Here is a 110296-nt window from a genome sequence, read left to right as displayed (position 1 = left end):
AAACACCCATAGAAAAGGCTTTTTATTTGATTTATGCCGCAGGTACTGCTGCGCCAGCAAAGCCCCCGGCCAGCCACCAAATAATGCCAGCAGCTGCAACAGCTATTCTATTTCAGGTATCGGCACTAGCCGTTATAAATTTCGCCGCCGCCATTAGCGTAATGCTGTAGCACCTTGTTGGCCGCATCGCGCTGCACTAAACGCAGCACCTCGATGCCGGCATCGGTTAAATATTGATAACTGCTGGCGTTAACCGGGCCTTCATCAAACCCGATTGCGCGTGCATCGTCTGCCGTAGCGGCGCACACCAAGCGTTTTACGCCGCTCCATAGCGTGCCACCCAAACACATGGCGCAGGGCTCGCAGGAGGTAAATAATTCGCGCTTGATACCATCGGCAGACAAACTAAAACTTTGCACGTTTTGCTCGGCAAGCATAATCGCCATCATCTCACCATGCGCCGTAGAGTTATGCATGGGTACCACCCGGTTAACCCCAACACTAACCAGTTTGCCGCTAACGCAGTCAAAAATAGCACTGCCAAAGGGGCCGCCGGTACCACGCAGCACGTTTTGTTTTGAAAGCTCAACCGCTAACGCCATTTTCTCATCGTCAGTGTTATACACTTTTTGCCAGTCGACCACGTCATTAATCCACTTTGGCAAACTAAGTGTTAATTGCTGTACTGCACTCATTGGCTTAATGCTCCGCCAGCGGCTTACTGTAGGCCAGCTCCATATCCCAGGGCAGCTGGATCCAGGTGTCCTGCTCAATGTCGGTAACATAATGATCAACTAACGGCTTACCCTGCGGTTTGGCATAAACGGTAACAAAGCACGCCTGTGGAAAGTGTTCCCGCAGCGCGCGGGCGGTTTCGCCGGTATCGACTAAATCGTCAACAATCAGTAATTTATCATTATCGGTTAGTGTGGCATCTTTTAAAATACGTAAGCTGCCTTGCTGGTCGTGCTGGTAACTGGCGACACAAATACTGTCAACTACACGAATATTCAGCTCGCGGGCCAAAATAGCCGCAGGCACTAAACCACCGCGGCTAACCGCCACAATGCCGCTGAATTCCCGGCCCAGTAACTGCTGGGCCAGCTCTTTACTGGCGCGATGAAACGCCTCCCAGGAAACATAAAACATTTTATTAGTAGTCAGTGACATAATTTTCCCGGCCGTTTTAAATTATGGATAAGGCAATTTCAACCATTTCGTTAAAACTGGTCTGACGTAGCTCAGCGTCCAACGCTTCACCGGTTCGAATATGATCGCTTACCGTTAAAATAGCCAAAGCGTTAATACCATATTCGGCGGCAACACCGTATAAACCTGCAGCTTCCATTTCCACCGCTAACACGCCGTATTTTTCCAGCGTATCAAATAGGGTTTCATTCGGGTTATAGAATAAATCAGAGGTGAACACATTGCCCACTTTGACATTAATCTGTTTAGCGCGGGCAGCATGCACCGCTTTTTCAAGTAAGTCATAGTTGGCAATAGCGGCAAAATCCATACCGGCTAAGCGGTTACGATTAACGCTTGAGTCAGTACTGGCGCCCATAGCAATAACCACATCACGCACTTTTACGCTTAGTGGCAACGCACCACAAGAGCCAATACGAATGATATTTTTAACACCATAAAATTTTGCCAGCTCGGTTGCATACAATGACATTGATGGTACACCCATGCCAGAGCCCAGCACGCTTACTGGCTTGCCCTGATAAGTGCCGGTGTAACCAAACATATTACGTACCGTATTTACGCATATTGCATCCGTTAAAAATGTCTCAGCAATATGCTTGGCACGCAGCGGATCACCGGGCATCAGCACTGTTTGGGCAAAGGCATGGTCAGCGGCGTTAATGTGAGGAGTAGCCATAAATCTCTCTTAATGTAATTTAGCAATAAAGGAGTCGCCGTGCGCCATGGCGTCCAGCTTAAAATAATCAGCCAGCGTTTGACCAATATCAGCAAAGCTCATGCGCTCGCCTAAATTGGTACTGGCCAAGCCAGGTTGATAAGCCAACACCGGAATATATTCCCGGGTGTGCTCAGTGCCTGGCCAGGTTGGGTCACAGCCATGATCGGCAGTTAATAACAGTAAGGTATCATCGCTACAGGCATCGATAATTTCCGGTAAGCGGCTATCAAAGTATTCCAGCGCTTCACCATAACCAATAGCATCGCGACGATGACCAAAATTCTGATCAAAATCAACCAAATTGGTAAATACCAAACTGCGTGCGGGCTGCTTCGCCATTTGCGCCAGCGTGGTATCAATCAGTGCTGGCAACCCGGTGGCTTTTATATTTTCAGTAATGCCCTGATGCGCATAAATATCAGCAATTTTGCCGATACTGATCACACTGCCGCCCGCTTGGGTAAGCTTATCTAATACGGTCGGTGCCGGCGGTAATACCGAGTAATCGCGGCGATTACCGGTGCGAGCGTAATTCTCTGGACTGTCGCCTAAAAAAGGCCGTGCTATTACCCGGCCAATGTTATATTCATCGAGTAACTCGCGGGCAACCTGACAAAAACTCAGTAACTTTTCCAGGCCAAAGTGCTGCTCATGGGCCGCTACCTGAAACACACTATCAGCCGAGGTATAGCAAATAGGCTTACCGGTTTTAATATGTTCATCACCGAGTTTCACCAGAATATCGGTACCCGAGGCATGACAATTGCCTAAAATGCCGCTAATACGAGTGCGCCGGCATAGCTCGTTAATTAACCCCTCTGGAAAACTGTTGGTTTTTTGTTGAAAATATCCCCAGTCAAACAATACCGGCACGCCTGCCATTTCCCAATGACCACTCGGGGTATCTTTACCACTGCTTAACTCACGGGCATAGCCATAAGCACCAAAAGGTTCAGCACTATCTGCAACAGAAGGGGCAACACCTGCGGCAGCGGTAGCCGCTTTAACCAGCCCTAACCTCGCCAAATTGGGCAACGCCAGTTGCCGGCCTTTGTGTTTCACAAATTCCCGGGCAATACTGCCAAAGGTATTGGCGCCGACATCACCAAAATGGTCTGCATCGGGCGTACTGCCAATGCCAAAACTGTCCATAACCAGGATCACTGCTTTTACCATAATGTTGGCTCCCACTGCAAAAATGCGCTCGTCGAACCTAAGCATCAGCACTAATTAGCACCACCGCCCAAAGCCGGAAAAAATAAAACGGCACGCACTGTAATACGCGCCTTATCGTTTTACAAGTTTAACTGATACTTTAGGTTTATTGCAGCTTTTATCCAGGTTTTATCCGCTACCCGCAACACTATTCCCGTGAAAGAAAACGGCGCAACAGCGCCGTTTTTTGTACAGTAACCTTACTCAGCTATTGCAGCAATATTACTCAGGTAATTGCTGATATCCCATGTTATACAGGGTAAAACTAAATATATCTGCCGCCTGATCAATCACCATCGACACTGGCATACCCGCGCCATGACCGGCATTAACATCAATCCGGATTAACTGCGGATTAACGGTTGTTGCTTTAGCTTGCAGCTCGGCAGCAAATTTAAACGAATGTGCCGGTACCACCCGATCATCATGATCAGCAGTAGTAATCATCGTCGCCGGATAGGTTATACCCGACGTAACATTATGCAGCGGCGAATACTCTTTTAAATATTGAAACATCTCAGCAGATTGCTCCGCAGTACCATAATCGTATGCCCAGCCTGCACCAGCGGTAAAAGTATGATAACGCAACATATCTAATACACCGACCGCAGGCAACGCCACTTTAAACAGTTCTGGCCGCTGTGTCATGGCCGCCCCTACTAGTAAGCCCCCGTTTGAACCACCGCGAATGGCCAGTTTGTCAGCAGCGGTATACTTTTGTTGCTGCAAATACTCTGCCGCCGCAATAAAATCGTCAAACACGTTTTGCTTTTGCAGCTGAACACCCCCCGTATGCCAGGCTTTACCGTATTCACCACCACCACGCAGGTTTGCTACTGCATAAATACCGCCCATTTCCATCCAAACGGCGTTAGCGACACTGAATGATGGGGTCAGGCTTATATTAAAGCCGCCATAGCCATATAAAATGGTTGGATTAGCACCGTCTTTCACCATGCCTTTTTTGTAGCTGATGATCATCGGCACTTTGGTGCCATCTTTAGAGGTATAAAAAACTTGCTCTGAAGTGAAATTCTCTGGATTAAATTCAATTTTTGGGCTGTTATATAAATCCGATGCACCGCTAGCCGGTGCAAAGGCATAAATACTGGATGGTGTGGTGTAATTAGCAAAAGAGTAGTACAGCTGCTGATCTGCTTTTTTGCCGCTAAAACCGCCCACACTGCCGACACCCGGCAACGCGATATCACGCACCAGCTTGCCGCTATAATCGTATTGCTTTACTTTGGCAATGGCATCAACAATGTAGTTAGCAAATAAATAGCCAGCACCTTTGCTCATCCGTAATACATGCTCTGTTTCCGGGATCAATTCTTGCCAGTTCTCTGGCGTCGGTTTGGCGGCGGAAGCAACAACCACTCTACGATTTGGTGCATTTAAATTGGTCACCAGAAACAGCTTGTCACCCTCATTGTCAATTAAGTCAGTATCAGAGTTGGTATGATCCAGTATCGTCACAAACTGGCTGTTTTCTTTGGTTAAGTCTTTTAAAAATAATTTATTACCCGACGTTGATACAGCCGCTGACACTAACAAGAAACGATCATCTTCAGTTACTGAAGCACCAACATAACGATGTTTTTCAGCTTCATCTGCGCCAAAAACCACGTTATCTTCGCTTTGAGCAGTACCCAGTTTATGGTAATACAATTTGTGCTGATCGGTCATTGCCGACAATTCGCTGCCCTCAGGCTTGTCATAGCTTGAATAAAAGAATCCTTCGTTACCCACCCAGGAAATACCACTGAATTTTATGTCGATTAACGTGGGTTCTAGTGGCTCTTTAGTAACAGCGTTAATAATAATAATTTTACGCCAGTCACTGCCACCTTCAGAAATAGCATAGGCGGCCAAGGTGCCGTCACCCGAAAACTCGATATCAGCCAACGATGTTGTGCCATCTTCACTAAAGGTATTGGGGTCTAAAAACACTTCCGCCTCAGCACCGTCTTTTTGCCGATACAAGACAAACTGATTTTGTAAACCATCGTTTTTATAAAAATACTGATAATCGCCTTCTGTAAATGGCGCCCCTATCCGCTCAAAATTCCATGATTTTTCTAATTTAGCCCGAACGTCATCCCGAAATGGGATCTGGTCCAAATAAGAAAAGGTCACCTCGTTTTGAGCTTTGACCCAAGCTTCGGTTTCGCTGCTACGATCATCTTCAAGCCAACGATAAGGGTCGGCAACTGAGGTACCAAAATAGGTATCTATTACCGCACCCTGTCGGGTTGCCGGGTAGCTAAGTTGTTGTTTTGTAGTACTCACGGTGACATCCTGACTAGTTGTAACATCTTGTTTAGCACCACCACATGCACTAAGGATGGCTGCAGCTAACACGGTAATAGCATATTTCATGATAAATAAACTCCGTAATTATTATTCTTATAACTGGTTTTAAAATATAAAATTCGCACAGCAGCTTATCAAAGATAGCCATTGTTGCCTATTTCAACTAACCGGAATTTATGTCGAATCAAAGCGAAATTTTCGCTAACGGCGTAAAAGCAAAAACCCCGGCTATAGCCAGGGTTTGCTGTTATGGTGCCCAGAGGCGGAATCGAACCACCGACACGCGGATTTTCAATCCGCTGCTCTACCGACTGAGCTATCTGGGCAAAAACGTTGGGCTGGTAATGCAGTGCTGCGCTGTGCATCACATTTACAAGACACCATAATAATGGTGCCCAGAGGCGGAATCGAACCACCGACACGCGGATTTTCAATCCGCTGCTCTACCGACTGAGCTATCTGGGCAATGCGGGTCGTATTAAACGGATTTTGCCGAACTAAGTCAACAGATTTTTTATAAAAGCTCAGCAACCGACTATAGATTAAGCAATGACTGCCGTTTTCCTCTACAACAATGAAAATTAACACTGCGCCGACCTTAAAAAACTTGATACACTATATTTAGTTAACCGGCATGATTTAGTTAACCAGCATGCCTGCAATGCATTAAAATGGACAGCTGATGGAAAAAAACGCCTACACAAAACCTTTATTTCGCCGGCTGGGTTTAATGGCTTTGCTGCTTTTGTTGCTGCAAGCCGCCCTATTTACCCTATTTACCCTGCCAGAACAAAATCAAGAAGAAAATCAATTAGCCCGCCTCAGTGCTGAAACCACTATCTTAGCTAGTGCCCTTGGTGCTGTGCTGCAAAATAATAATATTACCGATGCTGAACAATTGTTGCTGCAAGCACGCAATGCTGATAGCAACCGGGCGTTATATTTGTATCGTCAGGCAAACCAACAAATGGAATTGGTTGCGAATACGGTTAATCTTGCGGATTTTGTACCACAACCTGAGCTCATTAATCAGGACCGGCGCCAAGGTAATATGTTGGTTGTTAGCCGGATAATTAATAGTGAACTGAACACGTTACTTGTTAACGTTCATTATATTGCGCCACCAAGCCAGCTACCCCTGGTGTTGGCTTTAGTCATAAGTGCCCTCGTCGCCGCCGTGCTAAGTTTAAGTTTCGCCTATGCCATTTCAGTTTTTTTCAGTCATAAACTGCTGCCACTTGTTAGCAACACCAAAACGGCTCTGGATAAAGGCCTATTTGACGGTAGTGTCGAAAGCCATGCCCATGACAGCTTTGGCGTGCTGGGTAGCTATATTAACCAACTGTTCCGCCGTATCGAACAGGGCCAGCAGGCACTGAAAACATCCGAAACTAACATAGCGCAATTAAAACAAGAAGTTGACACCAGAATAAAAGAGCGAACTGACGCGCTGGAAACCGCCAAGCTGGCTGCTGAACGAGCTAATGAAGCAAAATCGACTTTTTTAGCCACCATGAGCCACGAAATTCGCACCCCCATGAATGGTATTATCGGCACTATCGATTTACTGCGTAAAACCCAACTATCAACCTCACAATTTCGCATGACTGACACCATTAGGGAGTCGTCATTTTCACTGTTACGCATCTTGGACGACATTCTTGATTTTTCAAAAATTGAAGCTGGTAAGATGGAGCTGGAAAACATACCGGTATCGCTGGTCGATATTATTGAGGCGGTTGGCCGAATTCTGGTATCCGTAGCGTATCAGCGCCAAATTGATTTAAAGCTGTATATTGACCCGAAAATTCCTGATGGCTTGTATGGCGATCCTATCAGGCTGCGCCAAATTCTTTATAATTTGGCGGGTAATGCGATTAAGTTTACTGAAACCACGCCTACGAAAACAGGGGTTGTGGTAGTACGCGCTGACTTATTAGAAGAGAACATGGAGTTCAGTCAAATTCAGTTTAGCGTTATTGATAACGGCCGCGGTATGACCCAGCGTCAAATAAACTATGTATTTCATCCATTTAACCAGGCTGAAGGCTCAATTACCCGCAAGTTTGGTGGTACCGGTCTCGGTTTATCTATTTGTCAGCGCCTGACGTCACTAATGTACGGTGATATCGATGTGCAAAGTGAAGTTGGAAAAGGTACCGAGTTTAAAGTTCGGATCCCGATGCGCCGCTCTGAAGAAATAGACTATGTCAGTACCGAGTTACTGCGGGATATTCATATCTGTTTGTTTACCATGGACAGCGAAAATCAGGAGCATCTGACAAATTATTTCCGCCATACCAATGCCGAGCTTGACGTTGTAAACAGCATTGAAGCGCTGTATCAACGCGCAGCGCAGCAAAAACGTTTACCACCAAAACAAGCAGTGGTATGGGTACTAGACTCCACCTATGAGCAAATATCAACGGAACAAATTAAAACCTTGCAGCAGGTACCTCAACTTGAACGGGTGCAGTTTGTGGTGATCACCAACCAGGTTGAGCTTTCAGAGCACAGCAATGAACACACCTATTACCTGCATAGCTCACCCATTTGCCGTAGCCACCTGTATGATGCCATTTTGGTTGCCGCAAAACGTAAAGACAAACCTAAACGCCAGCAAACCTCTAATCTTAACCTGAGCAAAGGTGCACCTGATATTGATACCGCACGGCTTAATCGTCAGCTGATCCTGTTGGCAGAAGACAATATGATGAACCAACGGGTTATTGTTGATCAGCTTAATGCCTTGGGCTATGCCGTTGAAGTGGCCGATGATGGTGCTATCGCACTGGAAATGTGGCATCGCTATCATTATCCTCTGGTGTTGACAGATTTACATATGCCCAATATGAGTGGCTATGATTTGGCGATAGCAATCCGCAAAGAAAGCCTGCACCGCCAGGATGATATTAACTTTAGTCGCATTGTTGCGGTAACCGCTAATGCGTTAAAAGGTGAAGAACAAAAGTGTATCAGTATTGGCATGGACGGTTACATCACTAAGCCTTTAGAGCTTGAAACACTAGCCACCATGCTCAATCGCTGGTTACCGAATGTTCAGGAAAAAACCGTTGCTCACAGTGCTAATACTATCGAGCCGACACCGCAACCATCGCCCATTTGTTTCACAACCATTGCTAATTTCCTTGGCAATGATCCGGCTAAACATGAAGAGTACCTGAACTACTTTGTGAAACATGCTAAAGAATTACTGACCGAACTTACCACCGAGGCTCAGGCGCAAAATCGCAGCGGCGTTCGTGCTATTGCCCATCAGTTTAAGTCGGTAGCCAAAAGCGTGGGTGCGGTGAGTTTATCAGCTAAAGCGTTAAAACTAGAACAAGCCGCTGAGAATAGCGATTGGCCGGTAATTAACGAGTATGTCCGCTTAATGCAGGAAAGATACCAGGAGGTAGTGAATTACGTTCGTCATCGCTACTAAAGTGATATTTTTCAGCTAAGCCTAAACAGCATCACCCAAAAACCGGTTGATATCGGTTTTGGGTAATGCTAACGATTTTAATCAGAATTAGTTAGCAGAGGTGTCCAGTGGCTGAAAGCTTTTTACCAGCTGATCAAGCTGTTGCATCTGGCTGAGATAACCTTCCAGTTTCGCCAGCGGCAAGGCGCAGGGACCGTCACACTTAGCCTGTTCAGGCTCAGGATGCGCTTCAATAAATAATCCGGCCAACCCTAATGCCATGCCAGAGCGCGCCAACTGAGCAGCCTGAGCACGTCTGCCGTCAGCAGAGTCAGTGCGCCCACCTGGTTTTTGCAAGGCATGCGTAGCATCAAAAATAACCGGACCATAGTATTTCATTTCATCCATACCCAGCATATCAACCACCAGGTTGTTATAGCCAAAGCTACTGCCTCGCTCGCATAAAATGACCTTATCATTACCGGCTTCAGCAAACTTTGTGATGATATGACGCATTTCATGCGGCGCTAAAAACTGTGGTTTTTTAACATTGATCACCGCGCCGGTTTTCGCCATGGCGACCACTAAATCAGTTTGCCTGGCTAAAAAGGCCGGCAGTTGAATCACATCGACTACCTCAGCTACTGGCGCTGCTTGCCAGGGCTCGTGCACATCGGTAATAAGCGGAATGTTAAAGGTGCGTTTAATTTCTTCAAATATCTTTAAACCTTGCTCCAGCCCTGGCCCGCGGTAAGAGTGCACCGAAGAGCGGTTTGCTTTATCAAATGAAGCTTTAAACACATAGGGAATGCCCAGCTTGGCACACACCGTGACGTAATGCTCGGCAATGCGCATTGCCATATCACGCGACTCCAGCACATTCATGCCACCAAACAACACAAATTGCTTATTATTACTTACCTCAAGGGTACCGACCGTGACAGTTTTTTGTTCCATAGTATTCTCGGTTTCAAATCAAATTAAAGCGGTAAATAGCCATACTGTAAACCGGTAGCAGGCAAAGCTAGCGCTGACTATCCGGATAGTTTTGTAATATCGCTTCCAGCTTGTCGATCTGCTCAATAAACACCTCAACCAGCTTTGGCTCAAATTGCTTGCCTGACTCGGTAACAATTTTTGCCATAACATCAGCTAAACTCCAGGCTTCTTTGTAGCAACGCCGGTGTCGCAATGCATCATACACATCAGCGAGCGCAGCAATCCGGCCATAAATATGAATTTGTTCAGCTTTTTTACCTGCGGGGTAACCACTGCCATCCCACTTTTCGTGATGATCTTGCGCTATGATGGCACCGGCTTGAATAATAACACGTTTTGAATCTTTCAGAATATCGTAACCAATGCTGGCATGGGTTTTCATAATCCGCCACTCTGCGTCGTCCAGCTTGGCGGGTTTATTTAAAATGCCCTCTGGAATACCAACTTTACCAATATCATGTAATGGAGCCGCAAACATTAATCGTTCGGCTTCCTCTTCACTCAGGCCGTAGGCTTTTGCCAGCTCGTAACACACAAAAGCAATCCGCCGCACATGGTTTCCCGTTTCTACTGAACGATGTTCAACCGCTTCACTCAGTCGGTAGACAATTTCCCGTTGGGTATCTTCAATTTCGTGTTGCAGTTGCACATTTTCATAGGCTATTTGCACATTCTGAGCAAACAACTCAATCAATCTTTTCTGATTTGCATTAATAGGTCCGGGTAAACCGGAAATATACAGCAAAGAGCCACGGGTAAATTTGCTGCAACAATATGCCACTAAATAATTGTTACGATAGACAATACTACGGCTGTTTAATGCGCTCTCAAACGCTAATAGTAACTCAGTATTTAATACTTCCTGTACCGGCTTACCTTCTTTATCAGCGAATTGGCCCTGGCCGGCAAATACAACCAGATCGTGCGGATCGGCATCTGAATGCACATTGCCAGCAACCAGCGACGAACTGGCTAATAAGGCATTATCGTGGCAGCCCAAAATTGAGGTTAGCTGTAGTAACACACCATCAATAAATTGTTCCATCGATTGCGATGAGAATAAATCGATAGACGCGGTAATAATTTTTTCCAGTCCTTGCCGGCTTTGTTCTAACGACATAATATCGCGATACGAGCGCAGGCTGGCCATAATTACCGTAAATAACTTTTGTGCTGTCAATTCAGTTTTGGATTTGTAATCGTTAATATCATAGTTAACAATAACCTGCCGTTCAGGTGCCTGCCCCGGTTGACCGGTACGCAAAATTATCCGCACCTGTTCGTTTTTTAAGTCTTCCCGTACATACCTGGCGACTAATAAACCGGCATCATCGGTTTCCATGACCACGTCTAATAACATTATTGCCGTATCAGCATTAGCTGCAATCAATTCGCGCGCTTGTGCACCAGAAAAGGCACTTAAAAACTCTAATCGTTTGTTATTAAATACAAAGTCACTTAACGCCAGTTTGGTTACCGTGTGAACTTCAGGCTCATCATCGACAATTAATACTTTCCAGCACCCCTGATTTATTACGTCAGTCGGTTCCGATTCTTCTGCAAAAATAAACGGATCATTCATAAGGCAAGCCCCGCATAATTCAAAAAACAATTAAATTGAATACTGCAATTAGTTATATGCGTTTATAGCGGGCGGGTCAAAATTTTGTAAGCAAAACGATTATGGCGCTAAGCAACCACCACTAATGCGCCAGTTGCCACCATAATCTTTAAACGACTGCACTTGCTGAAACCCAGCAGCTGTTAAAAGTTGACGTACCGCTGCAGCTTGATTATAACCGTGCTCCAGCCACAACCAGCCAGCAGCGGTTAAATGGCCAGCGGCCTGGCGACATATTGTCGCTAAATCTGCCAAGCCTTGATCTGCCGCTACCAGCGCCGATAATGGCTCATGCCGTAGCGCGGGTAAATGCGCATCGTCAACGTCAATATAGGGCGGATTACTGAGAATTAAATCAAATTGTTGGTTGTGCAACGCGCTAAACCAATCACTCTGCAAGACGGTACAATTATTGGCTGCTAATCGCTGGGCATTGCGACCCGCCAGTGCCACCGCTGTCGCCACGTTATCTGTTGCGATAATCTGCCATAAAGGCCGGTTGCAGGCCAATGCCAAAGCAATAGCACCGGTACCCGTACCTAAATCAAGAACTTTAGCCGCCGTAGGTAACGGTAACGCCAGGGCTTTTTCAACCAGTAACTCTGTATCTGGCCGGGGGATCAAAGTACAGGCTGCGACTTCAAGTTCAATGTTCCAAAACGGCCACTGGCCAATAATATAAGCCAGTGGTTCGCCTTGCACTGCTCTGGCAAGCTGTTGAGTAAGGGCCACTAAATTGGCATTAGTCAGGCTATCATCACTGTGGCTGTATAGATAACTGGTGTTAACCTTAAGCTGATGCGCTAACAGCAGCCGGGCATCATCAGCCGCCAGTTCTGACACAGGCTTCAGCTGATACGCCGCATGCTGTAACCATTGGCTTAAGGTCATACTAGCGGTTTTCGTCCGCCAAGGCGGCCAGTAAGTCTGCCTGATGCTCCTGATTAAGCGGTGCCAGTACCAATTCTAAATCGCCTTCCATTACTTCATTTAAACGATATATGGTTAGGTTAATCCGGTGATCAGTTAGCCGGCCTTGAGGAAAATTGTAGGTGCGAATACGCTCCGAACGATCGCCACTGCCCACTAAAGAGCGACGGGTCGACTCTTCCGTCAAGCGGCGTCGCTCATCTTCTGCTGCCTGAATTCGCGATTGCAGCACACTCATAGCCCGGGCCCGGTTTTTATGCTGCGAGCGCTCATCCTGGCACTCAACTACAATACCCGTGGGTAAGTGAGTGATGCGAATAGCAGAGTCAGTTCGGTTAACGTGCTGACCACCGGCACCCGATGCCCGAAACGTATCTACTTTTAAATCGGCTGGGTTAATTTCAATAGCTTCGCTTTCGGGAACTTCCGGCATAATCGCCACCGTACAGGCTGAAGTATGTACCCGCCCCTGCGATTCCGTGGCCGGTACCCGCTGCACCCGGTGGCCGCCCGATTCAAATTTTAAAATGCCATAGGCACCATCACCCTGAATACCAACAATGACTTCTTTAAAACCACCATGTTCGCCGTCACTGGCACTGATCAGTTCCAGTTTCCAACGTTGGCGTTCAGCAAAACGACTGTACATCCGAAATATGTCACCAGCAAAAATAGCCGCTTCATCGCCACCGGCACCCGCTCTGATTTCTAAAAAGCAGTTATTACTGTCATTGGGATCTTTGGGAATTAATAAAAGTTGTAAGTCTTTTTCTAATTGTTCAATAGCGGCCCGGGCGCTTTTATATTCTTCCTGGGCCATTTCACGCATCTCAGGATCGCTGTCTTTCTGCATTTCTTCTGCAACAACTAAATCTTGCTGTGCTTGGCGAAAACAATTAAAAGCCTTGCTGAGATCTTCTAGTTGGCTGTACTCTTTCGACAATTCGCGAAACCGTTTTTGATTCGAAATTATGCCGGCGTCGCTTAATAACGCCTGAACTTCTTCATGCCGTTCCACCAAGCCTTCAAGCTTCTGGTATACCGATTCTTTCATCTTGGGTCTGTTACCTGATTAAATATCTAATAAACTGTTGATCAGTGCCTGCGGCTCTATTGCCTCGCTTTGCAGCAGCTGACGGATGGTTTTAGTAGGGCTGTGCATTAGCCTGTTGCTGAGCTTAGTGGCCAGCTCGGCTAGCACTTTCTCTGCATCCTGGCCTGCGGCCAGTTGATTAATGGCCTTAGCCAATAACTCGGCTTTAACCTGCTCACAACGCTGACGATAATCCCGCACCCAATCAACGCTGCCTTGCAACAGCAACCACTGCAGATAATCTTCTGCCCCCAGCCTGATAATGCCGCCAGCTTGTTCTGCCGCGTGTTGCCGCGAACTAACATTTTGCGCCACTATACTTTGCAAGTCATCTACCGTATACAAATAAGCATCTTCCAGCTCGCCTACTTGTTGCTCAATATCACGTGGCACCGCTAAATCAACCAAAAACATCGGTTTATGCCGACGTTCTTTTAAAGCCTGCTCTACCATGCCTTTTCCCACTATTGGTAAGGTGCTGGCGGTAGAACTAATCACAATGTCGGCTTTAGATAACTGCGCCGGCACCTGCGATAACGTTATAACTTTGGCATTAAATTGTTCAGCCAGCAGCACAGCGCGCTCGTAAGTTCGATTAGCAACCGTTAATTCCGTAGCACCCTGCTCTGCCAAATGGCGGGCGACTAGCTCAATCGTTTCACCGGCACCTATCAATAACACCTGCACTTTTTGCAGCTTGCCAAAGATTTGTTTTGCTAAACTTACCGCCGCAAACGCTACCGATACCGCATTGGCACCAATGTCAGTGTTGGTCCGGACATCTTTGGCGACGGTAAAGGCTTTTTGGAATAACCGTTCAAATTGCGGGTTAATAGTGCCGGCTTGCCTCGACTGATTGTAAGCCTGCTTTACCTGGCCAAAAATTTGTGGCTCACCTAATACCAGTGAGTCTAACCCAGCCGCTACCCGCATTAGATGCTCAGCAGCCAGACGGTCTTGATGTAAGTAAAGATGCGGTTGCAGCTCGGAAATGGCTAACTGATGAAACTTCGCCAACCAGGCAATAACTTGCTGCGCCTGACTGTTACTGCCGGTAAAATATAATTCGGTACGATTACAGGTAGACAAAATAACCGCATCGGCTACTGCGGTAACAGTAGTAAGTTCACGCAAGGCTTCATGCACCTGTTCCGGAGCAAATGCCACTTTTTCCCGTAAACTAACCGGTGCTGTTTTATGATTAATGCCTAGTGCAAAGATGGCCATCACCTGTATCATCAAGTTTGTCAGGGGCGAATTGTACGAAAAACCCCATATTAAGAAAAGCGTAACTAAGGACTTTAAGCGTGTCAGCATCAATTAAGTGCTTAACAATAGCCGGATTACTGCTATTAACCAGCGGTTGTAGCCTGTTATCAAAGCCGGCTCCGGTTGCGGCACTGGATTATAACAGCCGGTTAGCTCAAATAAACGCTATTAAACAGTACACGGTCCAAGCGTCGGTTGCTATTAAAACACCGGCAGAGTCGCTTAGCGGCAATCTGACTTGGCAGCAACACAGTAATGAACACTATCGGGCGCGACTGGCCAACTTTTTGGGGCTTAGTCTGTTCGAACTTGAGAACACTGCCATGGCAAGCACTATTTTACTGCGCGGTGAACGGTATCAGGCGGCAGATACCAGTAGCTTGTTGTGGCAACTAGCTGGCTGGTCAATGCCATTGGCTGATATGCCATTATGGTTAAAAGGCGTTCCCGGTAAGGCTGCCAGCGCTATCGAATATGACGACCTTGGCCGGGTGCAAGCCTTTAACCTGACCGACAGCACCGGTATTCACTGGCAATTACGTTATCGCAGCTTTTTTGCCGACCAACTGGCTCTGCCTAAGTACATTTTACTTACCAGTGACAATACCCAAATTCGTTTTATTATCCGCAGTTGGCAATTATGATGTTAAGCCTGCCAGCGGTAGCCAAACTTAATTTATTTTTACATATTATTGGTCGACGCGCCGACGGTTATCACAATTTACAGACGTTGTTTCAACTACTGGATGTGGGCGATGAACTGCACTTTAGCCCGCGCCAAGATAACCAACTAACGCTGCAATGTAACGATGCCAGCTTACAAGGGCCCGATAATCTGGTTATAAAAGCGGGCCGTTTGCTGCAACAACATACCGGCTGTCAGCGGGGTTGCGATATTATACTGGATAAAAAACTGCCCATGGGCGGCGGCCTTGGCGGTGGCTCATCAGATGCCGCTACCACCTTGTTGGCTTTAAACGCCTTGTGGCAACTAAAGTTAACTAACCAACAACTGGCTACACTGTCGTTGCAACTGGGAGCCGATGTGCCATTGTTTGTCACGGGCTACAGTGCCTTTGCCGAAGGCGTTGGCGACAAATTAGTGCCAGTAAACTTGCCTGAAAAAACCTATTTAATAGTTACCCCTGCTTGTCATATCAGCACGGCAGCAATTTTTCAGCACCCGGATTTAATTAGAAATAGCCCACAACTCAGTTTAGCATCACTTTTTAATAGCCCCTGGCGCAATGATTGCCAACCACTGGTAGAACAGCTGCAACCGATTGTTGCAATAACCTTACAGTGGTTGGTAGAATATGCCCCGTGTCGAATGACGGGTACTGGCGCCAGTGTGTTTGCCGAATTTCCGGACACGACCAGTGCTCAGAATGTCTTAGCAAATTTACCAGCAAATTGTCGTGGATTTATTGCTAAGGGAGTCAACCAGTCGCCTTTAATGGCGGCGTTGGCAGATACGGAATTCACTAACTGATGCCACGTATACCGGCATTTAATGATTTAACCGGACTCACCACCGCCCTGAGGATCCTACTGTGCCCGACATGAAGGTTTTCGCTGGTAACGCCATACCAGAACTTGCTAACAAAATCGCCAATCGTCTGTATATCAAACTGGGAGATGCCGAGGTTGGCCGCTTCAGTGACGGCGAAGTTAGTGTGCAAATTAACGAAAATGTCCGTGGTTCTGATGTTTTTATTATTCAGTCGACCTGCGCACCCACCAACGACAATTTAATGGAACTTATTGTTATGGTAGATGCATTACGGCGCGCTTCGGCCGGCCGGATCACTGCTGTTATCCCCTATTTCGGTTATGCCCGTCAGGATCGTCGGGTGCGATCTGCCCGAGTACCTATTACCGCTAAAGTTGTGGCTGATTTTCTGTCCAGCGTTGGCGTAGATCGGGTATTAACGGTTGATTTGCACGCCGAACAAATTCAGGGTTTCTTTGATGTGCCGGTAGATAATGTGTTTGCCAGTCCGGTGTTACTGGATGACATGCGGAAAAAAACCTTACATTCACCCGTGGTAGTGTCGCCCGATATCGGCGGTGTAGTGCGGGCCCGTGCCGTAGCTAAGCTATTAAACGATGCTGACTTAGCCATTATTGATAAACGCCGGCCAAAAGCTAACGTCTCCCAGGTAATGCATATTATTGGTGATGTTAGAGACCGAGACTGTATTATCGTCGACGATATGATTGATACCGGTGGCACGCTATGTAAAGCCGCTGAAGCGCTAAAAGAGCAAGGTGCTAAGCGGGTATTTGCCTATGCAACTCATGCAGTTTTCTCTGGCAATGCGCCAGAGATAATCAGTAATTCAGTGATTGACGAGCTTATTGTGACCGACACCATTCCGCTTTCAGCCGCCATGAAAGCGGTTAGCAGAGTACGTCAATTAACCCTGAGCGAACTAATGGCCGAATGTATTCGCCGTATTAGCAACGAAGAATCTATTTCGTCTATGTTTGATTAAACGACTTTAGCTGTGTTTAAGGCGCCTGTTGGCGCCTTATTTATTTGCAGCTATCGGTTGCTGGTGGTAATATGTTGCGCCTTTTGAACGGGCACACAGGTTGCAGCTGGTCGCAAGCCGCAACAAAAATCACTTTATTGGAGTACATCATGTCTGATGCCATTTTCGCGTTAACTGCAGAAGTCCGTACTGACTTAGGGAAAGGTGCGAGCCGCCGCCTACGTCATGAAGACAAAGTACCCGCCATCATTTATGGCGGTCACAAAGATGCTATATCTATCACTTTAGAGCACTCTAAACTGTTAAAAGCGCAAAGCTTTGAAGCGTTTTATTCTCATATCCTGACGATCACTGTCGGCAAAGAGAAAATTCAGGCTATCGTTAAAGATATGCAGCGTCACCCGTACAAGCCAAAAATCATGCACGTTGACTTCCAACGCGTTGAAGCTGGCCACGAACTGACCACTATCGTTCCGGTTCACTTCTTAAACGAAGACATGCCAATCAAGAAAGGCGGCGTAGTAGTGCATGCCCTGAACGAAATCGAAATCAGTGTATTACCTAAAGATTTACCAGAATTTATCGAAGTAGATCTGGCTAACGTTGAAATTGGTACTACCTTACACCTAACTGACATTAAAGCACCTAAGGGTGTTAAATTTGTTCAGTTAACCAAAGGTGAAGGCCATGACCTGCCGGTAGTATCGGTAAATAAACCAGCGGGTAAAGCTGTTGATACAGAAGAAGACGCTGAAACTGCTGAGTAATGTCTGACACATTACCTAACAATGTTAAGTTAGTTGTGGGCCTGGGAAATCCAGGCCCAGAATACCAGCATACCCGGCATAATGCCGGGGCTTGGTTTATCTCAAAGCTCGCTGCTACCTATAACGTCAGCTTAAAAAATGACAGTAAATTTTTTGGTTTTACCGGTAATTTTATCTGTGCCGACCAGGAATTTAAGCTGCTTATCCCTTCTACTTATATGAATCTCAGCGGCAAAGCCGTGCTGGCGATGGCACAGTTTTATAAACTGCTCCCGGAAAATATTCTGGTCGCTCACGACGAACTGGCGCTAGAACCTGGCATTGCTAAGTTTAAACTTGGCGGCGGTCATGCTGGTCATAACGGCTTGCGGGATATTATGGCGCGGTTAAGTAACAACCCCAATTTTTATCGGTTACGCCTGGGCATTGGCCATCCTGGCCATAAAGATCAGGTTACCGGGTTCGTGCTGGGTAAAGCCCCAGCCAGTGAACAACAATTAATAGATGACAGTATTGATGAAGCCGTCAGCTGTTTTAACATTCTGGCCCGCGATGGCTTAATAAAAGCTCAACACCGCTTGCACAGTTTCAAAGCTAGCTAGCCTTGCGGCCAGCTTCACACCGTAAAGGAAAATATTATGGGTTTCAAATGTGGTATTGTCGGCCTGCCAAACGTAGGTAAATCTACCTTGTTTAATGCCTTAACCAAGGCCGGCATTGAAGCGGCCAACTTCCCGTTTTGTACCATAGAGCCTAATACTGGCGTGGTACCTGTACCTGATTTACGGCTGGATAAACTGGCTGAGCTGGTAAAGCCACAACGGGTACTGCCTACCACCATGGAATTTGTAGATATCGCCGGCCTAGTAAAAGGCGCCTCAAGAGGTGAGGGTTTAGGAAATAAATTCCTGGCAAATATCCGCGAAACTGATGCTATAGGCCACGTGGTTCGCTGTTTTGATGATGATAATATTATTCATGTTGCCGGCAAAATAGATCCGGCCGATGATATAGAAACCATAAATATGGAACTGGTGTTGTCCGATATGGACAGTGCGGAGCGTGCTATTTTCCGGGTAAGTAAAAAAGCCAAAGGCGGTGACAAAGACGCTAAAGCAGAAATGCTGGTACTGGAAAAAGCCAAAGCGCATTTAGAGCAAGGTAATACGCTACGCCAACTGGAGTTGGACAAGGACGAAAAAGCACTGATTGCTTATATGAACTTCCTTACTATCAAACCCACTATGTATATTGCAAACGTTACTGACGATGGCTTTGAAAACAACCCCTACTTAGATATCGTTCAGGCTATTGCCGACAAAGAAGGCGCGATAGTAGTGCCGGTTTGCGCCGCGATAGAGTCTGAAATTGCCGAACTGGAAGATGACGAAAAAGCAGAATTCATGGCAGATATGGGCTTGGCAGAACCCGGTTTAAACCGGGTCATTCGTGGTGGTTACTCACTACTTAGCTTGCATACTTACTTTACTGCCGGCGTAAAAGAAGTGCGCGCCTGGACCGTAGCAATTGGTGCCACTGCTCCGCAAGCGGCAGGCGTTATTCATACCGATTTTGAAAAAGGTTTTATTCGGGCTGAAGTAGTGGGTTATGCTGATTTCGTCAGTTTTAAGGGCGAAGCCGGTGCCAAAGAAGCCGGTAAATGGCGCCTGGAAGGCAAAGACTATATTGTTAAAGATGGCGATGTAATGCATTTTCGCTTTAACGTTTAATACTTTTTATAGCATAGAAAAGCCGCTGCTGTTGCAGCGGCTTTTTATTTTAAGGCTGCCATATCGCAACATTACACCATTACAGCAAGTTACAAAAAGACATTCTGGTTGCTTTTGCATATAAAACCAGCAAACACGCCCATACAACGCACTTAACGCAAAAAAACGGTTGACGCTAATATGTCAGATCAGCATAATACGCGCCACTTGCTTAGGACAAGTTAGCGTGGCTACATAGCTCAGCTGGTTAGAGCACAGCACTCATAATGCTGGGGTCGCAGGTTCGATTCCCGCTGTAGCCACCACTTAATTTTCCTATGTATGCGGGAATGGCGGAATTGGTAGACGCACTGGATTTAGGTTCCAGCGCCGCGAGGCGTGAGAGTTCGAGTCTCTCTTTCCGCACCATACTTAGCAAGTGAGTAGTTTCTGCAGGGGCGTAGCCAAGCGGTAAGGCAGTGGGTTTTGATCCCGCCATGCCCAGGTTCGAATCCTGGCGCCCCTGCCATTAACTCAAGTTGTTAATTGGGTTTCTAATTTTTTATGCAATTTCCTGTTATTTTAGGGGCGTAGCCAAGCGGTAAGGCAGTGGGTTTTGATCCCGCCATGCCCAGGTTCGAATCCTGGCGCCCCTGCCATCTTTAAAAAACCCAGCTAAGGCTGGGTTTTTGCTATTTGAACCATGCGATACCCCTGCCGGTTACAACATCTTTTGTGCTCGCCACAGCAACTCACTCATGCTGCCGCATTCGCTCAGGCACTCTGTGGCTGCGCAAAAACAGTTCTAACCTATTTGGGGTGTTACTCATAACCAACAGCGTAACGAGCAACCAGCGTTTTTAATAGCGAACTGCGCGAGGCCATGGTGAGCGCTAATTGGCGTAATTTTCGTATTGGCCCAATATCGCTACCAAATAGATGGTAAAAGCCATCCATGGTGGTCATCATCAGTAAATTTGCGGGCTTGCGTTTACGCTGATAAGTGCGAAGCAACGCTGCACTGCCAATATCACTTTGCTGCTTGTAAGCGCTGATAACAAGCTCAGACAACAGTTTTGCGTCGGCAAAACCTAAGTTAACGCCCTGCCCGGCCAACGGGTTAATAGCATGAGCCGCATCGCCTGCCAACACCACCCGCCCGGCGTAATAATAATTAGCATCCATTCGGGCTAACGGGAACCAACTGCTGCTCACCACCTCTACTGCACCGAGCTTGGGCGGAAAAGCTGTTAGCATCTGCTCGGTTAACTCTTTAGCACTTAGTGCGGCTAACTGTTTTATTTTGGCGGCATCGTCATACCACACCACCGAACCTTGCTGGCCTGATAGGGGCAGGAAGGCTTTCGGACCACTGGATGTAAATTGCTGCCAGGTAACATCTTGTTGTGGGTATGGGGTGTTTACCAACGCCACCAGACACGCCTGCTGATACTGCCAGCCGTTGCTACCAATACCGGCCAGCCTACGCAGATGCGAGTTAGCACCATCGGCAGCAATAACTAATGTACTACGAAGCTGCTCACCACTGTCCAAGCTAAGCACAGCACAGTCTGAATGCTGACTGAGTGCGGTAACCGATGCGGGACAAAACACGCTGACATTACGGGTAAACTGTTGCCACAATGCCAATTGTAGTAGGTTATTTTCAACAATATGGCCTAAATGACTACGCTTAATGTCCAGAGCATCAAAACTAACCATACTGGTGGGGTGTTCAAAGGCCTGCAAGCGCTGATAGGGGCAAAGCCGCATTTCCGCCAGTGCTGACCAAGCGCCAAGACGGGTTAACCATGCTTCACTGGCCAAATTAATAGACGAGACACGTAAATCGGGCGCGCTGTCTGGTTCAAAACGTTGCGGCGCGCGCTGCTCAATTAACGCCACAGTTAAGCCGGCCTGGCTTAATGACAGCGCAATAGCCGCACCCACCATGCCACCGCCTACTATACTGACATCAAATGGCTGTATTAAGGTGTTCTTGGTCATCAGTTGCAACCTTTTTTCTGTTTTACTTTATACTCATTGCTATTCTACGCCAGCCATTGACGTATTGTTCGCTCAACCGGAAAAAAATCGAAAAGCGTTGACGACAGCACAAAAATCCGGCATTTTGCGCGCCCTGTTTGGCAAGTATCCAGAGTGATGCTAGCCTGTTGGTTTTAATCCTCTGCTGGAGATAACTGATGCGTAATGTAACCGTTGCTGCTACTCAAATGGTAGGCGGCTGGAATGTTGAAGAAAACATCGCCCGGGGCGAAAAGCTGGTGCGTGATGCGGCCGCCAAAGGCGCACAGATTATTCTGCTGCAGGAGCTGTTTGAACGAAATTATTTTTGTCAGAAACAAAAACCCGCTTATCTGGAATTTGCCACCTCCGTTGAAGAAAACCCAGCAGTGCAGCATTTTACTAAAATAGCCAAAGAATTAAACGTGGTGTTGCCGATCAGCATTTACGAGCGGTCCGGTAACTGCTTGTATAACAGTGTGGTGATTATCGATGCCGATGGTGAAAACCTCGGCACTTACCGCAAAAGCCATATCCCGGATGGCCCGGGCTACAGCGAGAAGTATTATTTCACACCCGGCGATACCGGTTTTAAAGTATGGCAAACCCGCTTTGCTAAAATTGGGGTTGGTATTTGCTGGGACCAATGGTTTCCAGAATGTGCCCGTAGCATGGCATTAATGGGCGCCGAATTATTATTTTACCCTACGGCTATTGGCAGTGAGCCGCATGATGCGTCTATTAATTCACGCGATCACTGGCAACGCACTCAGCAGGGCCATGCTGCTGCCAATTTAATGCCACTTATTGCCTCAAACCGCATTGGCACTGAAACTGAAGATGACTTCCACATTACTTTTTATGGCAGCTCTTTTATTGCCGATGCCACCGGCGCTAAAGTACAGCAAGCGAACGAGACAGACGAAACGGTGTTACTACACACGTTTGATTTAGATGCCATAGCCGCTAACCGCCGGGCTTGGGGCTTATTCCGTGACAGGCGTATTGATATTTACGACACGGTACTCACTAAAGACGGTAAAGTGACTCCGGAGAACAGCAAGTGAGCCGCTTATTACCCACCACCCCACAGCAAGATGGTTTTTTTATGCCAGCCGAATGGGCACGGCACAAACAAACTTGGATGATATGGCCAGAACGTACCGACAACTGGCGGTTGGGTGCTAAGCCAGCACAGCAAGCATTTTGTGCAGTGATTACCGCCATTGCCCGCTTTGAACCGGTAACCGTGGCGGTATCGGCAGCGCAATATGCCAACGCCGAAGCACAGCTTAGTAAAGCCGGCGCGCTTTACCCGGTTCGGGTAGTGGAAATATCCAATAATGACGCTTGGTGCCGGGATACTGGCCCTACGTTTGTCAGCAATAGCCAAGGTGAAGTTCGCGGCATAGACTGGACCTTTAACGCCTGGGGCGGCCTAAATGGCGGGTTGTATTTCCCCTGGCATTTAGATGATCAGGTAGCGAGCAAAATTCTCGGTATTGAAGAAATGCCAAGATATCGTACCGCAGATTTTATTCTGGAAGGCGGTGCCATCCATGTCGATGGCGAGGGTACCTTGCTCACCACGGAAGAGTGCTTGCTTAATGCCAACCGCAACCCCCATTTAAGCCGCGAAGACATTGAAGCCGTGCTGGCAGAATATTTAGGCATAACAAAAATACTGTGGTTAAAAGACGGTATTTTTAACGACGAGACCGATGGTCACGTTGATAATATGGCCTGCTTTGTTAAACCAGGCGAGATAGTACTGGCCTGGACTGACGATAAAAACGACCCGCAGTATGCCCGCAGCAAAGCGGCACTGGATTATTTAGAAGCCAGTACCGATGCCAAAGGCCGCAGCATTAAAGTGCATAAACTACCGCTGCCTAAGCCTATTATGGCTAATGAAGAAGAGTACGCAACCGTAGATGCCACGCTAAGCGCCACACCACGCGACGCTAATGCAAGGCTGGCTGGCTCTTACATTAACTTCTATTTATGTAATGGCGGCTTGATTATGCCAACTTTTGATGATGTCAACGATGATGTTGCCGCCAAGATGTTGCAACAACTGTATCCTGATCATCAGGTAGTAAAAGTACCCGGCCGGGAAATTCTGTTAGGGGGAGGTAATATTCATTGTATTACCCAGCAGCAGCCAGAGGGTGCACTTTAATGGCTGTATAGTGCCATAAGGTAACACTGAGGAAATCATTATGTCCAAAGCCTGCGCCCTACATATATTGTTAAAAACCCGCGAAGAAGCGGAAAAAATTAAACAGCAATTAGCTAAAGGCGCCGATTTTGGCAAACTGGCTAAACAGCACTCACAGTGCCCGTCAGGCAAAAAAGGCGGCGACTTAGGTGAGTTTAAAAAGGGCCAGATGGTTAAAGCCTTTGACGATGTGGTGTTTAAAGGCCCGTTATTAGCTGTTCAGGGCCCGGTGAAAACTCAGTTTGGTTTTCACCTAATTAAAACCCTGTATCGCAGTTAGCCTTTCCCCAGCGCCTTGGATCGTAACTTGGCTTTCACTTTGCCCTGCGCCGGCCGTTTAGCCGGGTGACCACCCCGACCGGGCCGCTGACTAGGCGCACTGTCTGCTGGCTCATTCGGGGCTTTATAGTTTGGGTCGTGCTCATAGCCTGGCACCACTTCGGTGCTTAATACCTGCTGGGTGAGCTTTTCAATATCCTGCAATGCCCCCAAATCTTCCGGCGACACCAAGGTTACCGCTATGCCACTCAACCCGGCGCGGCCGGTACGGCCAATCCGGTGCACGTAATCTTCGGCGATTTGCGGTAAATCATAATTAACCACAAAGGGTAACTCGGTAATATCCAGGCCACGGGCGGCAATATCAGTTGCCACTAATACCCGAACCGAACCAGCTTTAAAATCGGCCAGTGCTTTAGTGCGGGCCCCCTGGCTTTTATCACCATGTATGGCCGCAGTTTTCAAACCGTCTTTTTGCAATTGCTTGGCTAAACGGTCAGCACCGTGTTTGGTGCGCACAAACACCAACACCTGTGGCCAGTTGCGCGCGCCGATTAAATGCGACAGCATCTCCCGCTTACGGTGTTTATCCACCAGATAAACCTGCTGGCTTACTCTGTCAGCCGTGGCATTCGCAGCAGCAACTTCAACCATTTCCGGCTTGTGCAACAGCTCGTCTGCCAGCTTTTTAATATCACTGGAATAGGTTGCTGAAAAAAACAAGGTTTGTCGTTTAGGCGGCAATTTTGCCATAATACGTTTAATATCAACAATAAAGCCCATGTCGAGGATACGATCAGCTTCGTCCAGCACCAATACTTCGAGCTGGCTAAGGTCAATCGTTTGTTGGTGCAAATGATCGATTAAGCGACCCGGGGTGGCAACTAAAATATCCAGGCCTTGCTCAGCAGCATCATATTGCGGCCGGATAGACACCCCGCCGTAAAATACCGCACTGTGACAACTGACATGCCGGCTGTAAGTCAATACGCTATCGTGTACCTGCTGCGCCAGTTCCCGGGTTGGTGTAAGCACTAAAATCCTTACCTGTCCGGCAGTTAACACCTTAGGTGCATTGAGCAAGTGTTGCAGCAGTGGTAAAGTAAAGGCTGCGGTTTTGCCGGTACCGGTTTGTGCCCCGGCTAACACATCTTTACCTGCGCGAATAAGCGGAATACTGCGTTGTTGCACTGGCGTTGCCTCGGTATAGCCCTGTTCGGCTAATACCCGTAAGATAGGCTCTGCCAGCCCTAAAGATTGAAACGACATGGGTTATCCTGACTGCGCCTGTGCCAGGACGGCAAAGGCTAATTAAGGCGTGATTATAGCAGATGCGCCCAGAACAAGATATTCAGCAGCATGACAGCAACACCTTGGTTTCTTTATATGGTTCGCACCGCCACTGGCCAGTTGTATACTGGTATCAGTACCGATCCGGCGCGCCGGTTGCGCCAGCACCAGGGTGAACTTTCTGGTGGCGCCAAAGCGTTGCGTGGTAAAGGCCCCCTCAGGCTGGTATACCAGCAAATAATGGTCAACCGGGTGGACGCCAGTAAAGCTGAATATCAATTAAAACAACTTTCAAAAGCTGCAAAAGAGCAGCGTATAAGTGAGCAGTAATGGATAATTTTTACCTGGTGCTGGCTTATCTGGTGATAGGTTATTTATTACGCCGCTTGCCAGCTATGCCAGAAAATAGCGGTATTGTGCTGAATATTTACGTATTGTATGTGGCACTGCCTGCTCTTATCTTAAAAAACGTGCCTCTGCTGCAGTTTTCCAGTGCATTATTAATTCCGGCGCTAACGCCCTGGCTGCTGCTTGTGGCAGTAGTGGCGATGGTTATGCTATTAAGCAAGCTATTTGGCTGGTCGAGGGAGGTAACCGGCGCCCTGCTGATTGTGTTGCCGTTGGGTAATACTTCGTTTTTAGGCTTTCCGATGACCCAAGCCCTGTTTGGCAGCAGCGCCATGCCTTATGCGGTAGTGTACGATCAAGTTGGCTCTTTTATCGCCTTGGCAACCTATGTCACGATAGTCGCCGCTATTTATAGCCCGCAGGTTAGTCAGCCCACGGTAAAAGGTATTATTGTTAAGATCATCAGCTTTCCGTCTTTTATTGCCCTGGCGGTGGGTTTGCTGCTGCGAAACGCTAGTATGCCACCGCTAGCCGATGCACTCATTGCTAACCTGGCCGCCACCTTAGTGCCGGTTGTTATGATAGCGGTTGGTTTTCAACTAAGCTTTAGGTTTAGTAAAAACGAGATATCACCGCTACTTTCAGCACTCACCATCAAATTGTTAATGATGCCGCTACTGGCCTGGGCTATTTGGACTAGCCTTGGACAAACAGGCCTGGCTGTCGATGTCAGTATATTTCAGGCTGCCATGCCGCCGATGATTTCCGCCGGTGCCATTGCTATAATGGCTGGATTAGCACCACGACTGGTAAGCGGTATTATTGGGTTGGGTATTTTGATCGGGCTAATGAGTTTGCCTATAGTTTTTTGGTTATTGCGTTAAGGATGCTTATGGAACAATTTTACCAAATCGTTGCAGCGGGGCTGGTGAACGTGCAACAGTTTGATTTTTGGTGGCAGTTGCTGGCGTTAGCCACAGCGTTACTGCTAGCCTCTTTAACTAATCGGCGTTTGCAACTTTTGCTCGCCGCACATAACATCCGCGATTCGGGCTTACGCCATCTGGCAGTTCGCAGTATTCAACGCTTGCTGTGGCCACTGACCTCTCTGGCGATTCTGTTACCAGTAAAAATTATTTTTGAAATGCATGCTCTGCCCATCCAAATTTTGGTAGTAGCCTTGCCGGTGCTGGTTGCTCTGGCCGTGATCAGGTTGGTAGTTTATATTCTGCGTAAAGCATTCGGTGTTAGCCCGCTACTCAAATCATCAGAGAACTTGTTAGCCGGTATTATTTGGTTTGGTGTACTACTGCATTTAGCTGGCTGGCTGCCAGGTGTGCTAGCGGTACTGGAAAGTTTAGCGATGACAGTAGGCGAAACACGTATCTCGGTGCTGGCCATTATAAAACTGATTTTAATGATTACTTTGGCGTTTACGCTAGCTATTTGGCTAGCAGAGTTTATCAGCCAACGCGTGCAACGTTCAGCGCATATTAGCCCAAGTATGCAGGTTGGTTTTGCTAAATTCAGTAAATTTTTATTAATTACCATCGCTTTTCTGGTGGCATTAAATGCAGTCGGCATAAATTTAAGTTCGCTGGCAGTGTTTGGCGGCGCTTTAGGTGTTGGTTTAGGTTTTGGTTTGCAACGTATTGCATCTAATTTTATCAGTGGCTTTATTCTGGTGTTTGACCGCTCTATTAAACCTGGCGATATTATTACCGTCGGTGACAAATTTGGCTGGGTAGAGCAACTTAATGCCCGTTATGTGGTGGTGCGTAATCGGGAAGGGGTCGATACCTTAATCCCTAATGAAAATCTGATTACCTCTGAAGTGATTAACTGGAGTTATGCTGATACCAATGTGCGGATGATCATCAAAGTACAAATAAGTTACGACGATGACCCGGAACACGCATTAGCATTAATGCTGGATTGCGCTAAAGTGTCGCCGCGGGTTCTGGCTGAACCGCTGCCTACGGTACGTTTAATGAACTTTGCTGACAACGGTATCGAATTGCAATTACGGGTATGGATAGCCGATATGGAAAAGGGCACAGGCGAAATTCGCTCTGCCATTAATTTAGCCATTTGGCGAACCTTTAAACAACATAATATTACCATTCCTTATCCGCAGCGGGATTTACATATTAAATCTGGCTGGCCAGTTGCTCCTGACACCACGGAAAAAGACTAGATGGCCGCTATTTTACTAGTTGGTTTAGGTGATTTGGGTACAGCTATTGCGGCTGAAGCACTGCTTTCTGGCAACAGTGTTACCGCTATGCGCCGTCAGGCGAAAGGCCGGCCCGGCGTTAGGCTACTGCAACACGATGCCAGCACTCCATGGCCTGCTATCGATGAAGTTATTACTGATGTAGTCCTGTGCGTTGCTCCTGATAACAGTAGCGATGAAGCTTATCAGCAAGCGTACCTAACCATTGGCCAGCAGGCCTATCACTGGCTAAAACAACAACCCTTTGCGGCTCATGTCTGGCTGGTTTCCTCCACCAGTGTTTATGGCCAGCATCAAGGCGAATGGGTTACCGAGGACAGCTCGCGCTTACCCGCGCGCAGTACAGCCAAAATTTTGGTGGCCGCTGAGGATTTTTGGCTACAATGTGGCTATGCCTGCACCATGCTGCGCCCGGCAGGGATATATGGGCCAGGTAGGGAAATGATGCTGCGGGTGGCTAAAGCCGGCCAACATATTGTCGAGACCCAACCGGTATACACTAACCGGATTGAAATATCTGACTGCGCCCGCGCCATAGTGCACCTGATTAACCGCCGGCAGCAAGGTGTTTGCCCTGAACAGGCTTATAATCTCAGCGACCTTAACCCTGCGCGCTATAGCGATGTTATTCACTTTTTACAACAGCAGCTGCACATCAACCCAAGCTCCGTTCAACAACTGAGTCGAGACAGTAAAAGAGTCAGTGCCAAGCGGTTAGCACAAACCGGCTTTAGCTGGCACTATCCTGATTATCAAGCCGGCTATCTGGCAATGTTGTAATGACGCTTACTGCAAACTTTTCCTACCATAAAAAAGCTGACTATTTGTCAGCTTTTTTGGTATCAGATCAGCAATTACGCGCTGCCAATCATCCGACGCAATACATAATGTAAAATACCACCGTGCTGATAATAAGACAGCTCGTTACCCGTATCGATACGACAAAGCATGTTAATTTTTTGCTGTTCACCGTCCGGATATGTTATTAACACGGCTACTTTTTGCTTCGCCGTTAAACTATTTAAGCCACTGATGCTGAACGTTTCAGCACCGGTTAGTTTAAGATGCTTGCGGTCATCACCGGCCAGAAACTGCAGTGGCAATACCCCCATACCAATCAGGTTAGAGCGGTGAATTCGCTCATAAGACTCGGCCAATACCGCCCTTACCCCCAGCAGTAAAGTGCCTTTTGCAGCCCAGTCACGAGAAGAGCCGGTGCCATATTCTTTACCTGCCACGACCACTAAGGGTGTTTTCTGCTCCCGGTAGCGCTCAGCGGCATCATAAATTGCCATTTGCTCGCCAGAGGGCTGGAGCAAGGTTACACCGCCTTCCGTATCTGGCACCATTTCATTGCGAATACGCACATTGGCAAAAGTACCACGTACCATAACCTCATGATTACCCCGGCGTGAACCATAAGAATTAAACTGGTCTTTGGCAATACCTAGTCCAGTCAGGTAACGCCCGGCCGGGCTGCTGTCTTTTATCGAACCCGCTGGCGAAATATGGTCGGTAGTTACTGAATCACCTAATAGTGCCAACATACGGGCATCAACAATATCCTTTACCGGTTCCGGTTGCCGGCCCATGCCCTGAAAGAAACTTGGTTGACGAATATAACTCGACTCAGGCCAGGCATAAGTTTTATCTTTAGGTACCGCAATATCTTGCCAACTGGCATCGCCACTAAACACATCGGCATATTCCGTTTTAAACATACTGCTTTGTACTTTAGCCACTTCATTGGCAATATCCTGATTGCTTGGCCAGATATCCTTTAAATATACCGGCTTACCATCATGGTTTTTACCAATTGGTTCATGGCTTAAATCAATGTTAACAGTGCCCGCCAGCGCAAAGGCCACCACCAGCGGTGGCGACGCCAGCCAGTTAGACTGCACAAACGGATGGATCCGGCCTTCAAAATTGCGGTTGCCAGACAGCACAGCCGACACATTTAATTTAGCGTCACTAATTACTTTTTCAATTTGTTGGGCAAGTGGTCCCGAATTACCAATACAGGTTGTGCAACCATAGCCTACCAGGTTAAAACCTAACTGCTCTAATGGCGCCATTAACCCTGCTTTTTCCAGGTAACGAGTTACTACTTTAGAACCTGGTGCCAGCGACGTTTTCACCCAGGGTTGTCGCTGTAAGCCCTTAGCCAAAGCATTTTTTGCCAACAAACCGGCCGCCATCATTACACTGGGATTAGAAGTATTGGTGCAAGACGTAATAGCAGCGATAACCACGGCATGATGGTCCAACTTAATTTTCTGGCCATCAAGCTCAAAGTGAGAATCATTAGTATCAGGTTGCGGTTGTCCACCACCTTCATACACCATTTGGGTATCGCGCTCAGTAGTGGTTTTCAGCTGTAATGCCAGAACGTCATCACAATGCTGTTTTAAGTCGGATAAGGTGACTTTATCCTGCGGCCGCTTCGGCCCCGCCAAAGAAGGCACCACTGTGCTCAAGTCCAGATGCAGCACATCAGTATAGATTGCCTGATGGCCCGGCTTACGCCATAAACCCTGCGCCAGACAGTACGCTTTAACGCGGGCGATAACCTTGGCATCACGCCCGGTCAACGCCATATAATCCAGGGTAATTTGATCTACCGGGAAAAAACCACAGGTGGCACCATATTCCGGCGCCATATTGGCAATGGTTGCCCTGTCAGCCAAACTTAAATGGTCAAGACCATCACCAAAAAATTCAACAAATTTACCCACTACGCCGTGCGCGCGCAGTTGCGCCGTTACCGTTAACACTAAGTCTGTTGCAGTAACACCAGCGGGTAGTTTGCCTGTAAATTCAAGGCCCACCACCTCCGGGATAAGCATAGATACTGGCTGACCTAACATCGCCGCTTCAGCTTCAATACCACCAACACCCCAACCCAGCACGCCCAGTGCGTTAATCATCGTGGTATGAGAATCAGTACCGACCAGCGTATCAGGATAGGCTTGTTCTCCGTCTGCTGTTTTTTTGGTCCAAACACTTTGGCCTAAATGTTCCAGGTTAACCTGGTGACAAATACCGGTGCCCGGTGGCACGACTTTAAAATTCGCAAAGGCCTGCTGGCCCCAGCGTAAAAAAGTATAACGCTCTAAATTACGCTCCATTTCAATGGCAACGTTTTGGGTAAAAGCCTCGTCAGTTGCAAAATGATCCACCATTACCGAATGGTCAATAACCAAATCAACCGGCGAGAGAGGATTGATTTTTTGCGGATCTTCACCCAGCTCAGCTACCGCCGCGCGCATTGCAGCCAAATCGACAACGGCCGGCACGCCGGTAAAATCTTGCATTAGCACCCGTGCGGGTCGAAAAGCAATTTCACGATCAGCTTTGCCATGCTTTTGCCAATCAACCAATGCCTGAATATCTTGCACTGTCACCGTGTCACCATCGAGACTGCGTAACAGATTTTCCAACAATACTTTTAAAGAAAAAGGTAAGCGGTCAGCAGTCCCGTGTATGGTTGCCGCTTTGGCTAAACTAAAAATCTGATAGTCCTGCTCGGCAACTTTCAGCACATCAGCATAGGGATTATTCTGGCTCATAACATTCCTCGTTAATTGCATCTTCAACACATACCAGTGTAGTGCATCGGGGCGCAGATGCGAGAATGCAAGGCAAAATGCTAACCAGGCAATAAGAATCGGTTAATTAAGCGTTATTTTAGCAAATTTGCGCTTACCTACCTGATAAATCTCAGAACTGCCCTTTGCGACTTCCAGTTTGCTGTCCTCTATTTTGGTGGTGCCATTTAGCTTAACAGCTCCTTGTTTAATCATGCGGATAGCCTCTGACGTGCTGTCTACCAAACCCGCTTCTTTAAGCAAGTTACTAATTGGCATTGCGTTACTATCGCAACTAAGCGTAATTTCAGGAATATTATCTGGCAGCGCATTTTTACTAAAACGCTGTACAAAATCCTGATGTGCAGCCTCTGCCGCGGTGTCATCGTGGAAACGCGCAATAATTTCTTTCGCCAGGCTTATTTTAATGTCGCGCGGGTTAGACCCCGCAGCCATCTGTTGCTTTAAAAGGGCTATGTCTTCCAGGGGTCTGAAACTGAGTAAATCGTAGTATCGCCACATTAGTTCATCAGAAATAGACATGATTTTACCAAACATCTCCGTCGGGGTATCAGTAATGCCGATATAATTACCCAACGATTTTGACATTTTTTGTACGCCATCCAGCCCTTCGAGCAATGGCACCATCATCACAGTTTGTGGGCGCTGACCTTCTTCTTTTTGTAGCTCCCTTCCCATTAGCAGATTAAAGCGCTGATCGGTGCCTCCCATTTCAACATCTGCCTGCAATGCTACCGAATCCCAACCTTGCACCAACGGATATAAAAATTCATGAATAGCAATAGGCTGATTGCTGGCAAAGCGTTTTTTAAAATCGTCTCGTTCCAGCATCCGGGCCACCGTTTGGCGCGACGCCAGTTTAATCATGCCAGCCGCACCAAGCTCAGCCATCCATTGTGAATTAAACGCCACCGTGGTTTTTACCGGATCCAGTATTTTAAATACCTGTTCTTTATAGGTTTCAGCATTTGCCAACACCTCTTGCTGGCTTAATGGTTTGCGAGTGACATTTTTACCACTTGGATCACCAATCATGCCGGTAAAATCACCAATCAGGAAAATAACCTCGTGGCCAAGCTGCTGAAACACGCGTAATTTATTAATAAGTACCGTGTGGCCTAAGTGCAAATCAGGTGCTGTTGGATCAAATCCCGCTTTTATTTTTAAAGGCTTGCCCGTTTTTAACTTGGCAATCAGCTCTTCTTCTAGCAAGATTTCCTCGCAGCCGCGTTTTAATTCTGCTAATGCCTGTGCCCAATCGGCCATTTTTTACTCCTGATAACGTGCAAATATGTTTTAAAAAAAAGCTATTCTATAGCATGTTCAGGCGAGGGGAAACGCACAAAACTCTGGTATGTTCGAAAAAAAACGTTTATTCTAATTTTTTGTTTATTCCAAAAGATGATGGGTTCTATGCGGCAACTGGTAGCAAAAATTCCTTCTAAACATCGGGCACTGATCCTAGCGGTGTCAGTGGGTATGGCTATTGTGTTGTTACTTCCGTCTGAGCAAGCATCAGCCTCTAGAAGCAGTAATAATAATGCACTGGAAGTGGGTAAACGTTACAGTCTTGATATTCCACAATCTGAACAACAACTTACCGAAGCTGCTGCAACTGATCTGAATGTGCTAGCCTTAGAAACCGAGCCAGAAGACCTGCTGCAGTGGGCCAGCCTGCAAGTACAGCGTGGCGATGTATTGTCTAGTTTATTCCGTAAAGCTAATGTTAGCCAACAAACCATGTTAGCTATTCTGGACTTGGGTGACAGCACCAAAACACTGACCAAATTGTTTCCGGGTGAAACCCTGGAATTTGGTTTGAATGAACAAGGTGAGCTTACCGAATTACGCTATGCCATTAATAAACTTAAAACATTAAGAGTTAGCCGCGATCTGCAAGGTCAGTTTGTAGCTGAAGAGCTGGAAAAAGAGGTTGAACATCGACAGCAATTCGCCAGTGCTGAAATTAAAAGCAGCTTTTGGAACGCGGGTATTGAAGCCGGTTTATCTGACGCGCAAATTATGAAGTTAGCCGGCATTTTTGGCTGGGACATCGATTTTGCTCTCGACTTGCGAGCGGGTGACAGTTTCAGTGTGTTGTATGAGGCTAATTATGTTGATGGTGATTTTGTCGGTTATGGCACTATTGTTGCCGCCCAATTTCAAAATCAGGGGCAGGTGATTCAAGCCGTACAACATAGCGATGGTAACTATTATAAACCGGATGGCGCCAGTATGCGTCAGGCCTTTTTAAGAGCACCGGTCAGTTTCCAGTATGTCAGCTCTAATTTCAACCCGCGTCGATTACATCCGGTATTAGGCACCGTGCGGGCTCACAACGGCGTTGATTATGTAGCACCGGTTGGCACGCCTATTATGGCTGCAGGTGACGGCCGCGTTACCCATTCTGGCTATAACAATTTAAATGGCAATTACGTTTTTATTCAACACGCCAATAATATTGTCACTAAGTACCTGCATTTATCCCGTCGTAACGTTAAGGTTGGTCAACGCATTAAACAAGGTGACACGCTTGGCCGGCTTGGTGCAACTGGCCGTGTTACTGGTGCCCACTTACATTACGAATTTTTGCTGAACGGGGTGCATCGCAACCCCCGCACCGTTAAACTGCCGCAAGCGACACCGCTTCAAGGCGCAGACCGAGAGTTATTTATTGCCAGTGCCGCGCCGATAGTGGCTGAACTGCAAACCAAAGAACGGGTACTATTAGCCAGAACTGCACCTTAACGTAATCAGACCATGTATTATATTGGCATTATGTCTGGCACCAGTCTCGATGGTATCGATCTGGTGCTGGCCAGTTTTACTCCTCAACCACAGATTATTAGCAGTTTACTGCACCCCTTTCCCACACCGCTTAAACGACAATTACAACAGCTTTGCCAGCCTGGCGATAACGAAATTGAAATACTGGGCCCGGTAGAACAACAACTGGCGTTTAGTTATGCTGCTGGGGTAAAAGCACTGCTGGCACAAGCGGACATAGCTGCCAGCGCCATAGCCGCTATTGGTTGCCATGGTCAGACTATTCGCCATCGTCCCGACAACCGCATGCCCTTTACCTATCAGATTGGCGACATGCACAAACTTGCCATGCTCTGCCAGATCCCGGTTATTGCCGATTTTCGTCGTAAAGATATTGCCTATGGCGGCCAGGGGGCACCCTTGGTACCGGCTTTTCACCAGGCGGTGTTCCAACAAGCTGATAGCCGCCGTGCAATTGTTAATATTGGCGGCGTTGCTAACGTAACGTTATTGCTACCAAACCAGCCAGTAAGTGGTTTCGATACCGGCCCCGGCAATGCCTTGCTCGACAACTGGATGATGCACTGCCTGGCTCAGCCTTATGATCATAACGGTGAATTTTGTCAACAAGGTGCGGTACTACCAGCCTTGCTGAGTGTCATGCTAGCCGATCCATACTTTCACAAAGCCGCACCGAAAAGTACTGGCAGAGAATACTTTAACCTCGCCTGGCTGCAGCAATTTACGCCAGCGCATTATCAGGCGGCAGATGTTCAGCGCACGTTATGCCGTTTAACCGCCCACAGTATTATGGCCAGCCTACAACACAGTAAATTGCAGCAGGTGTTTGTTTGTGGAGGGGGAGTACATAACCCGGTTTTGATGCAGGATTTAAGCGATTTAATGCCGGGTACTGCCGTTAACAGCACCGGGCAACTGGGTGTTGCAGCTGACTGGGTAGAAGCGCTGGCATTTGCCTGGTTGGCCTGGGCTTACCAACATCAGGTTACCGGCAACCTGCCCGAGGTTACCGGTGCCAGCAAAGCCTGTGTGTTAGGGGTACCCTTTCTACCTTAGCAAAAGAACTACCCTGACAGCGCAATGAATAATTATCCTACTAATGCCAGTAAAATACCGGCGGCTACCGCTGAACCAATAACACCGGCTACATTGGGCCCCATAGCATGCATTAGCAAGAAGTTATGCGGATTAGCCTGTAACCCTACCTTATTAACTACCCGTGCCGCCATAGGTACCGCAGAGACACCCGCAGCACCAATTAACGGGTTAATCGGTTGCTTCGATAGTTTAGCCATCAGCTTAGCCATCAGCACCCCGGTAGCCGTACCAATAGCAAATGCCACCGCCCCTAATACCAGGATCCCTAATGTTTGCGACGTCAGAAATTTATCGGCACTTAATCTGGAACCAACCGCCAGGCCAAGAAAAATAGTCACAATGTTAATTAATTCATTCTGAGCGGTTTTACTTAATCGCTCCACTACGCCTGATTCGCGCATTAGATTACCGAGACAAAACATACCAATTAATGGCGCGGCAGTCGGCAACAACAAAATAGTCAGCAATACCAGTAACAATGGAAAGAGTATTCTTTCCCGTTTACTCACAGAGCGCAATTGAGTCATTTCAATTTCTCGCTCAGCTTTGGTGGTTAAAGCTTTCATAATTGGCGGTTGAATAATCGGCACCAACGCCATATAAGAATAAGCTGCCACGGCAATAGCCCCAAGTAAATCAGGTGCCAGCTTTGAAGCCAGGAATATTGCCGTGGGGCCATCAGCACCGCCAATAATGGCGATGGCAGAAGCTTCTTTTAAGGTAAAGCTTAAGCCCGGCACCCAATTTAGCGCAATAGCACCAAATAAGGTCGCAAAAATGCCGAACTGGGCGGCGGCTCCCAGAAACAACATGCGGGGATTGGCAATCAGGGCACTAAAGTCCGTCATGGCCCCTACTCCCATAAAAATTAACAACGGAAAAATACCCGTGCCAATCCCTACTTCGTAAATCATATATAATAAGCCACCGGGCTCGCCCATACCCGCTAACGGGATATTAGTCAGCACGGCACCAAAGCCTATAGGTAGCAGCAACAATGGCTCAAAACCGCGGGCAATTGCCAAATATAGCAACAAAAAACCAACCAGCATCATTACAACCTGGCCAACAGTAAAATGCACAATACCGGTTGCAGCAATCAGTGTATTAAGTGCGTCCATGTAAATTCCTTTCTGCCGGCACCATTATTCGAAACTAATTAGTACGTCACCAGTACTAACCGCATCACCAGCAGCAATATGAATGTTAGCAATAGTGCCATCGGCAACCGAGCGAACCTCGGTTTCCATTTTCATTGCTTCCATTATAATGACCACATCACCTCGTTTTACGGTAGCACCAATTTTGGTGGTGACTTTCCAGATATTACCCGCCAATGGCGCATTCAAAGTGGCACTGCCGGTAACCGACGCGCTACCAGGGATATTTTCTGACACAACCGCTTTAATGCTGTTTAGCTTACCGCTAGGCGCCACTTCTACTTCGTATGCTTTACCATCTACCCGCACACTGTAAGCCGCTGGCCCGGTGTTGTTTACTTTTACTTTTGCAGAACCGGTTGACTGCTCTGCTTCATCGCCATCGGGTACTGGTTCAAATGCCGCTGGATTATTCCTGTTTTTAAGAAATTTCAAACCCACCTGTGGAAATAACGCATAAGTCAGCACATCATCGATAGTATCGCTGGCTAAATCTATCGATTCCGCTTTGGCAAGCTCCAACAACTCGGTGTGCAGCTTATCTAGCTCAGGTTCAAGTAAATCGGCAGGCCGGCAGGTTATTGGCTTGGCACCAGCTAGCACTTTTTGCTGCAACTCACTGTCAACCGGTGCTGGTGTTGCACCATAAGTACCTTTTAATACGCCAGCGGTTTCTTTGGTAATCGTTTTATATCGCTCGCCGGTTAACACGTTCAATACGGCCTGAGTACCAACAATTTGCGAAGTGGGCGTTACCAGGGGTATAAAGCCTAAATCTTCACGAACCCTGGGGATCTCTTTTAATACCTCATCCAACTTATCCAGTGCGCCTTGCTCTTTTAGTTGGCTTTCCATATTCGTCAGCATGCCACCGGGTACCTGAGCCAGTAAAATACGGGCATCTACACCGCGTAATGAGCCTTCAAAACGGGCATATTTTTTCCGGACATCCCGAAAATATGCCGCTATTTCAGCCAGCAGTACTAAATTAAGCCCGGTGTCATGTACGGTACCTTCGGTAATGGCGACCATGGTTTCGGTAGCAGTATGACCATAGGTCATGCTCATTGACGATATCGCGCTGTCAAGCATATCAATGCCAGCATCAATGGCTTTCTGATACGTAGCAGTTGAAAGCCCGGTAGTGGCGTGACAGTGCATTGCCAACGGAACGTTAGTCGCTTCTTTAATACGGGTAACTAACTCTTCTGCCACATAGGGTTTTAGCAAACCTGCCATGTCTTTAATGCAAATAGAATCGCAGCCCATGTCTTCCAGCTGGCGTGCCATATCAACCCAGGTATCAATAGTATGCACCGGGCTGACAGTATAAGAAATCGTACCCTGCGCATGCGCGCCAATCTTAATAGCAGCCTGCACAGCGGTTTGGAAATTTCGAATATCGTTCATTGCATCGAAAATGCGGAAGACATCGACACCGTTAGTGTGAGCCCGTTCAACAAAGGCTTTTACTACATCATCAGCATAATGACGGTAGCCAAGCAAATTTTGGCCACGCAGCAACATTTGTTGCTTAGTATTTGGCATGGCTTTTTTCAGTTCGCGGATCCGGTGCCATGGATCCTCACCAAGATATCGAATGCAAGAATCAAAAGTCGCCCCACCCCAAGACTCCATCGACCAATAGCCGACTTTATCTAACTTACTGGCTATTGGTAACATATCGTCCAACCGCATGCGGGTTGCCAGTAGCGATTGGTGCGCATCGCGCAGCACTAACTCAGTTAATAACAAAGGCTTCGTCATGCCAGCTTCCTCTTATTTATGTTGTTGGCGATACTGGTGCACCGCCGCACTTATGGCGGCAACGACAGCAGGTGATACTCCACTAGCGCTGGTATCAAGTTTATGCACTTTATCGGCAGTTTTTGTCGGTAAGTAACGTTGCAATAAACTGCTCATGGCGGTCATTAGTAACACTAACAGCAATAAAAATAAAAACACGGTTGTCATTCCTATCAGCATTAACGTGGCCGCTTCCTGTAATAAATCCGTAATCATCAGGGTAAACTCCTTAAATCATGCTGTTCAATCCGGCTAATCATATCAGTCATTAGTTGCTGCCAGCTAACACTTAGTGCCGTCACTAACGCCGCATAACCATCCGCAGCTAACGCCTGCTGATAACTAAAAGGCTCTGTTAGGCGTTCAGTGGCAGAACTTATTGTATAGTGTCCACTCACAATCGCCATACCATTATCTTTGGCATGAAAACGATCAATGGTTAGTTGTAGCTGCACGCTATTTATACTGCGGCCACTGGCTAATGGCATCTCAGGCAACCGAGCCTGCAACTGCTCTACCAGCAAACGGTAAAGTTGTTGATCCAGAGCATCCGCCCACAAGTGCCGGCTGGCGATGACCAGCTCAACCTCAGAGCGCTGCATCACTAAACCTGCACCATTAAGATAATTAGCGACCTTAACCGGTTGCAACACTAAGCTTAGTGTTGATTCTGTATTTTGCTCTGGCACCGAAACTGCCGGTGGCACCGTAAGTTGATAATAGCTTACCGGGGTCGGCGCAGCGCAGGCAAACAAGCTAGCTGTAATAATGAGTGACAACAATAATTTCATGGTTTGGCTTTCCTTGGTTCAGGCTCTGCAACATCGCTGGCATTAAAAAGTAATGAGTTACTTTGCTGGTTCATGGTTTTTATCACCGGTTGCAACTCCCGCAATACCTGTTCCAGCGCCTGTAGATTCGCATTTACACTGCCGTATGCCTCGGCATCAGGGCCTAAACCCTGCAAAGTGTTACGCAGCTCTTGTAAACTACGCTGAATATCAGCGGGCAATTGCTGTAACTGAGGTTGATCCAGCAGTGTCTGCATACTTAACATCAGTTGCTCGGCATGCTGCATAACCTCGTTAGTAGCCAGCAACGTTTTCTCACCTTGCAGCAATAAAGGCTCAACCGGTAAATTATTAATCTTATCCAGTGCCATCAGCAGTTTTTGTTCAATATTACTAAAACCGCTGCGAGCTGAGGGTAAGGCCGGATACCCTACCGAGGTGCTTAGTTGCTGCTGCTCACGAAATAACTGCTGTAAAGCGATATCGTCCAGCCAACTGCCATTGATATCTAGATCGATATATAAGGCACCGGTAATTAAATTGCCAGTTTTCAATACCGCATGTAAACCACGATTAATCGCATCTTGTAACTCAGTATTTAACTGCGCTACATTCAATTTTTCATAAAGCCGGGCCGACTCGATACGGATTAGCACTGGCACACCCTGCTGCAAGGCCACCTCAAACGGTTTATCAATAGCAAAGAAAAAGGGCACCGTCGCCACAGTCCCAACCCTGACGCCACGATATTCAACTGGTGCACCCGCTTTTAGGCCACGTACCGATTCATCGAAAAATACCAGATATTCAATATACTGGCTGTACAAACCTTTCTGAATGCTTTGTTTATCAGGGAACAATTGAAAGGTACTACCATCAGCTGCACGCTCGCCGCTAGGCCAGCCGTCCATTAAGTCAAAACTCACCCCACCGGTTAGTAGGGTAGTCGCCGAGCCAATATCAACACTTAGTCCCTCGGCGGATAAATCAAACGCCAAACCACTGCTTAACCAAAACCGCACATTATCACTAACCAGTGCATCATAAGGTTCACGGATATACAGTTGAAACTGCGTACTGCGCTGTTCAACGTTAAAGTCTCTTAGTTCAACGGTTCCTACTTCATAACCGCGGTATAGTACAGGATCACCAACGGCTAGCCCGGTAGTATCGGCAGAGTTTAATTTAACCCGAATACCCGGTGCATCGGCAGGGGCTACCGGCGGTGCATTTAATAACGGGTGGGTAAGTTGGGTATCACCATTGTCGCCTGGCTGGAGTTCAATATACACGCCTGAAAGCAAGGTGTTTAACCCGGTAACCCCACCCCGTCCTACCTGTGGTTTCACCACCCAAAATTGCGAACCGTCATTAAGCAGTGGGGTCATATTGGGTTTCATCCGGGCTTGGATCAATACCTGAGTTAAGTCATCACTTAGTTCTACCGATACCACCTGGCCGACATCGACACTGCGGTTTTTAATCTGCGTTTTACCGGCAACGATACCCTCGGCATCTTCAGCAATTAATAATAGCAATACGCCTTGATGCTGATAATGACTAAACAACATCCACAAACCAATTAATACTGCGGCAATTGGTACCACCCAAATCGGCGACCATTGTTTAATTACCCTGACGTTAGCCTTAATAATATGTGCCGCCTCTGTCACTTAATAACTCCTTCTGTGTTTAAATAGGCTTGTGGGTTGTCTGCAGACGGTTGATGGTCCCAAAGCAGTCTGGGGTCAAAACTAACTGCAGCCAGCATAGTAGTGATCACTACGGCCGCAAACAACACCGCACCAATCTTTGGATAAACGCTCGCCAATAAACCAAAACGCACCAGCGCTGCCATAAAAGCCACCACCAGCACATCGACCATCGACCACCGGCCAACCCAGTCAACCAACTGATAAATAATACCATTGCGCTTACCTTTGCTTAGCGTTGGTGTACTGGCAAGAAAGCAAAGCCAAAACATCACGGCAATTTTTATAATCGGGATCACCACACTGGCTAAAAAGATAATAATCGCTACCGGATACTCACCATTTTGCCACATCAAAATAAAACCGCTGATAATGGTCGAGTCAGTAATCTCCCCCAGAGAAACGGTGCGCATAATCGGCAACACATTAGCCGGGATATACAAGACGCAAGCGGTAAGCAACAATGCCAGCGTTTTCTGTAAACTCGCGGGCAATCGGGCGTATACCCGGGTATAACAGCGGCTACAACGCTTTTGCTGTATAGGCATTACTGCAGTACAACAGTGGCATAATTTTAACTGCATTGACAAACCGGTATGCCCCTCTTTAACCCGCAATACCGGTTGCGGACTCGGTGCAATGCTCGCCCACAGCGCATGGCGGTCTAACACTTGAAACGTGCGTAAATGTAATAAACAAAATAAGCAAAACGCCCAAAAGCTCATGCCCAATGAAATTTCTGCCGTGGCGACCAGCTTAACAAAGCTAATCAGTAATCCCATCAGAAATATATCGACCATGCTCCAAGGTTTTAGCATAAACAGCACTCTTGCTACCCAAATGCGCGCCGGCAACCGATACAGCATGCCAATCTTTAAATAAATTACCGCCAGCATGCAAAAAGCCGGCACGGCCTGAATAATTAACCAGACCAGAATAGCCAGACTTTGATGAAACTGATTAAACAACACGGCGGAAGTATCGAAAAAATGAATTTCGCTACGGTTGCCGGCAATAGCCATACTAACGAAAGGGAATAAATTAGCCAGCAACAGCATAAGCAGTGCAGATGCCGCGTATAATGCAGGCGGTAAAATAGGATCATATTGGCGGGCATCAAGCTGTTGCTGACAACGGTCACAATGGGCTTCTTCGCCCGCAGCAAGCACTGGCAAATACTGCGCTAAGTCACAATGTGGGCAAAGCACCAGTTCACTATTACCAGTACCGTCAACGCTGTTTGGACTGATAGTTGGCTGCGCTGTCAGCCCGGCAGTTATTTTCACACGTTACCTTAAGCTGCTAGTCGAAGGCAAAGTAACTTTTTTGCTAAAGTTACCTTATATAATCAGTAGTATATATCAGTATGCAGATAAGCTGGCGCTGAACGAAAACAAAATTACGCTGGCAGAATAAAAAAACCCGCTTAGGTGTTAGCCAAAGCGGGTTCTTCGTATATGGTGGACGCAGGAGGATTACAGGCGGCTATCCTGCCGCCTGCCCTACGGGTCAGCTAAAGCTGCGCCAATTTGCTCCAGGCAAATTGGTCGAACCATACGGAGCTTCTCACCCGCCAGCGTCCCGTTACACAAAGCAAGCATAAAAAAACCCGCTTAGGTGTTAGCCAAAGCGGGTTCTTCGTATATGGTGGACGCAGGAGGATTCGAACCTCCGACCGCTCGGTTCGTAGCCGAGTACTCTATCCAGCTGAGCTATGCATCCAAAAGGTAGAACTTTATATTACATTTTTATAGATGGTGGACGCAGGAGGATTCGAACCTCCGACCGCTCGGTTCGTAGCCGAGTACTCTATCCAGCTGAGCTATGCATCCGCTCTATAAAAATAATGGCGGAGAAAGAGGGATTCGAACCCTCGATAGAGTTTCCCCTATACACCCTTAGCAGGGGTGCGCCTTCAGCCACTCGGCCATTTCTCCGCACTATGTTGCGGCGTGTATATTAATGTCTCAGGAAAATAAGTCAAACAATTTTTAGGTCAGTAAAGTCTGTTTGCCGACCTTTTAAACAATTCGCTCAAAATTTACCAGTAATTGGTTAAAATTAGCCATTGTACCACCGGCATGCTGCCGGCAGTATTAGTCGGCGTCGTTAAAGCCACCACCAGAAGTATCTTTTTCAGCCTGGATCCGCATATAAATTTCTTCACGGTGCACAGACACTTCTTTTGGCGCATTAACACCTATTCGAACTTGATTTCCTTTCACACCTAACACGGTGACAGTGACTTCATCACCAATCATCAGGGTCTCACCAACTCGACGGGTAAGAATTAGCATTCGCTTGCTCCTTTTCCTTGTAATTACAGTGACATTTCACCGTTATTTCGATAAAACGCCGTATAGTAACTCAGCTTGCCCCTGCTTGGAAAGCTGACAACTGATATTTATAAATGGCACCAGGCCGTTACCGGGCATAGTGCACAAACTACGGCCGAACGCTTTGCAACGATCAGCAGTTTAGCTTATTACTGATATAGTCGTGGGCCGCACTTAACACGCTAGGTAACGCTGCGGCGTCAGTGCCGCCTGCCTGAGCCATATCAGGCCTGCCGCCACCTTTACCACCAAGCTGTTCAGCTGCCCAGGCGACAAGCTGACCGGCATGTACTCTGGCCGTTAAGTCATTACTTACTCCGGCTATTAGACTTACTTTAGCATCATTCACCGTTGCCAGCAGGATTACCGCCGAACCCAGCTTATTTTTCAGCTCGTCCAGTAAAATTCTTAAACTTTTTGGATCAGCTTGCTCAAGCGCCGTAATCAGTACGTTTACCCCGGCAATACGCTGAACCTGGCTTTCCAATGAAGCACCTGCGTGACTGGCCATTTTAGTTTTTAACTGTTCAATATCTTTTTCCAGGCTGCGGTTTTTATCCAGTGTTTGCTGCACTTTATCTGCCAAACTAAACAAGTCGCCTTTTAATAAAGCGGCAGCCTGCGATGCCTGCTGTTCCAGCTGCTGGATATACTGCAATGCGGCTGAGCCACTAACCGCTTCAATCCGTCGAACACCCGCAGCAATACCGGCCTCCGCAACAATTTTGACCAAGCCAATATCACCGGTTCGACTAACATGAGTACCACCACAAAGCTCAGTAGAAAAGTTACCCATAGACAGCACCCGAACCTGCTCATCGTACTTTTCACCAAACAAGGCCATCGCGCCAGCCGCTTTAGCTTGCTCTATTGGCATTACCCGGGTTTGCAGCAAATGGTTTTCCTGTATTTGCTGATTCACCACCTGCTCAATCTGCCGAAGCTCTTCAGGCTTAACGGCCTCAAAGTGATTAAAGTCAAAACGTAAACGTTCTGGCCCCACTAACGAGCCTTTCTGGGTAACATGCTCGCCCAGGATCTGCCGAAGTGCCGCGTGCAATAAGTGCGTTGCCGAGTGGTTTTGTTTAATAGCCGCACGGCGCACACTGTTAATTTGTGCTGCAACCTTATCGCCCACTTTTACAGTGCCGTTTAACCGGCCTTTATGGGCAAAAGCTTTAACTAGCTTAATGGTATCTTCCACTACAAACTCGCCGCCATCGGCCAATACCAGCTTACCGGTATCACCTAGCTGGCCGCCCGACTCCGCGTAAAAAGGAGTTTCATTCAGCACGATTAAACCGTACTCACCGTCAGCTAATTGGTTTACGGCTTTACCGTCAATAATAATTTCAACCACAGTGGCATTGCCAAACTCATGCTCATAACCACTGAACACCGTGTGCTGGGTTGAACTGAGCGCTGCATTATAATCGGCACCAAAATGTGACGCCTGCTGCGCCCGTTTGCGCTGCGCTGCCATGGCGGCATCAAAACCAAGCTGATCAATAGTCAAGTTACGCTCGCGGGCGACATCGTTGGTTAAATCAACCGGAAAACCATAGGTGTCATACAGTTTGAAGACCAAATCACCCGGCACCACGCTGCCGGTTAATCCTGCTAACTCATCATCTAAAATGGTTAGGCCACGCTCTAATGTTTTACCAAATTGTTCTTCTTCAAGCCGCAATACTTTTTCAATTATCGCTTGTTTTTCAACAAGCTCCGGGTAGGCTTCGCCCATCTGCGCCACTAACGCACTAACCAACTGATAAAAAAACGCGCCCTTAGCACCCAACTTATTGCCATGACGCACGGCCCGGCGGGTGATCCGGCGTAACACATAGCCGCGTCCTTCGTTTGCTGGCAACACACCGTCAACAATCAGGAAGGCACAACTGCGGATATGATCGGCCACAACCCGCAACGATTTATCCGTTAAGTCGCTGGCCCCGGTGATGTGGGCAGCCGCTTTAATTAACGCAGCAAAAATGTCAATTTCGTAATTACTGTGTACACCCTGCAAAATAGCGGCAATGCGTTCCAGCCCCATGCCGGTATCAATACTGGGTTTGGCCAGTGGCTGCATGTCGCCATTTGCCTGGCGATTAAACTGCATAAAAACGATATTCCAAATTTCGATAAAGCGATCGCCATCTTCTTCTGGCGAACCCGGTGGCCCACCCCAAATATGATCGCCATGATCGTAAAATATCTCGGTACAAGGGCCGCAAGGGCCGGTATCGCCCATGGCCCAGAAATTATCTGACGCATAGGGCGCTCCTTTATTGTCTCCAATGCGCACAATGCGTTCAGCTGGCACGCCAATCTCGTTCAACCAGATATCAAAGGCTTCATCATCAGTGGCATACACCGTGACCAACAACTTTTCCTTGGGTAGTTTTGCTACTTCGGTTAAAAACTGCCAGGCATAACCAATAGCTTCACGTTTAAAGTAATCGCCGAAACTAAAGTTACCGAGCATTTCAAAAAAAGTATGATGACGCGCGGTATAACCAACATTCTCCAGATCGTTATGTTTACCGCCAGCCCGCACACAACGTTGTGCCGACACGGCCCGGCTGTAACTGCGCTGATCCTGCCCCAAAAATACATCTTTAAACTGCACCATGCCGGCATTGGTAAACAATAAGGTGGCATCATTACCAGGAATAAGTGAGCTACTGGCAACCAGTTGGTGCTGTTTACTGGCGAAATAATCAAAAAAAGCCTGCCTGATGTTGGCCGAAGTCATCGTCATGAAACTATCCTGTGGGGTTAAGTTGATTCGTTAATTCGATAAAGACCGCCTTAATTTGCTCGCCGGTAAAACCACGACGCTGCAAAAAGGCCATCCGCTTTGTTTTGTCTTTGTAATCGCATATTGGGCTGTCAGCATACTTTTTCTGATAAGCAAGCATTGCCAATGCCCACCAATCAATTGCCAGTGTATTAATACACTGGGTTAACTGCTCGGCGCTAATTTTTTGCGCCCGGCATTCTTGCAATAAGTAATTATAGCCATAGCCTTGACGGGCCCGGTTGCGCACTAACATCGTTAGAAAACGGCTTTCATCGAGGTACTGTTGCGCTTTGCACCACCCAATAACCTCTGTCAGTTGCTCAGGCAATGCCCCTTTCTGACGCAATTTCTGGCTCAGCTGTGCCTCGCTGTAGTCGCGCCGGCTTAGCCAGTTTAATGCGTTTTTCTTCAGCTCAGCTATTTCCGCCATGCTATACCTCTAACACACCATCATTGGTGGTTTTAACCTGCAATGCAAACACATCATTAAAAGACATAAAAAAGGCGATATTCAGTAATGGTAACACTACAATTAAGCCAATAAATAAGGTGGGAATAGTTAGCGCTACCAAAGCAAAACTCAATAAGCTAAACAGCAGTAGCGCAGCAACATTTCGCCAGCAGGCAATAAAGCTCGACTGCAGGATCACGACTAAGCGCTGCTCTTTTAAAAAATAAGCAATGGCTACCGCATAAGCAAACAACATAAATACCAAAGCAAATAACGCGACCAGTAGCACCAGCTGCAACACCACAGTGCTGTCTAATGGCACATTGGCCGCTGACGCGTCTTTCATAGTTTGGTAAAGGTGTTGATGAAAACTCAATAATGGCGTGGTCAATAAATAATTAAGTGCGGCAATAATGATTAAAATTCGACGGCAAGCTGGTTCCATTAAGGGTTTAAACAACCAGTCAATCGAAATGTCTTGTTGCTGCTGCGCACCCACTACGGTTTTATAAAACCCCGCCGTGAAAAACGGGCTTAGAAACACTCCCACTATAGCGGTCAGTTGATGTTGAGCCAGCAACACAGCAATAGCCACCGTCAATAAGAACATCGGGATTAACACCATCGGTGCTTGTTTAATTAATTGCCAGGCATCTTTTAACCATTGCATTGATGCGCTGACCGCAACCCGTCTGATAATCAGTTTCAGTTGAAACGGCTTCTCCACACTAACCTCTCGCTGACGCCCCAGCAAAGGCTGCGGCTAAAGGCCGTTATCATACTGCAAAACAGCTAAAAATAAGAGAGCTGTTGCCAAACTTCGTTAGTCATCTAACAAAATCTGGCTAATGGCCAGTCTGGCAGGCTTACTCAGCGTATATTGGGAGCCAGCCAACTTTCAGCTTGTTGCTGGTTCCAACCTTTTTTTAATGCATAGTCTTTTAGTTGGTCATCCCCTATTTTACTTACCGCAAAATACTTGCTGTCGGGATGGCCAAAGTACCAACCGCTGACCGCTGCGCCCGGCCACATGGCATAGCTTTCGGTAAGCTCGATGCCCGTTTGCGCAGCCACATCAAGCAATTGCCATAAGGTGCCTTTTTCAGTGTGTTCCGGGCAAGCAGGATACCCCGGCGCCGGCCGAATACCCTGGTATAGTTCTCGAATAAGCTGCTGATTATCAAGCATTTCGTCTTTGGCATAGCCCCAGTACTCCCGCCGCACCTTTAGGTGCAAATACTCGGCTAGCGCCTCAGCCAAACGATCAGCTAAGGCTTTAACCATAATGCTGTTGTAGTCATCGTGCTCTGCAGCAAATTTAGCGGCAAATTCGTCAGCACCAAAACCTGTACTTACCGCAAAACCGCCAATGTAGTCTTTTATGCCACTGCTTACCGGAGCAATAAAATCTGCCAGACTGCAATTGGGCGCGTTATTACGCAGTTTTAACTGCTGGCGTAAATTATAAAGCCTGACTTTTTCCGTGCTGCGGGTCTCATCGGTATAAACAATAATATCTTCACCGTCACTGTTGGCCGGAAATAATCCAAATACCGCTTTACCTTTAACATGGCCGTCGTTAATCATGCTATCGAGAATAGCATTGGCATCTTTAAACACCCGTCTTGCTTCCATGCCCACTTCAGCATGATTTAAAATGGCCGGATATTTACCCGATAACTGCCAGGTTAAAAAGAACGGTGTCCAGTCGATATAATCGCGTAACAGCGTTAAATCGACGTCAGGCCAAAGGTGCACGCCTGGCTGCTGTGGCGCCGGTGCCACTTTGCTTAAATCCAGTTGAAATTTGTTTGCTGTTGCTTCATTCAGGCTAAGCAGTTTTTCACCGGGTCTGGCACGGGCATGCTGCTCACGCGCGACTACATATTCATTTTTTATACGTGCTAAATACTCGGTTTTATTGTCCGGGGTAATTAACGATTGCACTACAGAAACACTGCGTGAGGCATTCGGCACATACACGACACCATGAACATAATTAGGTTCTATTTTTACTGCAGTATGTGCTTTAGAGGTGGTCGCGCCACCAATTAATAACGGCTGAGTAAAGCCTAAGCGGGTCATTTCTTTTGCTACATGCACCATTTCATCCAGCGACGGAGTAATAAGGCCAGAAAGGCCAATGACGTCAACATCACGCTCTTTGGCTACCCGAAGCAATTCAGCACAAGGCACCATTACGCCTAAGTCGATCACTTCAAAGTTATTACATTGCAGCACTACACCGACAATATTTTTGCCGATATCGTGTACATCCCCCTTAACTGTCGCCAGTAGCACCTTACCCTGTGCGCGACCACCGCCTTTTTCCAGCTCGATAAACGGTTGCAAGAAAGCAACCGCCTTTTTCATTACTCTGGCCGATTTCACCACTTGTGGCAGAAACATTTTGCCTTCACCAAATAAATCGCCAACCACATTCATGCCGTCCATTAACGGCCCTTCAATCACATGTAATGGCTTTTCGGCTTGTTGGCGCGCTTCTTCAGTATCCAGTTCTATAAAATCAGTAATGCCTTTTACTAAGGCATGCTCCAGCCGCTTGTTAACCGGCAGGCTGCGCCAGACATCATCAACTTTCTCGGCTACGCTACCATCACCTTTAAACTGTGCGGCAACCTCCAGCAAACGTTCGGTAGCATCGTCGCGCCGGTTTAAGATCACGTCTTCTACCCGCTCTTTTAATAACGCGGGTATATCGTCGTACACCGTTAACTGGCCAGCGTTCACAATACCCATATCCATACCGGCGCCAATAGCATGGTATAAAAATACCGAATGTATGGCTTCGCGCACCGCGTCATTGCCGCGAAACGAGAACGAGACATTGGAAACACCACCGGAAATTTTTGCGTGCGGGCATAACCGTTTTATATCGCGGGTCGCTTCAATAAAATCTACCGCGTAATTGTTGTGCTCTTCAATACCGGTGGCCACGGCAAAGATATTCGGATCGAAAATAATATCTTCAGGCGGAAAACCAATCTGCTCAGTCAGTATTTTATACGCGCGCTGGCATATTGCTACTTTGCGGGCTTTCGTATCGGCCTGGCCTTTTTCATCAAAAGCCATGACCACTACTGCCGCACCATAACGGCGCAGTAAACGCGCCTGGTGTAAAAACGGCACCTCGCCTTCTTTTAACGAGATAGAATTCACCACCGCCTTGCCTTGAATACACTTTAACGCCGCTTCAATTACCTCCCATTTCGACGAGTCGACCATGATAGGTACCCGCGAAATATCCGGCTCCGACGCTAATAAAGACAAATAACGTACCATAGCCGCTTTGCTATCGAGCATGGCCTCGTCCATGTTGATGTCAATGATTTGTGCGCCGTTTTCTACTTGCTGCCTGGCAACATCAAGCGCCGCTTCAAAGTCACCGTTTAAAATCAGTTTTTTAAACCGGGCCGAGCCGGTAACATTCGTCCGCTCGCCTATGTTAATAAATCGGGCCTGTTGTCGCATTACCACTCCACTGAAAAGGCTTCAAGGCCAGCTAAATGAAAACTATGATCAGCCGCTTTTGGCCGGCGCGGCGCGGCCTGCTTTACCGCTTCAGCAATGGCTTTAATATGTTCGGGCGTAGTGCCACAACAACCACCAACAATATTTAAAAACCCCTGCTGTGCCCAATCGGCAATTTCAGCGGCCATTTCCTCGGCGCCTAAATCATATTCACCAAATTCATTCGGTAACCCGGCATTAGGATGCACTGAAACATAACCTGCTGCTAACCCTGACAAGGTTTCAACATAAGGGCGCAGTAAATCAGGACCAAGGGCGCAGTTAAGGCCAAAACACACTGGCTCAACATGGGCCAGGCTATGATAAAACGCCTCGGTAGTCTGCCCAGATAAGGTGCGGCCAGACGCATCAGTAATAGTGCCGGAAATCATTACCGGCAGCTTAAAGCCCACTTCATCAAACACTTTAAGTACCGCAAACGCTGCAGCTTTGGCGTTTAGGGTATCAAAAATAGTTTCCAGCATAATAATATCGGCACCGCCTTCTATTAGCGCATGCGTAGACTCGGCATACGCCTCGACTAACTGGTCAAAACTGACATTGCGAAACCCCGGATCGTTAACATCAGGCGATATTGACGCAGTGCGATTAGTCGGCCCCAGCACGCCAGCCACAAAACGCGGCTTGTGCGGCTCAAGCTGGGTTACTTCGTCACACACCTTGCGGGCCAGTGCAGCAGCTTCACGGTTAATGCGAGCTGACAAACCGGCCATCTGGTAGTCTGCCATGGCAATACTGGTGGCATTGAAACTGTTGGTCTCGATAATATCAGCACCCGCCAGCAGGTATTGTCGATGAATATCGGCAATCAAGTCTGGTTGGCTTAATACCAGTAAATCGTTATTGCCTTTAACATCACTGGCCCAGTTGGCAAATTCACTACCGCGGTAATCCGCTTCTTCCAGCCGATGTTGCTGGATCATGGTGCCCATTGCACCATCCAGCACAAAAATACGTTGGTCAAGTAGGTTACGAAAATGAGCGGGGGTTAATCTTGCTGTCATAAAATTCCCATTTACTAATGCTGTAGTTTAAGCTGAACGGCCAATTTCGCTTAGCTCAAATGGTGTGGCCTGATACACATAATAGTTTAGCCAGTTACTAAACAGTAAAAAGGCATGACTTTGCCAGCGCTTTTGTGGTCCTTGCAACGGATTGTCATTTCGGTAATAGTTTTCCGGTAACTTAGGCTCTGCGCCAGAGGCGATATCACGTTGATATTCTTCATCCAGCGTACTGACGTCGTATTCCGGGTGGCCGGTAACAAATACTCGGCTGCCACTACTATTTTGCAGTAAATATGCACCGGTTACGTCAGCTTCAGCCAGAATATGCAGCTCATTATGCTGCTGGTATTTTTGCTTTGGTACCTGGGCATAACGTGAGTGCGGCACTAAAAATTCATCATCAAAACCGCGCACCAACGGACTTAATGGCTGACTCACTTGCTGCCAGTAAACACCCGACAACTTTTCGCCACGTACTTCACGTTGTAAACCATAGTATTGATACAGCGCCGCATGAGCGGCCCAACATAAAAACAACGTAGACGTAACGTTATTATCGGCCCAACGTAAAATATCGCCAAATTGCGCCCAATAGGTCACGTCTTCGTAATCGACTAAGCCTAATGGCGCCCCGGTAATAATTAAACCATCGTACTTTTGCTGCTGTACGTCTGAAAAATAGCGATAAAAACAGTTTAAATGGTTAGGCGGGGTATTTTTACTAATATGATCATCAATCCGCAGCAAATCAATATCCACTTGCAACGGGCTGTTGGCCAGTAAACGCAATAGCTGTATTTCAGTGGTAATCTTGTTCGGCATTAAATTTAAAATAGCAATTTTCATCGGCCGGATATCTTGCGACTGTGCCCGGCTTTCGGTCATTATAAACACATTTTCTGCCGACAGCGCTGCCACCGCCGGGAGTTGATCGATCACTTTAATAGGCATAGCTACACCCGATTAACTAACATAGCTGGTACTTTGCGCAAAACCCACGGCAATGTCAACTTCTATACGCCTAGATGGCCAAATAAAGCAACGGCTAACAGTTTCGTGCATACGTAAATCGGTTGCTAAAATATTAAAATGGGTCAGAGTGATTTTAGCATTGTCAGCACATTACGCTGCTGCTCATCGGTTTTTGTTAAGCGCTAACATTGAGTAACACGGCAACCTCTGTAACAATGGCTATTCATATTCTCCAGCTTAATGGACACATTAATGCGCCTGTTATTCATTCGTCTGCAATGGTTATTCTATGTGTTAAGCGCTTCTGTGCTGCTTTTTCCGGCACCCGCTTACGCACAGTGGTATCGGCTGCCATTTCAAACCATGGGCACCCAGGCTTACGTTGAGTTGTGGGCTGAAGATGCCAGCCAGGGCAAAACATTGTTAACGGATGTGCAAAGCGAGTTTGAGCGCATAAACCAGCTAATGAGCCCCTATATTGCCAGTAGCGAACTTAGCCAGGTAAACCGCGATGCAGCGACTAACCCGGTAACGGTAGGTGCTGAGTTTTACCAGTTGTTACAACAAGCTGAGCAGCTGGCAGGCCTTAGCGATGGTGCCTTTGATATTAGCTTTGCGTCTGTTGGGTTTAGCTACGACTACCGGCAACACATTAAACCCAGCGCCGCTGAGTTATCCAGCCAACAGCCGTTAATTAACTACCGACTGATTACGTTATTAGCTAACAATCAGGTTAGGTTTACGCAACAGGGTGTAAAAATTGATTTAGGCGGCATTGCCAAAGGCTATGCGGTAGAGCAAGCCATTGGTTTACTGGCTAAGGCTGGCATTAAGCATGCGCTGGTTACTGCCGGGGGTGACACCCGCCTGCTCGGTGACAAACGGGGCCGCCCGTGGTTGGTGGCGATTAAACACCCGCGTAAAGCCGATGGCATCGTAGCGCAGCTGCCACTGAGCGACAGTGCTATTAGTACTTCTGGTGATTACGAGCGGTTTTTTATTGAAGATGGTGTGCGCTATCATCATATTTTAGACCCAAAAAGCGGCCAAAGCCCCTCAGGGCTTATGAGCGTAACGGTACTGGGACCCGACGCCACCCGAACTGATGCCATGTCTACTACCTTATTTGTAATGGGGCTGGCGCGCGGCATGGCCTTTATTGAGCAACAACCGGAATTTGAAGCAATATTTATTAGTAGCGAACACCAGTTGTATTTTTCATCGGGCCTGGCGCAGTAAAGCAACCTCTAAATTACTGATAGGTTAATGTAGAAATTCATTCTATACTTGAGAATAGCTTATAAAGTAAGCAACCAGAGTTTACATTATAGATGGAAATGCAATGTATAACATTCTCTTAAAAGCCACGATGCTGACATTGCTGTTAATCTCCAGCTTGTCGCACGCCGCTAGTTGTACCCTTAGCCTTGGTATAGAAACTCACTTTCCACCGCATATTATTAAAACTAAAAATGGTTGGAGTGGCCTCAGTGTTGAGCTAATGCAACGCCTTGCTGTTGAAGTGGGCTGCGAAGTAATCTTAATTGAAAGCCCGTGGCGCCGGTCAATGCGCCTGATTGCACAAGGCAAGCTGGATGTCATCAGCCACCTTACGTTCAGCCCTGAGCGGCAACAACGTTTTGCTTTTATTGGCCCGCATCATCTGGAACATATTTATCTGGTTGCCGATCCAGCAGCCATACCTGCAGTAACCTCACTAGAGCAACTTACCCAAGACGTGGATTTAACCGATATTGCCATGCTGGATGGCGCCTATTATGGTGAACATTTTGCCACACTACAGGCTCAAGCCGGACTACGCCGACAGCTGGTTTATATTGGCAACAACCTGGATAAAATGGCGTTACTCAAAGCAGGTAGAGTTAATGCCGTATTGGAAGATTTATCTGTATTGCGTTATTGGCAAGCAGACAAAACCAGCACAGCAGGTCGTTTTCAACCGCTACTGGAAGTTCACCAAGGGCCGGTCTATTTTGGTTTTAATAAAGCTACGCTCTCAACCGAGCAACTCGGGCAACTCGCTAACGCCTGGCAGCAGTTACATCGCTCAGGCGAGCTTAGTAACATTGTTAGCCGCTATCAACAACGTGATAGCGAGCTTAATGTGCCACCGCCAGAGCCACATTTGTAATATACCGCTACTTTAAACAATAGGCGCAAAAGCCGTTAATCGGTCCTGGCTGGCGGCATTACCTAAGCCATTAAACGGCGCTACCTCAGCCAGCCGGCCTTGCTCACCATGCAATGCCAGATAATTTAACAGCACAGTTTGCACCAGTAAATTCACATTATTGGCCGCCATTGATGATCCCGTTTCAACCGAGGCATCCGGACGCATAAAGCCAATTTGCTGATGTCGGGCTTTCTCAGCCGCACTACCACCTAGTAGCGCCGGCCGGCCATTCGGGTTATACACCAATATGGCCGACGCTGCCGTAGATGAGCTATCGCCGGTCCACTCGCCTTTGCCTCGGCCATTGACACTGTCGTCAATCCGGCCATTACTACTTACCGAGCCATCTGAGTACAAATATATCATTAGTGGCTGATTACGCCTTGCTGCATACTCTAAGCAGGCACCAATACAGCGCCCGGCACGTAAGTCTCTTAGCTCACCGGTTCCACGCTCACCGGTATGATAATCATAACCGCCAATGGTCACGGTACCCGCACCAGCAAAACCATTCACTACCAGCTTCATAACTGATGCGGTTTTTCGAAACTCGGCATCGCCGTTAAACTCAGCGCTACTAAAAATACCGCCATCACCAACAATATCAGCATCGGCGGCGGGGTCTAGTGTTGCCGGGTTACCAAAACGATCGGCTAAATCAGCACTTTTTACATAGCCACAACTAACCAGTTCTTTAATCACTTCATCGCGGGTAACACCCGTGCTTACCCGGGCTAATTTTCGATCGCTTAAGCGCTGAATAGATTCCATCACTGCCACAGCATCATTTTGATCGAGCAAACCAAATAAATCGCCAACATCGACCAAACCGGTAACATCGCTGGGCCGGTCAATTTTAGTCGGCCGCCACTCTGAATTATAGAACTCAGCCGGGCTCATAGAATTGGCACCCGAGTCGGAGTTACGTGATCCAATTAATGGCATTAATGAGCCACTTGCACCTGCTTTAGCAATGGCATACATCGGGTTATGCGGGTTATTACCGGTGTCGTTTTCAGAGCGTGACGGCATTACCGCACCATTGGTCATAGCCTGCGTGGCCATACTGGTTCGCTCTAAAATACCGGCCAGCATTTGCGAGTCACTGTGAAAGGCTAAACCTAACTGATCGTTAACAAAGCCCCCTGCCGGATTAGCGGCATTGACGGCCGTTGGCACCATATCGGCGGGCAAGCCAAGCTTGCTATAGCCCTGGGTAGATAAGAAATCAAGTTGACCACCAGCACCGCCTACCAGGATGTTCGAGCCGGCAATATTAGCACCGCCAGCCAAATCAAAACAAATAAATGGAATTTTTCCAGCGCCTTCCACGTTAATACCACACTGATTTTTTAACAGTTCCAAATCCGGTGATAAATCAGCAAAGGCTTTGCTTGGGTTAGCAAACAAACTAAATACCGAGCCTGTCGTTAAGATACCGGCGCCGACACTAAGGCCACAGGCAATAAAATCACGCCGGCTTACTGGCCTGCTATGGCAGGCATGCAATAAGGGCGCATCTGGGTGTAAGGCTTGTTTTAGTTTCATCAGTTGGCTCCTTAATACACCAGCATCTGGGCGCTGGCGAGCACCGCAGTGCAAGCTGCTTTGGCTATAGTTTGCGTACGCTGACTGTCGCAGGTACCGTTACACTGGCTTAACCGATCGATCAAATTATTCAGCTCAGCTCTGGCATCGGCATCATTGATTGCTGTAGCAGGCTGCAATGGTGCAAATCTAGCCAGTAACGGGCTAATTAACGTGTTGCGATTGGCAGCACTTAACGCCTCAGCCGGGCTGGCATTAAAATTTAGCTCAGGAAACCACTGGCTGCGCAGTACCGGATCGTTAATGGCGGCGTTACAATAAGCGATCCCCAGCTGGGTAATCGCCATTTGCTGTGCAGAAATAAACGTTTCAATATTACTTAAGGCCGGTAGCTGTCGGGTAATGGTCTGATAAGTACTGGCAACAGCCGGGTTAGTTGGCGATACCTGAGTAAGCTGACTCATACTGGCATTAATCGCCGCAAAAGGCCGGATACCAATATCACTGCTACTGGAATTCACGACATTAATTTGTTGCTCAGCATAAACGGGCTGGCTACGTACATTGCTAAACTGACCGATTTGGCCAAACGATAAGAAAAACTCATCGCTGGCAGCACCCGATTCTGCAGCAATAATGGTACCCAGGTTTGAAATTGGCTGCGCTTCAACCAGCGATGTACCGCTGCTAAAACTGCTACTTTGCCGGATCCACGCCTGGCCACCGCTTAATTCCCGGCCATTCATTGCCAACGCCATGCCGGCAATGGTTAGATCGCTGGGCAAGGCACTACCCTCTAAATTAATCAGATAGGGCTGGCTAAACAGGTAAGAATAATTATCAAACTGCGCTACTTCGAACACAATGTAGGTCTGTGGCAAATCAATTAAATGACCAATAGCGAAAGGCAGATAAAATTTCTGGCCCACCCCAATACTGAAGTTTTGGCTAATTTGCTCTGTCGTTAACGCCCGGTTATGAATCGCCAGTAGGCGCACACTGCCTTGCCATTGCCGGCTACCATCAGCTTCATTACCCAGCATCAAGGCAAAACTACTATCCCAGTTAGAAATGGCAGCAGCAGGCGCACGCACGCCGGTATCCTCACCATTAACAAACAACCGCTGGCCGTTTACCGGATCTTGCGTTAACACCACATGCTGCAGGCTGGCTTGCAGCACTTCATCGGCATCGGCAGTACTTAGCGCCGGCACACCGGCAAAATTACTACTGTTGCTGCGCAGTAAAAAATCATAATTATACTGGCTTTGGCCCAGGGTAAAGTTGCGGCTGATTGCACTGCCCGCATAACTAACAATAGCAGCCGGGCCTTGCTGCACCACATTAGCCGGAATTACCCAGGCTTCAACAGTTAGCTCACCGGTTGCCCCCACTAACTGGGCTAGTTTGGCACTGCTTTGTGTACTGGCTTGCGCCCGCCCTGAATTTATTTGCAACCCCCAGCCGGTGAGCCAGTTAAAATCACCCTGTATGGTTAAATTCGCGGCAGGCTCTACCCCTGAGGTATCAAACGCCTGATTACCCTGCCCTTCTTTAAACTGATAAAAGGCAATTTGATGACTCTCGTAACGGCCGCCACTTGAGGCCACAACACCATCATCCAACCGTAATCCTTTCGATGGCACCAGTTGTGGGTCAAGCTCAGTCAGCGGCACGGCATCACTTATTGCTTTTATCGCCAAGAGCATGGTTGCCGCATCAGTAGCACAATCTGACCAGCAATTATGAAATTCGCCGCCTAGCCTCGCGACTAAACGCGATAGCTCTGGCCGGTCCAGATTAATTAAATTACGACTAACCTGATACGCTGCATTTACATCGGTGCTGGCAAAAAAGGGCGCCTGCGCAACCGTGGCATCGGGTGTATGGCAGTTAACACAATACTGACGGAGCAGCGGATAAACCTCTGCAGCAAACAAGCCTGGACTGTCTGGCAGCGCTTTACTGGCGCCAGGTTCGCGGATCACCGGTGCCACCAGCGTCACGGCAGCCTGCTCAGCATTGGCATTAGCACCCCAGTTGCGCAACCACTGGCTAATAGTATCTGCACAAGCGGTATTACTACTTAACCAACAGTTATGACCACCGGCTACTTTTCGTACCAGTGCCGACTGTGCAGGGTCGGCCAAATTCACCAGTGGTAATACTGCGGCATAAGCCAAATTAATATCATCCCGGCGCACGAAAAAAGGCGCAGTATTGCCCTGTTGATGGCAACTGCCACAACGGTTATCGGCCACCAGGTTATCCCACAAATTTAGCTTAAACTGTTGAACATCATCAGTTTGTGGTGCTAATCCCGTATAATTATTTGAATTATCTTGCACTGGCGGTGGCGTATTCTGCTCAACTTCTGCGCCCCCACAGCCCAGCAACAGCAGGCTTAATACAATAAGTAGCGACGTTCTCATGGTTAGTCCCCCATACAATAGGTGGCGGTGTCAGCAAACACCTGCTTTAAGTTATAGCCAGTCTGGCTAAACCTCTCACTGGTTTGCTGGATCAAATTAACGTCGGCTAAGGTTTCTGGTGGCCGTAAACAGGTGGTCTCGAACGCTTTTTTCACCTGGCACTGAGCAAACGCCACTGAATGAGCCAACTCCTGCCCTAAGCTTTTAGCGCCATACCCCTCGCCTGGTAAGCTGTTATCCCAGCCTAATGATTGATTCTGGCCTTGCCGCCAGTAATTTTGCCAATAATCATCTTCGGTTTTATAACCAAACGGAAAATTACCCGCATTGATATGATATTTGGGTTGCACCCGGCTACCCGTCTGGCTGTTGCTACTGCCAGTTTGTTGATAAAACAACCGGCCATTGTTGCCACTTTCATCACTAAACTGGTAGTCGTAAAAAGCGAATGCTTGCGCCAATGGGTCCATGCCGGCATGACAGCCTAAGCAACGGTTATGAAAAATCCGGCTATCGCCACCCGGGCTGCGACTGACATCCTGGCGGATCCGATCCGCCGGGGTCGTCAAATCTTTTAATGGCTCTAAATCCGTACATAACTGGCTCATTAAGGTAAAACGCAACATGGCCCGGTTAGTACCAAGGTAAAAAAACGCTTTAGCACCAGCCCGGCTGGTCATAACCCCGGCACTAGCGTCAGCCGGAATACCCAGCAAACTGCTTTGCGAACGCGGTTCCAAATATTGTTGTAAATCAATTCCCTGCTGATCCAGTGCCTGATAATGCGCATTATTGTCTGCAGCATAAGGAGGTAAACCCAAGCTGTCGGCCGCTACGTACAATACGTCGGTTTGTAAAATTTGCCGAAAATCAGCATTATCCCGCACCAACCCAATAATAGTGGCACTGTAATCATTTAGCGGCTCAAAAATGTCTAAATCACGGTTGGTCGCCGGGGTAGCGAACAACTTTAAGGTGGTACGGTAAAAATCCGGATGTTGCATGGCTAACTCGGCTGCGGCCTGCGCATTGCCAAGCGCAATATAATCGGCCATTTGTTGCAGCATTGCGGTATCAGCCGGCACACCGGCCAACCGGTCATGCAATCTTTTTGCTTGTTCCAGTGGCCCGGCAGACACTGCGCTACTTAGCAACAACGCTGCCAGCAAGCTTAGTGCTAACATTGGCTTTATATAGCTTTGCATATTTCTCTCCTGCCCGGTTTAGCCGGGTAAAAACGCAATGGTCCACTGCGAACGGGTTGGCGCCACCTCGGCTGCACCGAAATTAACCGCCTGTAAGCGTAATTGTAACTGCCGCTCCAGTCGTTCATCATTAAGTTCACTTTCTATAACATTTACTTGCGCCACGCTTCCATCAGGTTGAATAACCAGTTCAAACACCACCTTGCCTTTTAGTAATGGATTAGCGCGCAGCGCCCGGTTATACAGGGTATATAAACTGCTTTTGTTGGCCTCTAAGGTTTGACGAATACTGGCTTCTGAACGTCCACCCTGACTACTGGCATCCGCGCCTGTCTTAGCACCTGAACTGGTAGACGTTGGTGCAGCTGAAGCCAAGCCTCTTAACTCGCCCTCGGCTACCGCGCTACGTTCGCCGCGGGCTAATTCTGCCCGGTCTACGTCAGCACTAACTGCTGCCGCTGCTTTTGCCGCGTTTTTAGCAAGCATCGGGTTAGCAATAACGTCCGGTGCACTCACTACCGCACGTTGCTGGCCTTCTCTTTGCAGTTGCGGTGCGGGTTGGTTGATGGTAAACGTTTGGCGCAGTGCTGCCAGCTCATCTTGCATCGCCAACAAACCCGATTGCTCAGCTTGTTGGCGTGCCTGCTGCTGAGTAACCGGACTCGCTGCAACCACTTTTTGCTCTGGTTTAGCCACTGGTTCTGGTTCTGGTAAAGGTTCGGGTTCGGGTTCAACAATTTCTATTGGCTCAGGGGGGGTAATTTCCCGTTGCTCAAGCATAACCCGCGCCAGCTGCGGCGGTAATTGCTCCTGCTGCTGCCGGCTTCGCTCAGGCACACTGTAAAGGGGGACCAGTACTGATAACACTAGCAATACCAGTAGACCCGTTACTACAACCTTGCTAAAAAACCGGTCTTCCGATTGCCAGTCTTGTCCTGTCTGCCAGGTCAGTGTACTCATGGCGTCGCCTCCAACGCCTTACTACGTTGCTCTACCGCCAACGACACATCGCGATATTCCGTTGCGGCACTCATTGCCATTAAACGGCGCAGTATGGCATAAGAGGTGGTGGCGTCGGCCAAAATAGTCAGTGGCCGGCCAATCGTTTGCTGTTCGTATGTTAACGGCGTAGCGCGCTCGGCCAAATAACGTAATTCCTGTTGCACCGCTTCGCTTAGCGGCTCTTGCCATACCTCAGGTGCTTGTTGCCAGTCACCGCGCCACACTTGCTTGCCCTGCAGTAGCACGCCATTGGCAGTAACAGTGAGTAATACCTGCTCACGCGGCAACTGCTCTGAAACCGACTGCGGTAAACTCATTTCTTTATTGCTGGGCAACACCACAACATCAGACTGGTTAACCATCAGGAAAAATACCAAAATGGTAAAAATATCCATTAGGGCGACCAGGTTTAGCTTAGAACTCTGCGCCAGTCGGTTATTTTGCTTAAGCATGCGTTTAGCGCGAAATGACTGTTTCATTCTGGCCCCTCGCTGCCTGGCTTTGCCGGCAACTGACCCAGCGAAATAAGTGGAAATAATTCAGCATCCACTACCGATGCGGCCACCACCGTTTTAAAGGCCCGCACGGTATCCATCGCACTCACCAAAGTTTGATATTCAAGGGTTTCGGGCGCCAAAATAGTAATATCGCGTTTTGTAATTTGCTGCTGTTGCCAGGTAAGCTTTAAATCTTGCAAAAACGCCGATAACGCAGCAAAGTCAGGCTCTCCCTGCTCATTATGCTTAAACACACGTAATAACTGGCCGGCAGGATAATTTAACTGCAATCGATCAGCATGCAATGCTAACTCCAGAATTTGTGGGTTTTCCTGCTCTTGCTGCATCAACTGCTCAGTTTCAGCTGGCAATTGAATATTCAGCACCCTAATTTGGGTAAAAACCAGGCTTAGCAACAGTACCGGTACCAATACAATCATCAGATTCATAAAGGAAGTAATGTCGAGTTCAGCCTCGTTCTGGCTAATTTTATGCTTTCTGATCATCCCGGCCGCCCGTAAAACGTTGTCCGATACTGTTCATTAATTTAATACCCGCCATTTCCATGGTATCAACAATACTGGCGGTTCTGCTTTGTAATAGCGCATGCACAAACACCAACGGAATAGCGGTCATTAAGCCAAAAGCGGTGGTGTTCATAGCCACTGAAATACTGGAAGAAAGTAAACTGGCCTTTTCTGATGGGTCGGCATTCGCTACAGCCGAGAAAGCGGCAATTAAGCCGACAATTGTTCCCAACAGCCCCAAAAGTGTCGCGACATTAGCCAAAGTCGCTAAAAAAGGAGTACGTTTTTGCAGACGCAGACTATACTCCAGCACCACCTCCTCCATGGCGTATTCCATATCTTCACGCCGATGAGATGATTTCAAGCGGGTAACCCCACTGGCCAGCATTAAACCCAGTGGCGTTTGCTTACTTTCGGCCAGTTGCAAAATAGCTTGAGTATCGGCAGCCGCGATCGCCGGTTGCAGTTCCCGGTATGCCCGGTTATTGCTCGCATACACACCACGCAAAAACCACCAACGCTCAATGGTAATGGCAATACCAAGAATGAGAATAAAGGCGATAGGGTAAATAAAGTAACCGCCTTCTTGCAAAAATCGCATTATGCTGTTTATAAAATCCATGCTGTAACCCTCTTAATTTTGATCAATCGATGCTGTACTGGCGGGCAAACGGCTAAGCGTTTGCGCCTCAATAAAACGGAGAAACTGCTGGCGATCCAGCGGTTGTATAGCTTCTGCGGGTACAATAATACCTGGCGCCGCAATACGTATCTGGGCAATGCTGTCTTGCCATGGCAACACATATAAAGTGCGTGGTTGCTGCTGGTTACCACTGATGGTCGTGCTTATATCAACCCGTACTTCAGCCGCTGGCAATCTGGCTTTAGCTGATGCAGCCGGTACTTGTTGCTGTGCCTGCGCAAGCCCGCTAAACGCCATACTGCTAACACTGAGACTAAACAACATAACCCTGTAATTAATCATCGATTACTCCTGTTGCTGGTCAAGCAAGCTTAACCAGGCTTCCGCCATCGGATCGGCGCTTAGCCGCTGATATTGCTGATAGTGATAACGCGCCTGCTCTGGCTGTGCCAGATAAAGATCATATAAAAAAGCCAGGTTTTTATGCGCGCTGGCAAAATCGCGCTGCTGGGCGATAGCACCCAGCCAGTGCTGTCGGGCTTGATTAAACTGTCCGGCATTACGTGCAATAACGCCGAGCAAATTAGCCGCCTCTACATAAGCGGGCTGTCGTTCGAGTACCTGATTAAGTTGCTGGCGGGCCTGCTCTGTCTGCTGTAGTTGCCAGTAACACAGCGCTAAGTTGTAACGAATACCCGCAGCGTCAGGCGCAGCTTGTGTTAAGGGCGCAAGCAGTAAAATAGCAGCCTGATAATCACCCGCCCGCATTAACTGTTTAGCCTGCTGAAACGGCGGTAGTAAATCAGCCGCTAATTTTGGTTTCATGGGCGCAAGCTTCGCGTCGGGCTCAATTGCGACAGCAGCAGTTAATGGCGCTGCAATTGCGGTTTGCTCAGCGGCGGTTGCTACGTCATTTACCGCCAACGGTGGCGTTATTTGCGCACAGTAACTTAGCGATAACAGCATCAACAGTGCGCTTAACCGCTGCAGGTTTTTAGCCGCATAATGCTTGGTGCGATTAATACGCTTCATCAGCCAGCTCCAAATACACTTCAGGTTTACGATAACGCGCTGGAAATAACTCGGCTAACTTGCTAAAACTGTCGGCAACCCAGCGGTCGTATAAGGGTTGCGTTACCAAAGCCGCGTTCTGCTGATAAATGTCAATGGCGAGCTCCTCAAAGGGATAAGCTTGCTCTTCCAGTAGTAGCTCATATTGCTCCAGCGCTAACGGTTCCAGCCCTGCCGGGCGCTCTGAATGTAATAAAGCAGCGGCCATTTGCTGATATAAGCGGGCTACCTGATATTGGGCCTGACTGTAAAACTCCGCTACTTGCCAGGTCATACTGGCTTGAAAAACCTGAATAGCCGCAGTCATATGCGTCTGTTTTTTCTGTAAATTTGCTCTAAGTGGCTGTTTCAAGGTAATGCCATTAAATAGCATGGCCTCGTGCAAGCCAAGTTGTAACGCCGCCTCCGCGGCCAGATAGCGGCTGCGATCAGTACCGGTAGTGCTTGCTTGCTCGGCACTGACTGTGCGCTGATACCAAAAGTTACGCCGGCTTATGTCATTATCTGCCTGATAAAGCTGCACCAGCCGGGCGTGCGCTTCCTGCGCGGGCAGATGTGGCTCTGAATACTGATTGGCATAACTACGGTAAGCCAGGCGTGCCGCCTCACTATTGTTAGCCTGCCAGTAATAATCGGCCATGCGGTATAACAACTGACGCTGCGCATCACCCGCCGGCAGTTGTGCTAATTGCTTACTAAGCATATCCGCGGCACTTTGCCAGTCTTGTAATTGCTCGTAACTGTTAAGTAACGCGGTGCTAATGGCGGCCTGCTCCGCACTGTCAGGATATTGCTGCTGATAGGCCTGCATCAATTTTATCGCTTCTGGCCAGGCTTGTTGCTCCAACGATATGGCAATTTGCTGGTAGGCCGCAGGTTGATGGTAATCAGAAGCTGGTAAACGTAACAGTCGTGCTAAATTGCTCAGTTGCTCAGTTGCGGTTAACTCACTGTATTGCGCTTGCTGATAAACAGCCGAGGCCAGTTGCTGTTGTAATAACTGGCGCCGGCTGCTGCTGAGTTCAGCGTGTGTTGCGGCGGTATTTTGCGTGGCATCTCCGTTTAACAAACGCTGAATGCTCTGTTCAGCCTGACGATAATCACCCTGCGCCAGTTCGGTCTGGCTGACAATAAACCAAGCTTGTGTCACCAATTTTTGCTGACTGTGCTCTGGATGCGGCCAGTCAGTTACCCGGCGGGCGTAACTTTCAATCTCAGCATATTGCTGTTGCTGATATAACTCTGCCAGCTGATTAAGTGCCACCTGTTGCGCCTGCGGATGAGTGCTGTGCTCGCGCACAAACAGGTGTTGTTGTTGCCACCACCTCGCATTAGCCGCGGTTGCTGCCTCGGCAGTATTACCCGGTGTTGCCGCTAACTCGCCGCTAAGCATTAACGCCTGGTAAGCCGCTTGTTCACTGCTAAAGCTGCGGGCGACAAGCGCACGGGTCGGGTAACCTAACTGCTGATACAATGCTAGCGCAGCGGGTTTGTCAGCACTGCCCGCCAATGCTTCAGCCAGTAAATAGCGTACGTCATCTGGCCAAAGTAAACTGTCATCAAGCTTATCTGTGGCCAGTAGCGGTTGCACCAGTAGCAGTTGCTGCCAGTATTGTACTAGTGCGGCATACACCGCATGTTTACCCTCAGCGCTTGCCTGTTGCACCTGCTGATAACCCGCCCGACCAAAATAATCCAGGTACTGTGCCAATTGTGGTGCCAATTCAGCTTGCTCCAGCGGCCTGGCTTGTTGCCAGAAGGCGCTAACCGGGCCAAAACGGCCAATAAAATCTTGCTGGGCCTGTTCAGCTGCAATAGCGTTTGCATAATCCAGATAATACTGCACCAGTTTCAGCTGCATCCGCGCAGCTTCCAGCGCCAGTGGCTGGTCATCTATAAATAACCGATAGCTTTGTAAGGCCGCCTGATCCAGTTCTTTTTCAAATAAAAAGTCAGCTAATGCCTGAAATAACCCCGCCTGATAAGCCACTGGCCGCTGTGCAGCCGGCCCAGCACGATACTCAGCTCGTTTGAGCAACGCCAGTAAACTGGTAGCCTGTTGCTGATAACTGAGCGAGATACTCAATACCCGTTGCAATTCTTCGCGTAAACTCTGTTGCTGATCAGCGCTACGTCTTTGATGGTACGTTAAATCCAGTGCCTGTAAAAAGGCATCATCTGCTGCCGGATACTGCTGTAGTTGAAAGTGGCTCCAGCCACTCATATACAAGGCATGCTGTCTCAACTCTGGCCCAGCAAGGGTCAGCACCTGCTCAAAAGCAGACAAGGCGTCGGGATAAAACGCCTGGCTATAATAAATATCGCCAATACGAAACCATAACTCGGCAGCAAAATCACTTTTTGGATAATGCTGCAGTAATAATTGCATTTGCTGCTGGGCTGCCACGCTGTCCCCGACTAAATCGAACGAGCGGGCTAACTGATAGCGAATAAGTTCGTTATTAGGATCGGCAGGAAACTCAGCTATTAATGCCTGATATTCAGCAATTAATTGCTGCAGTGCCTGCTGCTCTGCACCAAGACTAAGTTCTGCTAGCTCCAATTGGCGGGTATTGAGCTGCGATAAACGGTACAACACTTTCTGCCGTACTGCTGCCGCCGGCCCCAGTGCCAAAAGATCCTGATACACTCGCTGCAACTGCGCAGCAGTAACCACATCAGCTTCAACTAGCTTGCTCTGGCTAAAAGGTGTCAGCTCAGCCAGGGTTGGCCGACGCACCGTTTTATTTGGATCACTGCTACACGCAGCGAGGCCACTGAACAATATAATGGTTGCAACAACACGATAGTGAGCAAATAACATTATTGGCCCTCCTGCGAGGTAAGCAATAATTGCTCCATAACCCGGGCAATTGCCTGAGTGTTCAATTTCTGCAGCGCTAACAATTGCTCACGCTCACTTAAGCGTAATTGCTGCAGACCACGGTTAAGCTCGGCGACCAATTGTTGCTGCTGAGCGGCTAAATCAGCACTAAACTGGTTTTCACGCGCCGCAGTTAGTTCCAGTTGTTGTTGTTGAGCCAGCAAACGCTCGGTTTTTCCATCCAGCGTGGCTAATCGCTTCAATGCGGCATTAATGGTACTAAGCGTTGCCGTCAGTTGCTGTTGCTGTTGACTAAACTGCCAACGCCTATCGGCGGCAGACTGCTGATAGTGCCATTGCAAAATGCCACGCAAACGCCCCAAGCGTTGCTTAACCTGACTGACGTCACGACCTGCAGCGGTTAACGACGCCACCCGACCTTCAGCACGTACTAACAGTTGCTGCAGCTGCGCAAAGTGTTGCTCAGCCTCACCCTGCCACAGCAATTGCGCCATCGGCTCATCGGCCGCCTTGCGCATTATTATATGCAATTGCTTAACCTGCTGTTGCAACGCATGTTGTTTGGTACCAAGTTCAGGTAAGGCGCTCGCCAATAAATAGTGTTGTTGCGCCAATTTAGTGGCAACCACCTCAGCCAGGTTTGCCATACGTGCCTGACGTTGCTGTTGTAATTGCTGCAGCTGCTGCAATGCGGCTAACTGGCGTCTCAGTTGAAACAACTGGCTTTGCTGGCGCAACTGATAATGCTGCCAAGCTGACAAGCCATCGGGTTTGGCTAATTGCGCAGCAGATAACGGCACAGCATAGGCGGTATTATCGGTTAACTGCTGCTGATAATAGTGGTCGGCCCAGCGGTAAGCGGTCAGCGCGTCTTGTGGCGCCAGCGCCCGTTCAAACTGCTCTCCTAATTGATGTGCCGCCAGCCAGCCAGCAGAGGCATAAGGAAAACGCACAATCAGTTGTTGCAATACCGCTAATAAACTGGGAATTTGCCGGTTTTCGCTCAGCACGTCCCGATAAAGTGTCATAGCAGACAGCGTTAACACGCTGTTGCTGGCAAATTCACTTAATACCTGTTGCGCATTAGCCCATTGCAGTTGATCAACTAATAAACCCGCTTTGAGCAACTGTAAATAATCGGCCAGAGCCTGGCGCTCGGTGCTATCGCTAAGTAACGGCGATGCCGCTCGAAAGTGAAACAATGCCAGCCAGAAGCCGGGCTCAGCATTAACTTGCAGTTGCTGGCTAAGTTTAGTCAATAGCTGTAATGCTGGCAGCGGTTGCTGCTGCTGACGCAAAGTCAAGATCTGGTTAATCACCACATACGGTAACTGGCTTTGCCCGGCTAACCGGCTAAATACTTGTGAATCGACAGGGGACAGTTCTGGCCAGCGCAGCATTTGTGTTAATAGCTCAGCTTCACCCGCCAACTCGTTTAGCGGCAAGCTTAGTTGTTGCAAATAATAACGCGCTTGCTGGTTATGCTGCTGCTCATATTGAAAACGGGCGAACTGCAATAATGCCACGTTACGCAATTGTACCGGTAACTGGCCACTGAGGGTGTGATCATCTAATAAACGTTGTAATAAGCTAGCGGTGGCCGCGGGCATATCCAGCTGCAATAGCAAGCCAGCTTGTAATAAACTGGCTTTGGCAGAATTTTCTGGTGCTAACGCCAATTGCAACAGCGCCTGATAGTAATCATCCTGATAAAAATGCCAGGCGGCCAGCCGGTACTGCTGCTCGGTGCGCAGCAATGGCTCAGCGGCCACCGCAAAGGGCATCATACTCAGCGCAAACAGTGCCGACATTGCCGACAGTACCGCTATATGGCGCATCAGCGCGGTCTTCAGTTGTCGGACCATGCTGCTACGCTAAATTCTGGTTGGTAATTAGCGCTGCTGTCAGATACTTTTAATTCCAGCAATACCGGTTCATCTGTTTTGCTGAAGCGATAACTTACCGCGCGACGATAATCGCGATCATCAGGCCCCTTACCAACGAATACCGCAGTAAGCGTGTGTTCTCCGGCCCGAATGTTACCTTTATATAAAGGTTGCACTGCACCGCGCAGCAAGCCAGCCAGCTCAGCCCCGGTATACAAATGCGCCGTCACCGCCTTATCGTTTAATTTTAATTGAATGCTGTCTAAGGTAAAAAACTTGCCGGCATCAACTGAAACAAATACCGCCAGCTGCGTTTGTGGTGGAAACAATAATTCTTCTTCCAGCAAAAACAATTCGCGGTTTAGGGCAATCGCTTGCTGCTTTAACTGCTCAAGTTGTTGCTCTGCAGGCTGTTGCTCAGGAGCAGCAAGCGCAATGGGTGTTGCAACGAGCAACAGCACACCAGTGATTAGGGATAAAAATACCGGATATGTCATGGCGTAACCTCGTTAAAAATAAACACTGAAAAAGGCCCGGTACACGTTGGCAGTTAACCGGTATAAAGGCTCGGTGCCAACGTCAGTGTCGGCCAGGGTAACGTCACGAAAATTATTATAATTAAAGCGAATGTGGTCCCATTCCAAATTTAGCTCTGGTTTTGCCGCTGGCCACCAAGACCAACGGGCAAAACGGTAACTGGCACCAATGCCAAGGCTAATATTAGTAAAGTCACTCAGCTCTTTATCGCGTGCCATAAAATTTTGTTGGCTGGCAAAGTCAAACAAATCACGGTAGAACGACGCTTGCCCCTGCTGATACCAACGGACATGGCTATCTACTACCCAACGCTCTCCTAATGGATGCACATATTCTATTTCAGCATCAAAAGCCTGAACATCCCAGCTATCCTGATAATGGCGCAGTGACGCAGTAATCGCGGCCCGGTAAGGCAGGTAAAATTTATTAACTAAACCCAGCGCAAAGGTGTTGCGGGTAGAGGGGTATACCTCAAATTGATAAGCATAACCAAGCTCTGCCAGTGGATCGCGGTAACGAATACTGCGATAAGGGTTATTTAAAAACCCCTGTTCCATATCAACTTCAATATTAAGCGCACTGATCCAACGCGTTGATAAAACCTGAGTGATCCCCAGACTATAACTGTAACGGCGTAACTGCTCACTAAAGCTTTCATCACCATTGCGACCAACCTCATCATTACCCAAGGACGTATTCAGGCTCAAGGTCGTCATTCCGCCAAACGTATCATGCGCAATACCAAAGGAAATAGATTTAGCGTTGTAATCGTTTTCGTCGCTCTGCGCATAATTCACGGATAAAATACTATTTCCAGTCAAGTACTCTATACCCACCCGGCTTTCTATCCGCGTTTCAGTGTAGGCCGATGCGGTGGCCACAACATCAATTGATGCCCCTGAAACGGTATCCACATAATAAAACCCGGATACCGACACCTGGTTACCAATTTTACTACGTAGCATCAGCGCCGGGCCATCTATCGATACACCTCCGCCCTGATAACTGTGTTGCATCAGATCGATCCGGTTATCAGGTAACACTGCCGCTAACAACGGACTACTGGCAAGTAGCGCACACAGCAGTGCAAGCAGTAACAAAACAGTGCGATTAATTACAGCCACAACCGCCCCCACCACTACCATCGGCACCTTTGGCGGCTTCGCGTGAATCACGCACGTGAGCACTGTGCTGCAGCGCAACCGGATGTCGGCCAAACGCCATAATGGGATCAGCCAGCTCGGCCCGTTGATATGGCTTAACCCAAGGCTCAATACTGGCACAGCCAGAAAGGCTTAACATAACCAAACAGGCTGCCAGCAGCTTAATTGCGCAGCAGGGTTTTAATATCGTTTTCATACTTTTGCTCATAACCCGGTTTATAACCACGGTGGACACTATGCACCCGGCCATCTTTATCAATAATGACCGTGGTTGGCATAGCCTGAACCTGATAGCGCTCGGACACACTATTTTCGGTATCAAATAATATCGGAAATTCAACCCGGGTTTTGTTCAAATATTTTTGTGCAGCGCTACTGTCAGCTTCAACATTTACGCCCCACACCTGCACCCCTAACGGCTGATATTTACTGGCTAATTTATCCAGTGCTGGCATCTCCTGCAAGCAAGGGCCACACCAGCTAGCCCAAAAATTGAGAACAATAATGTCACCGCGCTGCTCTGCCAGGCGTAAATTAACGCCCGTTAGGGCTTTCAGCGTAAAATCGGGTGCCATTGACTGCTGCCCGGCCGGGTTCTGGTCGATGCTACTAGCACTTTGGGCACTTAATGGCAGCACAGTTAACAACATACTTAATAACAGTGTTTTCATACAACTTTCCCATCAGTTAAAAATAAACAGCAACACCCAATGCCACATTAAGGTTATGAGTGGTTTTACTTTCCGCTAAAATAGTGGTTTCAAATACATAATCATTAACCACCAAATCAAGTGCCAACCAGTCGGTAAGGTATAACCGTAACTGACTACCAACTTTAACCGCGAATACTTTGTCACCGGCAAAATCGACATTACCCGCCCCTGCAAACAGTGACCAACCGGTATTAATGGCGTAATCGCGGCCAAGATAAACTTGGCCTGGCAGCATGACATAGCCAAGCTCTGCTCCGTAATAGCGCCATTCGCGCTCGCTGTCGGTTAGCAGGGGCGCTACGCCACTTAACCGCTCATATGACGTAAGGCCGGCTTTCGCCTGGGCATACTCAGCACTAACATAGAAATCTTCGTTTATATGGTAACTTAACTGCAGCGCTACCAAAGCGCTGCTGCCAAAATCTTCTATGGCAATAGCACCACCACGCAAGGCAATCACAACATTTTCAGTATCTAATTGCGCAGGCGTTACGGCCGATTGCGCTATTTCAGGTTCAATCCGGGCAGCATCGCCAACAGTTTGTTGTTGAGCAAAGGCTTGCGAACTCAGTAGCATTAAGCTACTGACTAAAATGCGACGCGAAATCCAATTAACCATGTAGTTGTCTCTTCATTAATATCCCGATCGGTAGCCACCAATGCCCGCCGATAACGAACATCGGCTTGCACCCGCTCGGTTAACGGATAATGTAAACCAATTTCTACTGTAGCCAGCGGGCTGCGCCGCTCTTCTGTTTGCACTAATACCGTGCGGGGCCGGGTCAGCAATACACCGCCCCCGACAGCAAAATAAGGTGAAATGCGCCAGTGCGGCCAAGGGCTTAACCCTAATTGCAGCAATAACTGCTGACTGCTGGCTTGCAAACCACTGCCCTGACCGACACTGAGCTCCAATGCCACAACATCAGAAAATAAGTAACTGGCGCTCAGCTGATAATAACTGCTCCCGGCAAAATCGCCGGCAGCCAAACCAAGCTGCCATTGCCTTGAGCCTTGCTGTGCCTGCCATAAACTGGCTATACTCTTTTCACTCCCCGGTGGATGCAAAAAGGCCAGTTCACTATCATCCAGCCATAATTCTTGCTGCCGGTACAACACCTTTATCCAACCAGTTCGTTGTTTTAATAGTTGCAAGCTGTCGTTCTTCAGCGCTACTTGCACCACCGGATAACCACGGCCAGGCCCGGTGCGTAAATCAACAAAATCTTTTTGTACTACCACTTGCTCCGCTAACGCAGGCCAAGCCAATAATGCAAGCAACATAACAAGCAGTAGCCGCATTTAGTCTGGCTCCACAGCAAACGGTGAATTGTAATACTGGCCACCCATATCCAACCAGTGGCTAAGCAAGCGCAACTCGGCCGCCGTTAAATACCCCTGGTGACTACCACCCTGGCTAAACAATTCAAAAAACACCTGGCTGGCTCGCGCATTGCCTGCCCGCAGGCTGGCACGGACAGTAACGGCAACCATTACCGGGATGGGCTGACCATTTTCATCTAAAATCAACTCGCCTGCACCGTCGCGTAAAAACACCGGGTTGCCATTAGCATCTACCGCCTGCACCAGCCGATCAACCAATACGCCAGCTACCAGCTGTTGTTCATTGTCATTGCTTAGCAGTTCGCGGTAGCTGGTTAGGTGTTCAGCTTGAATATCTGAAGCCTGAGCCGTTAATTCCAGCTGCGACGCGGGCACTTGCGCATTGGCCGCCGCATCGGTCCGGCTATGACAGCTAACACAGGTATTATCGCGAATAAGTTCATTGGTTAATGGGTCAAACTGCCGACGGTCTAGCTGCCACAGCGGCTGAACATGCGTTGGATAATCAATTCGCAGCCGACACGCCGCCTGCCAGCGTTCAAAACAATCGAGACCAACCGGTGCCTCGCTTGTCAGATCAGTAAACTGGTTCAACTCTGCGGGGTCGGGCTGACGCAGCGCAGGATCAGTCCATATATCCTGATAATCTAATGCGGCACTCAGTGTTGGCTCACCCAGCAGCCTTGCCAGTGTTTGCGCCATGGTCTCGCCCGCATTGGGTGGCAATAAGGGGTTAGCATTGGTAAAAGAGCTGATGGCCGAACTTGGCCCTGGATTTATTGATGGCCATTCGCCGCTTTTCCGGCCATGGGCACGGGTGTTATTACTGGCATGGCAACCATTACAACTTAAGGTTTCGCCTGGGGCCAGGGTAATCCATTGTTGATGCTGGGCTGAGATTGCCTGGCCTTCACTATTTAATAAGCTAATAGCTAATGGCACGTTAGCTGGCACTTTTACCCGTACCGAACCATCTGGTTGCACTGGGGTAATCCCCACTAATTCGCGCATTAACTGCCGGCGATTAACACCAAAGGCAAAATTGGGCACTTCCCGTACTTCTTCTGGTGGAATGGGTACGCCGCGAATAAGGCTTAAATAACGCACGGGGCGATCGGTAGCAGTTGTTTGCATAGGATCCGCTAACTGCGCTAAAGGTAATAGCGCTTCACCACCTATGTCGTAAACGCTGCGAATATCTAAGATCGCTTCGCCGTTTTCAGCTAATTCAAGGTTCGCGTCAGGGTTAGCTTCAATAAAAGCCGGCCGTGGATAATTCTGCAGTACTACCGCTTCGCTTAATAGCAGCTCGTTATCGCCCAGTTTTACCGGTACCTGAGTTTGTTTAGCTAAATCAAATAACCACAAACCAAATCGTGGGCTGGCCAGCGGGTAAGCGCTGGCATCACTTATCTCGTTACATCCGGTAATTACAGCAGCCACTTCTACCCGGCAAGGTGACCAACTTACCAAAAACCGCTCTGAGCCATCCTGTAACGCAAAGACATTTTGTACTAACCCTGCGGGCTCAGGCCGCGCAGAGTTATCAAAATTCCACGGTAGTAACGCCGTTTGTGCCGGTAAATTCAGCACCTGTTGATAAAGCGGCTGTGTATTGTCACTGGCCAGCGCCAATTCAACTTGCACCGGCATGGTATTTAGCCCAGTTTGCTGACGGTTCAGCAGCAGCGTAGCAACTTGGCCATTTGCCAGCACCAGCGGTTTGGCAAATTCTACCACGCTGTTGGCCGGACCGGTTTGGTGGGAATGCCAACCATAAACCAACTGGTTTTCAGAGCCATCTGGGCGCATTTGATACCAATTAAACATATTCCGGTCGCTCTGGTTATCCCAGCGGCTATACAAAATATGGCCATCAGGTAGTACAACCGGATAAATATCATGACTAAGATTAAAACTAATTTGGGTAAGGCCTGTGCCGTCGGCGTTCATCACATGCAAATTAAAGGCCGGCCCTTGCAAGTCTTCATGCAGGCCACTGTATTGTGGTTTAAATTCATCTAATAAAATTTGCCGGGCTTTTTGCTGGCGGCTTGAACTGAACACAATACGGCCATCTGCTAAGAAGCCAGGATTAATATCATGGCCTTGTTCAGCAATCAGCGGGTCAGCAATTAGTGGGGAAACAGCATCGCTAGTGCGACTAAAGCGCCAGAGGCTCCAACTAGGCTGCAGCTCGTCATCAACATCGTCTAGTGCTGGCGGGCGTAAGGCAAAAAGCAATGTGTCACCATCTGGCGATACCACTAAGTCTTTCACATCATAGTCGTTGTTTGGAAATAGTTCTGCCAGTAAGTCGCGTTCAGCTGATTGAGCAAACGCATTTTGCTTTAATATCAAGCTGGCACCAGGGTTAAATTGCTCTGGTGCAGTAAGGCTGGCTTGATAGGGATTACCGTCCTGGTCTAATAATGGCCTGCTTACGTAAGCAAGTGGATACTCTTGGGCAACCGGGTCTGTTGTTTCATCTTGTACACTAATATCAGCTTTACAACCGACTAAAAGATAGACGCCAGCCAGTAGCAACAAAGTATATTTATTCATTTTTGAAGTACCAGCCACCTACCGCGATGACAACATTGTTAATAAAAAAGTGGTTTAGCAAAAACAGACTTAATAGGTTAACGTTGCTGTTACTTCAGGGCAAGACAATATTTTTGGCTTTATTGCAGTCGTGTTATGCCATTAGCCTTAGCAAAAACAGTAGTTCGTGATGAAATAGAAGGTTTTGCTGTTTGCTCAATGTGTTAACGTTAAAGCAGCCTGTAAATTACCGGCTATAAACCGTTAATGAGCCTCTATTTAAAAACAAAAAACCAGCTACTATGCTGGCTTTTATCTAGTACAAAGGTATTACAAGTCAGCTTCAAATTCAGCCGGTATAGCCTCTTCAATTACTTTCTCACCCGGTTTGAGCAACAGGCGGCTACGTAGTTCTTTCTCAATTTCATCTGCAATGGCAGGGTTATCAGTTAAAAACTTCATGGCGTTAGCTTTACCCTGACCAATCTTATTGCCCTGATAAGCATACCAGGCACCTGATTTGTCAACTAATCCTTGGGCGACACCTAAATCAATTAACTCACCATTTTTGTTAATACCGGCGCCATACTGAATAATGAATTCAGCTTGCTTAAAGGGCGGAGCCACTTTATTTTTCACCACTTTAACTCGGGTTTCGTTACCAGTGATTTCATCACCGTCTTTAACCGAGCCGATACGCCGAATGTCTAAACGCACTGAGGCATAGAATTTTAAGGCATTACCACCGGTGGTGGTCTCAGGGTTACCAAACATAACACCAATTTTCATACGTATTTGGTTAATGAAGATACATAGGGTGTTAGAGCGCTTAATATTACCGGTAAGCTTACGCAGCGCCTGCGACATTAAACGGGCCTGCAAGCCCATATGGCTGTCACCCATATCGCCTTCAATTTCCGCTTTTGGGGTTAATGCCGCCACCGAGTCGATAACCACCACGTCTACCGCAGCAGAGCGTACCAGCATGTCGCAAATTTCCAGCGCCTGCTCACCGGTATCGGGTTGCGACACCAGCAAATCTTCTACCTTAACGCCCAGCTTTTTCGCATAGACTGGGTCTAATGCATGCTCAGCATCTATAAACGCACAGGTTTTACCGGCTTTTTGCGCTTCAGCAATGACTTGTAATGTTAAAGTGGTTTTACCCGATGACTCAGGACCATAAATTTCCACAATGCGACCGTAAGGCAACCCCCCTATGCCCAGGGCAATATCTAACCCTAACGAACCGGTTGAAACCGAAGCAATGTCTAGCGATGTGCTGTCACCAAGGCGCATGATAGAGCCTTTGCCAAACTGACGCTCGATTTGAGTAAGGGCTGCGTCCAGCGCTTTTTGTTTATTGTTGTCCATTGTTCACTCCAAAAGTTCGGTTTGCACAAACACTGTATGCTCGTACAGTAGTCTAGTTTGACAAAGCTGTCAATAATAAGATGCTCTGTTGCAGAGCGTGATCGATGGCTTGCTGGCGTACTTGTTGCCGATCTCCGCTAAAGTGTTGCTGCTGACTGCTAAGTAAGCCATTTAGCCAAAAACCAAACCAAACGGTGCCAACAGGCTTGTCCACTGAGCCACCACCAGGCCCGGCTACACCCGACACCGCTATTGCCAATTTAGCTTTTGCAGCCAGTGCGGCGCCCTGAGCCATTTCTTTTACCGTTTCGTCGCTTACCGCACCAAATTGTAATAAAGTGGCACTGCGCACCCCTAACAACTGCTGTTTGGCTTTATTGCTGTATGTAACAAAGCTGCGATCCAGATAAGCAGAGCTGCCGGCAATAGCCGTAAGGTAATAGGCAATGCCACCACCCGTGCAGGATTCAGCAGTGGTGACGAACCATTTTTTCCGTAATAATAATGCACCCAGCTCTGCTGCTAATTGCTGAGTATCAGTTGCACGTAGCATAACCAATCCAACAGGGAAATCAGAGTTACATTATGCCGTCAGACAATAAACCAGAGCAAGCCCTTAACAGCCATACCCCGATGATGCAGCAATATTTGGCACTGAAAAGTGACCACCCGGCTATTTTGCTGTTTTACCGAATGGGTGATTTTTATGAACTGTTTTTCGATGATGCTAAAAAAGCCGCTGCCCTGCTGGATATCTCGCTGACGAAGCGTGGCCAAAGTGCCGGCCTGCCAATACCGATGGCTGGCGTTCCCTATCATGCAGTGGAAGGGTATCTGGCGCGGCTGGTACAATTGGGTGAGTCGGTGGCTATTTGCGAGCAAATTGGCGATCCAGCCACTAGCAAAGGGCCGGTTGAACGTAAAGTAGTGCGCATTGTCACGCCGGGTACCGTTACCGACGAAGCCTTACTTAATGAACGTCAGGATAATTTACTCTGTGCTATTAGTGAGTTACGCGGTCAGTTTGGCCTGGCACAACTGGATTTAAGCAGCGGTCGTTTTTTAATTAATCAGGTCGCCAACAGTGCAGATTTAGCCGCGTTACTGCAACGCCTTAATCCGGCTGAGTTATTATACCCGGAATTATTTAGCCAACCTGAACTGTTTGGCCAACGCAAAGGGCTGCGGCGCCGGCCAGAATGGGAATTTGAGCTGACAACTGCCAAGCGATTGTTATGTAAGCAGTTTGCTACAAAAGATTTAATTAGTTTTGGGGTGGACGAGGCACCCGTGGCATTGATGGCCGCCGGCTGCCTGATGCAATATGTAAACGATACCCAGCTTGCCAGCCTGCCACATATCCGGGCCATAGCGCTGGAGCGGGCTGAAGATTATATCGTGCTCGATGCCGCTACCCGGCGTAATCTTGAACTTACCCAAAACCTTAGTGGTGGCTACGACAACACCCTGGCATCAGTACTTGACCGCAACCAAACCGCGATGGGCTCGCGGCTGTTAAAGCGCTGGATCCATGCCCCACTTCGCAACCCGCAACAGGTTAATGCCCGGCTTGATACCGTAAACGAGTTAACGGATGATGTTGAAACCTTACAGCCCGCTCTAAAAAATATTGGTGATATTGAACGGGTTATTGCCAGGTTAGCACTGCGCAGTGCCCGCCCCCGTGATTTCGCCAGATTGCGCCAGGCGCTGGCGCAGTTGCCGGCACTGCAACAAGACTTAAGTTATGCGACTACTTCACTGCTACAACAGATTAGCCACAACAGCCAACCGATGCCTGAACTGCAGCAATTGTTAACTGCGGCTATTGTCGAGGCACCACCGGTATTAATTCGTGATGGTGGGGTAATTGCCGACGGTTATCACAATGAGCTTGATCAGTGGCGGGCACTGGCGACTGGCGCCACTGATTATTTGCAGCAACTAGAACTGCGTGAGCGCGAACGCACCGGTATTGCCTCACTTAAAGTCGGCTTTAACCGGGTGCACGGCTATTATATTGAAACCGGCCGCAGCGCCGACACCAAAGTGCCTGCAGAATATGTGCGTCGCCAAACGCTGAAAAATAACGAACGTTATATTATTCCTGAACTAAAAGAATATGAAGATAAAGTGCTGGGCAGTCAAAGCCAGGCGCTGGCTATTGAGAAACAGTTATACGAGCAACTGTTTGACCTGGTTAGTCCGTATTTAGCGCCATTACAGCAGCTGGCCAATGCCCTGGCCGAACTTGATGTGCTCTGTACTTTTGCCGAGCGTGCCAGCAGCCTGAATTACTGCCGGCCAACCTTATCAAGCCAGCCGGGCATTCAGTTACAGCAAGGCCGTCACCCGGTGGTTGAGCAGGTAATGACAGACCCCTTTATTGCTAACCCACTACATTTACATGCCAAGCGGCGAATGCTGATGGTAACCGGACCGAATATGGGCGGTAAATCGACTTACATGCGCCAAACCGCGTTAATTACCTTAATGGCCTACATTGGTTGCTTTGTACCGGCAAAAAGCGCTGAACTAGGGCCAATAGACCGCATTTTTACCCGTATTGGTGCATCAGATGATCTGGCCTCAGGCCGCTCAACATTTATGGTTGAAATGAGCGAAACTGCCACTATATTGCACCACGCTACCGAGCACAGCCTGGTGTTAATGGACGAAATTGGCCGCGGCACCAGCACCTTTGATGGCTTAAGCCTGGCCTGGGCCTGCGCCGATTATTTGGCCACCCGGATTAATGCCCTGACCCTATTTGCAACCCACTATTTTGAACTAACCGAGCTGGCCAACACGCTCGAAGGCGTGGTAAATGTCCATTTGGACGCCATCGAGCATGATGACAATATTGTTTTTATGCATCATGTGCACGATGGCGCGGCCAGTAAAAGCTTTGGCTTACAGGTGGCGCAACTGGCCGGCGTGCCTAAAGCGGTAATTACTATGGCCAAGGTAAAGCTGCGTCAACTTGAACAGCAAGGCCAGGCTAACGCGGCGGTCACATTACCAATGCGCGAGCATCAAGGCCAGCAGCTATCGTTGTTAGCGGTTGAACACCCGCTGGTAGCACAGCTGGCTGCGCTTAACCCGGACGAATTCAGTGCCCGTCAGGCGCTGGAATTGCTGTACCAACTTAGTCGGGACGCAAAGGAAAGCTAATGCTGTTAAAAGATCTCAGTTTATCGGCCGTAGTGGCCGGGTTTGTTGCAGTATTGATAGGCTTTGCCAGCTCAGTGGCGATTGTGTTTCAGGCAGCCAGCGCCGCCGGCGCCAGCAACGAGATAATGGCGTCTTGGTTACTGGCGCTTGGTATTGGCATGGCCGCCACCTGTATTGGGTTATCGTGGTACTACAAGGCACCGGTTATTACCGCCTGGTCTACGCCTGGCGCGGCCTTGTTGGCCAGTAGTTTACAAGGGCTGTCTATTGAACAGGCGACCGGCGTTTTTATATTTACCGCCCTGCTCGGGCTAATAATTGGTGTCACCGGCTGGTTTGAAAAACTGACCACACTTATTCCATTGCCACTGGCCAGCGCTATGCTCGCCGGAATTTTACTGCAGTTTGGTTTTGCTATTTTTAGTTCAATGCAAAGCCAATGGTTATTAGTGGGCATTATGTGCCTGGTGTATCTCACTGCTAAAGTTTACTGGCCTCGCTATGCCATTTTACTGGTTCTATTAAGCGGCATTATCACGGTGATAGTAGGCGGCAGCCTGGATTTATCGAACGTAAGCCTAAGCCTGGCGCAGCCGGTATGGGTAACGCCAGAATTTTCAATCAGTGCTTTAATTGGCGTCGGTTTACCGCTATTGCTGGTTACCATGGCATCGCAGAATATCCCGGGGGTAGCAGTACTGCGGGCCAGCGGCTATCAAACACCCATTTCGCCGCTTATCAGCAGCACGGCGCTAAGTACCTTGCTGCTGGCACCATGGGGCGCATTTTCAATTAACCTGGCCGCTATTACCGCCGCCATTTGTACCGGCAGCGAAGCGCATCCAAACCCTAAAAAACGCTATATTGCCGGCATTGCCGCCGGGGTATTTTATTTATTAGCAGGTTTAGCCGGCGCTACCGTAGTGGCACTTTTTGCCGCTTTTCCTCAGGAAATGGTAGCAGCACTGGCAGGTTTAGCGTTAATCAGTACCATTGCCGCTAATCTGGCTACCACTACCAGTGATCCAAAGTATCGGGACGCTGCAGTCATTACCTTACTGGTTACTGCCTCTGGTGCCAGTTTCTTTGGCCTGGCCTCAGCCTTTTGGGGCTTAATCGCCGGCAGCCTGACTGTGTTAATTCAGCGGGCTCGCAGCACATAATAACAGGGCGCAAAGTTGCGCCCCCTAACACCCTCGGTTAACTAACGCAGTGGGCTGGCATGCGCCGCCCCACGAAATATCGCATTAATGTACAATAAGTAAAAAAAGGTCGGATATAATTTAAGACGCTATAGATTAATTATAAGTATTTCAGTGCCTTGCAAAGACATGGCGATTATTAGCTTTATTAGCTCTGACGCCTTATTTGCGTATTCCCATCCTTTTTATATTCCCATCCTTTCTATGCCTGTAAGCTTATTTAATAAAAAACATAATCAAGGCGCCAACCATGGCACCAAAAACTGCAACTAAGAATACTTGCTTACTTTGACCGCTCTCCTTTTCTCCTCCACCGGCAAGATCTTCTTCAAGCGCTTCAGCCACAATGATATTGCTTTGTGCTGTTTCAAAAACTGACGATAGACCAAGTACTGTATCTTGGGAGGCATTGCCGTAACGCTCTACTCGTTGCACCGTTCGTAAACTAATAGCACAGGCATCGGCTAAATGTTGTTGTGTCCAACCTTTGGCCGTACGTAACTCTTTTATTTTTTTAGCGTTAACGTCCATATTATTCACCAAACAACATAAAGAAGACTTTTGCCAATAAAAAGCCAAAAAGCCCTCCAGCTAAGTAACAATATGGAATGTACCACCAAATTTTATCTTTACTCAGTTGGCGACTTTTATTTAAGGCTTTTTTTAAGGTTTTTACATGGACATCATTCTTGACCAAGGTACAGTGAGTTTCACTGGTAAACATATTAACGACATGTAATTCAACTTCATAAAAGTCTGCGCCAATAGAAAAATGATGAATTGATTTACGTCTAAACGACCATTTGCCAGAGACTAATACATCATCAACATAAAGCCGCTCTTTACCATTAACCGCTGAGCAATTTAAGTAAATAATATGGTCACCTTCAATAAAGCTATAGTTGAAACCTTTGCGAAAACTTACCGTTCCTTCCAAATCTTGTTTAATCGTTGCCGTATTCGCTTGTGTGTTTTTTTCTGTGCTTTTGTTGGCAGTGTTTTCTGCATTATTTTCCATCATGTTCCCTAAGTGAGTCTTATTGGTATGAGGCCAGTAAAACTTTTTTCGGTAATATAGTCTGCGTCAATCGGGTGACAGTACCCCTAAATGTCATACGACAACATCAGTGTCACATAAGCTAAAGCATTGAAAATATTAAACAACACAAAATAAAAGAGGGAAAAATAATTGTTGCCCTCTTTTATATTAAATCAACCTAGTTAACTATACATCTAATAAATTTTTAATTTGTTGGGTGATTTCATCAATTCTATTAATATCTATCAGAGCAATAAAGACAGTGTCGTCGCCAGCTAGGGTGCCTAAGATTCCTGCCGGTTCACCCAGGCTGTCTAGCATTTTGGAAATCAGTGGCGCACCACCAATACCAGTTTTCAAAATTATTTGCATATTATTAGAAAAAGGAGGAAAAGGGGTCGGAGCTAATTTAAGACGCTTTAGATTAATATTATGTATTTCAGTGTCTTACAAAGGTATAGCGATTATTAGCTCCGACCCCTTATTTAGTTCAAGCCGAACTGGCTTCGCCAGTCGGCGAAACTCAGGCGTTAGTTGCCTTTCTACTCTTGCGGAAACTTCTGCTTTTGGTGTAACACTCGCATAATTCGAATAGTTTCACCATCAACCCAATAAGAGATAATCATAGTTATTTCAGGAATAATTAATACTCGGCCTCGAAAAATATCTCTCTTAAAATCCATTAGCGGGTGCTCAAGTAAATGTTCAACTTTACTCTCTATAATTTGATCTGTTTTTTCAGCAGCATCAGGATTAAAATCGAATAAAAATTTAAATATCTTTTCACGGTCATTTAATGATTCTTCTTCCCAAAAAATCATATTTTATCTCTATTACGGACCTTATTCTTTCTAGCGTCCATCAGTGATTTAGCTTCATCATGTTCAATAAAATTCGCTTTACCACTATCAAATTTATCAAATGCCGCATTTATTTGCTCTGTTAACCATAAATCATGCGTCATAGATTTCCGTTGTTCTTCTGCTAAGCCTACGGTAAGTTCTCTGCATGCGTCACTTAATGTACGCCCTTGGCTCTCAGCCATTAACTGCGCTAAGCGTTTAGTTTCTTCATCAACTCTAAATTGAATGCGAGCGTCCATAATATGTTACCTTTAATTTGGCTGTACACACAAATGTTAGCACTGGTGTTGTTCGCAGACAACTAACAAGTCACCCAAAAGGACAAATAACAGTTGGTTTTTGGAAAAAGGTCGGAGATAATTTAAGACGCTATAGATTAATCCTAAGTATTTCAGTGCTTTGCAAAGGCATAGCGATTATTAGCTCCGACCTTGGCGAATCCCCACAAAATGTATATAAAAAAACAATAGTATAATAAAGAAATAATTGAACACTCATTATCAAAATATTTAACCCAAATCACTCCAACTGGACTTCACCGCTTTTACTAGACAGTCTGGGAAATACAGTCATTACCTTACTGGTTACTGCCTCTGGCGCCAGTTTCTTTGGCCTGGCCTCAGCCTTTTGAGGCTTAATCGCCAGCAGCCTGACTGTGGTAATCTAGCGGGCTCGTAGCACATAATAACGGGGCGCAGAGTTGCGCCCCTAACACCCTCGGTTAACTAACGCAGTGGGCTGGCATGCGCCGCCCCACGAAATATCGCATTAATGTACAATAAGTGCATGCCATCAACATAAGCCCGAAAGTTAGGCTCTTGGGTAAAACTAATGACCTGGCCCCGACCTACTGCCTGCACCATCACCAGCGGCTTATGGGCAATTTGCTGGCGGTTTTCATCCCAGACAAAGCCACCGGCCACCAATTGCTCCGCTGGGGCAAAGCTCACCACATTACGGCCATTAGCAATGGTGAGTGGTTGATACACCTGGTTACCAACATATAAACTGTTTACTGTTGCGGGTATACCTGCCGTTAACCAGTGCTGCTGATCAACATTAGCGCGGGCAATAAAGCCTGGTACCCAGTCCGGATCGGCTTTTTCCGGCAGCAGCCACTGCTGATATTCCTCTGCTGTGTTAATTACACTGCCCGCAACCTTGATTTCTTTCTCTGATTTTTTCTCTTCTCCTTCCCGAACTTTATACTCGCGCTTACTGCTCAGCAGCGGCGAATCACCGGCCAAGAGCACGTCGGTAGCATTGCCCAGCGCAATTAGCACGCCGCCCCGCTCCACAAAACTGCGAAGATTCGCGATACCGCTGCTACCCAACGCGTGCTGATAATTCCCCCGACTAGTGGCTGGCACAATAAGCACCTGATAATGGCTTAAATCGGCCGCTAACAGTTGCGCTGGCCGGATCGCCGTAACAGGATAATTTAAATATCGTTCTACTATAAAACGAGCACTGCCGGCACTAAGCGGATTACTCGGTTCATCCCACAGCATGGCAATATTAGGCTTGTGCAGGGTTTTGACATTAAAAGAGCCAAAATTCGGGCCATCCGTTACCCAGCTGCTGTCTACGCCATTTACTGTCGCGCCGCTTATTGCAGCCAGTTGCTGCACCTGCTCGGCCAGTTGCGGGCTATTATCGGCTTTAGACAAGATTAAGCTTCCTGCCGGATAACGTTGGCCATTTTGATGGGTAAAGGGCAAATCACTACTTTTTACTGTTAAGCCCTGTTGCAGTGCCGCACTAACAAATCGCGCGGCCGCCATATCCCCCCATGGCACAATAAAACCAAAGCGAGCTTGTGGCTCAGTTACCGTGCCCGGTAAAATGCGTACTGTGCTCACCAACGACGTCGCCACATCAACTGCCCGGTTACACCTTACTACCGGTAAATTAAACATTAGAGGCAACGACCAGGCCGTAACATCGTAAATTTGATCTGGCAGATTATTAGCACGGCGTTGCTCTTGCTTACTAATAAACGCCTCATCCATGGGTACCGTATCATCTAGCAGGGTTCGAATTAAATTATAGGTTGGCTGTGCGGTATTAATAACATAACTGCCAATCTGATAATTTTCACCACAGGCTTTAAAAGCTGCCGTGGCTTTACCAACGGTAATACCATGCTCTGTTAAAATGGCACTAAGTTTGGTATGTCCAGCCAGATCTTGCTTCGCCGGAAAAATAAAACTACGCACCTCGCCTTTGCTACCCTGGGTAATCGCATCAGCGCGGTACTGATAAAAATTACGCAGTAGCTCTGGCGCGCGCTGACTGGCCGTTTCAATAGTAGCCATAAAAGCGACAAAGTTACGCTGCACGCCATCGGCAAAGGTTAATATGTCGCCGTCGGCTTTGCGATATTGATGGCCCCGGGCTGAGGCCATTTCATACGTCATAGCAATGCTGCCCTGATATAATGGCCAGCTGGCGCCGTAGCCAGGATAAAAGGCATCAAAAATTTCTCGGGTAAAGTAATCATAGCCAAAGCGGTCAAACCAACGGGCATTATTTTCACCCAGCCACTGTAAGCTCTGCCGTTGGTTAGCCTGAATATGCGGATTGTAGGGTTCAGCTTCAGGGCTAAAGTAATAGCCCATATCCCCACCCATTTCATGAGAATCAACAAAAACCAGCGGGTAAGCCTGCTGCAACGCTTGCACCCTGCCGCGTGTTTCCGGCTGGGTCAACGATATCCAATCACGGTTCATATCAAACAAATAGTGGTTAGTACGGCCATTGGGCCAGGGTTCATTATGCTCAGCAGATAACCGGTCGGCGGAATGGCTCAAGCCCACCGTGGCGTAATAACGGCTAACAAAGCGGTGATGACCATCCGGGTTTTGCAGCGGATCAATATACACCAAGGTATTACTAAGCAGCTTTGTTGTCTGTGGGCTTTGATCAGCCAGTAAATGATAGGCCAGTGCCATTGACGATTCAGCCGGGCTAATCTCATTGCCGTGCAAGCTGTTCGCAATCCAGACACTCGCGGGCAAATTAGCAATTAACTGCTCAGCCTGGCGCGCATTTATGGTTTGCGGGTTAGCCAGCTGGCCCATTTGCTGCGTTATCGTAGCAAGCTGGCTAAGGTTTTGCTCGCTACTGATCACCACATAAAATAATGGTCTGCCTTGCCAGCTTTCGGCGTAGGGTACCAGTTTAATCCGGCTAGGGTGCGCTGTTGCCAGCTGTTCAAAATACTGCTTAATCGCAGCCGGTTCAGAAATTTTACTGCCAAGCGGATAACCCAATACTTGCTCAACCGAGGCGACTGCCTGGCTATAGTCACTTTCAGGGAAAACCGGCACCGCCTGGCTTGCCACTGAACATAGTCCTAACATTGCAGCCAGGCCAGTTATTTTTAATACAGACATCAAAACCCTAATATATAATTGCGTGGTAAGGGCTTTACGCTAAGCTGCTAGCACAAAAGATGCAACTACCACAGCTTAGGATTGCGGCCAATTGTGTTAATGCTACGCCGGATGTTTGAATATACTGATGATCTGACAACGAAAAACGGGCGCTAAAGCGCCCGTTTCCGACATACCACATAGTGTTAATCCTGAAACAGAGTCTCGATATTCAGGCCCTGATGAGTCACAATTTCTTTTAAGCGCCGTAATGCTTCAACCTGAATTTGCCGCACCCGCTCACGGGTTAAACCAATTTCATGACCCACATCCTCTAAAGTAGACGGCTCATAACCCAATAAACCAAAACGACGGGCCAATACTTCCCGCTGTTTCGGGTTTAATTCGTTAAGCCACAACACCAGATGCTGACGAATATCTTGCTCTTGTAGCTCACTCTCAGGCCCCTGCTCTTTTTCATCGGCAATAATATCCAATAACTGTTTTTCTGACGCACCCGCTACCGGCATATCTACCGACGTTATTTTTTCATTGAGCTTTAGCATTTTGCGTACTTCTGACACCGGCCTGTCCAGTGCTGCAGCAATTTCTTCCGGGGTGGGCTCGTGATCCAATTTTTGCGATAATTCTCTGGCGGCACGTAAATAAATATTCAGTTCTTTCACCACATGAATAGGCAGCCGAATGGTGCGGGTCTGATTCATAATAGCGCGTTCTATAGTTTGGCGGATCCACCAGGTAGCATAAGTTGAAAAGCGAAAGCCACGCTCAGGGTCAAATTTTTCGACTGCCCGGATAAGGCCAAGGTTACCTTCTTCAATTAAGTCGAGCAGTGCTAAACCACGATTGATATAACGACGGGCTATTTTCACTACCAACCGCAGATTACTTTCAATCATTCTTTTACGGGCAGCGGTATCACCTTTTAATGACAGGCGGGAAAAGTACACTTCTTCTTCTGCACTTAGCAATGGCGAAAAACCAATTTCTCCCAGGTAAATTTGGGTGGCGTCCATGGCCTTATGACTATCATCTTTAGTAAACACTTCATCCGGCATTGCTTCTTCACCGGCCAATTCTGCCACATCCGGCTCAAGTTCATCATCAAGTGTTGTACTGTCATCGGCTAACTCATCTTCATTTACTAATACTGCTGTTTTTACAACGTCATTACTTTTAAGTCCCATATCCTTTCTCCCACGTCTGCCGGGCCTGACTCAGCTACCTTCTTGCTTTCGTGCTTGAGTTCAAATGCTAACCTTGCTGGCTAGTCTGTTTCTCACGGTAAATATCGTAAAGGGTCAACTGACTTTCCCCGAAAACGGATCTCGAAGTGCAACCGGCTGTCGGTCGCATCAGTACTACCCATTTCAGCAATTTGCTGCCCTACGGTAACTTGCTGTCGCTCAGCGACCAAAATACGTTTGTTATGAGCGTAAGCGCTTAAATAATCATCATTATGTTTTATAATAATTAAATTACCATAACCGCGTAATGCACTGCCGGCATACACAACCTGGCCACTGGCCGCGGCATTAATACGGCTACCTTCCTGTCCGGCAATATCAACCCCTTTATTGCCATGCTCATTGCTTGAAAAACGAGAAATTATTTTGCCTCTAACTGGCCAATGCCATTGCACTTTGTTTCCGCTTTGGGTGTTTTTTGTAGTATTTTTGTTCTCTTTATTTGGTGCAGTTCGAACATAGCCTGTTTGATTTGACGACGCAACAGGTTTAGTGACTTTTGCTGAACTATTTGATTTTACTTGGTTTGAGTTGGCAGGCGCTGCACCAGCAGCCTGCCGTACCACCGGTTTTGCGGTATTTGACTTATTACCGGATGCTTTCGCTACAGTACTACCGGTAATTTGGGACGCAGAGCCGGTAAGTTGCAGCACCTGCCCCGGGTAGATAATATAGGGGCTTCTGATAATATTACGGCTGGCCAGGGTACGCACATCCAACCCGGCCCGAAAAGCAATTGCATACAACGTATCTCCCCGCTGCACCACATACTGGCGGGCTTCCAGAGTGCCACGGTTGCGCTCGCGATAAGGGTTCTCGCGCAGCTCTAAGGTGGTTACCGGCGCTGGTCCTGAACTGGATGTGCAACCACCAAGCGCTAATAGCAGCGCAGTAAACGGTATTACATTCAGCCAATGGCCAGTTATCCGGTTAATATGCCTCTCCTTATTTCTGTGCCGGCGCGGTGCTATTGAATAGCCTTTCTAAGTTCAGTAATAAGGCGATAACTACAATGCCGGCCATTAGCGCCACTGCAGCCAGCAACACGTCATTGTTGGCCACATGCTGCCGATACTGCCATGGGGTAAACATCTGCTGATTATGCTGCCAGGGCCAAATACGATACAACGCGCCCACTACTACGCCGGTAAGTAAAGCCAGCGTAGCATCATGAAAATGCTTGAGTAACCAGTTAAGTAAGCGTGAAAAGCTCAATAAGCCAATAATACAACCACTGGCAAACAACGCCAGTATCGCCAACTGAAACTCAGTAACCGCCAGCACAACCGGGCCATACATTCCAAAAATTAATAATATAAAACTACCCGATATACCAGGTAAAATCATCGCACAGATAGCAATGGCGCCTGCAATAAAAAACATATAAGCAGCAGGCTCGAGCTGCACCGGTGCCAACATGCTGATGCTTATGCCAAACAGCGCACCCAACAAAAACAACCCAAACCGCGCTGCTGACCAGCTAACACTGCGCACCAACACCGGTAACGAGGCCAGGATTAACCCATTAAAAAAAGCCCATAGCGGCACGGGCCGGTGTTCGAGCAAATAACTAATAACACTGGCCAGTGAAAAAATACTCAACAAAATGCCACTAAACAGGCAAAGTAAAAAAGCGCCATCGATGTGTCGCCACAGCTCAGCAAATTTGCCACGGGCCAGCAGCGATACCGCAGCAAGATTAACTGAGCTTATAGCAGCAAGTAATCGCTGATAAATACCCAGAATAAACGCTAAAGTGCCGCCTGATACACCAGGCACCACATCAGCGGCGCCCATCGCCATGCCTTTAATTATCCATTGCAAATAGCTTTTCATAATACGTTGTATTGCTCCATACTGCCTGTTTCCTACCCCAGCTCACCCGGTACCAGAGGTACAAAACGGACGGCTTCAATATCCTGGCTGCTGAAGGTATCCGCATGTCGTTGATACACCCGCAGCACCTGCTCTTTTGTGCCAACCGGAATAACCAGCCTGCCGCCATCGTTAAGTTGTTGCAACAAGGCTGCCGGCACTTCGGCCGGTGCGGCGGTAACAATAATACTGTCAAAGGGTGCTTTGCTAGGCCAGCCTAGCCAGCCATCACCATGCTTCATAGAAACGTTATGCAAATCAAGTTGTTGCAATCGACGCTTCGCTTGAAATTGCAAGGCTTTAATGCGCTCGACTGAGCAAACATGACTAAATAAGTGGGCTAAAATAGCCGTTTGATAACCCGAGCCGGTGCCAATTTCCAGTACCTTACCGGGGGCTTTGTCTAGCAATAGCAACTCGGTCATTCTGGCAACAATGTACGGCTGAGAAATTGTCTGGCCCTGTCCTATCGGTAAAGCGGTATTTTCATACGCCTTGTGCGCCAGAACCGGCTCGACAAACAGATGGCGGGGCACCTGGGATAAGGCTTTTAATACCGCGCTATCGCGAATACCTTCACTTTGCAATTTTTGCGCTAAAACCGCGGCACTGCGTGCTGTTGCTACTGCCATATTACAAGGTAATCCCCGCTAACCATTGCCGCAGCGTATCCATGCTTTTATAGGCTGACATATCTACATGCAGTGGTGTAATAGACGCATAACCATTGGCAATGGCATAAAAATCGGTGCCTTCGCCGGCATCTAACTCCGGACCTAACGAGCCATACCAGTATATTTTACGACCCCAGGGATCGGTATCGCTGCTCATGGTTTCGGCTTTATGTCGCCGGCCGAGCCGGGTAACCATTATGCCTTTTAACTGGTCCATAGCAATCGCCGGCACATTAATATTAAGAATTTGATCAGCCGGTAGCGGATGTGACTTCAGCTTTTTTATTACTTCGATAGTAACATGAGCCGCTGTCGCAAAATGGGCTTCTTCCCGTCCCGCCAATGACACAGCAATTGCGGGCAACCCTAAATGCCGGCCTTCAGTCGCCGCCGCAACGGTACCGGAATAAAGCACATCATCGCCCAGATTTGCACCATGGTTAATGCCGGCAACCACTAAATCAGGCGTATGATCCAGCAGCTGGCTAATCGCCAAATGAACACAGTCTGTCGGTGTACCATTTACCGCAATAAAGCCGTTCTCAAGTGTCTGCGTTCGCAAGGGGTTTAATAGCGTCAACGAATTACTGGCACCACTACAATTGCGGTCTGGCCCTACCGTGGTAACGTCAGCAATTTTACACAATGCCTGCTGCAATACCTGAATGCCTTTGGCGTAGACCCCGTCATCGTTACTTAATAAAATTCGCATCGTTACTCCATTTTTACCAAGAGTTACTCCATTTCTGCTAGCGGCCGGCTACCATCGCGATAGCTGGCTAATTCTCGCAGCACACTGGTGGCAAAACAACCGGCAGGTAAGGCAAAACGTAAGGTAACACTATTGCCATTAATTTCAGCGTTAAGTTGCTGTGGTACTAATCGGATGCTGCGCCTTGCCCCTTGCAAGCGGTAATCAACCAGTCCCTGACACCACAATTGTTGCGGTGCCAGTGCTTGCGCTTCCAACTCTGCTGCCTGCTGGCTTACCTGCACACCATCAATACCCACCAACGGCGCGGTAGGGTGAACATCACCTGCCATTAGTCGCTGTTGCAATGCCCCATCGGCTTTTTCCACCGGAAAAATTGAACCACTGCCATCCAACTGCAGAATATCACCGTCTAATACTTGATTAAACAGGCCTTGTGCAATCCGCGCTGATAGCACGGTATTAAACAAAAAGGAGCGACTGGCCGACAATGCCAAGCCACGTATGGTGCGGTCGATGATGCGCTCGCCGGCAAATAAACTTTTGGCCAGCACCAAATTACCACCTTGGCGGCCGAAACGTTGCTCACCATAATAATTAGGTACGCCGGCTTTAATTAAGGCAAGACGAGCCAACAGCGCTTCTGGTTGACTAACCTGGGTTAGCGTCAGTTGAAAATGATTCGCTTTTAGTGCACCTAAACGCAATTTTCGAAAGTGGCGAACTACCTGCACTATGCGGCTGTCTTCTATTTGCCATTCCTGCCAGGCAAGCTCTTGCTTAATCGGCCATTTAAAACAAAACCACTGCCGGGTGAGAGCATGCCGATCTTTTAGGCCGGCATAACTAATATCGCGCATTCGTAAACCGGTTAACCTGGCTAACTGACGCGCAATATACTGGGTATTTTGGCCGCGTTTTTCGATTTGCAGTAACAGGTGTTCGCCACTGCCGCTGGGGCTGAAATTTAGCTGCTCGTCTACAATGAAATCAGCGGGCGTTTGGCGAATAACAGCGGTAATGTCTGGTTTGCCATAAAGATACTGCCAGTTGGGCAACATTGTCATATTACTGCGACCAACAGCACCACCGCTTCTGCTGCGATGCCTTCTTTGCGCCCAACAAACCCTAATTGCTCGGTGGTGGTCGCTTTAACATTCACCTGACTAATATCCGCTGCTAAATCGCTGGCCAAGCACTGGCGCATGGCGCCAATATGCGGCGCCATTTTCGGCGCCTGAGCCATAATCGTCACGTCCAGATTATTTAAGCGATAACCTGCTCTACTAACCTCGGCAAACACTTTTCGTAATAAAATCCGGCTGTCGATGCCCTTTAAAGTAGGGTCATTATCAGGAAAATGATGGCCAATATCGCCCAACGCCAACGCCCCTAACAAGGCATCAGCTACCGCGTGCAATATCACATCGCCATCAGAGTGCGCCAGCAAACCGTGCGGGTGGTCAATAACTACACCACCCAGTGTTACCGGGCCGTGGCCTCCAAACGCATGCACATCAAAACCATGGCCTATCCGAAATTGCATTAGCAGGTTTGCTCCAAATAATAATAGCCTGCCAGGCTTAAGTCGGCAGGATGGGTAATTTTAATATTGTCAGCCTGGCCCTCAACCAGCAGCACTGGCTGGCCGGCCCACTCCATGGCTGAGGCTTCATCAGTAACAGTAATACCGGCTAACAATGCCTGACTAATCGCGTCTCGCAGTAGTTGTGTTGCAAATAGCTGAGGGGTAAGGGCATGCCACAACTGCTCACGCTCTACGGTTTGCAACACCTTATTTTGCTCCGCAACCCGCTGTGCCCGTTTCATTGTATCGCGCACCGGGCAAGCTAAAATACCACCATGGCCAACCTGCAAGCAGCGGTTAATCAGGTCACTGATATCAGCTTGGCGCACCAGCGGCCTGGCAGCATCATGCACCAATACCCAAGGATATCGCTTTGCGTCAATTTGCTGCAAGGCATTAAGTACCGAGTGTACGCGCTCAGTGCCACCATCAACCCGGTGTAAGGGTGAAGACACTAAAGAGGTAGCGGCAAAGTAAGGGTCGGCTTTATCTAACACCAGCCACAGCTCACCAATAGCAGGGTGACAGCGGATCCGCTCAACACTGTGTTCAAGCAGTGTTTTACCCTTCAGGGTTAAATATTGCTTCGGCATGGCCGCCTGCATTCTGGTTCCCACCCCCGCCGCGGGTATAACCGCCGCAATGGCGCCAATAGCAGGCAAGGTCATGGCGGGCAGCGTCATGGTTTACCCTTTGCGGCATCCTGCTGACTCTCGGTTTGCACCATTCGAAAAAACACTTCGTCTTCACCAATTAAGCCCAGTTCGTTGCGGGCCCGCTCTTCAATGGCATCCAGACCTTGCTGTAAATCAGTCACATCGGCAATCAACAGACGATTACGCTTTTGCAATTCCTGATTACTGGCACGCTGAGTAGCAATTTCATCCAGTCGTTGCAAATAATCAGTAACGCTAAATTGGCCAAACCACAAGCGATATTGCAGTAGGCAAAAAAGAATCAGCAGTGTTGCTCGCAGCAATTGCATAGGCCACTAGTAGTTAGAATAATCGGTTTATTATGCTGGCTTGTATCCGCGCTGCAAAGCCCTAATTCACCCTGCAACAAAAATTAGTGCACTATAATGCGTTATATTAGCTCTCGGGCTACTTGATATGGCTTAGCGTAATTTTGCCAATTAAAGCGACTGGTCAGCAATAATTCACGCAAACTCAATGCTCTGGGTGCTTTTTTATCATTATTCAACCACTGATGCCCGCAACTGGCAGCTGTTACAATGGCTTTGTTAGGTTTTAACAAAAATTTACTGCTGTTAATGTTTTCAAGCGGCGTACCATTAAAACTAAACCAGCCATGTTCGTTACAATGCAAACGCTCGCCCGCATGATCTACTTCGTCGACACTATCAAGCGCCACTTGTTCAAGAGTCAGTTGTTCAATATAAACCGGCACAATTAAACCCGGCTTGGCCGATTTAAGGTAGAAATTAGCAATAGGATCGGCCTGCTGTTTTTGCGCCGGACAGCGGCTTAACTGTTTATGAAACCAGGAAGCATTTTGGCTGTCTAGCTGCAACACACTGCGGTAGGTGACAATGTTAGCCGCAGCCCGTCGAATATAAAAGGGCAAGGCCGCCAGCCGTTTTTGTAATAACGGCAGCTGCTCAGGGTTAAGTTTAGCCAGACGCAATAACTCACGTTCATACAAAGCATTACACAGCTCGGTATACGTTTGGTTATCGCTGGATACCTGCCAGAAATGTGGCTGGTTACTTATAGGTTCAATCATTCGCTGATGGTAGCCAATCGGCTGCATTTTGTAAAAGCAAAAAGTGGCCGGCTGCCTATAAAAAATGCTAGTTTAACGCTTTAAGAAAAGGGTTGCAGTAATAGCTTATGAACCGTCGTCAATTTTTACAGGCCAGCGTGCTGGCACCGGTTGCTATAGTGCTGGTCACTAAGCTGGTTGCTACTATCAGGCCCTATCCGCTGTCAGGCATTTTGTTGCAATTACGGGCATTGCCGCCACAGCGTTTAAGCAGTAGTGGCGAGTGGAATGTCAGCCAGATTTTGCAGCATTGTGCTCAAAGTGTCCGTTATTCTATCGACGGCTACCCCAAGGCGCGCTCGCTCTGGTTCCAGAATAGTATCGGCAAGCTAGCCATAAATGCCTTTGCCGCAACAGGCAAGTTGCACCACCCCCTGAATGAGCCCATCCCCGGCGCGCCGACGCTAGCGCCAGAGCTACCTAATGATGTTGCCCTACGGGAATTAATTTATACTGTTCAACAATTTATGGATTGGCAAGGCGAGTTACAACCGCATTTTACTTATGGCAGCCTTAGCAAAGCCCAATATTACAGCGTGCATTACCTGCACTTGCAAAGCCATTTAGATCAAATCAGTGTTAGCTAATAACTTCAGGGTTATGCCTGGCCCATCGTTAGTCCATCGTTAGCTCATCGTTAATGACCGGTTATAAAGCACAACGCCACCTTGCGGTGGCGTTGTAGTTTGCATAGCGTCAGCTTGAAGGCAATGGTTACGAGCGGTCACTACTGAGCTATATTTACTGCCCTTTAATTTCGCTACGACCTTTGTACGGCGCTTTAGTGCCGAGCTCCTGCTCAATGCGCAGTAACTGATTGTACTTGGCAACCCGGTCTGAGCGGCATAGCGAGCCGGTTTTAATTTGACCGGCAGCGGTACCTACCGCTAAGTCGGCAATAAAGGCATCTTCGGTTTCGCCACTACGGTGCGAAATAACGGCAGTAAAGCCGGCGTCTTTTGCCATTTTAATCGCCGCCAGCGTTTCGGTTAACGACCCAATCTGGTTAAACTTAATCAGAATTGAATTAGCAATACCCTGCTCAATACCACGGCTTAAAATTTTGGTGTTAGTAACAAATAAATCATCGCCAACCAATTGCACCTTGCTGCCAATTTTATTGGTTAAATCTTGCCAGCCATCCCAGTCGCTTTCATCTAAGCCATCTTCAATCGACACAATAGGGTAACGCTCGGTTAAACCGGCTAAGTAATCATTAAAGCCAAACGAGTCAAAGCTTTTATTCTCGCCACCTAATACGTACTGGCCATCTTTGTAGAACTCAGTAGCGGCACAATCGAGCGCCAGGGTAATGTCTTTATCCATTTCATAGCCGGCAGCCTTTACCGCTTCAACAATAACCGTTAAAGCTTCTTCGTTTGACTTTAAATCTGGTGCAAAACCACCTTCGTCACCCACAGCCGTATTCAGGCCACGCTTTTGCAGCTCTTTCTTCAAGCTGTGGAAAATTTCCGCGCCCATTCTAAGCGCTTCAGCAAATGTTTTGGCGCCGACCGGCTGCACCATAAATTCCTGAATATCTACGTTATTGTCAGCATGCTCGCCGCCGTTAATAATATTCATCATTGGCACTGGCATGCTGTAAACACCAGGTGTACCGTTTAAATCGGCAATGTGTTGATACAACGGAATTTTTTTGTCTGCTGCTGCCGCACGCGCTACCGCTAAGGACACGGCCAGAATGGCATTGGCACCCAGTTTGCTTTTGCTGTCAGTGCCGTCTAAATCGATCATTATCTGGTCAATTTCAGCCTGCTTGTAAGCATTTTTGCCCTTAAGTGCCGCCTGAATAGGGCCGTCAATATTAGCAACCGCTTTGGTCACGCCCTTACCTGAATACCGGCTTTTATCGCCATCGCGCAGCTCTAACGCTTCGCGTGAACCGGTAGACGCACCTGATGGTGCACAACCACGGCCCATGGCACCGCTGGCCAGGTATACATCGGCTTCTACTGTTGGGTTGCCGCGCGAGTCCATAATTTCACGGGCAATAATTTTTAAAATATCAGACATGTTTTAAGTCCCCTGTTCTAAAATGAAAAAACCGGGTTCTCCACCCGGCTTAGCAAACGTTATTCGCGTTGTTTTTTCTGAAACTTATAGGCGGCAGCGACAAAAGCCTGAAACAGCGGGTGGCCATCACGCGGGGTAGAGTTAAATTCAGGATGAAACTGACCGGCAATAAAAAACGGATGTGACGGTAGCTCAATCATTTCCACCAGTTGGTTATCGGCAGATAAGCCCGACACCACTAAGCCAGCCGCTTCTAATTGTGGCCGTAAGTTGTTATTCACTTCATAGCGGTGCCGGTGCCGCTCCTGAATAACCGCTTTACCATAAATTTCCCGGGCCTTGGTATTATCGACCAGATTACAGTTTTGGCTACCCAGGCGCATAGTACCACCCAAATCAGACTCATCGGTTCGCGTTTCGACAGAGCCGGCAGCGTCCAGCCATTCAGTAATTAACCCTACTACCGGGTAAGGTGTGTTTTTATTAAATTCAGTTGAATGCGCATCGGCCATATCAGCAACATGGCGGGCGAAGTCAATTAGCGCCACTTGCATGCCCAAACAAATACCTAAATAAGGCACGCTGTGCTCGCGGGCATATTGCGCCGCCAGTATTTTACCTTCTATGCCGCGTTCGCCAAAACCGCCCGGCACCAAAATGCCGTCAAGCCCGGTTAGCATGGTGGTGCCTTTACTTTCAACATCTTGCGAGTCAATATACTTAATATTTACGGTAACCCGGTTTTTCAACCCGGCGTGACCCAGTGCTTCATTTACTGATTTATACGCATCTGGCAGCTCAACATACTTACCTACCATACCAATAGTAATCTCACCCATCGGGTTTGATTCCTGATACAACACTTGCTCCCATTCAGCTAAATCGGCCTCTGGCGCGTCAATATGAAAACGCCGGCAGACTAGATCATCCAGGCTTTGCGATTTTAACAGCGCCGGAATTTGATAAATACTGGACACGTCTTTTAACGAGATAACGGCTTTTTCTTCAACATTGGTAAATAAAGCAATTTTAGCCCGCTCGTTTGCCGGAATAGGCCGATCGGAACGACACACCAGAATATCGGGCTGAATACCAATTGACCGCAGCTCTTTTACCGAATGCTGGGTCGGTTTGGTTTTTATTTCACCGGCAGTGCCTAAATATGGCACCAGCGTCAGGTGCATATAAAGCGTACGCTCACGTCCTACTTCGGTGCCCAGCTGGCGAATGGCTTCTAAAAACGGTAATGACTCAATGTCACCAACCGTGCCGCCAATTTCAACCAATGCAATGTCGTAACCTTCAGCGCCCTGAATAACCCGGCTTTTAATTTCGTTAGTAATGTGTGGAATAACCTGAATGGTTGCACCTAAATAATCACCACGGCGCTCTCGGCGTAATACTTCGGCGTAAATACGGCCCTGCGTAAAGTTATTCAGTTTAGTCATTTTAGTACGAATAAACCGCTCATAGTGGCCAAGATCGAGGTCGGTTTCAGCGCCGTCTTCGGTAACAAATACTTCACCGTGCTGAATAGGGCTCATGGTACCCGGATCGACGTTAATATAGGGGTCAAGTTTGAGGATGGTAACCTTTAAGCCACGCGCTTCTAATATCGCTGCCAGCGACGCTGCGGCAATGCCTTTACCTAAGGAGGAAACCACGCCACCCGTCACAAAGATATATCTTGTAGTCATGAGACCCCTGAGACAATGTTAATCAATAGAAGAAACCAAAACTGCAAAACACCACGCTGCCGGTGCTGTAGCACAGGGCGGCGTTGGGTGTGCAAGAATTGGTATCAGGACGGGTGAAAAGTATAGCAAAGGCTTGGCAGCCACTCAATGTAAAGCTGAAGGCTAACCCGATTTAATCACATTAAGGCGGCGGCAATGAAGGAGAGCACTGGCATTAGCCGGCGGCATCAGTATTTTGCCCGTAACGACTATCCCATTGCTGTAATTTAGGGGCCATTAAACGAAACCATAGCGGTGGGACCAGCGTCAGTAACACAGAGCCTAAATAGCCGGTGGGTAAGTCAGGTGCATCAGGGTAGGCTTTTAACTGATAAAACGGCAGTTGCGAGCGGGCATGATGGTGTGAGTGCCGGGTAAGATTAAAACTGGCCCAACTGCTGACACGTTTAGTGCTATTCCAGCTATGATAAGGCCGCACCGGCTGGTGTAGTTGGCGCACAATGCCATAGTGTTCAATATAATTCACCACTTCTAATAACGCCTTGGCCAGTGTCGCGCTAACACAAAACACCAATAAACCCGGCCAACCCGCCAGACTAAACGCCACAATGCACAACGTTAATGTCATACCTACCCCCCGTAAAAACCGGTTATGGTAACCAAATAGCGCCTGTTGTTGCCGCACTAAACGCTGTTTTTCAATGGCCCAGGCACTGACATTGCCGCCTACCGTAGAGCGCACGATATGCTGATAAACCGTGCGGCCGCGCGGGGCAGTAGCTGGATCTTGCGCCGTGCCCACATAGCGATGGTGGCCATACACATGCTCGATGGCAAAAGAGCAATCGGCACTAAAAGCCAGTAACCAGCGACCTATCAGCATTGCGCTACGATCTGCGGTGCGGTGCGTCAGTTCATGCGCCGGTATAGTACCCACTATAGAAATCAGCAAGCCGGCACCCAACAAAACAGGCAAAAAGTGCCACCATTGATTCGCTTCCCGTGCAGCCAACGCGTTGTAACCGGTCCAGTGCATTACCCACTGACCATAGCCAAATAAATCGTGTTCTGCGACACTCCAGAGCAACAGGCCAAATAACAAGATTACAAAAAATAATGAGCTATACAGTAAACCGTTTAGTAGCCAGGGCATGGCGTATTCAGGCTCGCTGCTATCATCCCCCAGCAGCACATCACCAAGCACCACCACCATTAATACCGCAGTGACGCCCAGCGCCATCCAATAACCGCCAAGGGTAATACCAATTAAAAACGGCAGGGTTAACAGATGAAACAGACTAAATTTAATATATTTTAACATTGTAAGCCGCCACTACCTGTTGGAAGTAACAGCCTACGGCGTTCGCAGCAATAAAGGCAGGGTTACAGCAGCCAAGTTCTGGTCATTTGCGGCCAAGCTCTGCTACTTGCAACAAGAGTACGTTACACTCTACCAAAGCAGTTGCTGCGGCCTTATGCAGGAATATCAGCTCACTATGTTTAACGATAAAATAATAACTATGTTTAATGATCAAATAACAACTACGTTAAACCTAAGACAACAATGAGTGTTAACGACAATATTAACCTTAACAGTAAAAACATTGGTAGCCCGCTGTCTTTACCCAGCCATTATGTGCGTAATTTATTGGATTTATTGCAAAGCCGTGGCGGTAATGTTCAAGCCGTGTTGGCCAAAGCGGGCGTACCGGCAAGTATAGCAGAGCCGTGCGACTCAAGCCTAAGCTGGCAACAATTTCAGGCGATTATTGTGCACTCTTGTGCCAACATAAATGAACCGGCGCTGGGGCTCTATTTGGGCAGCCAGTTAACCATTACCACCCATGGCCTGCTAGGCTTAGCCAGTATTAGCAGTCGCAATGTAGATGAAGCACTGCAATTAATTTGTAAATATATGGCGACCCGCAGCCCCTTGTTAACATTAAACATGCAGCGGCGTAAACAGCAGGTGCATCTTACCTTATCAGAACTGCATCCATTAGACGGCATCCGGCATTTTGTCGTTGAAACCTTCGCGGTGGCGCTAAATGCCATGCTCGATTTTGTTTCAGGCCACCGGTATCGGTTGCGTCAGGTACAGTTTGCTTTTCAACAACCAGGTTACCATGCATTGTACCAGGCTTTTTTCACCTGCCCGGTCACTTTTTCACAGCAAGAACACCGTTTAATTTTTGACGCTACCGATTTAACCCTTACCTCGCCCTGGGCAGACCGGCAAGTACAACACCAGCTTACCGCACAATGCGAACAAGAACTGCAGCGCTGGCAGCAAAGCCAAAGCATTGCCGGGTTAATTCGCTTAATGCTGGGACGAACTAAGGGGCAACCTGCCAGTATTGAGCAAGTTGCAGCTGAGTTGGCTATGTCTAGCCGTACCTTACGCCGGCGGCTTCAGGGTGAAAACACCAGTTACCACAACCTGGTTAATAACTGGCGCCAGCAAATGGCAACACATTATTTGAGTACTACGGTGCTATCGGCCCAACAAATAGCCTATTTGTTAGGCTACGCTGATCCGGCAAACTTTGGCCGGGCTTTTCGCCGCCAACATGGTATTTCGCCACAACAGTTTCGCTTGCAGCGCGGCGCTAATATAAACGTAGTGTAGCAGCCAGCGATGTTTTCCGGCCTTGTTTAAATCTCAGCTCGGCTGCACGTTATCAACCAATTCCCGATGCACACACACCGCCGTGCTCTTGGGGCGGACGGGCTTGCCTCTGCCTTCCAAGTGCGCCCGCGTAAAGGCGGCCCCGAATAGCAGAATTATTGAGGAATAGTTTACCCATAACAGCAGTAGCGCCAGCGAGCCGGCAGCGCCATAGGCCGATGCCGTAGCAGTATAAGCTAGATAAATGGAGATTAGGGAACGGCCCGCCGTAAACAACACAGCGGTAATAAACGCACCAAGCAGCACGTCTCGCCAGGACAGCAGCACGTCGGGCAGGATCTTAAACATCGCTGCGAACAACAGTGTCACCACCAGCAGCGACAACACTAATTCCATGCCCACCATTGCCCAACCAGGAACCGGCAGCCATTCTTCTGCAAACGTCATGACGGCGCGCAAGGCTACTGACAATAGCAGCGAGACCAACAGAATAAAGCCAATAGCCAGAATAATCGTCAATGACAACAAGCGGGTTTTAATAAATAGCCACAGGTTATTCCTGGCAGGACGAGGCGCGACGTCCCAGATCTGATTCAGAGACTTTTGCATCTGCGCGAAAACCGTGGTGGCACCGACTATCGTGGCAACGATCCCAATCAACGCTGGCCAAATGCCACTCTGGTCGATCTGCGAGTTAACCACTGCCGTCTGCACCATGCCTGCCGCATCCGAACCAAGCGTTCCCTCGAGCTGCGCAAAGAGTTGCCCCTGCACAGCGCTCTCGCCCATTACCAAACCGACCAGAGCGACAATTACTACCAGAATAGGTGCGATAGAAAAAACGGTGAAAAACGCCAGCGCTGCGGCGTAAATAAAAGCATGGCTAGCCAGCCAATTTTTGATTGCAGCCCCAAAAATGCTGAACCAGTACTTCACCACCGGCGGGAATTTATTGTAAATCATTAAAACCATAGTCAAAAATGCCTTAGTATTGGAGCAAAAATCGCGCTGTTACATCCAGTATAGACGTTATACGAACTCTGGAAATCATCTACGGTCAATCATTATTTAGTTTTCGGTTTGAGAAGGCCAATGCCAAAGGCGGCCATTGCCACTGCAACAACAGCATTGAGGTAATTGAAAAAAGCATAGGGCGCGAAGTCAAGTACGTCTACCCCCAGAGTAGCCGTATAAAAGGCACCGGCCGTGGTCCACGGAATAAGGCCTGTGGTCATAGTGGCACCTTCTTCAACTGAGCGTGAAAGAATGGCAGGCTCTAAATTTTGTTGCTGATATTTGGGCTTAAACAGTTGGCAACTGAGAATAATTGAAATATAAGCCTCGCCCATGGCAATGTTACCTAAGAAGCCAGACAGAATAGTCGTGGCAATAAGGGTGGCAGTACGCTGCACTCTTTTTATGATACCGGCTAATAATGCGGCAAGAAATCCCGCTCCGTGCAAAATACCCCCTAGCGCGATAGCCATTAACGCCAGCAGCAAGGTCCAGCTCATGCTGCTAATGCCGCCGCGACCAAGCAACGCATCTAAATTGGCGATACCCGTTGATTCGGGGGTATTTTCCCACAGCGCATTAAGCACGGTGATAGGACTTTCTCCTTGATAAAAAATTGCGATGAGCACGGCGAGCATAATGCTGCATGACATTGTCACTTCAGCGGGCACTTTTCTAATACTTAGTACGGCGAGTAAAATCAGTGGTAATAACGTAATCAGCGGCATAAGGCTGTAATGGTTGGCAAGTGCCGTTTGAATTGATGTCACTTCAGTTAAGTTGAGATTTTGCTCGCCATAGTTCAATCCGATCACTAAAAATATGAAAAAGGTCAGGATAAAAGTAGGCGTTGTGGTGAACAGCATGGCGTAAATGTGTCGATAGAGATCAGTGCCAGCACTCATAGCTGCCAAGTTTGTGGTATCTGAAATTGGTGACATTTTATCACCGAAGGTTGCACCACAGACAATCATACCGGCGACTAAAGGCAGCGGAATATTCATGGCAGAGCCGATGCCAATAAAAACTACGCCTAAGGTGCCGACGGTACCCCAAGATGTTCCGGTTGCTACCGACATCAAGGCGCACAGTAATAACCCGACTGCCAAAAACAAACTCGGACTTAACCAGCTAAGGCCATAATAAATAAGAGTGGCGATGGTGCCACTGTGCATAAAACTAGCAATCACCATGCCTATCAATATAAATATATAGATGGCAGGCATGGCTCTGGTAAGGGCGCTAGTCATCAACTCACGAATGTGTTTATAGCCATAGCCTAGACTAAAAGCGTTAAGTCCTACCCATAAAAGACACAGAAACATCAGTGTATGCAGGCTGATCCCCAGACCAAAAAGCCCTCCGGCGATCGTGATAACAATCACGCTAAAACAGATAAGAGACTGCAAAAAACCAGGGCTACGGGGTAAGGTGGGAGTGGTTACAGACAATGGCACACCGTATAGTAACAATTGGGATAATGCTCAGTATATCAGTACAGTGCGCCGCGCTGCACATAATTTGTTATAGCCTCTGTATCCTCGAAAAAGCATTTGCGTTTGTTGGGTTCAAAATTATGGTGGCGAAATAACTGTAGCCTATTGCCTTAAAAAACGTCTGGTTTTGTATAAATTAAGTATGTAGTAATACAACTTACGTTTTTAATAAATATTCACATCGTAAAAATTTATTCATTCGTTATCTATTTGAAATCTATCATTGCGGTATCTAATGTAGGTGCGAGTTGTTTTTTACTGTGTGGTAGAGGCATTATTATGAATCACAAATTTTCTCAGCAGAGTCGTGTTACTTCGGCGCTTAAAACAAGCTTTATTGCTGATGCGTTGGCCATGCCGGTGCATTGGTATTATCAACCAGTGGAAATAGAGCGTGCCTTTACCGGTGGTATTCAGCGCTTTGAGGCCGCACCTGAGTTTCACCCTTCATCTATTATGTCCTTGCACTCCAAACATAAAGGGGGCAGACAGTCGGCTGATAGCGCGTCAAAGGGGCATTCGTCTAAGGGGCATTCAACTAACGATCAGCCGCCGCAAGTGGTAGGCGATGTTATTTTAAAAGATAAGGCGCAGTTTTGGGACAGACCTAATGTGCATTATCATCAAGGCATGCAGGCGGGTGAAAACACCCTCAACGCCCATTGTGCTCGGGTGCTAATGCGCACCCTGGCAAGTTCGCCACAACGCTACGACCGACAGGCATTTGTTAGCGCCTACATTGACTTTATGACAAGCCAGCCGGCAGCGCACCCCGATACTTATGCAGAATCTTATCATCGGGGTTTTTTTGCTAATTTGGCGCAGGGTCGCAAGCCTGAAAATTGTGGAATGATAACTCACGACACGGCATCTATTGGTGCATTGGTGACAATAGCGCCTTTGGTTTTTTCAGAACGACTTAACGGCGCCAGCGCAGCCGAGATAAAGCTTGCCGGTCGAGCGCACTTGGCCCTGACCCATCCTGATGAATCTTTAATGCAGGTATGCGATCGCTACGTGCAACTGTTGTGCGGTTTAATGGATGGGCCTGATGAGGCAGGCGTTAAGGCGCTTTTACTTGAAGCAAGTAAGGGCTTAACGAGTGTGGATTTAGCCGGTCTGTTAAAACGTAACGTGCCCGATAATCAGGTTGTCGGCCAAATGTTTTCAAGGGCATGTTATATTTCAGATTCTTGGCCTGTGGTGCTTTATCTGGCCTGTAAATACCAAATCGACCCTTGGCAAGCACTGCGAGTGAACACTAACTTAGGCGGTGACAATGTACATCGGGGTATAGTGCTTGGAACCTTACTTGGATTGCAAAGCGATGCTGTGGCTACCAGTTGGTTTGAACAACTGGCAGTCCACAAATTAATTGCTCAGGAAATTGAAGCGCTTATTAGCGTGGCAAGCGCTCCCAAATTGTAAGTTCAGACAAGGTATGCTGAAACTTGTGCTGAGTTTCACGGATCACAAAGGGTACTTTTTGCGGCTCACCCACTAGCGTAAAGTGGCTTGATAGATGATCTTTCAAGCCATCTAATGTGCTGTAGTTTTCACCATCTTTTTTAAAACCCCCTATCCACTCTTCCTTGGGAGTATGTTCTTCCAGCCACGTATAAGGCGATGCAATAATAAGCAAGCCGCCATCATTGATGCGCTGTGCCATATCCGCCAGAAAACGGCTTGGCTGGTAAAGTCGGTCAATCAAATTAGCTGCCAGTACTACATCATAACCCGTAAATTGGGGTTTGAGGTTACAGGCGTCGCCTTGATGAAATGATACACGGTTGGCGTAGGCGTCTAGTCCTAACTGTTGTAGGGTGCGAGTATGATAACTAACTAATTCGCCTTCCTCGACACGGGCATAACGCACTTCGCCTTGCTGCGCCATTTTAGCCGCGAGGCGGGTAAAATTGGCTGAAAAATCAATGCCATCTACTTTATCGAACTGACGGGCCAACTCAAAACTTGCCCGACCACACGCACAGCCTAAGTCCAGTGCTTTGCCGGTGGCTTTGCCCTTAATAGCCTCAAGTGCAATATCGGCTAAGGCTTTAGGAAAATTATCTACACCATACCAGGTGTCACCAAAGTGAAACTCAGCATATTCTGACAGAAGCAGATTACTTTCGTAGTAAGCCTTAGAAGACGTCGCCTCAACATTAGTGGCAATATAGCGAAATCCGGCGTGCTGCGAAAAGTGACGTCTAAACGCATAGCGTGCCGATAGCCTCGCTTCGTTACCACTTGAAATCCATGAACCCCCTTTAATAATATTGTGTTTACCATCAAAAGTAGGCGTGGTGAAATCGTCGTAAAGTGGGTGAACTTTAAAGTTGTCGAAGGGATAAATAGGCGTTTCAGTCCATTGCCACACGTTGCCCACCACATCAAACCAACTGCCATGTTGATGTCGCGTTACCGGGCAGCATGAGGCGAAATGATCGAGATGCAAGTTAGCCTCGGCCTTGCTGTTACCCAGCTCTTCAACGCCCGCTTGTGAGCATAAACGGTACCATTCGTCTTCAGTTGGCATACGAATTTTTTGCCCGGTTTCTACTGTTTTCCATTCACAAAACGCTTTCGCTTCATGATAGTTAACTTCAGCAGGCCAGTCCCAAGCCATATCAATTTCTTCGGTCATTAGGCGTAAACGCCAGCCATTGTGCCAACGCCAAAATGTCGGGTGTTTCGCCTCAGTATACTGCCGCCAGGCAAGGCCTTCATCGCTCCAGAAACTATTTTGCTCATAACCACCGTCCTCAATAAACTCAAGGAACTCCTGATTACTGACTAAATATTGGCTGGCTTTAAATTCAGCAACCTCTGCCTTATGTTGGCCATATTCGTTGTCCCAGCCATAGAAGGCACTATCAAAGGATTTGCCAAGATTAACTGAGCCGGCGGCAACGCTTATTAGTTTGTTCTTTGGGGCCTGGCCAATATCTTTGCAAGCTGGCCATTGAGGTAAAGGCTTTACTTTGGCCAGTTCATGTTGGCGAATAAGTACCGACGACGTTTCAAGGTGAATACGCTCGTGCTCAATACCCATAACAATAGGCCACCAGGTATTTTCCCAATCAATGGGTAGGACAAGGTGCAAGCTATTAATTAAGTTTAATACGGTGGCACGTACTTTGGCGCGGTAATCTTTTACCGCAGAAACGCTGGGCCAGTCGTAATTTTCTTCAGACAAATCATCCCAGCTCATTTCATCAACACCCACAGCAAAAACAGATTCCATGTGCGGATTAATCCGCTCGGGTATCAGTTTTGCCAATAGTAGCTTGTTGATGAAAAAAGTTGCCGTATGCCCAAGATAGAAAATAAGCGGGTGGCGCAAGGGTATAGGTTTTTGATAGAAACCCATATCGTCGCGCAAGCAATCAAAAAGGCGCGTGTAGGTATCAAACGTGTTGGTGAAGTAAAGCGCTATTTCTTTGCGCTTATCATCCACGGTGCCACTGTTTAGTTTTGGTGTTCTGCGCAGCGCTACAGAATCAACGAACGTTGCAGAGCGTTTAGCCATTTCTTCAGCAGTTTGTATAGGTAATGTCATCGTCAAACACGTTCCTTTAATATTTTATTATACCGTTATACGACTAAATACCGGATAAAGGCTCAAACTTTTTCCTTATATTGATATTATTTGCCAAGAAACCACTGTTTTGCCGGCGGAAAAAACGTTTCAGCCCTGCAGTTTTTTAATGGCTTCGACTAAATAATCTCGTGAGCAACCGAAGTTCAAGCGAAAACAGTTTTTATCACCAAAATCTTTGCCCGCCGATGGACCAACACCTTTAGCTTCACACCACGCTTGCGTATCGGTGACGTGCAAACCGCTGGCATCTACCCACAATAAAAAAGTAGCGGCAGGTGAGATGGCTTTTAAACCTGCAATTTTGTTGATTTCAGTCACTAAATAATCGCGATTTTCTTTTAAATAAGCCACTTCTTGTTGATGCCACTCATCGCAATACCTGAAGGCCGCGTTCGTGGCGGTAAGGCCTGTTACTGTTACCCAAGGTACTATGCCACGGGCGGCATGGTTAAAGGCCGCTCTTAATTTTGCGTTTGGAATAATAGCAAAAGAGGTGCCTAAGCCAGCGACATTGAAGGTTTTACTGGCGGCCATTAATGTTACTGAATGCTCTGCCAACTCTGGGTGCGCACTGGCGGGTAAATGCGGCACGTTATCTAAAATTAAATCACAGTGTATTTCATCAGAGCACAGCATAACGCCGTGTTTTCTGCAGATGGTGGCAATTCTGTCTAGCTCGTCTTGGTTTAATACTGAGCCCACAGGGTTCATTGGATTACACATGATAAACAAGCTTGCTTTAGGATCGGCTGCGGCCTCTTCTAAGGCATTAAAATCAAGTGTCCACCGACCTTCCACTTCAACCGTGCCTACACAGGTTCGATTTAAATTATTAATAGCCGGTGCCGCCAATATGGGAGGATAATTAGGTGTTTGTACAATAATCGTATCACCTGCCTGGCAATAAGCTTGAATAGCCACATTAAATGCGGGCACTACACCCGGCGTCCAGACTAACCAACTGGGGTCAATTTTCCAGTTATACTGGCGTTGACACCACGCCACAACGGCCTCGGTGGCATCGGTATCGTGAGCCGGTAAGGTATAACCTAACAGGCCGTCGTCAATGCGCTTATGTAAGGCCGATAAAATAGGCTCAGCACAGCGAAATTCAGTATCCGCAATCCACATAGGCAATATGTCTGTGCCTTTATATCTTTCCCATTTATACGCTTTTGACCATGTACGGTCTGGTTTATCACTGAAGTTCATTGTGCATCCTTTGATCATTAATGTAGCAGATAACCGTCAATTTAGCCTGTTACTGGCAACCTTTGCTTTAGGTTAAAACACAAGTGGGCATAACCCAAGAACTTGTAGGAATATGACATGCTTTGTTTGTCTAGGGAGTGATTTTATCCTGTGCTTTTGGACACCGGGCATGTGCAACAACAGGGTAAAGTCGCGGCAGCGCGCGACCTATGTTTGTTTATTATATGTTTTATGCAGCAATTAAATTATCCATGCTAAAACGACTACAAATAAAACACAGCAAGTGATTATCAATGCTTTCATAGACCTAACACCTGCCACAACGGCTTGGGTGAATTGGCGGCATTTTTGCATCTTTTTGCAAAACGGTGACAGTTTACCCAAGTCTGCTTGATGGCACTTGTTAGGAATTTAATGCTTTGCTTGGTCATAAAAACCTGTTCTAGATATTCACTTTTAGTTATCTTAAAATTTACTCAAATACTCTTACATGTGGGTATTTAATTGAACTCTCTAGATTATCACAAAGAGAATCCAGCTCTTCTTGCAAAGACTCACTTTTTACTTCTCTAATTGACCTGCAAAGATCGCCAACAATATTTTCTAGCCAATATTTGTCTATATGAAGAAGATGCAACCCTGATTTACCCGATATTGGTAAGAATATTTTTTCTTGATCTGGAAACGGGTATCCGTATTTTAAGATTAATTTTGCTTCTCTTCCTGTAATCTCGACTTCGATATTCTCTGACATCATGATACTCGTTTAAATACTTAACCTTTGAATAGTAGACGATTTTTTAAGCCTCAACGCCGAGTTAAGCGGTGCGCCCGCGCTCTTCGGGAACATTCGTCTTCAACGCCTTGTTATTTGTCACTCAACTATTCTGCGCTTTTTTAGACTTAACCGTTGACGCGAACTAAAAATATGATCCTTAACGTTTTCACAAATCAAATAAGCATCTAACTCGACCGACAATAAACTTGAGCGTGGATTTATCTCTAAAATGCCAATATCACCAAGGCTTGCTGATAACAGTGCTGTTTTACCACTTGGTAAAAAACTTGAATCGTGATCACGCAAATCACCATCCACGTAAAGCTTCATTCCGCGAATCCATGTATTTACTACTAGAATCCTGTGTTTATCAACATTAAAAAGAAACTCTTTTCTCATTTGTTTACTCCTATACCAAATGACACATAACACTTAACATAAGCGGCGTTTTGGCGCTCTTCCAAAATATCCAACTTCATGTTTTTGTTAGTTGCGATCATACCAATACCCCGGTTGGCGGTGGTTGTGCATGATAGCAACTACAAATATTGTTTCATCGTTTAGCACTTTGTAAATAACTGAGTATGGGAATCGGCTTAACACGAACCGTCTATGGAATTTGCCCATCTTAGGCCACGTGTCAGGTAAAGATTGAATTGAATGAACGGCTTCATCTAATTCTTGAATAAAATCACGCCCTAGGCCATCAAATTGCTCTTGATACCAATCAAATGAAGTTCTCACCTCTTCTGATGTCGCGGGGTGAAATAATATCGGTAACATTGGCCTATAATTCTTGCTTGATTTGAGTCCAAGTCATCGGCTCGACTTTACCTAGCTCCAACTCAGCACTTCTCTGTTCAGCCAGCGAAACCCATTCTTTCTGGACATCATCATCAGAAGTGCTATCCATTGCTGAAAGCAAACAGTGAGCAGCTAAAGCTTTTTCTTTTGTGCTTAGTTGTCCCATATTTTCCAGCAAATACTTGAGAGCTTCCGACATAAATTATTCCTAAACATTTCGTCAAATACATACTAGCAGTTTACCTACATATTCGTAATTAAATTCTAGTTTCAGCAACTAACACCTACATAAGCGGCGATTCACCGCTCTTGTGAATTGTCCGTCTTCATGTTTTTGTTAGCTTCCTGGGACTCTAACCGCTCAACTAACCACATCTTAATAATAGATTGTCGAGTGACACCTATCCTGCTAGCTTCTCTATCGAGCGAGCTCACGACCCACTCAGGGAAATCAACGTTGATGCGCTTTTGTTTATGATTAATACGTGTGGCTGTAGATAAATCGAAGTGCTCAAGTACATCTTGTTGATTTTCATCGAATTTACGATCAAGTTCACTTGCTTTCATAGACATTAACCTCATTCTTTCTAGAACGTCTCACTGAGATAATTCTAATTTTCAATTGTCGATACATAAAGATAGCAGACCAATGCTTGTCATAAAGTCTAGCGATTAATAAGTATCTAATTTCGCCGCGCTCATCAGCTTCCAGCGTAATCGCCTCGGGGTCACTCCACAGTTTTTTCGCGACTTCAAAAGAAATGCCGTGCTTATCTTCATTACTTATACTTTTGGAGATATCGTATTCAAATTCGCGCATGAGTAAAAACTACTCCTTTTTTACTCAGCTGGCAAGAAATGTCGAGGAGGAAGGAAGTTAACGCCCGTCACAAACGCGAGCAACTTGTTGCGAGTCGAGCGCCCAAAGGGCACGTTTTTGATGGCGCTTGTTGAACGAAGCCGCTCTGCGGCAGAGTGGATCTTCAGCTGTACTTCTTATGCCCTTCAATGGTGAAGGCTCTATAAGGAGTATTATCATGAATACCAACCAGCAACACCGCTTTAATAATTTGTATCAAGAATATCTTAATGCGTTAATCTTGCAAGGAAAAAGTCCTAAAACGGTGGATATGTATAGCCGCTATTTGCGCCAGGTCTCAACCTTTTTTGACACCTGCCCCGATGCGCTTACCGCCGCTGAGCTTAAAGGCTATTTCTTGTCCTTGGTGGAAACCAAATCCTGGAGTGCCGCATGTCCGTGACGGCAAGCCCATGGTGATGGATAAAGACGGCGTGCAGAAAACCATTAAAATCGTGGCGAAACAATGTGGGATAAGCAAAAACGTCCATGTGCATACCTTGCGTCACTCCTTTGCCACCCACTTGCTGCAACGGGGCGTTAGTTTACGTGCCATTCAAACCCATTTAGGCCATGCCAGCCCCATCACTACCGCCCGCTATACCAGAATGACTGAGGAGGTGACACACAAAATGGTCTGGAACTATTTTGAACATCCGCAGGATGGCCCGGAGGGGGAAATACATGAATGTATTTCATAAAACAGTGCACTGATGATTAATGACATGCTTAGCCGGCTTAACCGCCGTGTTGCACACCCATGCCCGTAATCTGGATTATCATCCGCATGTACACCTGATTGTACCGGCTGGCTGCTTGAATAAACGCCGA

103 protein-coding genes and 9 tRNA genes are annotated in these 110296 nt (G+C 47.7%); 30 read left to right on the top strand and 82 right to left on the bottom strand.

Annotation, left to right across the window (positions count from 1 at the left end; all coding sequences use genetic code 11):
• The 8 genes from VT06_RS18735 to VT06_RS10625 all read right to left on the bottom strand — a co-directional run.
• The coding region (locus tag VT06_RS18735) for a DUF1294 domain-containing protein (RefSeq protein ID WP_255353037.1) at positions 1–99 on the bottom strand (99 nt) is incomplete at its 3' end.
• 26 nt (positions 100–125) lie between these two features.
• Positions 126–695 carry a nucleoside deaminase gene (locus tag VT06_RS10655; RefSeq protein WP_046554277.1) on the bottom strand — a complete coding sequence of 190 codons (570 nt, stop codon included), beginning with the start codon at positions 693–695 and terminating at the stop codon, positions 126–128.
• A gap of 4 nt (positions 696–699) precedes the next feature.
• Positions 700–1170: a xanthine phosphoribosyltransferase gene (gpt, locus tag VT06_RS10650; protein WP_046554276.1), complete on the bottom strand. Its 471-nt coding sequence runs from the start codon at positions 1168–1170 to the stop codon at positions 700–702.
• Positions 1171–1186: 16 nt separating this feature from the next.
• On the bottom strand, positions 1187–1888 hold the full coding sequence (deoD, locus tag VT06_RS10645; RefSeq protein ID WP_046554275.1) for a purine-nucleoside phosphorylase: 702 nt from the start codon (positions 1886–1888) through the stop codon (positions 1187–1189).
• A 9-nt stretch (positions 1889–1897) separates the two neighbouring features.
• The gene (locus VT06_RS10640; protein WP_046554274.1) at positions 1898–3106 is read right to left on the bottom strand and encodes a phosphopentomutase; all 1209 of its coding nucleotides are present in this window, start codon (positions 3104–3106) and stop codon (positions 1898–1900) included.
• A 261-nt stretch (positions 3107–3367) separates the two neighbouring features.
• The gene (locus tag VT06_RS10635; RefSeq protein WP_046554273.1) at positions 3368–5527 is read right to left on the bottom strand and encodes a prolyl oligopeptidase family protein; all 2160 of its coding nucleotides are present in this window, start codon (positions 5525–5527) and stop codon (positions 3368–3370) included.
• Positions 5528–5711: 184 nt separating this feature from the next.
• Positions 5712–5787 (bottom strand) — tRNA-Phe (locus VT06_RS10630).
• Positions 5788–5850: 63 nt separating this feature from the next.
• A tRNA-Phe gene (locus tag VT06_RS10625) sits at positions 5851–5926 on the bottom strand.
• A gap of 217 nt (positions 5927–6143) precedes the next feature.
• On the opposite strand from VT06_RS10625, the gene VT06_RS10620 reads away from it, so the two are divergent.
• Complete coding sequence (locus VT06_RS10620) at positions 6144–8906, top strand: hybrid sensor histidine kinase/response regulator (protein WP_046554272.1); 2763 nt, start codon at positions 6144–6146, stop codon at positions 8904–8906.
• An 87-nt stretch (positions 8907–8993) separates the two neighbouring features.
• Here VT06_RS10620 and kdsA read toward each other — a convergent pair whose 3' ends face one another.
• The 5 genes from kdsA to hemA form a co-directional block, all read right to left on the bottom strand.
• A complete protein-coding gene (kdsA, locus tag VT06_RS10615; protein ID WP_046554271.1) occupies positions 8994–9842 on the bottom strand; it encodes a 3-deoxy-8-phosphooctulonate synthase in 849 nt (282 codons plus the stop codon).
• A 67-nt stretch (positions 9843–9909) separates the two neighbouring features.
• Complete coding sequence (locus tag VT06_RS10610; protein ID WP_046554270.1) at positions 9910–11466, bottom strand: response regulator; 1557 nt, start codon at positions 11464–11466, stop codon at positions 9910–9912.
• A gap of 99 nt (positions 11467–11565) precedes the next feature.
• A complete protein-coding gene (gene prmC, locus VT06_RS10605) occupies positions 11566–12396 on the bottom strand; it encodes a peptide chain release factor N(5)-glutamine methyltransferase (RefSeq protein WP_046554269.1) in 831 nt (276 codons plus the stop codon).
• A 1-nt stretch (position 12397) separates the two neighbouring features.
• Positions 12398–13489 carry a peptide chain release factor 1 gene (gene prfA, locus VT06_RS10600; RefSeq protein ID WP_046554268.1) on the bottom strand — a complete coding sequence of 364 codons (1092 nt, stop codon included), beginning with the start codon at positions 13487–13489 and terminating at the stop codon, positions 12398–12400.
• 18 nt (positions 13490–13507) lie between these two features.
• Positions 13508–14755 carry a glutamyl-tRNA reductase gene (gene hemA, locus VT06_RS10595; protein WP_046554292.1) on the bottom strand — a complete coding sequence of 416 codons (1248 nt, stop codon included), beginning with the start codon at positions 14753–14755 and terminating at the stop codon, positions 13508–13510.
• 80 nt (positions 14756–14835) lie between these two features.
• Here hemA and lolB point away from each other — a divergent pair, with 80 nt between their 5' ends.
• From lolB to VT06_RS10545, 10 genes are all read left to right on the top strand, one after another.
• On the top strand, positions 14836–15441 hold the full coding sequence (lolB, locus tag VT06_RS10590; RefSeq protein WP_046554267.1) for a lipoprotein insertase outer membrane protein LolB: 606 nt from the start codon (positions 14836–14838) through the stop codon (positions 15439–15441).
• Positions 15441–16289, top strand: a complete 849-nt coding sequence (gene ispE / locus VT06_RS10585) for a 4-(cytidine 5'-diphospho)-2-C-methyl-D-erythritol kinase (RefSeq protein ID WP_200897964.1) — start codon at positions 15441–15443, stop codon at positions 16287–16289. Before lolB ends, ispE begins: the two co-directional genes overlap by 1 nt.
• Before the next feature lie 70 nt (positions 16290–16359).
• A complete protein-coding gene (locus VT06_RS10580) occupies positions 16360–17295 on the top strand; it encodes a ribose-phosphate pyrophosphokinase (protein ID WP_046554265.1) in 936 nt (311 codons plus the stop codon).
• A 149-nt stretch (positions 17296–17444) separates the two neighbouring features.
• Positions 17445–18062 carry a 50S ribosomal protein L25/general stress protein Ctc gene (locus VT06_RS10575; RefSeq protein WP_046554291.1) on the top strand — a complete coding sequence of 206 codons (618 nt, stop codon included), beginning with the start codon at positions 17445–17447 and terminating at the stop codon, positions 18060–18062.
• Entirely contained in the window at positions 18062–18664 is a 603-nt protein-coding gene (gene pth / locus VT06_RS10570; RefSeq protein ID WP_046554264.1) for an aminoacyl-tRNA hydrolase, read from the top strand. Before VT06_RS10575 ends, pth begins: the two co-directional genes overlap by 1 nt.
• 36 nt (positions 18665–18700) lie before the next feature.
• Entirely contained in the window at positions 18701–19792 is a 1092-nt protein-coding gene (gene ychF / locus VT06_RS10565; RefSeq protein ID WP_046554263.1) for a redox-regulated ATPase YchF, read from the top strand.
• Between the two features lie 228 nt (positions 19793–20020).
• A tRNA-Met gene (locus tag VT06_RS10560) sits at positions 20021–20097 on the top strand.
• Positions 20098–20115: 18 nt separating this feature from the next.
• Positions 20116–20200: transfer RNA gene (locus tag VT06_RS10555), tRNA-Leu, on the top strand.
• A 25-nt stretch (positions 20201–20225) separates the two neighbouring features.
• Positions 20226–20300, top strand: a tRNA-Gln gene (locus tag VT06_RS10550).
• 55 nt (positions 20301–20355) lie between these two features.
• Positions 20356–20430 (top strand) — tRNA-Gln (locus VT06_RS10545).
• 163 nt (positions 20431–20593) lie between these two features.
• Here VT06_RS10545 and VT06_RS10540 read toward each other — a convergent pair.
• Positions 20594–21778, bottom strand: a complete 1185-nt coding sequence (locus tag VT06_RS10540; RefSeq protein ID WP_046554262.1) for an FAD-dependent oxidoreductase — start codon at positions 21776–21778, stop codon at positions 20594–20596.
• Between the two features lie 194 nt (positions 21779–21972).
• On the opposite strand from VT06_RS10540, the gene aguB reads away from it, so the two are divergent.
• The 3 genes from aguB to ppiC are packed head-to-tail and all read left to right on the top strand — an operon-like array spanning position 21973 to position 24297.
• Complete coding sequence (gene aguB / locus VT06_RS10535) at positions 21973–22863, top strand: N-carbamoylputrescine amidase (protein ID WP_304413421.1); 891 nt, start codon at positions 21973–21975, stop codon at positions 22861–22863.
• A complete protein-coding gene (gene aguA, locus VT06_RS10530) occupies positions 22860–23978 on the top strand; it encodes an agmatine deiminase (protein ID WP_046554260.1) in 1119 nt (372 codons plus the stop codon). Before aguB ends, aguA begins: the two co-directional genes overlap by 4 nt.
• Before the next feature lie 40 nt (positions 23979–24018).
• Positions 24019–24297 carry a peptidylprolyl isomerase PpiC gene (gene ppiC, locus VT06_RS10525; RefSeq protein ID WP_046554259.1) on the top strand — a complete coding sequence of 93 codons (279 nt, stop codon included), beginning with the start codon at positions 24019–24021 and terminating at the stop codon, positions 24295–24297.
• Here ppiC and VT06_RS10520 read toward each other — a convergent pair.
• The gene (locus VT06_RS10520; RefSeq protein ID WP_046554258.1) at positions 24294–25565 is read right to left on the bottom strand and encodes a DEAD/DEAH box helicase; all 1272 of its coding nucleotides are present in this window, start codon (positions 25563–25565) and stop codon (positions 24294–24296) included. The genes ppiC and VT06_RS10520 overlap by 4 nt on opposite strands.
• Positions 25566–25655: 90 nt before the next feature.
• Here VT06_RS10520 and VT06_RS10515 point away from each other — a divergent pair, with 90 nt between their 5' ends.
• From VT06_RS10515 to VT06_RS10500, 4 genes are read left to right on the top strand one after another with little or no spacing between them, the layout of a single operon-like run.
• The gene (locus VT06_RS10515; protein ID WP_046554257.1) at positions 25656–25916 is read left to right on the top strand and encodes a GIY-YIG nuclease family protein; all 261 of its coding nucleotides are present in this window, start codon (positions 25656–25658) and stop codon (positions 25914–25916) included.
• Positions 25916–26818: an AEC family transporter gene (locus VT06_RS10510; protein ID WP_046554256.1), complete on the top strand. Its 903-nt coding sequence runs from the start codon at positions 25916–25918 to the stop codon at positions 26816–26818. Before VT06_RS10515 ends, VT06_RS10510 begins: the two co-directional genes overlap by 1 nt.
• A gap of 8 nt (positions 26819–26826) precedes the next feature.
• Positions 26827–28131 (top strand): mechanosensitive ion channel family protein, encoded by a 1305-nt coding sequence (locus tag VT06_RS10505; protein WP_046554255.1) that lies wholly within the window; start codon positions 26827–26829, stop codon positions 28129–28131.
• A complete protein-coding gene (locus VT06_RS10500; protein WP_046554254.1) occupies positions 28132–28950 on the top strand; it encodes an NAD-dependent epimerase/dehydratase family protein in 819 nt (272 codons plus the stop codon).
• Between the two features lie 74 nt (positions 28951–29024).
• On the opposite strand, the gene acnA is transcribed toward VT06_RS10500, so the two are convergent.
• Both acnA and tyrS read right to left on the bottom strand, forming a co-directional pair.
• Positions 29025–31742, bottom strand: a complete 2718-nt coding sequence (gene acnA, locus VT06_RS10495) for an aconitate hydratase AcnA (protein ID WP_046554253.1) — start codon at positions 31740–31742, stop codon at positions 29025–29027.
• Positions 31743–31844: 102 nt separating this feature from the next.
• On the bottom strand, positions 31845–33047 hold the full coding sequence (gene tyrS / locus VT06_RS10490; RefSeq protein ID WP_046554252.1) for a tyrosine--tRNA ligase: 1203 nt from the start codon (positions 33045–33047) through the stop codon (positions 31845–31847).
• A gap of 147 nt (positions 33048–33194) precedes the next feature.
• Between tyrS and VT06_RS10485 the strand changes: the two genes are divergently transcribed.
• Together VT06_RS10485 and VT06_RS10480 are read left to right on the top strand one after the other, a co-directional pair.
• Positions 33195–34529: an OapA family protein gene (locus tag VT06_RS10485; RefSeq protein ID WP_046554251.1), complete on the top strand. Its 1335-nt coding sequence runs from the start codon at positions 33195–33197 to the stop codon at positions 34527–34529.
• Positions 34530–34541: 12 nt separating this feature from the next.
• Positions 34542–35624 carry an anhydro-N-acetylmuramic acid kinase gene (locus tag VT06_RS10480; protein ID WP_046554250.1) on the top strand — a complete coding sequence of 361 codons (1083 nt, stop codon included), beginning with the start codon at positions 34542–34544 and terminating at the stop codon, positions 35622–35624.
• Positions 35625–35656: 32 nt separating this feature from the next.
• Here the strand turns inward: VT06_RS10480 and VT06_RS10475 are convergent, their stop codons facing one another.
• The 16 genes from VT06_RS10475 to metA all read right to left on the bottom strand — a co-directional run bounded on the left by VT06_RS10475 (position 35657) and on the right by metA (position 52235).
• On the bottom strand, positions 35657–36787 hold the full coding sequence (locus tag VT06_RS10475) for a sodium ion-translocating decarboxylase subunit beta (protein ID WP_046554249.1): 1131 nt from the start codon (positions 36785–36787) through the stop codon (positions 35657–35659).
• A 24-nt stretch (positions 36788–36811) separates the two neighbouring features.
• Positions 36812–38593, bottom strand: coding sequence for a sodium-extruding oxaloacetate decarboxylase subunit alpha (gene oadA, locus VT06_RS10470; RefSeq protein ID WP_046554248.1), 1782 nt, complete (start codon positions 38591–38593; stop codon positions 36812–36814).
• A gap of 12 nt (positions 38594–38605) precedes the next feature.
• Positions 38606–38848 carry an oxaloacetate decarboxylase subunit gamma gene (locus tag VT06_RS10465; RefSeq protein WP_046554247.1) on the bottom strand — a complete coding sequence of 81 codons (243 nt, stop codon included), beginning with the start codon at positions 38846–38848 and terminating at the stop codon, positions 38606–38608.
• Positions 38848–39423 carry a membrane integrity-associated transporter subunit PqiC gene (locus VT06_RS10460; RefSeq protein ID WP_052750229.1) on the bottom strand — a complete coding sequence of 192 codons (576 nt, stop codon included), beginning with the start codon at positions 39421–39423 and terminating at the stop codon, positions 38848–38850. Before VT06_RS10460 ends, VT06_RS10465 begins: the two co-directional genes overlap by 1 nt.
• On the bottom strand, positions 39420–41096 hold the full coding sequence (gene pqiB, locus VT06_RS10455) for an intermembrane transport protein PqiB (protein ID WP_046554246.1): 1677 nt from the start codon (positions 41094–41096) through the stop codon (positions 39420–39422). The genes VT06_RS10460 and pqiB overlap by 4 nt, the downstream gene beginning before the upstream one ends.
• On the bottom strand, positions 41093–42421 hold the full coding sequence (locus tag VT06_RS10450; RefSeq protein WP_235357412.1) for a PqiA/YebS family transporter subunit: 1329 nt from the start codon (positions 42419–42421) through the stop codon (positions 41093–41095). The genes pqiB and VT06_RS10450 overlap by 4 nt, the downstream gene beginning before the upstream one ends.
• A gap of 359 nt (positions 42422–42780) precedes the next feature.
• Positions 42781–42857 (bottom strand) — tRNA-Arg (locus tag VT06_RS10445).
• 33 nt (positions 42858–42890) lie between these two features.
• Positions 42891–42967: transfer RNA gene (locus VT06_RS10440), tRNA-Arg, on the bottom strand.
• Between the two features lie 15 nt (positions 42968–42982).
• Positions 42983–43072, bottom strand: a tRNA-Ser gene (locus VT06_RS10435).
• 159 nt (positions 43073–43231) lie between these two features.
• The gene (csrA, locus tag VT06_RS10430) at positions 43232–43432 is read right to left on the bottom strand and encodes a carbon storage regulator CsrA (RefSeq protein ID WP_046554245.1); all 201 of its coding nucleotides are present in this window, start codon (positions 43430–43432) and stop codon (positions 43232–43234) included.
• A 172-nt stretch (positions 43433–43604) separates the two neighbouring features.
• Positions 43605–46226 (bottom strand): alanine--tRNA ligase, encoded by a 2622-nt coding sequence (alaS, locus tag VT06_RS10425; RefSeq protein WP_369796904.1) that lies wholly within the window; start codon positions 46224–46226, stop codon positions 43605–43607.
• Positions 46227–46236: 10 nt separating this feature from the next.
• On the bottom strand, positions 46237–46704 hold the full coding sequence (locus VT06_RS10420; RefSeq protein ID WP_046554243.1) for a regulatory protein RecX: 468 nt from the start codon (positions 46702–46704) through the stop codon (positions 46237–46239).
• 1 nt (position 46705) lies between these two features.
• Complete coding sequence (locus tag VT06_RS10415) at positions 46706–47452, bottom strand: hypothetical protein (protein ID WP_046554242.1); 747 nt, start codon at positions 47450–47452, stop codon at positions 46706–46708.
• A gap of 143 nt (positions 47453–47595) precedes the next feature.
• Positions 47596–50217, bottom strand: a complete 2622-nt coding sequence (gene metH / locus VT06_RS10410; RefSeq protein ID WP_046554241.1) for a methionine synthase — start codon at positions 50215–50217, stop codon at positions 47596–47598.
• On the bottom strand, positions 50217–51281 hold the full coding sequence (locus VT06_RS18850; RefSeq protein WP_046554240.1) for a homocysteine S-methyltransferase family protein: 1065 nt from the start codon (positions 51279–51281) through the stop codon (positions 50217–50219). Before VT06_RS18850 ends, metH begins: the two co-directional genes overlap by 1 nt.
• Positions 51282–51308: 27 nt before the next feature.
• Complete coding sequence (gene metA / locus VT06_RS10400; RefSeq protein ID WP_046554239.1) at positions 51309–52235, bottom strand: homoserine O-succinyltransferase; 927 nt, start codon at positions 52233–52235, stop codon at positions 51309–51311.
• A 273-nt stretch (positions 52236–52508) separates the two neighbouring features.
• On the opposite strand from metA, the gene VT06_RS10395 reads away from it, so the two are divergent.
• Positions 52509–53495, top strand: a complete 987-nt coding sequence (locus tag VT06_RS10395; protein WP_052750228.1) for an FAD:protein FMN transferase — start codon at positions 52509–52511, stop codon at positions 53493–53495.
• Positions 53496–53598: 103 nt separating this feature from the next.
• Positions 53599–54408 (top strand): ABC transporter substrate-binding protein, encoded by an 810-nt coding sequence (locus VT06_RS10390; RefSeq protein ID WP_046554238.1) that lies wholly within the window; start codon positions 53599–53601, stop codon positions 54406–54408.
• Between the two features lie 12 nt (positions 54409–54420).
• Here the strand turns inward: VT06_RS10390 and VT06_RS10385 are convergent, their stop codons facing one another.
• The 20 genes from VT06_RS10385 to VT06_RS10290 all read right to left on the bottom strand — a co-directional run bounded on the left by VT06_RS10385 (position 54421) and on the right by VT06_RS10290 (position 76334).
• Positions 54421–55998 carry a hypothetical protein gene (locus tag VT06_RS10385; RefSeq protein WP_046554237.1) on the bottom strand — a complete coding sequence of 526 codons (1578 nt, stop codon included), beginning with the start codon at positions 55996–55998 and terminating at the stop codon, positions 54421–54423.
• Between the two features lie 11 nt (positions 55999–56009).
• Positions 56010–58430 (bottom strand): LamG domain-containing protein, encoded by a 2421-nt coding sequence (locus tag VT06_RS10380; protein ID WP_046554236.1) that lies wholly within the window; start codon positions 58428–58430, stop codon positions 56010–56012.
• Between the two features lie 2 nt (positions 58431–58432).
• Positions 58433–59635, bottom strand: coding sequence for a hypothetical protein (locus VT06_RS10375; RefSeq protein ID WP_046554235.1), 1203 nt, complete (start codon positions 59633–59635; stop codon positions 58433–58435).
• Positions 59636–59653: 18 nt separating this feature from the next.
• The gene (locus tag VT06_RS10370; protein ID WP_046554234.1) at positions 59654–60595 is read right to left on the bottom strand and encodes an AgmX/PglI C-terminal domain-containing protein; all 942 of its coding nucleotides are present in this window, start codon (positions 60593–60595) and stop codon (positions 59654–59656) included.
• Positions 60592–61116, bottom strand: a complete 525-nt coding sequence (locus VT06_RS10365; protein WP_046554233.1) for a biopolymer transporter ExbD — start codon at positions 61114–61116, stop codon at positions 60592–60594. Before VT06_RS10365 ends, VT06_RS10370 begins: the two co-directional genes overlap by 4 nt.
• A complete protein-coding gene (locus tag VT06_RS10360; protein WP_046554232.1) occupies positions 61113–61640 on the bottom strand; it encodes a biopolymer transporter ExbD in 528 nt (175 codons plus the stop codon). Before VT06_RS10360 ends, VT06_RS10365 begins: the two co-directional genes overlap by 4 nt.
• The gene (locus tag VT06_RS10355; protein ID WP_082122497.1) at positions 61624–62283 is read right to left on the bottom strand and encodes a MotA/TolQ/ExbB proton channel family protein; all 660 of its coding nucleotides are present in this window, start codon (positions 62281–62283) and stop codon (positions 61624–61626) included. The genes VT06_RS10360 and VT06_RS10355 overlap by 17 nt, the downstream gene beginning before the upstream one ends.
• Positions 62284–62295: 12 nt before the next feature.
• Positions 62296–62646 carry a hypothetical protein gene (locus VT06_RS10350; RefSeq protein WP_046554231.1) on the bottom strand — a complete coding sequence of 117 codons (351 nt, stop codon included), beginning with the start codon at positions 62644–62646 and terminating at the stop codon, positions 62296–62298.
• A gap of 3 nt (positions 62647–62649) precedes the next feature.
• On the bottom strand, positions 62650–63336 hold the full coding sequence (locus VT06_RS10345; RefSeq protein ID WP_046554230.1) for a tetratricopeptide repeat protein: 687 nt from the start codon (positions 63334–63336) through the stop codon (positions 62650–62652).
• Positions 63323–66199 (bottom strand): hypothetical protein, encoded by a 2877-nt coding sequence (locus VT06_RS10340; RefSeq protein ID WP_046554229.1) that lies wholly within the window; start codon positions 66197–66199, stop codon positions 63323–63325. Before VT06_RS10340 ends, VT06_RS10345 begins: the two co-directional genes overlap by 14 nt.
• The gene (locus tag VT06_RS10335) at positions 66199–68085 is read right to left on the bottom strand and encodes a hypothetical protein (protein ID WP_046554228.1); all 1887 of its coding nucleotides are present in this window, start codon (positions 68083–68085) and stop codon (positions 66199–66201) included. Before VT06_RS10335 ends, VT06_RS10340 begins: the two co-directional genes overlap by 1 nt.
• Positions 68070–68603, bottom strand: coding sequence for a hypothetical protein (locus tag VT06_RS10330; protein WP_046554227.1), 534 nt, complete (start codon positions 68601–68603; stop codon positions 68070–68072). Before VT06_RS10330 ends, VT06_RS10335 begins: the two co-directional genes overlap by 16 nt.
• Positions 68604–68615: 12 nt before the next feature.
• On the bottom strand, positions 68616–69767 hold the full coding sequence (locus tag VT06_RS10325) for a DUF3570 domain-containing protein (RefSeq protein WP_235357411.1): 1152 nt from the start codon (positions 69765–69767) through the stop codon (positions 68616–68618).
• Positions 69754–69945, bottom strand: coding sequence for a DUF4266 domain-containing protein (locus VT06_RS10320; RefSeq protein ID WP_235357410.1), 192 nt, complete (start codon positions 69943–69945; stop codon positions 69754–69756). Before VT06_RS10320 ends, VT06_RS10325 begins: the two co-directional genes overlap by 14 nt.
• A gap of 22 nt (positions 69946–69967) precedes the next feature.
• Entirely contained in the window at positions 69968–70477 is a 510-nt protein-coding gene (locus VT06_RS10315) for a TlpA disulfide reductase family protein (RefSeq protein ID WP_052750226.1), read from the bottom strand.
• A 16-nt stretch (positions 70478–70493) separates the two neighbouring features.
• The gene (locus VT06_RS10310; protein ID WP_052750225.1) at positions 70494–71138 is read right to left on the bottom strand and encodes an outer membrane beta-barrel domain-containing protein; all 645 of its coding nucleotides are present in this window, start codon (positions 71136–71138) and stop codon (positions 70494–70496) included.
• Positions 71108–71821 (bottom strand): SH3 domain-containing protein, encoded by a 714-nt coding sequence (locus VT06_RS10305; RefSeq protein WP_046554225.1) that lies wholly within the window; start codon positions 71819–71821, stop codon positions 71108–71110. The genes VT06_RS10310 and VT06_RS10305 overlap by 31 nt, the downstream gene beginning before the upstream one ends.
• Positions 71822–74428, bottom strand: coding sequence for a PD40 domain-containing protein (locus VT06_RS10300; protein WP_046554224.1), 2607 nt, complete (start codon positions 74426–74428; stop codon positions 71822–71824).
• A gap of 309 nt (positions 74429–74737) precedes the next feature.
• Positions 74738–75781 (bottom strand): recombinase RecA, encoded by a 1044-nt coding sequence (gene recA / locus VT06_RS10295; RefSeq protein ID WP_046554223.1) that lies wholly within the window; start codon positions 75779–75781, stop codon positions 74738–74740.
• 52 nt (positions 75782–75833) lie between these two features.
• Positions 75834–76334: a CinA family protein gene (locus tag VT06_RS10290; RefSeq protein ID WP_046554222.1), complete on the bottom strand. Its 501-nt coding sequence runs from the start codon at positions 76332–76334 to the stop codon at positions 75834–75836.
• A 32-nt stretch (positions 76335–76366) separates the two neighbouring features.
• Between VT06_RS10290 and mutS the strand changes: the two genes are divergently transcribed.
• Positions 76367–78955, top strand: a complete 2589-nt coding sequence (gene mutS, locus VT06_RS10285; RefSeq protein ID WP_046554221.1) for a DNA mismatch repair protein MutS — start codon at positions 76367–76369, stop codon at positions 78953–78955.
• A complete protein-coding gene (locus VT06_RS10280; protein WP_046554220.1) occupies positions 78955–80118 on the top strand; it encodes a benzoate/H(+) symporter BenE family transporter in 1164 nt (387 codons plus the stop codon). Before mutS ends, VT06_RS10280 begins: the two co-directional genes overlap by 1 nt.
• Before the next feature lie 255 nt (positions 80119–80373).
• Here VT06_RS10280 and VT06_RS10275 read toward each other — a convergent pair whose 3' ends face one another.
• The 16 genes from VT06_RS10275 to VT06_RS10200 form a co-directional block, all read right to left on the bottom strand.
• Entirely contained in the window at positions 80374–80688 is a 315-nt protein-coding gene (locus tag VT06_RS10275; RefSeq protein ID WP_046554219.1) for a helix-turn-helix domain-containing protein, read from the bottom strand.
• Between the two features lies 1 nt (position 80689).
• Positions 80690–81175, bottom strand: a complete 486-nt coding sequence (locus VT06_RS10270; protein WP_046554218.1) for a hypothetical protein — start codon at positions 81173–81175, stop codon at positions 80690–80692.
• Positions 81176–81382: 207 nt separating this feature from the next.
• Positions 81383–81568: a hypothetical protein gene (locus VT06_RS10265; protein WP_082122496.1), complete on the bottom strand. Its 186-nt coding sequence runs from the start codon at positions 81566–81568 to the stop codon at positions 81383–81385.
• 170 nt (positions 81569–81738) lie between these two features.
• Complete coding sequence (locus VT06_RS10260; protein ID WP_046554217.1) at positions 81739–82017, bottom strand: type II toxin-antitoxin system mRNA interferase toxin, RelE/StbE family; 279 nt, start codon at positions 82015–82017, stop codon at positions 81739–81741.
• Positions 82014–82298 carry a damage-inducible protein J gene (locus VT06_RS10255; RefSeq protein ID WP_046554216.1) on the bottom strand — a complete coding sequence of 95 codons (285 nt, stop codon included), beginning with the start codon at positions 82296–82298 and terminating at the stop codon, positions 82014–82016. The genes VT06_RS10260 and VT06_RS10255 overlap by 4 nt, the downstream gene beginning before the upstream one ends.
• Before the next feature lie 486 nt (positions 82299–82784).
• A complete protein-coding gene (locus VT06_RS10250) occupies positions 82785–85457 on the bottom strand; it encodes a M14 family zinc carboxypeptidase (RefSeq protein ID WP_046554215.1) in 2673 nt (890 codons plus the stop codon).
• 185 nt (positions 85458–85642) lie between these two features.
• Entirely contained in the window at positions 85643–86644 is a 1002-nt protein-coding gene (rpoS, locus tag VT06_RS10245) for an RNA polymerase sigma factor RpoS (protein ID WP_046554214.1), read from the bottom strand.
• Between the two features lie 92 nt (positions 86645–86736).
• Complete coding sequence (locus tag VT06_RS10240; protein ID WP_235357409.1) at positions 86737–87450, bottom strand: peptidoglycan DD-metalloendopeptidase family protein; 714 nt, start codon at positions 87448–87450, stop codon at positions 86737–86739.
• Positions 87451–87649: 199 nt separating this feature from the next.
• Entirely contained in the window at positions 87650–88540 is an 891-nt protein-coding gene (locus VT06_RS10235) for a DUF368 domain-containing protein (protein ID WP_046554212.1), read from the bottom strand.
• A gap of 32 nt (positions 88541–88572) precedes the next feature.
• Entirely contained in the window at positions 88573–89211 is a 639-nt protein-coding gene (locus VT06_RS10230; RefSeq protein ID WP_046554211.1) for a protein-L-isoaspartate(D-aspartate) O-methyltransferase, read from the bottom strand.
• Position 89212: 1 nt separating this feature from the next.
• Complete coding sequence (gene surE / locus VT06_RS10225; RefSeq protein ID WP_046554210.1) at positions 89213–89965, bottom strand: 5'/3'-nucleotidase SurE; 753 nt, start codon at positions 89963–89965, stop codon at positions 89213–89215.
• A gap of 23 nt (positions 89966–89988) precedes the next feature.
• Positions 89989–91032: a tRNA pseudouridine(13) synthase TruD gene (gene truD / locus VT06_RS10220; RefSeq protein WP_046554209.1), complete on the bottom strand. Its 1044-nt coding sequence runs from the start codon at positions 91030–91032 to the stop codon at positions 89989–89991.
• Positions 91029–91511 carry a 2-C-methyl-D-erythritol 2,4-cyclodiphosphate synthase gene (gene ispF / locus VT06_RS10215; RefSeq protein WP_046554208.1) on the bottom strand — a complete coding sequence of 161 codons (483 nt, stop codon included), beginning with the start codon at positions 91509–91511 and terminating at the stop codon, positions 91029–91031. The genes truD and ispF overlap by 4 nt, the downstream gene beginning before the upstream one ends.
• On the bottom strand, positions 91511–92236 hold the full coding sequence (gene ispD / locus VT06_RS10210) for a 2-C-methyl-D-erythritol 4-phosphate cytidylyltransferase (protein ID WP_235357408.1): 726 nt from the start codon (positions 92234–92236) through the stop codon (positions 91511–91513). Before ispD ends, ispF begins: the two co-directional genes overlap by 1 nt.
• Complete coding sequence (ftsB, locus tag VT06_RS10205; RefSeq protein ID WP_046554207.1) at positions 92233–92538, bottom strand: cell division protein FtsB; 306 nt, start codon at positions 92536–92538, stop codon at positions 92233–92235. The genes ispD and ftsB overlap by 4 nt, the downstream gene beginning before the upstream one ends.
• Positions 92539–92639: 101 nt before the next feature.
• A complete protein-coding gene (locus tag VT06_RS10200) occupies positions 92640–93299 on the bottom strand; it encodes a hypothetical protein (RefSeq protein ID WP_046554281.1) in 660 nt (219 codons plus the stop codon).
• Positions 93300–93406: 107 nt separating this feature from the next.
• Here VT06_RS10200 and VT06_RS10195 point away from each other — a divergent pair, with 107 nt between their 5' ends.
• Positions 93407–93925: a DUF1569 domain-containing protein gene (locus VT06_RS10195; protein ID WP_046554206.1), complete on the top strand. Its 519-nt coding sequence runs from the start codon at positions 93407–93409 to the stop codon at positions 93923–93925.
• Positions 93926–94079: 154 nt separating this feature from the next.
• On the opposite strand, the gene eno is transcribed toward VT06_RS10195, so the two are convergent.
• The 3 genes from eno to VT06_RS10180 form a co-directional block, all read right to left on the bottom strand.
• Positions 94080–95372, bottom strand: coding sequence for a phosphopyruvate hydratase (gene eno / locus VT06_RS10190; protein WP_046554205.1), 1293 nt, complete (start codon positions 95370–95372; stop codon positions 94080–94082).
• Between the two features lie 59 nt (positions 95373–95431).
• Positions 95432–97069, bottom strand: a complete 1638-nt coding sequence (locus tag VT06_RS10185; RefSeq protein WP_046554204.1) for a CTP synthase — start codon at positions 97067–97069, stop codon at positions 95432–95434.
• 214 nt (positions 97070–97283) lie between these two features.
• Positions 97284–98390 carry an alkane 1-monooxygenase gene (locus tag VT06_RS10180; protein WP_046554203.1) on the bottom strand — a complete coding sequence of 369 codons (1107 nt, stop codon included), beginning with the start codon at positions 98388–98390 and terminating at the stop codon, positions 97284–97286.
• Positions 98391–98633: 243 nt separating this feature from the next.
• Between VT06_RS10180 and VT06_RS17555 the strand changes: the two genes are divergently transcribed.
• Entirely contained in the window at positions 98634–99698 is a 1065-nt protein-coding gene (locus VT06_RS17555) for an AraC family transcriptional regulator (protein ID WP_052750223.1), read from the top strand.
• Positions 99699–99731: 33 nt separating this feature from the next.
• Here the strand turns inward: VT06_RS17555 and VT06_RS10165 are convergent, their stop codons facing one another.
• Together VT06_RS10165 and nhaC are read right to left on the bottom strand one after the other, a co-directional pair.
• Positions 99732–100670 (bottom strand): YihY/virulence factor BrkB family protein, encoded by a 939-nt coding sequence (locus VT06_RS10165; RefSeq protein WP_046554201.1) that lies wholly within the window; start codon positions 100668–100670, stop codon positions 99732–99734.
• A 92-nt stretch (positions 100671–100762) separates the two neighbouring features.
• Complete coding sequence (nhaC, locus tag VT06_RS10160) at positions 100763–102169, bottom strand: Na+/H+ antiporter NhaC (protein WP_152659011.1); 1407 nt, start codon at positions 102167–102169, stop codon at positions 100763–100765.
• Positions 102170–102487: 318 nt separating this feature from the next.
• On the opposite strand from nhaC, the gene VT06_RS10155 reads away from it, so the two are divergent.
• Positions 102488–103636: an ADP-ribosylglycohydrolase family protein gene (locus VT06_RS10155; RefSeq protein WP_046554200.1), complete on the top strand. Its 1149-nt coding sequence runs from the start codon at positions 102488–102490 to the stop codon at positions 103634–103636.
• On the opposite strand, the gene ovoA is transcribed toward VT06_RS10155, so the two are convergent.
• The 8 genes from ovoA to VT06_RS10115 all read right to left on the bottom strand — a co-directional run bounded on the left by ovoA (position 103608) and on the right by VT06_RS10115 (position 109426).
• Positions 103608–105770 carry a 5-histidylcysteine sulfoxide synthase gene (gene ovoA, locus VT06_RS10150; RefSeq protein ID WP_052750222.1) on the bottom strand — a complete coding sequence of 721 codons (2163 nt, stop codon included), beginning with the start codon at positions 105768–105770 and terminating at the stop codon, positions 103608–103610. The genes VT06_RS10155 and ovoA overlap by 29 nt on opposite strands.
• A gap of 129 nt (positions 105771–105899) precedes the next feature.
• The gene (locus VT06_RS10145; RefSeq protein WP_046554199.1) at positions 105900–107024 is read right to left on the bottom strand and encodes a MalY/PatB family protein; all 1125 of its coding nucleotides are present in this window, start codon (positions 107022–107024) and stop codon (positions 105900–105902) included.
• 472 nt (positions 107025–107496) lie between these two features.
• Positions 107497–107778: a hypothetical protein gene (locus tag VT06_RS10140; protein ID WP_152659009.1), complete on the bottom strand. Its 282-nt coding sequence runs from the start codon at positions 107776–107778 to the stop codon at positions 107497–107499.
• A 120-nt stretch (positions 107779–107898) separates the two neighbouring features.
• Complete coding sequence (locus VT06_RS10135) at positions 107899–108201, bottom strand: hypothetical protein (RefSeq protein ID WP_046554197.1); 303 nt, start codon at positions 108199–108201, stop codon at positions 107899–107901.
• 87 nt (positions 108202–108288) lie between these two features.
• Complete coding sequence (locus VT06_RS18845) at positions 108289–108585, bottom strand: type II toxin-antitoxin system RelE/ParE family toxin (RefSeq protein ID WP_046554196.1); 297 nt, start codon at positions 108583–108585, stop codon at positions 108289–108291.
• Between the two features lie 4 nt (positions 108586–108589).
• Positions 108590–108805, bottom strand: coding sequence for an addiction module protein (locus VT06_RS10125; protein WP_046554195.1), 216 nt, complete (start codon positions 108803–108805; stop codon positions 108590–108592).
• Between the two features lie 101 nt (positions 108806–108906).
• The gene (brnA, locus tag VT06_RS10120) at positions 108907–109173 is read right to left on the bottom strand and encodes a type II toxin-antitoxin system BrnA family antitoxin (protein ID WP_046554194.1); all 267 of its coding nucleotides are present in this window, start codon (positions 109171–109173) and stop codon (positions 108907–108909) included.
• Entirely contained in the window at positions 109160–109426 is a 267-nt protein-coding gene (locus VT06_RS10115; RefSeq protein ID WP_046554193.1) for a BrnT family toxin, read from the bottom strand. Before VT06_RS10115 ends, brnA begins: the two co-directional genes overlap by 14 nt.
• A 217-nt stretch (positions 109427–109643) precedes the next feature.
• Between VT06_RS10115 and VT06_RS10110 the strand changes: the two genes are divergently transcribed.
• The 3 genes from VT06_RS10110 to VT06_RS18730 all read left to right on the top strand — a co-directional run.
• Positions 109644–109868 (top strand): phage integrase N-terminal SAM-like domain-containing protein, encoded by a 225-nt coding sequence (locus VT06_RS10110; protein WP_046554192.1) that lies wholly within the window; start codon positions 109644–109646, stop codon positions 109866–109868.
• Positions 109852–110166 (top strand): tyrosine-type recombinase/integrase, encoded by a 315-nt coding sequence (locus VT06_RS10105; RefSeq protein WP_200897959.1) that lies wholly within the window; start codon positions 109852–109854, stop codon positions 110164–110166. Before VT06_RS10110 ends, VT06_RS10105 begins: the two co-directional genes overlap by 17 nt.
• A gap of 19 nt (positions 110167–110185) precedes the next feature.
• Positions 110186–110296, top strand: a 111-nt coding sequence (locus VT06_RS18730) for a transposase (protein ID WP_200897958.1), incomplete at its 3' end; no start/stop codon positions are given.

Origin of the sequence: Arsukibacterium sp. MJ3 (assembly GCF_000987765.1) — a bacterium.
Lineage (GTDB): Bacteria > Pseudomonadota > Gammaproteobacteria > Enterobacterales > Alteromonadaceae > Alishewanella.
This window is presented reverse-complemented; position numbering and strand designations above follow the sequence as displayed.

Bases quoted from the DNA above. Each gene is read 5' to 3' on its own strand.
- VT06_RS10485 (WP_046554251.1), top strand. From the start codon at position 33,195: ATGCGGCAACTGGTAGCAAAAATTCCTTCTAAACATCGGGCACTGATC.
- prmC (WP_046554269.1), bottom strand. From the start codon at position 12,396: ATGACCTTAAGCCAATGGTTACAGCATGCGGCGTATCAGCTGAAGCCT.
- VT06_RS10480 (WP_046554250.1), top strand. From the start codon at position 34,542: ATGTATTATATTGGCATTATGTCTGGCACCAGTCTCGATGGTATCGAT.
- alaS (WP_369796904.1), bottom strand. From the start codon at position 46,226: ATGACTTCGGCCAACATCAGGCAGGCTTTTTTTGATTATTTCGCCAGT.
- VT06_RS10125 (WP_046554195.1), bottom strand. From the start codon at position 108,805: ATGTCGGAAGCTCTCAAGTATTTGCTGGAAAATATGGGACAACTAAGC.
- VT06_RS10475 (WP_046554249.1), bottom strand. From the start codon at position 36,787: ATGGACGCACTTAATACACTGATTGCTGCAACCGGTATTGTGCATTTT.
- VT06_RS10610 (WP_046554270.1), bottom strand. From the start codon at position 11,466: ATGAATGATCCGTTTATTTTTGCAGAAGAATCGGAACCGACTGACGTA.
- ispE (WP_200897964.1), top strand. From the start codon at position 15,441: ATGTTAAGCCTGCCAGCGGTAGCCAAACTTAATTTATTTTTACATATT.
- VT06_RS10365 (WP_046554233.1), bottom strand. From the start codon at position 61,116: ATGAAACAGTCATTTCGCGCTAAACGCATGCTTAAGCAAAATAACCGA.
- VT06_RS10500 (WP_046554254.1), top strand. From the start codon at position 28,132: ATGGCCGCTATTTTACTAGTTGGTTTAGGTGATTTGGGTACAGCTATT.
- VT06_RS10165 (WP_046554201.1), bottom strand. From the start codon at position 100,670: ATGGTTTTAATGATTTACAATAAATTCCCGCCGGTGGTGAAGTACTGG.
- acnA (WP_046554253.1), bottom strand. From the start codon at position 31,742: ATGAGCCAGAATAATCCCTATGCTGATGTGCTGAAAGTTGCCGAGCAG.
- VT06_RS10420 (WP_046554243.1), bottom strand. From the start codon at position 46,704: ATGGCGGAAATAGCTGAGCTGAAGAAAAACGCATTAAACTGGCTAAGC.
- brnA (WP_046554194.1), bottom strand. From the start codon at position 109,173: ATGAAAGCAAGTGAACTTGATCGTAAATTCGATGAAAATCAACAAGAT.
- VT06_RS10260 (WP_046554217.1), bottom strand. From the start codon at position 82,017: ATGATTTTTTGGGAAGAAGAATCATTAAATGACCGTGAAAAGATATTT.
- ispD (WP_235357408.1), bottom strand. From the start codon at position 92,236: ATGACGCTGCCCGCCATGACCTTGCCTGCTATTGGCGCCATTGCGGCG.
- VT06_RS10380 (WP_046554236.1), bottom strand. From the start codon at position 58,430: ATGAGAACGTCGCTACTTATTGTATTAAGCCTGCTGTTGCTGGGCTGT.
- VT06_RS10290 (WP_046554222.1), bottom strand. From the start codon at position 76,334: ATGCTACGTGCAACTGATACTCAGCAATTAGCAGCAGAGCTGGGTGCA.
- VT06_RS10580 (WP_046554265.1), top strand. From the start codon at position 16,360: ATGAAGGTTTTCGCTGGTAACGCCATACCAGAACTTGCTAACAAAATC.
- VT06_RS10505 (WP_046554255.1), top strand. From the start codon at position 26,827: ATGGAACAATTTTACCAAATCGTTGCAGCGGGGCTGGTGAACGTGCAA.
- VT06_RS10270 (WP_046554218.1), bottom strand. From the start codon at position 81,175: ATGGAAAATAATGCAGAAAACACTGCCAACAAAAGCACAGAAAAAAAC.
- VT06_RS10460 (WP_052750229.1), bottom strand. From the start codon at position 39,423: ATGAAATTATTGTTGTCACTCATTATTACAGCTAGCTTGTTTGCCTGC.
- VT06_RS10180 (WP_046554203.1), bottom strand. From the start codon at position 98,390: ATGTTAAAATATATTAAATTTAGTCTGTTTCATCTGTTAACCCTGCCG.
- VT06_RS10330 (WP_046554227.1), bottom strand. From the start codon at position 68,603: ATGACATATCCGGTATTTTTATCCCTAATCACTGGTGTGCTGTTGCTC.
- truD (WP_046554209.1), bottom strand. From the start codon at position 91,032: ATGACAATGTTGCCCAACTGGCAGTATCTTTATGGCAAACCAGACATT.
- VT06_RS10345 (WP_046554230.1), bottom strand. From the start codon at position 63,336: ATGAAGCGTATTAATCGCACCAAGCATTATGCGGCTAAAAACCTGCAG.
- VT06_RS10640 (WP_046554274.1), bottom strand. From the start codon at position 3,106: ATGGTAAAAGCAGTGATCCTGGTTATGGACAGTTTTGGCATTGGCAGT.
- VT06_RS10195 (WP_046554206.1), top strand. From the start codon at position 93,407: ATGAACCGTCGTCAATTTTTACAGGCCAGCGTGCTGGCACCGGTTGCT.
- hemA (WP_046554292.1), bottom strand. From the start codon at position 14,755: ATGGCCATCTTTGCACTAGGCATTAATCATAAAACAGCACCGGTTAGT.
- VT06_RS10200 (WP_046554281.1), bottom strand. From the start codon at position 93,299: ATGATTGAACCTATAAGTAACCAGCCACATTTCTGGCAGGTATCCAGC.
- VT06_RS10115 (WP_046554193.1), bottom strand. From the start codon at position 109,426: ATGCGCGAATTTGAATACGATATCTCCAAAAGTATAAGTAATGAAGAT.
- VT06_RS10250 (WP_046554215.1), bottom strand. From the start codon at position 85,457: ATGTCTGTATTAAAAATAACTGGCCTGGCTGCAATGTTAGGACTATGT.
- VT06_RS10520 (WP_046554258.1), bottom strand. From the start codon at position 25,565: ATGTCGTTTCAATCTTTAGGGCTGGCAGAGCCTATCTTACGGGTATTA.
- deoD (WP_046554275.1), bottom strand. From the start codon at position 1,888: ATGGCTACTCCTCACATTAACGCCGCTGACCATGCCTTTGCCCAAACA.
- tyrS (WP_046554252.1), bottom strand. From the start codon at position 33,047: ATGGCCGATTGGGCACAGGCATTAGCAGAATTAAAACGCGGCTGCGAG.
- eno (WP_046554205.1), bottom strand. From the start codon at position 95,372: ATGTCTGATATTTTAAAAATTATTGCCCGTGAAATTATGGACTCGCGC.
- VT06_RS10315 (WP_052750226.1), bottom strand. From the start codon at position 70,477: ATGAAAACACTGTTATTAAGTATGTTGTTAACTGTGCTGCCATTAAGT.
- VT06_RS10620 (WP_046554272.1), top strand. From the start codon at position 6,144: ATGGAAAAAAACGCCTACACAAAACCTTTATTTCGCCGGCTGGGTTTA.
- ppiC (WP_046554259.1), top strand. From the start codon at position 24,019: ATGTCCAAAGCCTGCGCCCTACATATATTGTTAAAAACCCGCGAAGAA.
- rpoS (WP_046554214.1), bottom strand. From the start codon at position 86,644: ATGGGACTTAAAAGTAATGACGTTGTAAAAACAGCAGTATTAGTAAAT.
- VT06_RS10335 (WP_046554228.1), bottom strand. From the start codon at position 68,085: ATGGTCCGACAACTGAAGACCGCGCTGATGCGCCATATAGCGGTACTG.
- surE (WP_046554210.1), bottom strand. From the start codon at position 89,965: ATGCGAATTTTATTAAGTAACGATGACGGGGTCTACGCCAAAGGCATT.
- VT06_RS10350 (WP_046554231.1), bottom strand. From the start codon at position 62,646: ATGATTAATTACAGGGTTATGTTGTTTAGTCTCAGTGTTAGCAGTATG.
- kdsA (WP_046554271.1), bottom strand. From the start codon at position 9,842: ATGGAACAAAAAACTGTCACGGTCGGTACCCTTGAGGTAAGTAATAAT.
- VT06_RS10635 (WP_046554273.1), bottom strand. From the start codon at position 5,527: ATGAAATATGCTATTACCGTGTTAGCTGCAGCCATCCTTAGTGCATGT.
- VT06_RS10110 (WP_046554192.1), top strand. From the start codon at position 109,644: ATGAATACCAACCAGCAACACCGCTTTAATAATTTGTATCAAGAATAT.
- VT06_RS10145 (WP_046554199.1), bottom strand. From the start codon at position 107,024: ATGAACTTCAGTGATAAACCAGACCGTACATGGTCAAAAGCGTATAAA.
- VT06_RS10300 (WP_046554224.1), bottom strand. From the start codon at position 74,428: ATGAATAAATATACTTTGTTGCTACTGGCTGGCGTCTATCTTTTAGTC.
- VT06_RS10390 (WP_046554238.1), top strand. From the start codon at position 53,599: ATGTATAACATTCTCTTAAAAGCCACGATGCTGACATTGCTGTTAATC.
- VT06_RS10575 (WP_046554291.1), top strand. From the start codon at position 17,445: ATGTCTGATGCCATTTTCGCGTTAACTGCAGAAGTCCGTACTGACTTA.
- VT06_RS10655 (WP_046554277.1), bottom strand. From the start codon at position 695: ATGAGTGCAGTACAGCAATTAACACTTAGTTTGCCAAAGTGGATTAAT.
- VT06_RS10305 (WP_046554225.1), bottom strand. From the start codon at position 71,821: ATGCGGCTACTGCTTGTTATGTTGCTTGCATTATTGGCTTGGCCTGCG.
- VT06_RS10370 (WP_046554234.1), bottom strand. From the start codon at position 60,595: ATGAGTACACTGACCTGGCAGACAGGACAAGACTGGCAATCGGAAGAC.
- VT06_RS10510 (WP_046554256.1), top strand. From the start codon at position 25,916: ATGGATAATTTTTACCTGGTGCTGGCTTATCTGGTGATAGGTTATTTA.
- oadA (WP_046554248.1), bottom strand. From the start codon at position 38,593: ATGACGAAGCCTTTGTTATTAACTGAGTTAGTGCTGCGCGATGCGCAC.
- VT06_RS10340 (WP_046554229.1), bottom strand. From the start codon at position 66,199: ATGTTATTTGCTCACTATCGTGTTGTTGCAACCATTATATTGTTCAGT.
- VT06_RS10360 (WP_046554232.1), bottom strand. From the start codon at position 61,640: ATGATCAGAAAGCATAAAATTAGCCAGAACGAGGCTGAACTCGACATT.
- VT06_RS10135 (WP_046554197.1), bottom strand. From the start codon at position 108,201: ATGAGAAAAGAGTTTCTTTTTAATGTTGATAAACACAGGATTCTAGTA.
- metH (WP_046554241.1), bottom strand. From the start codon at position 50,217: ATGCGACAACAGGCCCGATTTATTAACATAGGCGAGCGGACGAATGTT.
- VT06_RS10465 (WP_046554247.1), bottom strand. From the start codon at position 38,848: ATGATTACGGATTTATTACAGGAAGCGGCCACGTTAATGCTGATAGGA.
- mutS (WP_046554221.1), top strand. From the start codon at position 76,367: ATGCCGTCAGACAATAAACCAGAGCAAGCCCTTAACAGCCATACCCCG.
- VT06_RS10320 (WP_235357410.1), bottom strand. From the start codon at position 69,945: ATGTTAAGCCTTTCTGGCTGTGCCAGTATTGAGCCTTGGGTTAAGCCA.
- ovoA (WP_052750222.1), bottom strand. From the start codon at position 105,770: ATGACATTACCTATACAAACTGCTGAAGAAATGGCTAAACGCTCTGCA.
- VT06_RS10255 (WP_046554216.1), bottom strand. From the start codon at position 82,298: ATGGACGCTCGCATTCAATTTAGAGTTGATGAAGAAACTAAACGCTTA.
- VT06_RS10235 (WP_046554212.1), bottom strand. From the start codon at position 88,540: ATGAAAAGCTATTTGCAATGGATAATTAAAGGCATGGCGATGGGCGCC.
- VT06_RS10230 (WP_046554211.1), bottom strand. From the start codon at position 89,211: ATGGCAGTAGCAACAGCACGCAGTGCCGCGGTTTTAGCGCAAAAATTG.
- metA (WP_046554239.1), bottom strand. From the start codon at position 52,235: ATGCCTATTAAAGTGATCGATCAACTCCCGGCGGTGGCAGCGCTGTCG.
- VT06_RS10375 (WP_046554235.1), bottom strand. From the start codon at position 59,635: ATGCAAAGCTATATAAAGCCAATGTTAGCACTAAGCTTGCTGGCAGCG.
- VT06_RS10515 (WP_046554257.1), top strand. From the start codon at position 25,656: ATGACAGCAACACCTTGGTTTCTTTATATGGTTCGCACCGCCACTGGC.
- VT06_RS18845 (WP_046554196.1), bottom strand. From the start codon at position 108,585: ATGTTACCGATATTATTTCACCCCGCGACATCAGAAGAGGTGAGAACT.
- VT06_RS10280 (WP_046554220.1), top strand. From the start codon at position 78,955: ATGCTGTTAAAAGATCTCAGTTTATCGGCCGTAGTGGCCGGGTTTGTT.
- ychF (WP_046554263.1), top strand. From the start codon at position 18,701: ATGGGTTTCAAATGTGGTATTGTCGGCCTGCCAAACGTAGGTAAATCT.
- VT06_RS10275 (WP_046554219.1), bottom strand. From the start codon at position 80,688: ATGGACGTTAACGCTAAAAAAATAAAAGAGTTACGTACGGCCAAAGGT.
- ftsB (WP_046554207.1), bottom strand. From the start codon at position 92,538: ATGCAATTGCTGCGAGCAACACTGCTGATTCTTTTTTGCCTACTGCAA.
- gpt (WP_046554276.1), bottom strand. From the start codon at position 1,170: ATGTCACTGACTACTAATAAAATGTTTTATGTTTCCTGGGAGGCGTTT.
- VT06_RS10265 (WP_082122496.1), bottom strand. From the start codon at position 81,568: ATGCAAATAATTTTGAAAACTGGTATTGGTGGTGCGCCACTGATTTCC.
- csrA (WP_046554245.1), bottom strand. From the start codon at position 43,432: ATGCTAATTCTTACCCGTCGAGTTGGTGAGACCCTGATGATTGGTGAT.
- ispF (WP_046554208.1), bottom strand. From the start codon at position 91,511: ATGCAATTTCGGATAGGCCATGGTTTTGATGTGCATGCGTTTGGAGGC.
- VT06_RS10385 (WP_046554237.1), bottom strand. From the start codon at position 55,998: ATGAAACTAAAACAAGCCTTACACCCAGATGCGCCCTTATTGCATGCC.
- VT06_RS10395 (WP_052750228.1), top strand. From the start codon at position 52,509: ATGCGCCTGTTATTCATTCGTCTGCAATGGTTATTCTATGTGTTAAGC.
- VT06_RS18850 (WP_046554240.1), bottom strand. From the start codon at position 51,281: ATGACAGCAAGATTAACCCCCGCTCATTTTCGTAACCTACTTGACCAA.
- recA (WP_046554223.1), bottom strand. From the start codon at position 75,781: ATGGACAACAATAAACAAAAAGCGCTGGACGCAGCCCTTACTCAAATC.
- prfA (WP_046554268.1), bottom strand. From the start codon at position 13,489: ATGAAAGAATCGGTATACCAGAAGCTTGAAGGCTTGGTGGAACGGCAT.
- VT06_RS10155 (WP_046554200.1), top strand. From the start codon at position 102,488: ATGAATCACAAATTTTCTCAGCAGAGTCGTGTTACTTCGGCGCTTAAA.
- VT06_RS10140 (WP_152659009.1), bottom strand. From the start codon at position 107,778: ATGTCAGAGAATATCGAAGTCGAGATTACAGGAAGAGAAGCAAAATTA.
- VT06_RS10540 (WP_046554262.1), bottom strand. From the start codon at position 21,778: ATGACCAAGAACACCTTAATACAGCCATTTGATGTCAGTATAGTAGGC.
- VT06_RS17555 (WP_052750223.1), top strand. From the start codon at position 98,634: ATGAGTGTTAACGACAATATTAACCTTAACAGTAAAAACATTGGTAGC.
- VT06_RS10355 (WP_082122497.1), bottom strand. From the start codon at position 62,283: ATGGATTTTATAAACAGCATAATGCGATTTTTGCAAGAAGGCGGTTAC.
- VT06_RS10185 (WP_046554204.1), bottom strand. From the start codon at position 97,069: ATGACTACAAGATATATCTTTGTGACGGGTGGCGTGGTTTCCTCCTTA.
- VT06_RS10310 (WP_052750225.1), bottom strand. From the start codon at position 71,138: ATGGTTAATTGGATTTCGCGTCGCATTTTAGTCAGTAGCTTAATGCTA.
- pth (WP_046554264.1), top strand. From the start codon at position 18,062: ATGTCTGACACATTACCTAACAATGTTAAGTTAGTTGTGGGCCTGGGA.